General features: G+C 74.4%; 102 protein-coding genes (2 of these 102 running past the window's edge). 41 read left to right on the top strand and 61 right to left on the bottom strand.

Annotated features, from left to right (window positions below; all coding sequences use genetic code 11):
* The 3 genes in view from IE170_RS05510 to afsQ1 are tightly spaced (each overlapping or abutting the next) and all read right to left on the bottom strand, a layout consistent with a single transcriptional unit that may run on beyond the window.
* A protein-coding gene (locus IE170_RS05510) for a hypothetical protein (protein WP_189808127.1) crosses the window boundary here: on the bottom strand, window positions 1-493 show its 5' portion. 152 nt of this gene lie to the left of the window's left edge; 493 of the gene's 645 nt are visible here — the first part of the coding sequence; the start codon lies at window positions 491-493; the stop codon falls past the left edge of the window.
* Entirely contained in the window at window positions 474-1,964 is a 1,491-nt protein-coding gene (locus tag IE170_RS05505; RefSeq protein WP_229884600.1) for an ATP-binding protein, read from the bottom strand. The genes IE170_RS05510 and IE170_RS05505 overlap by 20 nt, the downstream gene beginning before the upstream one ends.
* Window positions 1,961-2,638, bottom strand: coding sequence for a two-component system response regulator AfsQ1 (afsQ1, locus tag IE170_RS05500; RefSeq protein WP_174250340.1), 678 nt, complete (start codon window positions 2,636-2,638; stop codon window positions 1,961-1,963). The genes IE170_RS05505 and afsQ1 overlap by 4 nt, the downstream gene beginning before the upstream one ends.
* Window positions 2,639-2,833: 195 nt before the next feature.
* Here afsQ1 and IE170_RS05495 point away from each other — a divergent pair, with 195 nt between their 5' ends.
* Window positions 2,834-3,547, top strand: a complete 714-nt coding sequence (locus IE170_RS05495; protein ID WP_189808126.1) for a SigE family RNA polymerase sigma factor — start codon at window positions 2,834-2,836, stop codon at window positions 3,545-3,547.
* A gap of 188 nt (window positions 3,548-3,735) precedes the next feature.
* Here IE170_RS05495 and IE170_RS05490 read toward each other — a convergent pair whose 3' ends face one another.
* Window positions 3,736-4,413, bottom strand: a complete 678-nt coding sequence (locus IE170_RS05490; RefSeq protein ID WP_223855958.1) for a uridine kinase family protein — start codon at window positions 4,411-4,413, stop codon at window positions 3,736-3,738.
* A 78-nt stretch (window positions 4,414-4,491) separates the two neighbouring features.
* Here IE170_RS05490 and IE170_RS05485 point away from each other — a divergent pair, with 78 nt between their 5' ends.
* Window positions 4,492-4,848 carry a hypothetical protein gene (locus IE170_RS05485; RefSeq protein WP_189808125.1) on the top strand — a complete coding sequence of 119 codons (357 nt, stop codon included), beginning with the start codon at window positions 4,492-4,494 and terminating at the stop codon, window positions 4,846-4,848.
* Window positions 4,849-4,937: 89 nt separating this feature from the next.
* Here IE170_RS05485 and IE170_RS05480 read toward each other — a convergent pair whose 3' ends face one another.
* From IE170_RS05480 to deoC, 3 genes are read right to left on the bottom strand one after another with little or no spacing between them, the layout of a single operon-like run.
* The gene (locus IE170_RS05480) at window positions 4,938-5,834 is read right to left on the bottom strand and encodes an aldehyde dehydrogenase family protein (RefSeq protein ID WP_189808124.1); all 897 of its coding nucleotides are present in this window, start codon (window positions 5,832-5,834) and stop codon (window positions 4,938-4,940) included.
* Entirely contained in the window at window positions 5,827-7,263 is a 1,437-nt protein-coding gene (locus IE170_RS05475) for an aldehyde dehydrogenase family protein (protein ID WP_189808123.1), read from the bottom strand. The genes IE170_RS05480 and IE170_RS05475 overlap by 8 nt, the downstream gene beginning before the upstream one ends.
* Before the next feature lie 5 nt (window positions 7,264-7,268).
* Entirely contained in the window at window positions 7,269-8,231 is a 963-nt protein-coding gene (gene deoC, locus IE170_RS05470; protein WP_189808233.1) for a deoxyribose-phosphate aldolase, read from the bottom strand.
* A gap of 303 nt (window positions 8,232-8,534) precedes the next feature.
* Here deoC and IE170_RS05465 point away from each other — a divergent pair, with 303 nt between their 5' ends.
* The gene (locus IE170_RS05465; protein ID WP_189808122.1) at window positions 8,535-9,236 is read left to right on the top strand and encodes a hypothetical protein; all 702 of its coding nucleotides are present in this window, start codon (window positions 8,535-8,537) and stop codon (window positions 9,234-9,236) included.
* Between the two features lie 75 nt (window positions 9,237-9,311).
* Window positions 9,312-9,974 (top strand): PH domain-containing protein, encoded by a 663-nt coding sequence (locus IE170_RS05460; protein ID WP_189808121.1) that lies wholly within the window; start codon window positions 9,312-9,314, stop codon window positions 9,972-9,974.
* A 6-nt stretch (window positions 9,975-9,980) separates the two neighbouring features.
* On the opposite strand, the gene IE170_RS05455 is transcribed toward IE170_RS05460, so the two are convergent.
* Window positions 9,981-10,418 (bottom strand): DUF7144 family membrane protein, encoded by a 438-nt coding sequence (locus IE170_RS05455; RefSeq protein ID WP_189808120.1) that lies wholly within the window; start codon window positions 10,416-10,418, stop codon window positions 9,981-9,983.
* A gap of 163 nt (window positions 10,419-10,581) precedes the next feature.
* On the opposite strand from IE170_RS05455, the gene IE170_RS05450 reads away from it, so the two are divergent.
* The gene (locus IE170_RS05450; protein WP_189808119.1) at window positions 10,582-10,965 is read left to right on the top strand and encodes a hypothetical protein; all 384 of its coding nucleotides are present in this window, start codon (window positions 10,582-10,584) and stop codon (window positions 10,963-10,965) included.
* A gap of 76 nt (window positions 10,966-11,041) precedes the next feature.
* Here IE170_RS05450 and IE170_RS05445 read toward each other — a convergent pair whose 3' ends face one another.
* Complete coding sequence (locus IE170_RS05445; RefSeq protein WP_189808118.1) at window positions 11,042-12,205, bottom strand: calcium-binding protein; 1,164 nt, start codon at window positions 12,203-12,205, stop codon at window positions 11,042-11,044.
* Window positions 12,206-12,386: 181 nt separating this feature from the next.
* Between IE170_RS05445 and IE170_RS05440 the strand changes: the two genes are divergently transcribed.
* Both IE170_RS05440 and IE170_RS05435 read left to right on the top strand, forming a co-directional pair.
* Window positions 12,387-12,971, top strand: coding sequence for a VanZ family protein (locus IE170_RS05440; protein ID WP_189808117.1), 585 nt, complete (start codon window positions 12,387-12,389; stop codon window positions 12,969-12,971).
* Window positions 12,972-13,013: 42 nt separating this feature from the next.
* Window positions 13,014-13,214 (top strand): PspC domain-containing protein, encoded by a 201-nt coding sequence (locus tag IE170_RS05435; protein ID WP_114053858.1) that lies wholly within the window; start codon window positions 13,014-13,016, stop codon window positions 13,212-13,214.
* 51 nt (window positions 13,215-13,265) lie between these two features.
* Here IE170_RS05435 and IE170_RS05430 read toward each other — a convergent pair whose 3' ends face one another.
* The 3 genes from IE170_RS05430 to IE170_RS05420 all read right to left on the bottom strand — a co-directional run bounded on the left by IE170_RS05430 (window position 13,266) and on the right by IE170_RS05420 (window position 15,765).
* Window positions 13,266-14,033: a hypothetical protein gene (locus tag IE170_RS05430; protein WP_189808116.1), complete on the bottom strand. Its 768-nt coding sequence runs from the start codon at window positions 14,031-14,033 to the stop codon at window positions 13,266-13,268.
* A gap of 172 nt (window positions 14,034-14,205) precedes the next feature.
* Window positions 14,206-14,478 carry a hypothetical protein gene (locus tag IE170_RS05425; protein WP_114053856.1) on the bottom strand — a complete coding sequence of 91 codons (273 nt, stop codon included), beginning with the start codon at window positions 14,476-14,478 and terminating at the stop codon, window positions 14,206-14,208.
* Window positions 14,479-14,604: 126 nt separating this feature from the next.
* Window positions 14,605-15,765 (bottom strand): adenosine deaminase, encoded by a 1,161-nt coding sequence (locus IE170_RS05420; RefSeq protein WP_189808115.1) that lies wholly within the window; start codon window positions 15,763-15,765, stop codon window positions 14,605-14,607.
* Between the two features lie 114 nt (window positions 15,766-15,879).
* Here IE170_RS05420 and IE170_RS05415 point away from each other — a divergent pair, with 114 nt between their 5' ends.
* From IE170_RS05415 to IE170_RS05405, 3 genes are all read left to right on the top strand, one after another.
* Entirely contained in the window at window positions 15,880-16,602 is a 723-nt protein-coding gene (locus IE170_RS05415) for an alpha/beta hydrolase (RefSeq protein WP_189808114.1), read from the top strand.
* Between the two features lie 64 nt (window positions 16,603-16,666).
* Window positions 16,667-17,035, top strand: coding sequence for a cupin domain-containing protein (locus IE170_RS05410; RefSeq protein ID WP_189808113.1), 369 nt, complete (start codon window positions 16,667-16,669; stop codon window positions 17,033-17,035).
* A gap of 340 nt (window positions 17,036-17,375) precedes the next feature.
* Window positions 17,376-18,437 carry a helix-turn-helix transcriptional regulator gene (locus IE170_RS05405; RefSeq protein ID WP_189808112.1) on the top strand — a complete coding sequence of 354 codons (1,062 nt, stop codon included), beginning with the start codon at window positions 17,376-17,378 and terminating at the stop codon, window positions 18,435-18,437.
* On the opposite strand, the gene IE170_RS05400 is transcribed toward IE170_RS05405, so the two are convergent.
* Entirely contained in the window at window positions 18,359-19,408 is a 1,050-nt protein-coding gene (locus IE170_RS05400) for a LysR family transcriptional regulator (protein WP_223855982.1), read from the bottom strand. The two genes, IE170_RS05405 and IE170_RS05400, sit on opposite strands and share 79 nt — an antisense overlap.
* Window positions 19,409-19,471: 63 nt before the next feature.
* On the opposite strand from IE170_RS05400, the gene IE170_RS05395 reads away from it, so the two are divergent.
* Together IE170_RS05395 and IE170_RS05390 are read left to right on the top strand one after the other, a co-directional pair.
* Entirely contained in the window at window positions 19,472-20,758 is a 1,287-nt protein-coding gene (locus tag IE170_RS05395; RefSeq protein WP_189808111.1) for an MFS transporter, read from the top strand.
* A 179-nt stretch (window positions 20,759-20,937) separates the two neighbouring features.
* Complete coding sequence (locus IE170_RS05390) at window positions 20,938-21,942, top strand: sigma-70 family RNA polymerase sigma factor (RefSeq protein ID WP_189808110.1); 1,005 nt, start codon at window positions 20,938-20,940, stop codon at window positions 21,940-21,942.
* Here IE170_RS05390 and IE170_RS05385 read toward each other — a convergent pair.
* From IE170_RS05385 to IE170_RS05340, 10 genes are all read right to left on the bottom strand, one after another.
* Window positions 21,856-22,197: an STAS domain-containing protein gene (locus IE170_RS05385; RefSeq protein ID WP_189808109.1), complete on the bottom strand. Its 342-nt coding sequence runs from the start codon at window positions 22,195-22,197 to the stop codon at window positions 21,856-21,858. The genes IE170_RS05390 and IE170_RS05385 overlap by 87 nt on opposite strands.
* 117 nt (window positions 22,198-22,314) lie before the next feature.
* Complete coding sequence (locus IE170_RS05380) at window positions 22,315-23,592, bottom strand: thymidine phosphorylase (RefSeq protein WP_189808108.1); 1,278 nt, start codon at window positions 23,590-23,592, stop codon at window positions 22,315-22,317.
* Between the two features lie 79 nt (window positions 23,593-23,671).
* Entirely contained in the window at window positions 23,672-24,070 is a 399-nt protein-coding gene (locus IE170_RS05375) for a cytidine deaminase (protein ID WP_189808107.1), read from the bottom strand.
* Window positions 24,067-25,332, bottom strand: a complete 1,266-nt coding sequence (locus IE170_RS05370; RefSeq protein WP_189808106.1) for an ABC transporter permease — start codon at window positions 25,330-25,332, stop codon at window positions 24,067-24,069. The genes IE170_RS05375 and IE170_RS05370 overlap by 4 nt, the downstream gene beginning before the upstream one ends.
* A complete protein-coding gene (locus IE170_RS05365) occupies window positions 25,329-26,444 on the bottom strand; it encodes an ABC transporter permease (protein WP_189808105.1) in 1,116 nt (371 codons plus the stop codon). The genes IE170_RS05370 and IE170_RS05365 overlap by 4 nt, the downstream gene beginning before the upstream one ends.
* On the bottom strand, window positions 26,441-28,003 hold the full coding sequence (locus IE170_RS05360) for an ABC transporter ATP-binding protein (RefSeq protein ID WP_223855980.1): 1,563 nt from the start codon (window positions 28,001-28,003) through the stop codon (window positions 26,441-26,443). Before IE170_RS05360 ends, IE170_RS05365 begins: the two co-directional genes overlap by 4 nt.
* Window positions 28,004-28,259: 256 nt before the next feature.
* Window positions 28,260-29,315: a BMP family lipoprotein gene (locus tag IE170_RS05355; protein WP_189808104.1), complete on the bottom strand. Its 1,056-nt coding sequence runs from the start codon at window positions 29,313-29,315 to the stop codon at window positions 28,260-28,262.
* 219 nt (window positions 29,316-29,534) lie between these two features.
* Entirely contained in the window at window positions 29,535-30,779 is a 1,245-nt protein-coding gene (locus IE170_RS05350; RefSeq protein WP_189808230.1) for an amidohydrolase, read from the bottom strand.
* 261 nt (window positions 30,780-31,040) lie between these two features.
* Window positions 31,041-31,715, bottom strand: coding sequence for a leucine efflux protein LeuE (gene leuE / locus IE170_RS05345; RefSeq protein WP_189808103.1), 675 nt, complete (start codon window positions 31,713-31,715; stop codon window positions 31,041-31,043).
* A 44-nt stretch (window positions 31,716-31,759) separates the two neighbouring features.
* Window positions 31,760-33,340: an acyl-CoA mutase large subunit family protein gene (locus IE170_RS05340; RefSeq protein WP_189808102.1), complete on the bottom strand. Its 1,581-nt coding sequence runs from the start codon at window positions 33,338-33,340 to the stop codon at window positions 31,760-31,762.
* A 182-nt stretch (window positions 33,341-33,522) separates the two neighbouring features.
* Here IE170_RS05340 and IE170_RS05335 point away from each other — a divergent pair, with 182 nt between their 5' ends.
* Complete coding sequence (locus IE170_RS05335) at window positions 33,523-34,395, top strand: L,D-transpeptidase family protein (RefSeq protein WP_189808101.1); 873 nt, start codon at window positions 33,523-33,525, stop codon at window positions 34,393-34,395.
* A 375-nt stretch (window positions 34,396-34,770) separates the two neighbouring features.
* Here the strand turns inward: IE170_RS05335 and IE170_RS05330 are convergent, their stop codons facing one another.
* Complete coding sequence (locus IE170_RS05330) at window positions 34,771-35,820, bottom strand: hypothetical protein (protein WP_189808100.1); 1,050 nt, start codon at window positions 35,818-35,820, stop codon at window positions 34,771-34,773.
* Window positions 35,820-36,566 (bottom strand): RNA polymerase sigma factor, encoded by a 747-nt coding sequence (locus IE170_RS05325; RefSeq protein WP_189808229.1) that lies wholly within the window; start codon window positions 36,564-36,566, stop codon window positions 35,820-35,822. Before IE170_RS05325 ends, IE170_RS05330 begins: the two co-directional genes overlap by 1 nt.
* Before the next feature lie 279 nt (window positions 36,567-36,845).
* Between IE170_RS05325 and IE170_RS05320 the strand changes: the two genes are divergently transcribed.
* The 11 genes from IE170_RS05320 to IE170_RS05270 all read left to right on the top strand — a co-directional run bounded on the left by IE170_RS05320 (window position 36,846) and on the right by IE170_RS05270 (window position 45,129).
* Window positions 36,846-37,541 (top strand): 2-oxo-4-hydroxy-4-carboxy-5-ureidoimidazoline decarboxylase, encoded by a 696-nt coding sequence (locus IE170_RS05320; RefSeq protein WP_308428365.1) that lies wholly within the window; start codon window positions 36,846-36,848, stop codon window positions 37,539-37,541.
* 152 nt (window positions 37,542-37,693) lie between these two features.
* The gene (gene sdhC, locus IE170_RS05315) at window positions 37,694-38,074 is read left to right on the top strand and encodes a succinate dehydrogenase, cytochrome b556 subunit (protein WP_114053837.1); all 381 of its coding nucleotides are present in this window, start codon (window positions 37,694-37,696) and stop codon (window positions 38,072-38,074) included.
* Window positions 38,075-38,079: 5 nt separating this feature from the next.
* The gene (locus tag IE170_RS05310) at window positions 38,080-38,562 is read left to right on the top strand and encodes a succinate dehydrogenase hydrophobic membrane anchor subunit (RefSeq protein WP_030027687.1); all 483 of its coding nucleotides are present in this window, start codon (window positions 38,080-38,082) and stop codon (window positions 38,560-38,562) included.
* 27 nt (window positions 38,563-38,589) lie between these two features.
* The gene (gene sdhA, locus IE170_RS05305; protein ID WP_189808099.1) at window positions 38,590-40,344 is read left to right on the top strand and encodes a succinate dehydrogenase flavoprotein subunit; all 1,755 of its coding nucleotides are present in this window, start codon (window positions 38,590-38,592) and stop codon (window positions 40,342-40,344) included.
* Window positions 40,344-41,105, top strand: coding sequence for a succinate dehydrogenase iron-sulfur subunit (locus IE170_RS05300; protein WP_189808098.1), 762 nt, complete (start codon window positions 40,344-40,346; stop codon window positions 41,103-41,105). Before sdhA ends, IE170_RS05300 begins: the two co-directional genes overlap by 1 nt.
* 139 nt (window positions 41,106-41,244) lie before the next feature.
* Complete coding sequence (locus IE170_RS05295) at window positions 41,245-41,796, top strand: hypothetical protein (protein ID WP_189808097.1); 552 nt, start codon at window positions 41,245-41,247, stop codon at window positions 41,794-41,796.
* 110 nt (window positions 41,797-41,906) lie between these two features.
* A complete protein-coding gene (locus IE170_RS05290; protein WP_229884599.1) occupies window positions 41,907-42,680 on the top strand; it encodes an alpha/beta fold hydrolase in 774 nt (257 codons plus the stop codon).
* A 124-nt stretch (window positions 42,681-42,804) separates the two neighbouring features.
* A complete protein-coding gene (locus IE170_RS05285; RefSeq protein ID WP_189808226.1) occupies window positions 42,805-43,239 on the top strand; it encodes a hypothetical protein in 435 nt (144 codons plus the stop codon).
* Window positions 43,240-43,242: 3 nt separating this feature from the next.
* Window positions 43,243-43,713: a thiol-disulfide oxidoreductase DCC family protein gene (locus IE170_RS05280; protein ID WP_189808096.1), complete on the top strand. Its 471-nt coding sequence runs from the start codon at window positions 43,243-43,245 to the stop codon at window positions 43,711-43,713.
* A gap of 11 nt (window positions 43,714-43,724) precedes the next feature.
* Entirely contained in the window at window positions 43,725-44,537 is an 813-nt protein-coding gene (locus IE170_RS05275; RefSeq protein WP_189808095.1) for a TetR family transcriptional regulator, read from the top strand.
* 10 nt (window positions 44,538-44,547) lie between these two features.
* A complete protein-coding gene (locus IE170_RS05270; protein WP_189808094.1) occupies window positions 44,548-45,129 on the top strand; it encodes a hypothetical protein in 582 nt (193 codons plus the stop codon).
* 21 nt (window positions 45,130-45,150) lie between these two features.
* Here IE170_RS05270 and IE170_RS05265 read toward each other — a convergent pair whose 3' ends face one another.
* Together IE170_RS05265 and IE170_RS05260 are read right to left on the bottom strand one after the other, a co-directional pair.
* On the bottom strand, window positions 45,151-46,536 hold the full coding sequence (locus IE170_RS05265; RefSeq protein ID WP_189808093.1) for a metallophosphoesterase: 1,386 nt from the start codon (window positions 46,534-46,536) through the stop codon (window positions 45,151-45,153).
* Complete coding sequence (locus IE170_RS05260) at window positions 46,533-46,793, bottom strand: SCO4848 family membrane protein (RefSeq protein WP_189808092.1); 261 nt, start codon at window positions 46,791-46,793, stop codon at window positions 46,533-46,535. Before IE170_RS05260 ends, IE170_RS05265 begins: the two co-directional genes overlap by 4 nt.
* An 85-nt stretch (window positions 46,794-46,878) precedes the next feature.
* Between IE170_RS05260 and IE170_RS05255 the strand changes: the two genes are divergently transcribed.
* Window positions 46,879-48,156, top strand: coding sequence for a D-alanyl-D-alanine carboxypeptidase family protein (locus IE170_RS05255; RefSeq protein WP_469888383.1), 1,278 nt, complete (start codon window positions 46,879-46,881; stop codon window positions 48,154-48,156).
* Here IE170_RS05255 and IE170_RS05250 read toward each other — a convergent pair.
* The 4 genes from IE170_RS05250 to glyA form a co-directional block, all read right to left on the bottom strand.
* Entirely contained in the window at window positions 48,098-48,991 is an 894-nt protein-coding gene (locus tag IE170_RS05250) for a YihY/virulence factor BrkB family protein (RefSeq protein WP_189808090.1), read from the bottom strand. The two genes, IE170_RS05255 and IE170_RS05250, sit on opposite strands and share 59 nt — an antisense overlap.
* 175 nt (window positions 48,992-49,166) lie before the next feature.
* Complete coding sequence (locus IE170_RS05245; protein WP_189808089.1) at window positions 49,167-49,778, bottom strand: 2'-5' RNA ligase family protein; 612 nt, start codon at window positions 49,776-49,778, stop codon at window positions 49,167-49,169.
* A 124-nt stretch (window positions 49,779-49,902) separates the two neighbouring features.
* Complete coding sequence (gene trpS, locus IE170_RS05240) at window positions 49,903-50,916, bottom strand: tryptophan--tRNA ligase (RefSeq protein ID WP_189808088.1); 1,014 nt, start codon at window positions 50,914-50,916, stop codon at window positions 49,903-49,905.
* A gap of 239 nt (window positions 50,917-51,155) precedes the next feature.
* Window positions 51,156-52,424: a serine hydroxymethyltransferase gene (gene glyA, locus IE170_RS05235; RefSeq protein ID WP_189808087.1), complete on the bottom strand. Its 1,269-nt coding sequence runs from the start codon at window positions 52,422-52,424 to the stop codon at window positions 51,156-51,158.
* Window positions 52,425-52,695: 271 nt separating this feature from the next.
* On the opposite strand from glyA, the gene rocD reads away from it, so the two are divergent.
* Entirely contained in the window at window positions 52,696-53,901 is a 1,206-nt protein-coding gene (gene rocD, locus IE170_RS05230; protein WP_189808086.1) for an ornithine--oxo-acid transaminase, read from the top strand.
* 50 nt (window positions 53,902-53,951) lie between these two features.
* On the opposite strand, the gene IE170_RS05225 is transcribed toward rocD, so the two are convergent.
* The gene (locus IE170_RS05225) at window positions 53,952-55,145 is read right to left on the bottom strand and encodes a glutathionylspermidine synthase family protein (RefSeq protein ID WP_189808085.1); all 1,194 of its coding nucleotides are present in this window, start codon (window positions 55,143-55,145) and stop codon (window positions 53,952-53,954) included.
* Between the two features lie 5 nt (window positions 55,146-55,150).
* Entirely contained in the window at window positions 55,151-55,468 is a 318-nt protein-coding gene (locus tag IE170_RS05220; protein ID WP_114053820.1) for a hypothetical protein, read from the bottom strand.
* A 99-nt stretch (window positions 55,469-55,567) separates the two neighbouring features.
* Between IE170_RS05220 and IE170_RS05215 the strand changes: the two genes are divergently transcribed.
* Window positions 55,568-56,413 (top strand): DMT family protein, encoded by an 846-nt coding sequence (locus IE170_RS05215; RefSeq protein WP_189808225.1) that lies wholly within the window; start codon window positions 55,568-55,570, stop codon window positions 56,411-56,413.
* On the opposite strand, the gene IE170_RS05210 is transcribed toward IE170_RS05215, so the two are convergent.
* Window positions 56,398-56,925: a MepB family protein gene (locus IE170_RS05210; RefSeq protein ID WP_189808084.1), complete on the bottom strand. Its 528-nt coding sequence runs from the start codon at window positions 56,923-56,925 to the stop codon at window positions 56,398-56,400. The genes IE170_RS05215 and IE170_RS05210 overlap by 16 nt on opposite strands.
* Before the next feature lie 34 nt (window positions 56,926-56,959).
* A complete protein-coding gene (pdxR, locus tag IE170_RS05205; RefSeq protein WP_189808083.1) occupies window positions 56,960-58,372 on the bottom strand; it encodes a MocR-like pyridoxine biosynthesis transcription factor PdxR in 1,413 nt (470 codons plus the stop codon).
* 46 nt (window positions 58,373-58,418) lie between these two features.
* On the opposite strand from pdxR, the gene IE170_RS05200 reads away from it, so the two are divergent.
* Window positions 58,419-58,934 (top strand): carboxymuconolactone decarboxylase family protein, encoded by a 516-nt coding sequence (locus IE170_RS05200; protein ID WP_189808082.1) that lies wholly within the window; start codon window positions 58,419-58,421, stop codon window positions 58,932-58,934.
* A 76-nt stretch (window positions 58,935-59,010) separates the two neighbouring features.
* On the opposite strand, the gene IE170_RS05195 is transcribed toward IE170_RS05200, so the two are convergent.
* The 3 genes from IE170_RS05195 to IE170_RS05185 all read right to left on the bottom strand — a co-directional run bounded on the left by IE170_RS05195 (window position 59,011) and on the right by IE170_RS05185 (window position 61,531).
* On the bottom strand, window positions 59,011-60,000 hold the full coding sequence (locus IE170_RS05195) for a malate dehydrogenase (protein WP_125543346.1): 990 nt from the start codon (window positions 59,998-60,000) through the stop codon (window positions 59,011-59,013).
* A gap of 246 nt (window positions 60,001-60,246) precedes the next feature.
* Entirely contained in the window at window positions 60,247-60,678 is a 432-nt protein-coding gene (locus IE170_RS05190; RefSeq protein WP_189808081.1) for a DUF3017 domain-containing protein, read from the bottom strand.
* Window positions 60,668-61,531: a bifunctional methylenetetrahydrofolate dehydrogenase/methenyltetrahydrofolate cyclohydrolase gene (locus IE170_RS05185; RefSeq protein ID WP_189808080.1), complete on the bottom strand. Its 864-nt coding sequence runs from the start codon at window positions 61,529-61,531 to the stop codon at window positions 60,668-60,670. The genes IE170_RS05190 and IE170_RS05185 overlap by 11 nt, the downstream gene beginning before the upstream one ends.
* Window positions 61,532-61,821: 290 nt before the next feature.
* Here IE170_RS05185 and IE170_RS05180 point away from each other — a divergent pair, with 290 nt between their 5' ends.
* The gene (locus IE170_RS05180; RefSeq protein WP_189808079.1) at window positions 61,822-62,463 is read left to right on the top strand and encodes a hypothetical protein; all 642 of its coding nucleotides are present in this window, start codon (window positions 61,822-61,824) and stop codon (window positions 62,461-62,463) included.
* A gap of 82 nt (window positions 62,464-62,545) precedes the next feature.
* On the opposite strand, the gene purH is transcribed toward IE170_RS05180, so the two are convergent.
* Both purH and purN read right to left on the bottom strand, forming a co-directional pair.
* Window positions 62,546-64,123, bottom strand: coding sequence for a bifunctional phosphoribosylaminoimidazolecarboxamide formyltransferase/IMP cyclohydrolase (gene purH, locus IE170_RS05175; RefSeq protein WP_189808078.1), 1,578 nt, complete (start codon window positions 64,121-64,123; stop codon window positions 62,546-62,548).
* Window positions 64,120-64,743: a phosphoribosylglycinamide formyltransferase gene (gene purN / locus IE170_RS05170; RefSeq protein ID WP_189808077.1), complete on the bottom strand. Its 624-nt coding sequence runs from the start codon at window positions 64,741-64,743 to the stop codon at window positions 64,120-64,122. The genes purH and purN overlap by 4 nt, the downstream gene beginning before the upstream one ends.
* Window positions 64,744-65,066: 323 nt before the next feature.
* Here purN and IE170_RS05165 point away from each other — a divergent pair, with 323 nt between their 5' ends.
* A complete protein-coding gene (locus IE170_RS05165) occupies window positions 65,067-65,714 on the top strand; it encodes a hypothetical protein (protein ID WP_189808076.1) in 648 nt (215 codons plus the stop codon).
* 65 nt (window positions 65,715-65,779) lie between these two features.
* Here IE170_RS05165 and IE170_RS05160 read toward each other — a convergent pair whose 3' ends face one another.
* Entirely contained in the window at window positions 65,780-67,513 is a 1,734-nt protein-coding gene (locus IE170_RS05160; protein ID WP_189808075.1) for a cell division protein PerM, read from the bottom strand.
* 128 nt (window positions 67,514-67,641) lie between these two features.
* Between IE170_RS05160 and IE170_RS32420 the strand changes: the two genes are divergently transcribed.
* Entirely contained in the window at window positions 67,642-69,600 is a 1,959-nt protein-coding gene (locus IE170_RS32420) for a transcriptional regulator (protein WP_229884598.1), read from the top strand.
* A gap of 115 nt (window positions 69,601-69,715) precedes the next feature.
* Here IE170_RS32420 and sucD read toward each other — a convergent pair whose 3' ends face one another.
* The 5 genes from sucD to IE170_RS05130 all read right to left on the bottom strand — a co-directional run bounded on the left by sucD (window position 69,716) and on the right by IE170_RS05130 (window position 76,975).
* The gene (sucD, locus tag IE170_RS05150; protein WP_189808074.1) at window positions 69,716-70,603 is read right to left on the bottom strand and encodes a succinate--CoA ligase subunit alpha; all 888 of its coding nucleotides are present in this window, start codon (window positions 70,601-70,603) and stop codon (window positions 69,716-69,718) included.
* Window positions 70,604-70,626: 23 nt separating this feature from the next.
* Entirely contained in the window at window positions 70,627-71,808 is a 1,182-nt protein-coding gene (gene sucC, locus IE170_RS05145) for an ADP-forming succinate--CoA ligase subunit beta (RefSeq protein WP_125547897.1), read from the bottom strand.
* Window positions 71,809-72,081: 273 nt separating this feature from the next.
* Window positions 72,082-73,284, bottom strand: coding sequence for a VWA domain-containing protein (locus IE170_RS05140; RefSeq protein ID WP_189808073.1), 1,203 nt, complete (start codon window positions 73,282-73,284; stop codon window positions 72,082-72,084).
* 182 nt (window positions 73,285-73,466) lie between these two features.
* A complete protein-coding gene (locus tag IE170_RS05135) occupies window positions 73,467-75,872 on the bottom strand; it encodes a DUF5682 family protein (RefSeq protein ID WP_223856158.1) in 2,406 nt (801 codons plus the stop codon).
* Window positions 75,869-76,975, bottom strand: coding sequence for an ATP-binding protein (locus IE170_RS05130; protein ID WP_189808072.1), 1,107 nt, complete (start codon window positions 76,973-76,975; stop codon window positions 75,869-75,871). The genes IE170_RS05135 and IE170_RS05130 overlap by 4 nt, the downstream gene beginning before the upstream one ends.
* A 134-nt stretch (window positions 76,976-77,109) precedes the next feature.
* On the opposite strand from IE170_RS05130, the gene IE170_RS05125 reads away from it, so the two are divergent.
* Both IE170_RS05125 and IE170_RS05120 read left to right on the top strand, forming a co-directional pair.
* A complete protein-coding gene (locus IE170_RS05125; protein WP_189808071.1) occupies window positions 77,110-78,234 on the top strand; it encodes an SWIM zinc finger family protein in 1,125 nt (374 codons plus the stop codon).
* A 199-nt stretch (window positions 78,235-78,433) separates the two neighbouring features.
* Window positions 78,434-80,038, top strand: a complete 1,605-nt coding sequence (locus IE170_RS05120; RefSeq protein ID WP_189808070.1) for a DUF5691 domain-containing protein — start codon at window positions 78,434-78,436, stop codon at window positions 80,036-80,038.
* Between the two features lie 55 nt (window positions 80,039-80,093).
* Here the strand turns inward: IE170_RS05120 and icmB are convergent, their stop codons facing one another.
* Window positions 80,094-80,495, bottom strand: a complete 402-nt coding sequence (gene icmB, locus IE170_RS05115) for a coenzyme B12-dependent isobutyryl CoA mutase small subunit (RefSeq protein WP_189808069.1) — start codon at window positions 80,493-80,495, stop codon at window positions 80,094-80,096.
* A 209-nt stretch (window positions 80,496-80,704) separates the two neighbouring features.
* Here icmB and IE170_RS05110 point away from each other — a divergent pair, with 209 nt between their 5' ends.
* Window positions 80,705-81,490 (top strand): esterase/lipase family protein, encoded by a 786-nt coding sequence (locus IE170_RS05110; protein ID WP_189808068.1) that lies wholly within the window; start codon window positions 80,705-80,707, stop codon window positions 81,488-81,490.
* Between the two features lie 221 nt (window positions 81,491-81,711).
* On the top strand, window positions 81,712-83,208 hold the full coding sequence (locus tag IE170_RS05105) for a M23 family metallopeptidase (RefSeq protein ID WP_373298945.1): 1,497 nt from the start codon (window positions 81,712-81,714) through the stop codon (window positions 83,206-83,208).
* A gap of 78 nt (window positions 83,209-83,286) precedes the next feature.
* Here IE170_RS05105 and pcrA read toward each other — a convergent pair whose 3' ends face one another.
* Window positions 83,287-85,803 (bottom strand): DNA helicase PcrA, encoded by a 2,517-nt coding sequence (gene pcrA, locus IE170_RS05100; protein WP_189808066.1) that lies wholly within the window; start codon window positions 85,801-85,803, stop codon window positions 83,287-83,289.
* Between the two features lie 121 nt (window positions 85,804-85,924).
* Here pcrA and IE170_RS05095 point away from each other — a divergent pair, with 121 nt between their 5' ends.
* Window positions 85,925-86,278 (top strand): hypothetical protein, encoded by a 354-nt coding sequence (locus IE170_RS05095; protein ID WP_189808065.1) that lies wholly within the window; start codon window positions 85,925-85,927, stop codon window positions 86,276-86,278.
* A 125-nt stretch (window positions 86,279-86,403) separates the two neighbouring features.
* Entirely contained in the window at window positions 86,404-87,453 is a 1,050-nt protein-coding gene (locus tag IE170_RS05090) for a C40 family peptidase (protein WP_189808064.1), read from the top strand.
* 28 nt (window positions 87,454-87,481) lie between these two features.
* On the opposite strand, the gene IE170_RS05085 is transcribed toward IE170_RS05090, so the two are convergent.
* The 3 genes from IE170_RS05085 to IE170_RS05075 all read right to left on the bottom strand — a co-directional run bounded on the left by IE170_RS05085 (window position 87,482) and on the right by IE170_RS05075 (window position 90,681).
* Window positions 87,482-88,591 (bottom strand): alpha/beta hydrolase, encoded by a 1,110-nt coding sequence (locus IE170_RS05085; protein WP_308428362.1) that lies wholly within the window; start codon window positions 88,589-88,591, stop codon window positions 87,482-87,484.
* An 81-nt stretch (window positions 88,592-88,672) separates the two neighbouring features.
* Window positions 88,673-89,377 carry a LuxR C-terminal-related transcriptional regulator gene (locus IE170_RS05080; RefSeq protein WP_189808062.1) on the bottom strand — a complete coding sequence of 235 codons (705 nt, stop codon included), beginning with the start codon at window positions 89,375-89,377 and terminating at the stop codon, window positions 88,673-88,675.
* Window positions 89,374-90,681 (bottom strand): ATP-binding protein, encoded by a 1,308-nt coding sequence (locus tag IE170_RS05075; protein WP_189808061.1) that lies wholly within the window; start codon window positions 90,679-90,681, stop codon window positions 89,374-89,376. The genes IE170_RS05080 and IE170_RS05075 overlap by 4 nt, the downstream gene beginning before the upstream one ends.
* Before the next feature lie 132 nt (window positions 90,682-90,813).
* On the opposite strand from IE170_RS05075, the gene IE170_RS05070 reads away from it, so the two are divergent.
* Window positions 90,814-92,163, top strand: a complete 1,350-nt coding sequence (locus IE170_RS05070; protein WP_223856159.1) for a PspC domain-containing protein — start codon at window positions 90,814-90,816, stop codon at window positions 92,161-92,163.
* Complete coding sequence (locus tag IE170_RS05065; protein WP_189808059.1) at window positions 92,150-92,401, top strand: cytochrome c oxidase subunit II; 252 nt, start codon at window positions 92,150-92,152, stop codon at window positions 92,399-92,401. Before IE170_RS05070 ends, IE170_RS05065 begins: the two co-directional genes overlap by 14 nt.
* On the opposite strand, the gene IE170_RS05060 is transcribed toward IE170_RS05065, so the two are convergent.
* From IE170_RS05060 to guaA, 4 genes are all read right to left on the bottom strand, one after another.
* Window positions 92,320-92,811, bottom strand: coding sequence for a DoxX family protein (locus IE170_RS05060; protein WP_189808224.1), 492 nt, complete (start codon window positions 92,809-92,811; stop codon window positions 92,320-92,322). The two genes, IE170_RS05065 and IE170_RS05060, sit on opposite strands and share 82 nt — an antisense overlap.
* Window positions 92,812-92,929: 118 nt before the next feature.
* Window positions 92,930-94,195: a hypothetical protein gene (locus IE170_RS05055; RefSeq protein ID WP_189808058.1), complete on the bottom strand. Its 1,266-nt coding sequence runs from the start codon at window positions 94,193-94,195 to the stop codon at window positions 92,930-92,932.
* A 138-nt stretch (window positions 94,196-94,333) separates the two neighbouring features.
* The gene (locus IE170_RS05050; RefSeq protein ID WP_189808057.1) at window positions 94,334-95,101 is read right to left on the bottom strand and encodes a class II aldolase/adducin family protein; all 768 of its coding nucleotides are present in this window, start codon (window positions 95,099-95,101) and stop codon (window positions 94,334-94,336) included.
* A 180-nt stretch (window positions 95,102-95,281) separates the two neighbouring features.
* On the bottom strand, window positions 95,282-96,874 hold the full coding sequence (gene guaA / locus IE170_RS05045) for a glutamine-hydrolyzing GMP synthase (RefSeq protein ID WP_189808056.1): 1,593 nt from the start codon (window positions 96,872-96,874) through the stop codon (window positions 95,282-95,284).
* 302 nt (window positions 96,875-97,176) lie between these two features.
* Here guaA and IE170_RS05040 point away from each other — a divergent pair, with 302 nt between their 5' ends.
* Window positions 97,177-97,476, top strand: coding sequence for a chorismate mutase (locus IE170_RS05040; protein WP_189808055.1), 300 nt, complete (start codon window positions 97,177-97,179; stop codon window positions 97,474-97,476).
* A 443-nt stretch (window positions 97,477-97,919) separates the two neighbouring features.
* On the opposite strand, the gene IE170_RS05035 is transcribed toward IE170_RS05040, so the two are convergent.
* The 6 genes from IE170_RS05035 to IE170_RS05010 form a co-directional block, all read right to left on the bottom strand.
* Window positions 97,920-99,722 (bottom strand): GMC oxidoreductase, encoded by a 1,803-nt coding sequence (locus tag IE170_RS05035; protein ID WP_189808054.1) that lies wholly within the window; start codon window positions 99,720-99,722, stop codon window positions 97,920-97,922.
* A gap of 50 nt (window positions 99,723-99,772) precedes the next feature.
* Window positions 99,773-101,401 carry a succinic semialdehyde dehydrogenase gene (locus IE170_RS05030; protein ID WP_189808053.1) on the bottom strand — a complete coding sequence of 543 codons (1,629 nt, stop codon included), beginning with the start codon at window positions 101,399-101,401 and terminating at the stop codon, window positions 99,773-99,775.
* 142 nt (window positions 101,402-101,543) lie between these two features.
* Window positions 101,544-103,172: a serine/threonine-protein kinase gene (locus IE170_RS05025; RefSeq protein WP_189808052.1), complete on the bottom strand. Its 1,629-nt coding sequence runs from the start codon at window positions 103,170-103,172 to the stop codon at window positions 101,544-101,546.
* A gap of 124 nt (window positions 103,173-103,296) precedes the next feature.
* On the bottom strand, window positions 103,297-107,355 hold the full coding sequence (locus IE170_RS05020; RefSeq protein ID WP_189808051.1) for a serine/threonine kinase C-terminal domain-containing protein: 4,059 nt from the start codon (window positions 107,353-107,355) through the stop codon (window positions 103,297-103,299).
* A 95-nt stretch (window positions 107,356-107,450) separates the two neighbouring features.
* Entirely contained in the window at window positions 107,451-109,451 is a 2,001-nt protein-coding gene (locus IE170_RS05015) for a serine/threonine-protein kinase (RefSeq protein ID WP_308428361.1), read from the bottom strand.
* A 1,164-nt stretch (window positions 109,452-110,615) separates the two neighbouring features.
* A complete protein-coding gene (locus tag IE170_RS05010; protein WP_189808049.1) occupies window positions 110,616-112,322 on the bottom strand; it encodes a glycerol-3-phosphate dehydrogenase/oxidase in 1,707 nt (568 codons plus the stop codon).
* A 262-nt stretch (window positions 112,323-112,584) separates the two neighbouring features.
* On the opposite strand from IE170_RS05010, the gene IE170_RS05005 reads away from it, so the two are divergent.
* Window positions 112,585-113,718 carry the 5' portion of a nucleotide sugar dehydrogenase gene (locus tag IE170_RS05005; RefSeq protein WP_189808223.1) on the top strand. 96 nt of this gene lie beyond the right edge of the window, so 1,134 of the gene's 1,230 nt are visible here — the first part of the coding sequence; the start codon lies at window positions 112,585-112,587; the stop codon falls past the right edge of the window.

Genomic DNA, 113,718 nt, shown 5'->3' with positions numbered 1-113,718 from the left:
CGGCCGAGACGGTCTCGTTGCCCGCGAGGGTGCACACCACCTGGGCGAGCGCCACCGGCGGCAGGTCCTCGGGCTTGCGGCTGAGGCGTACCGTTCCGGCGGGGTCGGCCGCCCGGACCGGGGCGGTCGTCAGCCCGTCGGGGACGGCGGTCGTGAAGCCCGCCTCCCGCTCGTCGTGGCCGGGCTCCCGCTCCAGGGCCGCCAGCAGCGCCTCCGCGGCCGCCTGGGCGGCCGTCCGGGCGGGCTTCTTCTCGGTCGCCATCGGCACGATCCGCTCGACCCCGACCAGCTGCGAGCCGCACACGAGTTCCACGGTCGCCCGGAAGCCCTGCGCCCCGCCCTGCTGCGCCGGGATGTCGCAGGAGACCCGCGAGGGGGCCGGGCCGACGTCGACGGGGACGGTCGTCGCCCGGATCCCGCACCCGGCCGACAGGGACGCCAGGGCGCCGACGACCGCGGCCGCCGCGGCCGCCCTACTCCTGTGCGTCGCCACCGGCGATCACCTTCCCCACGTCCACCGGCAGGCGCAGCGTGAACAGCGCGCCGCCGCCCTCCGCGTTGGCCGCGGTGATCTCGCCGCCGTGGATGTGCGCGTTCTCCACGGCGATGGACAGGCCCAGGCCGCTGCCGTCGGACTTCGGGCGGGACGCGCTGGCCTTGTAGAAGCGGTCGAAGACGTGCGGCAGCACCTCTTCCGGGATGCCGGGGCCGTTGTCGCGGACCGCGATGACCAGCCACTCCCCCTCGACCCGCACGGAGACCCGCACCGGCGAGCCGCCGTGCTTGAGGGCGTTGCCGATGAGGTTGGCGAGGATGACGTCGAGGCGGCGCGGGTCGAGGCGGGCGACGATGCCCCGCTCGGCGTCGAGTTCGACGGCGTCGAGCCAGGCACGGGCGTCGATGCAGGCGGTGACCTGGTCGGCGACATCGACGTCGTCGATGACGAGGCGGGCCGTCCCCGCGTCGAAGCGGGTGACCTCCATCAGGTTCTCGACGAGGTCGTACAGCCGGCGGGTCTCGCTGACGACGAGGGTGACCGCGGGCGCGATCATCGGGTCGAGGTCGTCGACCTCCTCCTCCAGCACCTCGGCGACGGCCGTCAGCGCGGTGAGGGGGGTGCGCAGCTCGTGCGACATGTCGGCGACGAAGCGCCGGCTGGCCTCCTCGCGGGCGCTCATGTCGGCGACCTTCTTCTCCAGCGCCTCCGCCGTCTTGTTGAAGGTGTGCGACAGGTCGGCGAGTTCATCGTTGCCGGAGACGTCGAGGCGGTGGTCGAGCTCCCCCTCGCCGAGGCGGCGGGCGGCGTCGCCGAGCCGCTGGACGGGCTTGAGGACGGTGCGGGCGGCCACCTGTGCCAGCAGGGCCGAGCCGAGGAGCGCCAGCACGGTGGCGATGGCGAGGGACCAGCCGAGGGTGTTCAGGTCGTCGCGCTCCTGCGCGAGCGACTTGTACATGTAGCCGGTCGGGCCGCCGCCGACGATGCGGGTGCCGCCGACGAGGTACGGGTTGCCGTGCGGCTTCGTGCGCTGCCAGTACATGTGGTACTCGGCGTCGTGCGCGGCGGTGGCCTTCTGGCGGTCGTTCACGGCCCGCCGCAGGGACTCGGGGACGTCCTCCAGCCGGAAGGCGTCCGGGCCGGCCGCGCCGAACGCGGTGCGCCCGTCGGGCCGCTCGTCGACCAGCAGCACGCTGTACCCGGGGGCGCTGCCGGCCATCAGGTCGGCGGTGCGCTGGAGTTCCTCCGGGGTGGGGTCGGCGGGCAGGGCCGCGGCCCGGTCCTGCATCTCCTGCCGGAAGTCGCCGAGGGCGGCCTCTTGGGTGCGGGTCAGGACGGCCTCGCGGTTGAGCCAGTACGCGATGCCCGAGGCGGACACGGCGGCGACCAGCGCGACGAGGGAGAAGACCAGGAGGAGCCGCAGCCGCAGGCTGGTCCAGCGAAGGCCCGCGAACAGAGCGTGGATCACTGCGGCGAGTCCAGGCGGTAGCCGACCCCGCGGACGGTCCGGATGAGGGTCGGGGAGGACGGCACTTCCTCGACCTTGGCGCGCAGCCGCTGGACGCAGGCGTCCACGAGGCGGGAGTCGCCCAGGTAGTCGTGCTCCCACACCAGCCGCAGCAGCTGCTGGCGGGAGAGGGCCTGGCCGGGCCGGCGGCTGAGCTCCAGCAGCAGCCGCAGCTCGGTCGGGGTCAGCTGGAGGTCCTCGCCGTTCTTCGTGACCGTCATCGCGGCCCGGTCGATGACCAGGGACCCGAAGACGGCCGAGTCGCTGGCCTCCCGCTCGCCGCGGCGCAGGACCGCCCGGATCCGGGCGTCGAGCACCCGGCCCTGGACGGGTTTGACGACGTAGTCGTCGGCGCCCGACTCCAGGCCGACGACCACGTCGATGTCGTCGCTGCGCGCGGTCAGCAGGATGATCGGCAGCTGGTCGGTGCGGCGGATCCGCCGGCACACCTCGAAGCCGTCGATCCCGGGCAGCATCACGTCCAGCACGATCAGGTCCGGGCGCTGCTCGCGCAGCATCTTCAGACCGTCCTCGCCCGTCGCCGCAGTGGCCACGCGGTGGCCCTGGCGGGTCAGGGAGAGTTCGAGGGCCGTGCGGATGGCGTCGTCGTCCTCGATCAGCAACAGGAAAGGCACGGCCACATTCTGTCCCATGGGCAGTCGGGAGTTCGACCGTCGTGCGCGGAGCGGCGCCGCGGGCGGTGCGGCGCGGCGCTGTGACACGCCTGTGACAGTCGGCGGACAGCCCGGTTATGTCCGGGGGGCAGGCTTCTACCAACGCACCGAGCAGGAGCCCGGTAACCGAAGCAGACCTACGACGGGGGGCGCGAGATGAACACGCTGCACAGCACCACCACCAGCGCGGTTGTCACGCGGCTGCACGATGTGAACCGCCGGGCGGGTGCCCGGTCGGTGGCGGTCGCCCGTCCCCGGCAGGCGCACACGGTGGCCATCGACGCGAACACCTACCGGGCAGCGGCTCCCGCCGCCCCGGCCGAGCAGGCGCCGCGCCTGTCCTCGGACTCGGAGGCGGAGTTCACCGCGTACGTCCGGGAGCGGCGGGCCGCGCTGTACGCGACGGCCTTCCACCTGACGGGCGACCGGTACGAGGCGGAGGACCTGCTCCAGAGCGCGCTGTTCTCGACGTACCGGGCCTGGGACCGGATCAGCGACAAGGCGGCCGTCGGGGGCTACCTGCGCCGCACCATGACGAACCTGCACATCAGCGCCTGGCGCCGGCGGAAGCTCAACGAGTACCCGACGGAGGAGCTGCCGGAGGCCGCCGCCGACACCGACGCGATGCGCGGGACGGAGCTGCGGGCGGTGCTGTGGCAGGCGCTGGCCCGGATCCCGGAGCCGCAGCGCACGATGCTGGTGCTGCGCTACTACGAGGGCCGCACCGACCCGGAGATCGCGGAGATCCTGGGCATCAGCGTCGGCACCGTGAAGTCGAGCATCTGGCGCTCCCTGCGCCGCCTGCGCGACGACGAGGTCCTGAGCTTCGGCCGCGACGAGTCCGAGTCCTTCGAGGAGCTCGTCGCGTAGCCGGGAGACCACTGGCCGGGGGGCCCGTCCTACGGGGGTGGGACGGGGGCCATTGGGGGGGGATGGAGGCGGGATCATGCGGTCGGGGGTCCGCAGGGTCCCGCCTTCGCACGTCCGCGGCCGGCGGCCCGTGGCGCATCGCGCGCCGGGGCCGCCGGCCGCGGTGCGTCCGGGGCGCGGGGGCCGGGTCAGGCCGCGGCGGCGGGGGCGCGCAGGCGGCCGGCCGCGGCGGCGGCCAGGCGGCCCAGGGCCTCGTCGCGGCCGCAGGGGTGCGCGCCGAGGGCGGTGTGGCGGGCGACGATGCCCCGCTCGGCCCGCATCAGGCGCAGGCCGCGCCGCAGCAGGAACAGCACGGACTTGCGGCCCTCGCGCAGGTCGCGGACCAGGCGGCGGCGGAAGGTCGTGGAGGGTCGGCCGCGCAGGCAGATGGCGTCGGCGAGGAGGCCGAGCTCCTGGCAGCGGGCCGCTATGTCCGCGGCGAAGATGCCCTCCGCGATGAACAGCGGCGCGCCCGCGGTGTCGAAGGTCTCCGAGCCGGTGCGGGAGGACGTCGAGATGTCGTAGACGGGGACCTCGGTGCGGCCGGTGCGGCACAGGTCGGCGACCGCGGCGACGGCGGTGTCGGCGTCCCAGGAGAGCGGGGAGTCCCAGTCGATGTCGGAGCTTCCCTCGACCAGGGGGAGGGACGGGTCGTCGCCCTCCTTGTAGAAGTCGTCCAGCCGGAGCACGGGAAGCCCGGACCGGGCGGCCAGCGAGGACTTGCCGGAACCCGAGGGCCCGGTCAACAGGACGACACGCGCAGGCGAAGGAGAGGAGGAGCTCACGGGACACCAGTGTGACGCATTCCCCCGCGCAGGGGATGCCATCTGCGGGCGGTTGGTATCCAGGATCACACCTCCACTACGCTGCGTGCGCACGCGAACACGACCACAGGCGGGAAACCCATGGCACGTCACGCAGCCCCCGGCACGTCCAGCGCCCTGCGCTCCGCGCGCTCGGCGGGCCTCACGCTCTCCATGGCCGGCGCGGCCCTCGCGATGGCGGCCGGCGGCGCCGAGGCGGGCGAACTGTCGGTCCCGGCGGCCGTGTCCGGCGTCGTCGACCCGATCGCGAACCTGAAGGTGAACCCGCTCGCGAAGACCGGGGTGGACCCGCTGGACAACGGCATCGCCACGAAGGTCGCGGACTTCCCGGCGGTCGGCACCGGCATGGTCACCGGCGCGCTCACGCAGGGCCCGTCGGTCAAGGAGCTGCCGACGGCCGCCGTGACGTCCCTCCTGGGGCCCGTACTCCCGAAGTAGGCACGGCCCCGGGGCAGCGGAAAGGGCCGTCGGCGGCACATGTGTGCCGCCGACGGCCCTTTCCGCGTTCCGCGCGGGGTGCGGTCCGGCTAGTAGCTGGAGCCGGAGGCTCCGAGGGAGCCGGTGGGGTGCCAGACCGTCTTGGTCTCCAGGAACGCGGTCATGCGCGACGTGCCCGGGTCGGCGCTCCAGTCGTCCACAGGCTGTGGACGCAGGACGCGCTTGAGGTTGTCGGCCGCGGCGATCTCCAGCTCCTTGGCCAGCGCCTCGCCGGCGCCCGCCAGGTCGATCGCGTTGACGTCCTGGTGGGCCGCCAGGTGCGGGCCCATCTCGGAGGCCTTGCCGGAGAGGACGTTCACCACGCCGCCGGGCAGGTCGGAGGTGGCGAGCACCTCGCCGAGGGACAGCGCCGGCAGCGGGGCCTTCTCGGAGGCGATGACGACGGCGGTGTTGCCCGTCGCGATCACCGGGGCGATCACGGAGACCAGGCCGAGGAAGGACGACTCCTGCGGGGCGACGACCGCGACGACACCGGTCGGCTCCGGGGTCGACAGGTTGAAGAAGGGGCCCGCGACCGGGTTGGCCCCGCCCACGACCTGGCCGATCTTGTCGGTCCAGCCCGCGTACCAGACCCAGCGGTCGATCGCGGCGTCCACGACGGCGGCCGCCTTGGACTTCGACAGCCCCTCCGCGTCGCCCACCTCGCGGACGAACTGCTCGCGGCGGCCCTCCAGCATCTCGGCGATGCGGTAGAGGATCTGGCTGCGGTTGTACGCGGTCGCGCCCGACCAGCCGCCGAACGCCTTGCGGGCGGCGACGACCGCGTCGCGGGCGTCCTTGCGGGAGGAGAGGGGGGCGTTGGCCAGCCACTTGCCCTTCGAGTCCGTCACCTCGTACACCCGGCCGCTCTCGGAACGCGGGAACTTCCCGCCGACGTACAGCTTGTAGGTCTTGAAGACGTTCAGTCGCGTGGTCGACTCAGACATCGAGGTAGGCCTCCAGACCGTGGCGACCGCCCTCGCGGCCGAAGCCCGACTCCTTGTAGCCGCCGAAGGGCGAGGTCGGGTCGAACTTGTTGAACGTGTTGGCCCAGACGACGCCCGCGCGGAGCTTGTTCGCGACGGCCAGGATGCGCGAGCCCTTCTCCGTCCAGATGCCCGCGGACAGGCCGTACTGGCTGTTGTTGGCCTTCGCCACCGCCTCGTCGGGCGTGCGGAAGGTCAGCACCGACAGCACCGGGCCGAAGATCTCGTCACGGGCGATGGTGTGCGCCTGGGTGACGTTCGTGAACAGCGTCGGGGCGAACCAGTAGCCGGCGGACGGCAGCTCGCACGCCGGGGACCAGCGCTCGGCGCCCTCGGCCTCGCCGGTCTCGGCGAGCGCGGTGATCCGGGCGAGCTGCTCCGCGGAGTTGATCGCGCCGATGTCGGTGTTCTTGTCCAGCGGGTCGCCGAGGCGCAGGGTGGACAGGCGGCGCTTGAGGGAGTCCAGCAGCTCGTCGTGGATCGACTCCTGCACGAGCAGGCGGGACCCGGCGCAGCAGACCTGGCCCTGGTTGAAGAAGATGCCGCCGACGATGCCCTCGACGGCCTGGTCGATCGGCGCGTCGTCGAAGACGATGTTGGCGCCCTTGCCGCCCAGCTCCAGGGTGACCTTCTTGCCGGTGCCCGCGACCTGGCGGGCGATGGCCTTGCCGACCGCGGTGGAGCCGGTGAAGGCGACCTTGTTGACGTCCGGGTGCGCGACGAGCTCGGCGCCCGCGTCCCCGTAGCCGGGGATGATGTTGACGACGCCCCGGGGCAGCCCGGCCTGGCGGCAGATGTCCGCGAAGAACAGGGCGGACAGCGGGGTCGTCTCGGCCGGCTTGAGGACGACGGTGTTGCCCGCGGCGAGCGCCGGGGCGATCTTCCACGCCAGCATCAGCAGCGGGAAGTTCCACGGGATGACCTGGCCGGCGACGCCGAGCGGGCGCGGGTTCGCGCCGTAGCCGGCGTGGCCGAGCTTGTCGGCCCAGCCCGCGTAGTAGAAGAAGTGCGCGGCGACCAGCGGGAGGTCCGCGTCGCGGGTCTCCTTGATCGGCTTGCCGTTGTCGAGGGTCTCCAGGACGGCCAGCTCGCGGCTGCGCTCCTGGATGATCCGGGCGATGCGGAAGAGGTACTTGGCGCGCTCCGCGCCGGGCAGCGCGGACCACTTCTCGAACGCCTTGCGGGCGGCCTTCACGGCGCGGTCGACATCGGCGGCGCCGGCCTGGGCGACCTCGGAGAGGACCTCCTCGGAGGACGGCGAGACCGTCTTGAAGACCTTGCCGTCGGCCGCCTCGGTGAACTCGCCGTCGATGAAGAGGCCGTAGGAGGGGGCGATGTCGACGACCGAGCGGGACTCGGGAGCCGGAGCGTACTCGAATGCAGATGCCATGGTGATCAGTCCACCGTCACGTAGTCGGGACCGGAGTAACGGCCGGTGCTCAGCTTCTGGCGCTGCATGAGCAGGTCGTTGAGCAGGCTGGAGGCGCCGAAGCGGAACCACTCGCTGGTCAGCCAGTCCTCGCCGGCGGTCTCGTTGACCAGGACCAGGAACTTGATCGCGTCCTTGGTCGTGCGGATGCCGCCGGCCGGCTTCACGCCGATCTGGATGCCGGTCTGCGCCTTGAAGTCGCGGACGGCCTCCAGCATCAGGAGGGTGTTGGCAGGGGTGGCGTTGGTGCCCACCTTGCCGGTCGAGGTCTTGATGAAGTCGGCGCCGGCCAGCATGCCGATCCAGGAGGCGCGGCGGATGTTGTCGTACGTCGACAGCTCGCCGGTCTCGAAGATGACCTTCAGGCGGGCGGCGGTGCCGTCCTCGCGGACGCACGCCTCCTTCACGGCCTTGATCAGCTCGTACGTCTCCAGGTAGCGGCCGGCGAGGAAGGCGCCACGGTCGATGACCATGTCGATCTCGTCGGCGCCGGCGGCGACGGCGTCACGGGTGTCGGCGAGCTTGACGGGCAGCGCGGCGCGGCCGGCCGGGAAGGCGGTCGCGACGGACGCCACCTTGACGTCGGCGCCGTTCAGGGCGGCCTTCGCGGTGGCCACCATGTCCGGGTAGACGCAGACCGCGGCGGTCATCGGCGTCGTACGGTCGGTCGGGTCGGGGTGGACGGCCTTCGCGGCGAGCGCACGGACCTTGCCCGGGGTGTCGGCACCCTCAAGCGTGGTCAGGTCGATCATCGAGATGGCGAGGTCGATGGCGTACGCCTTGGCCGTCGTCTTGATCGAACGGGTCCCGAGCGCGGCCGCGCGGGCCTCCAGGCCGACGGCGTCCACGCCGGGCAGCCCGTGCAGGAAGCGGCGCAGCGCACTGTCGGACGTCGTCACGTCGGCGAATGCGGTGAGGGTGGTGGGCATGGTCACCACACGAGCATATCTACGCGCGTAGCGGCCTGTCACCCCCATGAGTGCACATCTGTGCGGGGTCGGCCGCATCCGTGCTGTGAGGGCCGCGGCAAAGACGCTGGTCACCGCCGTTACACGGCCATGACGGGAATCCGACGGTCCGGCCGAAACCCACGCATAGATTTTTCCCAGCAGCCCGCCAGACCTCCCGGACCACGGACCACGGCCCGACCCACCGACCGCCCGCCCGCCCGCCCGAGAACACGCGGCATGCGACTCTCCCGCCTATCCTCGACATCAGCTCCAGGAGTCGTTATGCGTACCGCCTTCGCCCTCCGTACCTCGCTCGTCACCGCCGCCCTCGCGGGCGCGCTGCTCTGGCCCGCCGCGAGCGGCGTGTACACGGCCGTCGCCGCGCAGGGCCCGCATGCGGCCGCGGAGTACGGCGGCGGCGCGGCGTCGGACGGCGCCGACCGGTACGCGGGCGAGCCGGTGTACATCGGCGAGGGGCTCGTCGCCGTGCTGCGGAACGGGGCGGAGGGTCCCGAGGCCTGGATCCGCGCCGTCGGCACCCGGTGGAAGCCCGGCGACACGTACATGGTGCGGGTGCTCGCGCTGCTGGACCGGAGCCACCCCGGGGACACCGTGAACGGGCTCGGGCTGCGGCTGGCCAAGGCCGACACCGATGCGCCGGTGCTCGTCGTCACGCAGGACGGGGCAACGGCGTCGTACCCGCTGCCGGCGAAGGGGGCGGCCGTGGAGCCCGCCCCCGCCCCGGCCGCCGCCCGGCCCCCGGCGCCCGCGCAGGAGGCCCCGGCCGTGCAGGCGCGGACGGCAGCCGCGCCCGCGGCGCTCGTCACGACGGCGGCCCACGGCGCGGCGGCATACGAGCCGGCGGCCGCGGCGGAGGACGGCGACGACACGGTGACCTTGGCGGCGGGCGCCGGGCTGGTCGCGATCACCGGCGCGATGGCCGCGGCCCGGCTGCTCCGCGCCCGCCGCGGCGGCCGCGCCTGACGGCCCGTTCGGCGGCCGGGAACGGCAGCCCGCAGGGGCTCGTCGTCCGGGGGCGGGTGAGGCAGAATCGGGCGCATGAGCAGCCAGCAGCCTCCTGACGAGCCGGTCTACGACGACCGGGTCTACCGCTCCCCCATGGCCGTCGTCACCGGGGTCCTGCTGCTGGCGCTGATCGCGTGGCTCTGCGGCGACGCGATCGTCCGCGGGGAGGGATCGGCCCGCTGGTTCGGGGCCGCCGCCGCGCTCTTCGCGGTGCCGCTGGTCGTGGCGTTCACGATGCGCCCGGCCGTCTTCGCCAACGAGGACCGGATGCGGGTCCGCAACCCCTTCCGCGTGATCGAGCTGCCCTGGGCAGCCGTGGACGCGGTGCGCGCCGGGTACTCCGCCGAGGTGCTGGCCGAGGGCTCCACCTACCAGCTGTGGTCCGTCCCGGTCTCGCTGCGCGAGCGGAAGAGGGCGCAGCGCGGGCGGCTCAGCCGCCGCGGCGGACTGACCGGCCGCGGCCTGACCGTGAAGCCGTCCGGGCCGGAGGCCGGGGGCGGCGCCGCCGACGGCTCCGCGGCCGAGCCGCAGCGGGCGTACGCGGACCGGGTCGTGGACGAGCTGCGGGACCTCGCCGAGCGCGGGGCCTCGCGCACCGGCGCCCAGGGCGGCGTACGGGTGCGCTGGTCCTACGAGGTCATCGCACCGGCCGTCCTGGGCGCCGTCTCTCTCGTCGTGCTGTTCGCCCTGCGCTGAGGATCGTCAGACGCGCGCGGCCCGCGGGTCGTGCGGGTCCTTGCACAGCGCCCAGATGACGAAGATCGCGATGGCGATGGCGATCACCGACCACCAGGGCTGGTACGGCAGCCACAGGAAGTGCGCGATCAACGACAGGCAGGCCAGTGCGATGCCGGCGATGCGCGCCCAGGTCGCGCCGTTCTTTAGCAGGGCCAGACCGGCCGCCAGCGCCAGGATGCCGAGGATCAGGTGGATCCAGCCCCAGGCGGTCAGGTCCAGTTTGAAGACGTAGTTGCCGATGCGCTGGTAGACCTCGTCCTCGGCGATCGCGGCGATGCCCTCGAAGATCGCGAGCACGCCGATGACGGAGAGCAGGACGCCGGCGAACACGGTGCCGCCGGTCGCCCAGTCGCCGGTGCCGCCGGGCCGGCCGGCGGGTGTGTGAGTGGGTGTGGTCGACATTGCGCCACCTGGCCTCTCGCTCGTACGGGTGGGGCCATTCGAGCGTGCGGTGGTTCCGCCGCCGGGGCGAGCGGCCGTGGGCCGAACGGGTGACGGGCGGCCGGGGCCGGCGGGGGGCTGGGCCCCGTGACGTACGGGCCGAGACCTTTGGCACCATGGGCTCGTGACTCATGGGAACCAGCCGGACGAGCCGCTCCGGATGCTGACGGGCCTGGAGGTCAGCGCCGTCTCCTTCGTCCGCGACTACGTCGAGCTGCACTTCGACGGACCGGTTCTGCGGGTCTTCAGCCACCCGCGGGGGGTGTACGGGGGCCGCGAGTGGCGGTTTCCCGCCCCGGGGTCGTCGGATCTCATGCGCTGCTACATCGGCAAGACGGTGAACGGCGGTGAGGTGGATCCGGATCGGGTGATCGCCCTGCACTTCGGAGAGCACCGGTTCGTCATCCCGCTGGACTGCGAATCGAGCAGTGGCCCCGAGTCGGCCAACCTGGTGGGCGTCGACGAGGACGGCCGGACTTCCGTCCGCGGCGGATTCTGGGTCTGGTAGCAGGACCGGCGCGCGGGTCCGGGACGGCCGGGCGGGCGGGGCGGCAGGGAAGGACCGCGCGGACCGCCCGGCGCCGTCAGAGTTCGCAGTCGATGCGGACGTTCGTGCCGGTCTCGCCGTCGCAGTCGTCCGAGCCGGTGAGGCCGTTCAGGGTGTCGTTGGCCGGGCCGCCGCGCAGGAGGTCGTCGCCCGAGCCGCCGGTGAGGAAGTCGATGCCGCCCGCCGTGCCGACGGAGTCGCGGGCGAACCGGGAGTCGGTGTTGTCGCCGACGATGAGGTCGTTGCCGCCGCGGCCGTCGATCACGTCGTTGCCCGCGGTCGCGCCGGCCGGGTCGCCGAGGCCGCTGTCGCCGGCGAGGACGGTCTCGTCCGCGCTGCCGCCGAGGATGCGGTCGTTGCCCGATCCGACGGCCCTGCCCGAGTAGGCCCGGTGGTCGCCCCAGGCGCCGTAGCCGCCGTCCGCGCCGAGGTCGATGAGGTCGTCGCCGCCGCTGCCCGCGGTGTCGCCGAGGACGGAGGCGCTGTCGCCGACCGCCTGGCCGTTCTCGCCCTCGCCCTCCAGCAGGACGTCGTCGCCGGCGCCGGTCGCGCCGCGGAACCCGCTGGAGTCGCCGGTCAGGCCGTCGCTGTCGCGGCCGCCGTCGAGGCGGTCGTCCGCCCCGCCGCTCGCACGGTCGCCGGCACTGTCGCCGATCAGGGAGTCCTCGCCGTCACCGCCGAAGAGCAGGTCGGCGGAGGCGCCGTCGGCCGTGCCCTGCACGGCGAAGTGGTCGCCGACGAGGGTGTCGGCCTCGCCGCCGCCGACGAGGTGGTCCCGGCCCGTCGGCCCGGAGGCCCCGCCGGTCCACGCGGCGTCGTCGCCGACGAGGAGGTCGGCGCCCGGGCCGCCGTCGGCCTGGTCGTCGCCCGCCCCGCCCGCGATCCGGTCCTCGCCCGCGCCGCCGATCAGGACGTCGCCCTCGCCGAGGCCGCAGATGAGGTCGTTGCCGTCGCCGCCGTCGAGGACGTCGCGCCCGGCCGTTCCGATGAGGACGTCGTCCCCCGGCGTGCCGCGGGTGCCGGTGGCGGCGGCGCCGAAGCAGGTCGCGGCCGCGCCCGCCGTGTCCGCCGCGTGGGCGGGGAGCGCGCCGAGCCCGGCGAGGGCGGTCGCCAGGACGTGCGCCCCGACGAGGGCGGCGATCCTGCGGGCGGGCCGGCCCGGTCGGGCGTGGCCGCGGAGGTCTCTTCGGGGTCCGGGCATGGCGCTCTCCTTCCGCGGCATCCGGTATGCGTCGCGTGGCGCTCACTGTGCGTGACGCGTGCCGGTGCTCGGGAGGGGCGCGTCCACAGCCGCCGTATTTTCATCCGATCGGCTTCTCATACGACTCCCCTGGCCGGGGGCATACGGAACCGAAGCCGCCGCGGAGTGCGTCCACGCAGGTGTGCAGCGTCATGAGGTCGGCCACCGCGCCGCCACCGTCCTACACCTGCGGCTCCGGCTCCTCGGCGGGGCCCTGCTGGTCGCCCACCTGCTCCTCGTCGGCTGGCTCACTCTGCGTCCGCTGGACGTGCCGTGGGCGGCGGCCGCGAACCTGACGCCGTTCGAGGGCATCCGCGCCGACCTGGAGAACGGCCCCGTGGCGGCCGCTCGCCGGATCGGCGGGGGCCTGGCGCTGCTGGCCCCCCTCGGGGTGCTGCTGCCGCTGGCCGGCGGGAGCCTGGCGCCGTCGCCGCTGGCGGCCTGGTCGTCGCTGGTGCGGACCGCGGCCGCGGGGGTGCTCGTCTCGATCGGCATCGAGATGCTGCAGAGCTCGGTCCCGGGGCGCGTCGTGGACGTGGACTCGGTGCTGCTGAACACGGTGGGCGTGGTGCTGGCGCACCTCGCGGTGGTCCCGGCGGCGCGGGCGCGGATGCGGCGTACGCGGGCGGCGCGGGCCGAGGCCTCTCAGGGGTCCACCCCGAGAATTGCCAGGGTCGGGCTCGGCCCTTGGACCGACGTTCTGTCGGCGGTGCCGCGGGAGTATTGAGGCATCACGGAAAACCCCGTGAACATCGACGGAGGAGATCCCATGAGCGCCCTTGTTCGCCCCCGTGACGGCCGCTGGATCGGCGGCGTCTGCGCCGGACTGGCGCGGCGGTTCGGAATGTCCGCGAACACGATGCGGCTGATATTCGCCGTCTCGTGCCTGCTGCCCGGCCCGCAGTTCCTGATCTACCTCGCGCTGTGGCTGCTCCTGCCCAACGAGAAGCCGTCCGCCGCCGCCTGGTGACGGGCGGGCCGCCGCCCGACGGTGCGGCGGCCCGGCCGCGGGCCTGAGGGGTCAGGCCGCGCGGCGGACCTTCTCCAGCTGCTTGTCGGCGACCTCTTGCGGCACCCGGGCCCTCTGCCCGGCGGCCGCCACGTTGAGGGCCATCAGGCGCACGATCGTGTCGCCCTCGCGGACGACGACCACGTGGACGTGGGCGGCGACGCCCTGTGCGGCCGCGGTGGTGGTCCAGCTGACGGTGTCGTCGCCGGCCGTGCGGTACCCGGCGGCCCGGACGTCGCGGTAACTGCCGCTCTGGTTCTGCACGGTGGCGCTGAAGCCGGTGCCGCAGGCGGCGACGGCGTCCTTCAGCCGGGAGACGAGGGCCTTGGCGTCCCGCTCGGCGTAGGAGCTGACGGAGGCGGAGACCGCGAGGCCGACCTCCTTCTGCGAGCCGATACCGCGGTTGACCGTCTCGCGGGCCGCCGGGTCCGGCTCGTCGCCCATGATGTCGGCGAGGGGCTGGCAGGTCCTGCGGTCGGCCTGGGGCTGGCCGTCGGGCGCGGCCGGGTTCTTGCCCTGGGCGGAGATCTGGTAGCCGGGCAGGTCGCCCGGGGCCAGGGCGGAGCGCTCCAGCCTGCTGCCGCCGGACGGCGGTGCGGCAGGGGCGGAGGGCGTGCCCGCGGCGGGCGTGCCGGCGGGGGAGGCGACCGGGGCGGAGCCCTTCGGGTCCGGCGCCTTGCCGCTGCCGGGCCCGCTGCTGCAGGCGGCGGCCCCCAGGACGAGGGCGGGCAGCAGGGCGGCGGCGACCGCTCCGGTGGTGGTTCGTGGCTTCGTACGCATGACCGGCGACCTCTCCCCCGGCGGTGCCGGGCGCGTCCCCGCACGGTCCTCGGCGGGCGGTTGGCGGGGATCCTGGCACACGGCACCGCGCGGCGCACACCTGGTCGAAGCGGCGTGCGCCGCGCGGACACGCTTGCGAATCAAGGGGGATCCGGGACGGATCCGGTGTGGATCAGCCGCCGAGGGCGCCGTTCAGCGGGAGGCCGCCGAGGGTGGGGCCGAGCGCGTTGGCCAGCTCGCCGACCGGGGCCGCCGGGTCGCTGGACTCCTGGCCGTCGGCGTTGACCTGCTGCTGGCTGGTGAGTCCCTGGAGGGCGCCCGTGGCGGTGCCGAGCGCGTCGGTGAGGCCGACGGCGGGGGTCGCCGAGGCGGTTCCGGCAGCGGCGGCGGCGAAGGCGGCACCCATGGCGGCGGCACCGAGCATCTTGGCGGCTGACTTCTTCATGAAGGATGTCCTTGCGACGGGGAACTGGGCGGCTCCGCAACCTAGCCACTGCAAACCGGCGCCCGCAAACATCGGGAAATATGAAGAAGCGCCCGGGAATTGCTCTTCCCGGGCGCCGTCCTTTCGTCAGGCCGTGGCCTGGGGCCCCACAGAACCGCTGGTGGAGGCGGTCTGCCGGAACAGCCATTCCGACTTCAGCTCGGCATAGCCCGGCTTGATGACGTCGTTGATCATCGCGAGTCGTTCATCGAAAGGAATGAACGCGGACTTCATCGCATTGACGGTGAACCACTGCATGTCGTCGAGCGTGTAGCCGAAGGCGTCGATCAGGTGCTCGAACTCGCGGCTCATGCTGGTGCCGCTCATCAGCCGGTTGTCGGTGTTGACCGTCAGGCGGAAGTGCAGCCTGCGCAGCAGTCCGATCGGGTGTTCGGCGTACGAGACCGCGGCGCCGGTCTGGAGGTTCGACGTCGGGCACATCTCCAGGGGGATGCGCTTGTCGCGGACGTACGAGGCGAGGCGGCCCAGCGTGACCGAGCCGTCCTCGGCGACCTCGATGTCGTCGATGATCTTCACGCCGTGGCCCAGGCGGTCGGCGCCGCACCACTGGAGGGCCTGCCAGATCGACGGCAGGCCGAAGGCCTCGCCCGCGTGGATCGTGAAGTGGTTGTTCTCGCGCTTGAGGTACTCGAACGCGTCGAGGTGGCGGGTGGGAGGGAACCCGGCCTCGGCGCCGGCGATGTCGAAGCCTACGACGCCGTTGTCGCGATAGCGGTTGGCCAGTTCGGCGATCTCCAGCGCGCGGGCGGCGTGGCGCATCGCGGTGAGCAGCGCGCCGACGCGGATGCGGCGGCCGGCGGCCCTGGCGCGGCGCTCGCCCTCGCGGAAGCCGTCGTTCACGGCCTCGACGACCTCTTCGAGGGTCAGGCCCGCCTCCAGGTGCTGCTCGGGGGCGTAGCGGACCTCGGCGTAGACGACGCCGTCCTCGGCGAGGTCCTCGGCGCACTCGGCGGCGACCCGGAAGAGCGCCTCCTTCGTCTGCATGACGGCGCAGGTGTGCGCGAACGTCTCCAGGTAGCGGGGCAGGGAGCCGGAGTCGGCGGCGTCCCGGAACCAGGTGCCCAGCTTGTCGGCGTCGGTCTCGGGCAGCTTGTCGTAGCCGGTCGCGCGGGCCAGCTCGATGATGGTGCCGGGGCGCAGTCCGCCGTCGAGGTGGTCGTGGAGCAGCACCTTCGGGGCACGGCGGATCCGGTCCGGAGTGGGCGGGTTGGAGGTCTCGCTCGTCATCTGCGCACTGTACTCCTACGCGCGTAGAGCGCGTCGGTGGCGTGAGGCTCCGATACCCAACAGAGACCGTACGGAGGGGGTTGCGTACACCTGTCAGTCTGAGACTGTTCCGCCATGTCACATCATGCTCCGCCGGCGCGCGGGGCCCGCCTGGGGCGGGCGTCCGGCGCGAACGGCTCGGTCTCGACGGTCAACGGCGTGGTGCTCCTCCTCCCGGGCGGGTCCCGGTGGGCGCCCGGCCCGGTGCCCGCGCTCGCGCGGGCCCTGGCCCGGGCGGGCGGAGCGGACGGCCTGGTGGTGCACACGCTCGCGTACGGCGGGCAGGGCTCGCGCGAGCAGGACGCGCGCTGGGCCGCGGACGAGGCGGTGCGCCGCTACGGGGACGTCCCGGTCTGCCTCGCCGGGCACGGCGGGGGCGGGCGGGCGGCGCTGCTCGCCGCGGGGCACGAGGCCGTCAACTGCGTCGTCGCGCTGGCCCCTTCGCTCGGCGCGGCCGCGGAGCCGGACTCGCCCGAACCGGTGAAGCAGCTCTCCGGCCGGCAGGTGCTCCTCGTGCACGGCACGAACGACACACGCAGCGATCCGGAATCCTCCTTCCGGCTCGCCGAGCGCGCGAAGAAGGCCAACCGGGCGACCTGCCGCTTCGAGGTGCACTCGGACGGCCACCGGTTACGGGAGCACCGGTCCGAAGTGGTCGCCCTCGCCGTGGACTTCGTCCTCGGCGCGGTGCTGTGCGCCCGCTGGTCCCGCCCGGTGGCCGACGCCCTGGCCGCCCCGCCGCCGCTCGGCCTGCGCATGCCGCTGGCCTCGGGGTTCGGCCGCTCGCTGCGGGGCTGAGCAGGGGCCGGCGGCGTAGAGTGGAAGAGGACTCGGGGGCAGCGCGCTCCGGGAGGCGATGGGCATGGCCATGGTCCGCAGGAACTTCGACAAGGCCGACGAGACGCGGCCCTTCGTGGACGGCACGGGCCGGCTCGACCTGATCCAGGTCGAGGGCGGAGCCGTCGGCCGCGCCGTCTTCGAGCCGGGCTGGCGCTGGTCGGAGCACATCAAGCCGCTCGCCGGCACCGACAGCTGCCAGTCCGCGCACACCGGGTACGTGGTGAGCGGGCGGATGCACGTCGTCATGGACGACGGCGAGTCGGACGACTACGAGGCGGGCGACTTCATGCAGATCGCGCCGGGCCACGACGCCTGGGTCCTCGGCGACGAGGCGTGCCAGGTCATCGACTGGACCGGCTTCGCCGGCTACGCCAAGCCGACCGGCGGCTGACGCCCCCGCTCCGGGGCGGCGGCGACCGCACCGGTCCGCCGCGGGCCGGCCGTTCCGTCCCCTCTCGGTCGGACGGCCCCGGGCTGCCGGGTGCGGCCACCGCCGTACGCGCACCTGCGCACCGGGCGGCCGCCGTACGGCGGGACGCGGCCTGGCAGGATGCGGACCGCCGTGGTCGTCGGCCGTCCGCGCACCATCCCGCTGATCCGCGCTTCCCCCTCCCGGTGCCCCCACTCTGCCGGTTCCGGACGCCCGGGGGCGGCCGGATCAGGCGTCGTCTTGCCGCCTTGCGGGAACACGAGGGGTTTACGAACAACCGCAATCCGGGACGAATACGCACATGCCCGCCGAGGAACCCGCACCCGCCGCCGGAGGCGAACTGAGCCCCGCCGCCCTGCGGCTTTACGCGTACGCCGTCGAGCGGCACTCCTTCACCCCCGCCGAGGCCACCGCCGCCCTCGGGGCGAGGGCCGCGGCGGCCGTCGCCGAGCTGGCCGCCGCCCACCTGCTCCAGCGGGCCCCCGGCAGCTGCGCCGAGCGGTGGTGCGCCGTCGCGCCGCGCGCGGCGGCCGCCCGGGCGCTGGCCCCGCTGGCGCTGCTGGTCCGGGAGACGCACGACGAGATGGACCGGCTGCGGGGCCGGCTGGAGGCGCTGGTGCCGGCGTACGAGGCCGGGGCGGCCCTGCGCGAGCGCACCGGGCCGGGGAGCCGCGAGCTGGAGACGGTCACCGACCTCGGGGCGGTACGGGCGCTGATCACCGAGCTGGCCGCGGGCTGCGAGCGCGAGCTGCTGACCTCGCAGCCGGGCGGCGCCCGCCCCCAGGAGACCCTCCAGGAGGCGATCGGGCGGGACGAGTCGCTGCTGGCGCGCGGGGTCCGGATGCGGACGATCTACCAGCACACCGCGCGCTACTCCCGGCCCACGGCCGCGTACGTGGAGCGGGTGACGGCGCTCGGCGCGCAGGTGCGGACCCTCGGCGACGGGCTGATGCGGATGCTGATCTTCGACGGGCACACCGGGCTGATGGCGGTGCCCGACCGCACGGGGGCCGCGCTGGTGGTCCGCGAGCCGAGCGTCGTGCACTTCATGGCCTCCGCCTTCGAGCGGTCCTGGCTGAAGGCCGAGCCGTTCCCGACGGCCGTCAGCCCCGAGGCCGCCCGGACGCTCTCGGACGAGCTGCGGCAGACGATCGTCCGGCTGCTGTCGGAGGGGCTGGAGGACAAGGTCATCGCGCGCCGGCTCGGCATGTCCGAGCGGACCTGCCAGCGCCACATCGCCGGGATCATGCGGGCGGTCGGCGCCAAGTCCCGCTTCCAGGCCGGCTACTTGCTGTCGGCGGCCGGGCCGCCCTCCCCGGCGGAGGCGGGGGCGGCGGTGGAGGGGCCGGCGGCCGGCTCCTGAACCGGGGCGTGCCACTCCGGGATCAGCCGGCCGCGCCGGGACAGCAGGAACCGCTTGAACTGCGCGACCGGCGGGGTGTCGGGGTGGCCGTCGAGCCAGGCGACGCCGATCTCGCGGACGGCCCTCGGCGCGGTCACCGTCAGCTCCACCACCCCCGGCCGGGGCACCGCGGGCGGCGGCAGCAGGGCCACCCCGAGGCCGGCGGCGACCAGCCCGCGCAGCGTCTCGGCCTCCTCGCCCTCGAACGCCACGCGCGGGGCGAACCCGGCCTCGGCGCACAGGTCGTCGGTGATGCGGCGCAGGCCGTAGCCGGGCTCCAGGGTCACGAACACCTCCTCGGCGGCCTCGGCGAGGCGGATCCGCTTGCGGCCCGCGAGGCGGTGGTCGTCGGGGACGACCAGGCGCAGGCGCTGCTCGTCGAGGCGTCGGGCCACCAGGTCGGGAGCATCGGGGAGCGGCGAGGTCAGGCACAGGTCGAGCTCGCCTGCGCGCAGCCGATCCAGCATGGCCTCGCCGTAGTTCTGGACGAGGGAGAAGCGGACGCCGGGGTGGTCGGCGCGGAAGGCGCGGATCAGGCCGGGTACGGTCTCGGGGCCGAGGGTGTGCAGGAAGCCGAACGCCACCTTGCCGTGGGCGGCGTCGGCGTCCTGCTGGACGGACCCGGCGGCGCGGGCGATCTCGGCGAGGGCCTTCTCGGCGGAGGCGAGGAAGGTCCGCCCTGCCGTGGTCAGCGCGACGGTGCGGCCGCGGCGCGCGAACAGGGCGACGCCGAGGTCCTGTTCGAGCCGGACCATGGCCCGGGACAGGGTGGACTGCGGGACGCCGAGCTCGTGGGCGGCGCGCGTGACGTGCTCGTGCCGGGCGACCGCGGCGAAGTACGCCAGCCGCGGGGCCAGCAGACCTGTCACCGCCATGTCTTCTTCGTAACGGTTCGTTGACATGCGCCCTCCTGAGCAGCGCTGATGCGCCAGTGGATCGATTATCGCGATTCTGTGCATTGGACGCATGAAACGGGCCGGGTCTACGGTCGTCGCATGCCTCCCGTTCATACCGGGGCACCCGCCGGCACGGGTGCCTCCACCCCGTCGTCCCCCAAGCCCCTCCGCGCCCACTCCCCCGGCCGCCCCGGCTACCGCCGGATGAGCCTCGCGCTCTTCGCCGCCGGACTCGCGACGTTCGCCCTCCTCTACTCCACCCAGGCACTGCTGCCGGCGATCTCGGACGGCTTCGGGGTGACGGCGGGTCAGGCCAGCTGGACCGTCTCCGCCGCGACCGGCGCGCTCGCCCTGTTCGTGCTGCCGCTGAGCGCGCTGTCCGAGCGCTTCGGGCGGACCCGGCTGATGACGGTCTCCCTCGCGGTCGCCGTCGGCGTCGGACTGCTCGTGCCGTTCGCCCCCGACCTGGAGTGGCTGGTCGTGCTGCGGGCCGTCCAGGGCGCGGCGATCGCGGGCGTCCCCGCCTCGGCGATGGCGTACCTCGCGGAGGAGGTCGAGCCGAAGGCGCTCGTCGGCGCGATCGGCCTGTTCGTGGCGGGCAACTCCATCGGCGGCATGAGCGGCCGCATCGCCACCGGCTGGGCGGCCCAGGCGTGGGGCTGGCGGGCCGGCCTGCTGACCGTCGGCGTGCTGGCGCTGGCCTGCGCCGCCGCCTACCGGCTGCTGCTGCCGCGGGCCCGGTTCTTCCGTCCGGCGCCGCTCGCGCCGCGCGCGGTGGGCGCCGCCGTCGCCCGGCACCTGCGCGACCCGCTGCTGCTGCGGCTGTACGGGATCGGCGCGCTGTTCATGACCGTCTTCGGGGCCGTGTACACGGTGATCGGCTACCGGCTCGTCGAGGAGCCGTTCTCCCTCGGGCAGGGCGTCGTCGGCTCCGTCTTCCTGATCTACCTGGTCGGTACGGCGTCCTCCGCGGCCGCGGGCACGCTCGTGGCGCGGGCCGGGCGGCGCGGGGCGCTGTACCTGGCCGTGGCCACCACCGCGCTCGGCCTGCTGCTCTCGCTCGCCGACGCGCTGGCCGCCGTCCTGGCCGGCCTGGTGCTGATCACCGCCGGCTTCTTCGCGGGCCACGCGGTGGCGTCGGCGGCGGTCAGCCGCACCGCCGCCACGGGCCGGGCGCAGGCCTCCGCGCTGTACCAGTCCGCGTACTACCTCGGCTCCAGCGCGGGCGGCACGCTCGGCGCCCTCGCCTACCACGCGGGCGGCTGGGCGGCGACGGCCGGGATCGCGCTGCTGGCGGTGCTGGGCGTCGTCTCCATCACCCTGTACGGCTCGCACGCCGCCCGCGCGGAGCGGCGCCTGCCGGTACGGGCGGCCACCGCCCGCTGAAAGACCTTCCGGCGAACGCGTCCGTGCGGGGACGCGCGGCGGGCCCCGGGCGGATCCCCCGGGGCCCGCCTCCTCTCTTTCGGGCCGGCTCGGCGGGCTCCCGCACCGCTCGCCCTGCGGGTGTCGGACCCCTGGGGTAGGTTCCACCCCATCGGGACCGAGCAGGGGGAGCGGCACACATGACGGACACCGGCAACCTCACCACCGCCCCCGCGGGCGGGCGCGAGGACCTGGACGCGGCCCTGGACCGCTACCGGGTCGAGCTCACCGGCTACTGCTACCGGATGCTGGGTTCCGCGTTCGACGCGGAGGACGCGGTGCAGGACACGTACGTACGCGCCTGGCGCGGCTACGCGAAGTTCGAGGGCCGCTCCTCGCTGCGCTCCTGGCTCTACCGGATCGCCACCAACGTCTGCATGGACCTGCTGAGCGCGGGCAGCAGGCGGGCCCGCCCGATGGACCTGACCTCGCCGCAGCACCAGGCGTCCGCGGTGCTGAACGAGCGGCCGGAAGTGACCTGGCTGGAGCCGGTCCCCGACGCGCGGGTGCTGCCGCAGACCGCCGACCCGGCGGAGGCGGCGCTGGCCCGGGAGTCGGTCCGGCTCGCGTTCGTGGCGGCGCTCCAGCACCTGCCGCCCAGGCAGCGGGCCGTGCTGATCCTGCGGGAGGTGCTCGCCTGGAAGGCGGACGAGGTCGCGGCGCTGCTGGAGACCACCACCGCGTCCGTGAACAGCGCGCTCCAGCGGGCGCGGGCCACCCTCGCCGCCCGGCCCGTCCGCGACAGCGAGGCCGCGGACCCGCTGGACGCCGAGCAGGTGCGGCTGCTGGAGCGGTACCTGTCCGCGTTCGAGGCGTACGACATCACCCGGCTGACCGCGCTGCTCCACGAGGACGCCGTGCTGTCCATGCCGCCGTACGACCTGTGGCTGCAGGGCCCCGGGGACATCGCGGCCTGGCACCTGAACCAGGGCATCGGCTGCAAGGGCTCCCGCCTGGTCCCGACGACCGCGAACGGTCTGCCCGCCTTCGCCCAGTACCGGCCGCGGCAGGACGGACGGCCGGGCCACGTCCCGTGGGCGCTCCAGGTGCTGGAGGTCTCAGGGGGCCGGATCACCGGGCTCAACGCCTTCCTCGACACCGACCGGTGGTTCCCCCTCTTCGGACTCCCCGAGGAGCTCCCCTAGCCCGGCGAGGGCGAGCAGGGCCCGCAGCTCGGGCCCCGCTCCGGTCACCGTGAGGCCCCGCCCGAGGCGGCGGGAGGTCAGCCGCAGCCGGGCCAGGGTGTCCACGGCCCCGAGGCCCGGCGGCCCGATCCCGCCGAGGTCGCACACCACGGATGCGGCCCCGGCCCCGTACAGCTCGGCCAGCCGGAGGCAGGCGGCGGGCGCGCCGCCCGCCGCCACGTCGGGCCCGGTCAGGGCCAGCGTCGGTCGCGTCATGCCGGTAGGACCCCGGGAGCCGCCGGAACTCATCGCCCGGGGCCCGGACATGCGGGAGCGGGCGGGGCCGGCGCGTACGGCGCCTGCCCCGCCCGCTCCGCGGCGGACGGTCCGGGATCAGGCGATGCGGTCCAGGACGATCGGGTTCGCGGTGAACGCGGTGCCCGCCGGGGCGATGTCGTAAGAGCCCTCCAGCGAGGCCAGGGCGTAGTCGAACTTCTCCGGGGTGTCGGTGTGCAGCGTCATCAGCGGCTGGCCCGCGGTGACCTGCTCGCCCGGCTTGGCGTGCAGCTCGATGCCGGCACCGGCCTGCACCGGGTCCTCCTTGCGGGCGCGGCCCGCGCCCAGGCGCCAGGCGCCGACGCCGACCGCGTAGGCGTCGAGGCGGGTCAGCACGCCGGACTCCGGGGCGGTGACGACGTGCTGCTCGCGGGCGACGGGCAGGGCCGCGTCGGGGTCGCCGCCCTGGGCCTGGATCATGCGGCGCCACACGTCCATGGCGGAGCCGTCGGCGAGGGCCTTGGCCGGGTCGGCGTCCTTGATGCCCGCGGCGTCCAGCATCTCCTTGGCCAGCGCGATGGTCAGCTCGACGACGTCGGCGGGACCGCCGCCGGCGAGGACCTCGACCGACTCGCGGACCTCCAGCGCGTTGCCGGCGGTCAGGCCGAGCGGGGTGGACATGTCGGTGAGCAGGGCGATGGTCTTGACGCCGCTGTCGGTGCCGAGGGCGACCATGGTGGAGGCCAGCTCGCGGGCGTCCTCGATGTTCTTCATGAAGGCGCCGGAGCCGACCTTCACGTCGAGGACGAGCGAGCCGGTGCCCTCGGCGATCTTCTTCGACATGATCGAGGAGGCGATCAGCGGGATGGCCTCGACGGTGCCGGTGACGTCGCGCAGGGCGTAGAGCTTCTTGTCGGCGGGTGCGAGGCCGTCGCCGGCGGCGCAGATGACGGCGCCGGTGGTGTCGAGGACGTGCAGCATCTCCTCGTTGGAGAGCAGGGCGCGCCAGCCGGGGATGGACTCCAGCTTGTCGAGGGTGCCGCCGGTGTGGCCGAGGCCGCGGCCGGAGAGCTGCGGGACGGCCGCGCCGCAGGCGGCGACGAGCGGGGCGAGCGGCAGGGTGATCTTGTCGCCGACGCCGCCGGTGGAGTGCTTGTCGGCGGTCGGGCGGGAGAGGGAGTCGAAGTTCATCCGCTCGCCGGAGGCGATCATCGCGGCGGTCCAGCGGGCGATCTCGGACCGGTTCATGCCGTTGAGCAGGATGGCCATGGCCAGCGCCGACATCTGCTCGTCGGCGACGACACCGCGGGTGTACGCGTCGATGACCCAGTCGATCTGCTCGGGGCTCAGCTCGCCGCGGTCCCGCTTGGTGCGGATGACGGAGATGACGTCCATGTGGTGCTTCCTTCTACGCGCATAGAGGGGTGTGAGTGCGACGGCCCTTCGCCCCGCGGGGCGAAGGGCCGTCGGCCGGTTATCTCAAGTGGTCGGGCCCGAAGGCCTGCGGCAGCATCTCCGCGAGCGGGAGGATCCCCTTCGGGGTCTCCACGAGCAGCTCGGGGCCGCCGAACTCGAAGAGCAGCTGGCGGCACCGGCCGCACGGGACGAGCACGTCGCCCTTGCCGTCGACACAGGTGAAGTGCGTCAGCCGGCCTCCGCCCGTGGCCTGCAGGGCGGAGACCAGGCCGCACTCGGCGCACAGGCCGAGCCCGTAGCTGGCGTTCTCCACGTTGCAGCCGGTCACGGTGCGGCCGTCGTCCGCGAGGGCGGCTGCGCCGACCGGGAAGCCGGAGTAGGGGGCGTAGGCCCGGGACATGGCGTCCCGGGCGGCCGCCCGCAGGGCCTCCCAGTCGGCGTGGGTCGCCGTGGTCACTTGCCCTGGCCCTTGCGGTACGGCATGCCGTCCGCCTTCGGCATCCTCAGGCGCTGAGCAGAGAGCGCCAGGACCAGCAGCGTCGTCACGTACGGGGCCGCGTCGACGAACTGGCTCGGGACGGCGTCGGTCAGGGCGTACCAGACGAACAGGCCCGCCGCGCAGGCCGCGGAGATGGCCGCCTGGACGTGCTTCTTCTTGTACAGCTGCCAGACGACGACGGCCACGAGCAGGATCGCGAGCAGCAGCAGCATCGCGTGGACGTTCTCGGCACCGCCGCGCAGCTTGAGGCTGTAGGTGAAGCCGAAGAGGCCGGCGCCGAGGGACATGCCGCCCGGCATCCAGTTGCCGAAGATCATCGCGGCGAGGCCGATGTAGCCGCGGCCGCCGGTCTGGCCCTCCTGGTAGATGCCGGTGGAGACGATCGCGAGGAACGCGCCGCCGAGGCCGGCCATCGCACCGGAGACGATCACGGCGATGTACTTGTACTTGTAGACGTTGACGCCGAGGGACTCGGCGGCAATCGGGTTCTCGCCGCAGGAGCGCAGCCGCAGGCCGAAGGCCGTGCGCCACAGCACCCACCAGGTGGCGGGGATGAGGAGCACCGCGACGACGGTCAGCAGCGAGAGGTCGGTGACCAGGCCGCCGAGGACGCCGGCGAGGTCGGAGACGAAGAACCAGTGCTTGGCCTGGAGGGTGGCCAGCCAGTCCGAGAGCCCGGGGATGGTGATCTCCGTGATGGGCTCGATGCGCGGGGACTGCTTGGAGGAGCCGCCGGGGGCCTCGTCGAACGTGAAGTTCGACAGGTACTGGGTGAAGCCGATGGCCAGGATGTTGACGGCCACACCGGAGACGATGTGGTTGACGTTGAACGTCACGGTGATGATCGCGTGCAGCAGGCCGCCGAGGGCGCCGCCGACGAGGCCCATGACGACGCCGGTCCACGGGCCCCACTGGTAGCCCGCCCAGGCGCCGAACCAGGTGCCGAGGATCATCATGCCTTCGAGGCCGATGTTGACCACGCCCGCGCGCTCGGCCCACAGGCCGCCGAGGCCGGCGAGGGCGATGGGCACGGCGAGCTGGAGCGCGCCGGAGATCTGGCCGACGGACGTGAGGTCGTCGGCGCCGGAGATGACCCGGACCAGCGAGACCAGGGCGAGGCCGCCCGCGATGATCAGCAGGATCCAGGGGAGGGTGAGCTTGCGGCGTCCGCCGCCCTTCTTGGGCGCGGCGCTCGTCGCGGAAACGGTGCTGGTGCTCACGCCGCGACCTCCTTGTCGGTCTTGATGGCGTGCCCGGCGGCGAGCTCCTCGCCGACCTTCTGCTGCTGGCGGCGGATGCCGTAGCGGCGCACGAGCTCGTAGCTGACGACGACCGCGATCACGATCAGGCCCTGCATGATCGTGCCGATCTCCTTGGCGTAGCCGGCGGTGTCGAGACCGGCGGAGGCCTTGTCGATGAAGGCGATCAGGAGGGCGGAGAAGAAGATGCCCACCGGGTGGTTGCGGCCGAGCAGGGCGATGGTGATGCCCGTGAAGCCGATGCCGAGGGGGAAGGACAGGTTGTACGTGTGCGACTCGCCGAGCAGCAGCGGCATGCCGGTGAGGCCGGCGACCGCGCCGGACAGCAGCATCGACGTCATGATCATCTTCTTGGCGTCGACGCCGGAGGCCTGCGCGGCGGACTCGCTGGCGCCGGTGGCGCGCAGGTCGAAGCCGAAGCGGGTCCGGTTGAGGACGAACCAGTAGACGATGCCCAGGGCGAAGGCGACGAAGGTGAAGCCGTAGATCTCCAGGCCGTCGCCGATGGTCAGCGCCGGGAACCAGCCCGACTCCGCGATCTTGCCCGTGGTGAGGTCGTTGGACCCCTCCACCTGGACGCCCAGGTTCTTGGGCAGGAGCAGCCAGGCGATCAGGGCGGTCGCGATCGCGTTCAGCATGATCGTCGAGACGACCTCGCTGACGCCGCGCTTGGCCTTCAGAATGCCCGCGATGCCGGCCCAGAAGGCACCTGTGAGCATGGCCACGGCCACGATCATCAGGATGTGCAGCGGACCGGGCAGCGTGACCGCGGCGCCGACGACGGCCGAGATCATCGCGGCGAGGCGGTACTGGCCGTCGACACCGATGTTGAAGAGGTTCATCCGGAAGCCGATGGCCACGGCCAGGGCCGCCAGGTAGTAGATGCCGGCCTGGTTGAGGATCAGGACCTGGACGTCCTCGTACCCGGCCTGCTCCACCATGATCCGCAGCGGGTCGATCGGGGCCACGCCCGAGGCCGCCAGCACGATCATGGTCAGTACGAAGGCGCTGACCAGAGCGAGCGCCGGTCCGGCGGCAGCGAGCAGCAGCCGGTCCTTGTCGAATTTCTTCATCGGGCCTCGTCCTCCGTCGTGTCACCGTCGGCAGCGGCGGAAGGGTTGTCGGTGGCTTCCAGGTGGCCGCGGGCGGCACCCGTCATGGCGGTGCCGAGCTCCTCGGGCGTGATCGTCGCCGGGTCGGCGTCCGCGACCAGGCGGCCGCGGTAGATGACGCGCAGGGTGTCGGACAGGCCGATCAGCTCGTCCAGGTCGGCGGAGATCAGGAGCACGGCCAGGCCCTCGCGGCGGGCCTCGCGGATCGCGTCCCAGATCTGCGCCTGCGCGCCGACGTCCACACCGCGGGTGGGGTGGGCGGCAATGAGGAACTTCGGGTCGTGGCTCATCTCGCGGCCGACGATCAGCTTCTGCTGGTTGCCGCCGGAGAGCGAGGCCGCGGTCACGTCGATGCCCGGGGTGCGCACGTCGTACTCGCGCACGATCCGCTCGGTGTCCTTGCGGGCGGCCTTCGGGTCGAGGATGCCGCGCTTGGAGTTGGGCCGCTCGGTGACGTGGCCGAGGATGCGGTTCTCCCACAGCGGGGACTCCAGCAGCAGGCCGTGGCGGTGGCGGTCCTCGGGGATGTAGCCGATGCCGCCCTCGCGCCGCTTGCGCGTCGGCGTGGCGGAGATGTCCTTGCCGTCGAGCGTGATGGTGCCGCCGTCCGGGAGGGCCATGCCCATGAGGGCCTCGATGAGCTCCGTCTGGCCGTTGCCCTCGACGCCGGCGATGCCCAGGACCTCGCCCTTGTGGATGGTGAAGTCGATGCCCGCGAGGACCTCGCGGACGACGCCGTCGGGGTCGGTGGCGGCCAGCCGCAGGTCGGAGACCTTCAGCATGGGGACGTCGGTGACCGTCGACTCACGGGTCTCCGGCGAGGGCAGCTCGCTGCCGACCATCAGCTCGGCGAGCTGCTTGGTCGTCGCGGTCTTCGGGTCGGCGGTGCCGACCGTGGTGCCGCGGCGGATGACGGTGATGTCGTCGGCGACCTTCAGCACCTCGCCCAGCTTGTGCGAGATGAAGATGACGGTCAGGCCCTCGGCCTTGAGCTCGCGCAGGTTGTCGAAGAGCGCGTCGACCTCCTGCGGCACGAGCACCGCGGTGGGCTCGTCGAGGATGAGGGTGCGGGCGCCGCGGTAGAGGACCTTGAGGATCTCCACGCGCTGGCGGTCGGCGACGCCGAGGTCCTCGACGAGGGCGTCGGGGCGCACGCCGAGGCCGTACGCGTCCGAGATCTCCACGATCTTCTTGCGGGCCTTGGCGCCGATGCCGTACAGCTTCTCGCCGCCGAGGACCACGTTCTCCAGGACGGTGAGGTTGTCGGCGAGCATGAAGTGCTGGTGGACCATGCCGATGCCGCGGGCGATGGCGTCGCCCGGGTTGTTGAAGGAGACCTGCTCCCCGTCGATGGCGATGGTGCCCTCGTCCGGCTTCTGCATGCCGTAGAGGATCTTCATCAGGGTCGACTTGCCGGCACCGTTCTCACCGATGAGGGCGTGGACCGTGCCCTTGCGGACGGTGATGGCGATGTCCTTGTTGGCGACGACGCCGGGGAAACGCTTCGTGATGCCGTGCAGTTCTACGGCGGGGGGGCTGGACGCGTTGATGACGCACTCTCCTTGGCGCGGAAGGAGCTGGAAGCCGGTGTGGCGGGGGGACAGGGCGGGGGGAGAAGGTATCGCGTCCACGATGCCTCTACGCGCGTAGCACTGTCGGAAGTGAAAACTTGCGGCCACGCGGCCACAAGGATCACGGAACGCGGCTCGGGGCCCGGGAGCGGTGAGACCGCTTCCCGGACCCCGGAGACCGTTTTACCTCACGTCAGGGCAGGCCTTACGGCGCGGTCTTGACGTTGATCTTCTTGGCGATGATGTCGGCCTTGGCCTTCTCCACCGCGGCCTGAAGCTCGGCCATGCTCTTGTACTCCGGGTTGGAGTCGGCCAGGCCGACGCCGTTCTTGTCCAGGCCGTAGCGGACCTCGCCGGACTGCGGCGAACCGTCCTGGACGGACTTGATCAGGTTGTACACGGAGCCGGACACGTCCTTGGTGACCGAGGTCAGGATCTTGTCCTTGTACTTGGCCAGGCCGGCCTGGTTGTACTGGTCGGAGTCGACGCCGATGGCCCACTTGCCGGCGGTGGCGGCGGCCTCGATCGCACCCGAGCCGGCGAGGCCCGCGGCGGAGTAGATCACGTCGGCGCCGTTGTCGAGCTGGCCCTTGGCGGCGGCCTTGCCCAGGTCGGGCTTGGCGAAGCCGGAGAAGTCCGGCGGCTGGCTCAGGTAGGTCGACAGCACCTTGGCGTTCGGGTTGGTGTCCTTGACGCCCTGGGTGAAGCCCGCCTCGAACTTCTTGATCAGCGGGACCTCGACGCCGCCGATGAAGCCGACGGTGCCGGACTTCGAGGCCTTGGCGGCGGCGACGCCGGCCAGGTAGGAGCCCTGCTCCTCGTTGAAGACCAGGTTGGCGATGTTCGGGCCGGTCTTCGACGCGTCGTCGATGAGGCCGAAGGTGGTCTTCGGGAACTTCGGGGCGACCTTCTCGATCGCGGCGCCGTAGGCGAAGCCGACACCGATGACCGGGTTGTGGCCCTTGCGCGCGAGCTCGGTGAGGCGCTGGACCTTGTCGGCCTCGCTCTCGCCCTCGGTGGGCTCGGCTTCCGCGCCCTTGACCTGCAGGTCCTTCTCGGCCTTCTCCAGACCCGCGTACGCGGCGTCGTTGAAGGACTGGTCGCCGCGGCCGCCGATGTCGTAGGCGATGGCTGCGGACTTCTGACCCGACTCCGTGGAGGAGGCCGAGTCGGACGACTTCTTTCCGCCACAGGCGGTGGCCGAGAGGGCCAGCGCCGCGGACGCGATGCCCACGGTGGCGATCCTGGTGATCCGGCGCAAGGGGAGGCTCCTTCAAAACCTGACCGAAAGCGCCATGACCGGCGCTGGTTTCGCGGCGATCGTAACGCGCGTAGATGTCAGTTAAGAGCCCGTTCAGGAGTCGTTATCGGATCGTCGCGAACCGGACAGTGACCGGTTGGTGACTGCCGGAGCGTCCAGCCCTTGTGTATCAAGGGCTGGACAGGTGTGCCGGGCGCCGCTCAGATGAGGTAAAGATTTCTACCCGATCGCGCTTCCACGGCGCCCGTCGAGCAGGGCCGCGGCCGTGAAGAACTCGACCCCGACGGCGATCGCGTCCTCGTCGACGTCGAAGTCGCCCCGGTGCAGGTCCCTCTTCACGGAGCCGCCCGGAGGGTGCACGCCGAGGCGGGCCATCGCGCCCGGGACGTGCTCCAGGTACCAGGAGAAGTCCTCGCCGCCGAGGCTCTGCTCGGTTCCCTCGACGGACGCCGCTCCGCACCGGGCGGTCATCGACTCGCGCAGCAGCTCGGTGACGGCCGGGTCGTTCACGACCGGCGGGACGCCGCGCACGTAGGTGATCTCCGATTTGGCGCGGTGCAGCGAGGCGATCTCGTCGATGGCGGCGTGGATCTGGTCGGGGGCCTCGTGCCAGGCGTTGATGTCGAGGCAGCGGATGGTCCCGGACAGCTCCGCGCGCATGGGGATGACGTTGCAGGCGTGCCCGGTCTCGATCCTGCCCCAGGTGATCGACATGCCGGAGCGGGCGTCCATGCGGCGGCCCACCACCGCCGGCAGGTCGACCGCGACGCGCGCCGCGGCCGTCACCAGGTCCGTGGTCAGGTGCGGCCGGGCGGTGTGGCCGCCGGGCCCCTCCAGGGTGACCTCCAGCCGGTCGCAGGCCGAGGTGATCGCGCCGGTCCGCAGGCCGATCTTCCCGGCGTCGACGCGGGGGTCGCAGTGCACGGCGATGATCTTGCCGACGCCGTCGAGGACGCCCGCGGCGATGGCGTCGGTCGCCCCGCCCGGCAGCACCTCCTCGGCCGGCTGGAACAGCAGCCGCACCGGGCGGGGCAGCAGCCCCTGCCGGTCGAGTTCGGCGAGCACCAGCCCGGCGCCGAGCACGACCGCCGTGTGGACGTCGTGGCCGCAGGCGTGCGCCCGGTCGGGGACCGTCGAGCGGTACGGGACGTGGGTCTTGGCGTCGGGAATGGGGAGGGCGTCGATGTCCGCACGCAGGGCCAGCATCGGCCGGCCGCCGTCCCAGGTGCCCACGTCGCACACCAGCCCGGTGCCGGACGCCAGTACGCGTGGGCGCAGGCCGGCTTCCTCCAGTCGGGCCTTGATGGCCGCCGTGGTGCGGAACTCCTGGTGTCCTAGCTCGGGGTGCATGTGCAAGTCCCGGCGGAAGGCGATCAGTTCGGCACGCAGGTGGTCCGGCAGCTTCCCCGGCAGCTCGGGCTGGGAGGGCACACCGGGCAGGACGGTCTGGGACTCGCGGGACATCAACTGGTTCACCCGTTGAAGGGTAGGCGCACGAATGGTCCAACTGGATGGAGATCAGGAAAAGTTCATGCCGTCAGGGGAAAAAAACCAGGCCTCTGGACGCATGACCGGTTGCACCCAGGGGTAAACTCGCGCGCTCATCCGGCCCCGGTGGCCGCTCGGACCGCCGTTGCGTACGGGGGCGCGTGGACGGGCGTGGACGGGGAGCTGACGGCGCCTCCGCCCATCGCACGGCGCGCCGGAGGCGGCACGCGCCCCGGACTAACCCGTCGCCAGCTTGGCGGCGAAGCCGAGGAAGAGGACGCCCGCGGCGGAGGTCGCGCCGGCGCTCAGCCGCCGGCGGCGGCGGAAGGCGGCCGACAGGCGGGTGCCGCCGAATATCAGCAGCGTCAGGTAGAGGAAGCTGCCCAGCTGCAGCAGGGCGCCCAGCAGCAGGAAGGACAGCGCCGGGTAGGCGTAGCCGGGGTCCACGAACTGCACGAAGAAGGAGACCAGGAAGAGGATCGCCTTCGGGTTGAACAGGCTGATCAGGACGGCCCTCCGGTACGGCCGCTCCCGCTCGGCGGCGGCAGCCTCACCGCGCGGCTGCGGCTCCGCCGCCCCGGACTCGTCCCGCCCGTCCCGCTCGGCCCGCGACCGCCACAGCGCCCACGCCCCGCGCAGCATGCCCACGGCGAGCCAGGTCAGGTAGCCGGCGCCGAGCAGCTTGACGACGCCGAAGAGCAGGGGGCTGGTCTGGAGCAGCGCCCCGGCGCCGGCGGCCGCGAGCGTCATGAGGACGGCATCGCCGGTGAAGACGCCGGCGGCGGCCTTGTACCCGGTGCGCACGCCGCGCCGTGCGGCGACGGAGAGCACGTAGAGGGAGTTCGGCCCCGGCAGCAGGATGATCAGGAGGAGGCCGGCCAGGTAGGTCGGCAGATCGGTGACGCCCAGCATGCGCAGGAGTGTTCCACAGGTTTACTCCTGTCGCTCCGGGTGTTTCACCATGTGGAACGGGTCGGCTCGTACGCCCCCCACACCCCGCGCAGGGTGGTGCACACCTCCCCGACGGTCGCGCGGGCGCGCAGCGCCTCCTTCATCGGGTACAGGACGTTGTCCGTGCCCCCGGCCGCCCGGCGCAGCGCGCCGAGCGCCGCCTCCACGGCCGCGCCGTCGCGCTCCGCGCGCAGCCGGGCGAGGGACTCCCGCTGCCGTTCCTCGATGGCGGGGTCGACGCGCAGCGGCACGTAAGGCTCCTCCTCGTCGAGGGCGAAGCGGTTGACTCCGACGACGACCCGCTCGCCCGCGTCGGTCTCCCGGGCGATCCGGTAGGCGTTCCGCTCGATCTCCGCCTTCTGGAAGCCGGCCTCGATCGCGGCCACCGCCCCGCCGAGGTCCTCCACGCGCCGCATCAGCGCGAGGGCCGCCTCCTCCAGCTGGTCCGTCATGCGCTCCACCGCGTAGGACCCGGCGAAGGGGTCGGCGGTGTGCGGGACGTCGGTCTCGTGCGCGAGGACCTGCTGGGTGCGCAGCGCCAGCCGGGCCGCCTTCTCGGTGGGCAGGGCGATCGCCTCGTCGAAGGAGTTGGTGTGCAGCGACTGCGTCCCGCCGAGGACGGCCGCCAGGGCCTGGACCGCCACCCGCACCAGGTTCAGCTCGGGCTGCTGCGCCGTCAGCTGGACGCCCGCGGTCTGGGTGTGGAAGCGCAGCATCTGGGACTTCGGGTCGCGGGCCCCGAACTCCTCGCGCATGACGCGCGCCCAGATCCGCCGGGCCGCCCGGAACTTGGCGACCTCCTCCAGGAGGGTGGTGCGGGCGACGAAGAAGAACGACAGCCGGGGGGCGAACTCGTCGACGCGCATCCCGGCGGCCAGCGCGGTGCGCACGTAGGCGATGCCGTCGGCGAGGGTGAAGGCGACCTCCTGCGCGGGCGAGGCCCCGGCCTCGGCCATGTGGTAGCCGGAGATGGAGATGGTGTTCCAGCGGGGGATCTCGGCGCGGCAGTACCGGAAGGTGTCCGCGGTCAGCCGCAGCGAGGGCCCCGGCGGGAAGATGTAGGTGCCCCGGGCGATGTACTCCTTGAGGACGTCGTTCTGGACGGTGCCGGTGAGCCGGTCGCCGGCGATGCCCCGCTCCTCGGCGACGAGCTGGTACAGGAGCAGCAGCAGCGCCGCGGGCGCGTTGATGGTCATGGAGGTGGAGACCCGGTCGAGGGGGATCCCGGCGAAGAGGGTCCGCATGTCGTCGAGGGAGTCGACCGCCACGCCGACCTTGCCGACTTCGCCGTGGGCGAGCGGGGCGTCGGAGTCGTGGCCCATCTGGGTGGGCAGGTCGAACGCGACGGACAGGCCGGTGCCGCCGGCGTCGATGAGCCGTCGGTAGCGGGCGTTGGACTCGGCGGCCGTCCCGAAGCCGGCGTACTGCCGCATGGTCCACGGCTTGCCGGTGTACATCGTCGGGTAAATCCCTCTTGTGTACGGATACGCTCCCGGTTCGCCCAGTTTGACCGCCGGGTCCCATCCCGTCAGGTCCCGCGGCCCGTAGACCGGTTCGATGGGATTTCCGCTCTCGGTGCTCGCCATGTGACCAAACCCTCCGTAGAACAAAGGGCCCCGGGGCTGATACAACCTTCCCCGCGACGGCTGCGGGCCGTCCCCTGACGGCCGCTGGTCACAATGGCGCAACATCCCGTCCGCGTGTGCAACTCTCCACGCCCGCCAGGCATCACCTAGGTACACGAAGCAGAAACCCCGGGGGGACAGCCATGCACCGCCAGAAAGCCATAGTCCGCGCGCTCGGAGCGGCCGTCGCCGTCGCGCTCGCCGCGACCGCGTGCGGGCCGTCGGAGTCGGCGCCGGCCGGTGCCGCGTCGGCGGTGCCCTCGACGTCCGCGTCGGACCCGTCGCCCTCCTCGTCGCCGTCGGACGACGGCAAGGCGGCGTCGCCCTCGCCGTCCGCGTCGCAGTCGGCGTCCCCGTCGGCCTCGGCCTCGCCGTCCCCGACGGTCAAGGCGATCATGGCGAACGGCGACGACAGCGAGCAGGTCCGCGAGCTCCAGGCGCGCCTGAAGCAGCTGAAGCTCATGTCGGTGAAGCCCACCGGCTTCTACGGCTCCAAGACGACCTCCGCCGTCAAGTCCTTCCAGGCCAAGAACGGCCTGCCCGCGACGGGCTCGGTCGACGCGGCCACCTGGAAGAAGATCCAGGCCGCGAGCAAGAAGCCCACCGCCGACGAGCTGCGCCCGCCGGAGGTCAACGAGGCGGACGCGCCGGACCCGCGCTGCATGCAGGGCCGGGTCATGTGCATCAGCAAGGAGAGCCGGACCCTCGCCTGGATGATCGACGGGAAGATCGTCTCGACGATGGACGTCCGCTTCGGCTCCGAGAACACGCCGACCCGCGAGGGTGAGTTCAGCGTGGGCTGGAAGGCCAAGGACTGGACGTCGACGATCTACCACACGCCGATGCCGTACGCGATGTTCTTCAGCGGCGGCCAGGCGGTGCACTACTCGGCGGACTTCGCGGCGCGCGGCTACAACGGCGCCTCGCACGGCTGCGTGAACGTCCGCGACAAGGGCAAGATCGCCGCGCTGTTCGACCAGGTGAAGGTCGGCGACAAGGTCGTCGTCTACTGGTGACCCGCCGGTCGGCGGCAAAGCCCCCGCGCGGGGGCTCCGCCGACTGACACCAGCCCGGGTGTCCGGCCCTGCCGGCGCCCGGGCTTTCTGCTGCCCGGGGGCGGAGGGGGGAGGGGGGAGGGTGCGGTGGCGGGGCGCGCAGGCGGCGTACCGCGGGAGGGGGGAGGAAGGGGGGCGCGGGCAGGGCCGGGGGAACGAACCCCGCCCGCGCCGGGTGCGCAGAGCCCAGGGGTACGGGGGGAACCCCGGCTCTTGCGCGGCCGATGACCAGTCGGCTCGTTATGTACTGCGCCGCGGGTTCGAAAAGTGTTACAGCTGCTCCGCGCCCACCTCGTGTTTCCGTCCGAACGCACCCCGCGGGGCGCGCCGGGGGCGTCAGCGGAAGGTGGGAACGGCTGCGGACGCCGTCGGGCCCGGCAGGGCCGGCCGCTCCGCGGGCGCCTGGCCGAGCCGGGGCGTCTTCACCACGGCGCCCGGTTCGGCGCTGTCGCGGGGGGCCGTGGAGCCGCCGCCACCGGAGTCGCCGGGGCCGTCGAGCAGCGTCTCGCAGTAGTGCGGGATCTTCGCGATGCCCTGGGCCAGCCGGGAGAGGCGGTCGCGGCGGTCGGGGTTCATCTGGCCCGAGCGGTACGCCTGGCACAGGTCGACCGCCTTGCGGCGGGTCTCCCGTTCCCGTTCGAGCAGCTCGGTGGCGCCGCCCAGGGTCTCCTTGCCGGTGCCGCGAGTGCTGCCGCCGGTCGCCGTGTCCGGGGCCGTGCCCGTACCGCCCGCGCCGAGGCCCGGCTCGACGCCTCCGCCGCGGCCCGCGCCCGCCTCCCCGCCGGGGGTGGCCGGGGTGCCCGAGGGCGCGAAGCCGTCGCCGCGGAACGGCGACGGCACGAGCTGCGGCGGGGAGGAGGGGCGTACGGTCTCGCCCGTGTGCGCGGGGTCCTCGTCGGCGCTGAGCGACACGGCCGGGGCAGGGCCCGCGGTGTCGTGGGTGATCCGGTCGAGCAGTCCGGCGCCCGCGGCCGCGGCCAGTCCGCCGACGGCGACCCCGGCCAGCGCCGCGGCCAGCGCGAACCGCGCCGGCCGGCTGCCTCGCCGGCCGCCCGCGGAAGCACGCGCCTGCGCCGGGACGGCCGCGGAGGGCGTCCTGCCGAGTTCCACGAGGGGGAGGGCCGCACCGGCCGCCGCGGAGGGTTCCGCCGCGGCGGGCGCGCCCGCCGCGCCGCGCGCGGCGCGGAAGGCGGCCACCGCGGCGGCCTCGCCGGGAAGTTCCGCTCCGGGGGGCGCCGGCGGCGGCACCAGCACGTCGAGGGCGGCCCGCAGGCGCGCCTCGGCCTCCCGGGCGCGGGGATCCGCGTCGCCGGCAGAGGCAGGTGCGCCGCGCAGCACTCGTTCCGAGGCGGCCCGGTCCAGCCACCTGTTGCGCTCGTCGGCCATCACATGTCCTTCTGCGTCCGCCAACGTGAATGCGTCACACCGGTTTGTTCCACGAGGCCGCCGCCACGGCCGCCGCGCTGTGCGGGCACCGCGTCGAGGTCCCTGTCGCCCGCGGCGTCCCGGCCCTGGCCACCGGCATTATGGCCGACCGCCGCGGCCGCCCTGGTCCCGGCCTCCGCTTCGGGCCAGGGGCCGCCCTCCGAGCCGAGCAGCTCGGCCAGCTTCTTCAGCCCGCGGTGGGCGGCGGTGCGCACGGCCCCGGGGCGCTTCCCGAGGGTCTCGGCGGCGCTCTTGGCATCCAGGCCGACCACCACGCGCAGCACCACGGCCTCTGCCTGGTCCTGTGGGAGCCGTGCGATCAGCTCCATGGTGCGGCCGGTGGACAGGGCCTCCATCGCCTGGTCCGCGGTGTCGCTGTCGGCGGCCCGGCCCGTCAGCTCGGTCTCGTCCCCGCCGACGGCCGGCCGGCGGCCGCGCATGCGGATGTGGTCCAGCGCCCGGTTGCGGGCCACCCGGGCCGCCCAGCCGCGGAAGCGGTCGGCGTCGCCGGTGAAGGTCCCGAGGTCGCGGGCGATCTGCAGCCACGCCTCGGAGGTCACGTCCTCCGCGTCGGATTCCCCGACGAGGGTGCGGACGTACCCCAGCAGGCGCGGGTGCACCGCGCGGTACACAGCACGGAACGCGTCCTCGTCGCCGTCCTGTGCCGCGAGCACGGCGGCGGTCAGCTCCGCGTCGTCCCCCAGCAAAGTCCCCAACCCGTTCACTGTCCTGTACGTGTGGCGCAAATCAGCACGTTACGGCTTTCAAGTACCTTCGTCCACGAGTTGTACGGCCTGCAATCAAGCGTGCGCGAAGCGGGGTGTGACACAAAACGCACGCGCGGCGCTGAGGAGGGTACGGGCTTGTCGCACGAGCCCGTACGGACGACGACCGGGGCCTCTCCTGTGGGGGGTGGCGGCCTCGGTCGTCTTCCACCCCCTCCGGCGCGCCTCCGCGCCCCTCTCCCCGCCGTCCGGCACCCCGGTGTGCGCGCAGCCCCACGTCCCGCTCATCCTTTCGGCTCACTTCCGGGTGAAAACCCCGAATCGGTACAGCGGACCGCGTCCGGCGTCGCTAGCGTTGCCGCACACCCGCACCGCACCGAGGAGCCCCCGCTGTCGAGCCACCTTCCGGCGCAGGCCCGCGGCAGCTCCGTCCCCTTCGACGACCGCGGCCTGGCGCGGTTCAACACCCTGCCCGCCGAGCTCGCCGAAGCGGTGCTGCTCCAGTGCTGCGGCAGCCCGCGCTGGGCGCAGCAGGTGGCCGCGCACCGACCGTACCCGGATGCGGGCGCTCTGCGCGCCGCCGCCGACGAGGCGTCGTACGACCTGTCCGATTCCGATCTGGTCGGGGCGCTGGCCGGGGAGCCGCCGGCGGAGCTGGCCGACGGCGCGCCGTACGCGGCCCGCCTCGCGCTGGACGCCGCCCGGGCGGAGTACGAGCGCACGTTCGGGCATTCCTTCGTGATCTGCCTCGACGGGCACCCGCCGGAGGAGCGGGCCGGGCAGCTGATGGCGGCGATCCGCCGCCGGATGGGCCTGGAGGTGGAGGAGGAGCGGGCGATCTCCGCGGAGGAGCTGCGCCGGCTGGCCCTGGCCCGGCTCGCCGACCTGACGGACCGGCTCGCTTCCTGCGAGGGGGTATCCGGCGCCGAAACGGGGCGATTCGCCCGCGCGGGATAGGCCGTCCGTGCCTGTTTGATCACACCGGCGGACCCCGCGCGAAGGAACCGACAAAGCGTCGCTACGATGTCCGGGGCCGGTGGACCGTACCCGGCCGGGCCCGACCGACAACGAAGCCGGCTGGCCCCCGCCCCGCTTCCGGAGGGTTTTCCGTGCCGGCTGGAACGCTGTACCGCGGCCGGGAAGGAATGTGGTCCTGGGTGGCTCACCGAGTCACCGGCGTCCTCATCTTCTTCTTCCTGTTCGTACACGTCCTCGACACCGCTCTCGTCCGCGTCTCCCCCGAGGCGTACGACGACGTCGTGGCGACTTACAAGACCCCGATCGTCGCGCTGCTGGAGTACGGCCTCGTCGCCGCCATCCTGTTCCACGCGCTCAACGGTCTCCGTGTCATCGCTGTGGACTTCTGGTCCAAGGGACCCCGCCACCAGAAGGCGATGCTCTGGTGGGTCATGGGCATCTGGTTCGTGCTGATGGTCGGGGCCCTGTACCCCGTGCTCGGCCACGCAGCCGCTGAACTGTTCGGGAAGTGACGCGCATGTCCTCTGACACTTCTTCCGCCAAGGCCATCGGCGACGTGGAGGGCGTGAGCCTCTACGACGTCGACAACCCGGCTCCGTACATCGAGGCCCCGCGCAAGCGCACCGGGAAGACGCCGCGCTCGACGCGCGGCAACTTCGAGATGGCCGCGTGGCTCTTCATGCGCCTCTCGGGCATCGTCCTCGTCGTCCTGGTCATCGGCCACCTCCTGATCCAGCTGGTGCTGGACGGCGGCGTGTCCAAGATCGGCTTCGCCTTCGTGGCGGGCCGCTGGGCGTCCCCGTTCTGGCAGGTCTGGGACCTGCTGATGCTGTGGCTGGCCATGCTGCACGGGGCCAACGGTCTGCGTACCGTGATCAACGACTACGCGGAGCGCGCGAACACGCGCCTGTGGCTGAAGGGCCTGCTGTACACCGCCACGGTGTTCACCATCCTCCTGGGCACGCTGGTGATCTTCACCTTCGACCCGAACATCCGCTAGGCAACGGGGCTGAGGCGACAACATCCCATGAAGATCCACAAGTACGACACCGTCATCGTCGGCGCCGGCGGCGCGGGCATGCGCGCCGCCATCGAGGCGACGAAGCGCAGCCGCACCGCGGTCCTGACGAAGCTCTACCCCACCCGCTCCCACACGGGCGCCGCGCAGGGCGGCATGGCCGCCGCGCTGGCGAACGTGGAGGAGGACAACTGGGAGTGGCACACCTTCGACACCGTCAAGGGCGGTGACTACCTGGTCGACCAGGACGCCGCCGAGATCCTGGCGAAGGAGGCCATCGACGCCGTCCTCGACCTGGAGAAGATGGGCCTGCCGTTCAACCGCACCCCGAACGGCACCATCGACCAGCGCCGCTTCGGCGGCCACTCCCGCAACCACGGCGAGGCGCCGGTCCGCCGGTCCTGCTACGCCGCGGACCGCACCGGCCACATGATCCTCCAGACGCTGTACCAGAACTGCGTCAAGGAGGGCGTGGAGTTCTTCAACGAGTTCTACGTCCTGGACCAGCTGATCACCGAGGTCGACGGCGTCAAGAGGTCCGCCGGCGTCGTCGCGTACGAGCTGGCCACCGGCGAGATCCACGTCTTCCAGGCGAAGGCCGTCATCTACGCCTCCGGCGGCAACGGCAAGTTCTTCAAGGTGACCTCCAACGCGCACACCCTCACCGGTGACGGCCAGGCGGCCTGCTACCGGCGCGGCCTGCCGCTGGAGGACATGGAGTTCTTCCAGTTCCACCCGACGGGCATCTGGCGCATGGGCATCCTGCTGACGGAGGGCGCCCGCGGCGAGGGCGGCATCCTCCGCAACAAGGACGGCGAGCGCTTCATGGAGAAGTACGCGCCGGTCATGAAGGACCTCGCGTCCCGTGACGTCGTCTCGCGCTCCATCTACACGGAGATCCGCGAGGGCCGCGGCTGCGGCCCCGAGGGCGACCACGTGTACCTGGACCTGACGCACCTGCCGCCGGAGCAGCTGGACGCCAAGCTGCCCGACATCACCGAGTTCGCGCGCACGTACCTCGGCATCGAGCCCTACACGGACCCGATCCCGATCCAGCCGACCGCGCACTACGCCATGGGCGGCATCCCGACCAACGTCGAGGGCGAGGTCCTGGCCGACAACACCACCGTCGTCCCCGGCCTGTACGCGGCCGGCGAGGTCGCGTGCGTGTCGGTGCACGGCGCGAACCGCCTGGGCACCAACTCGCTGCTGGACATCAACGTCTTCGGCAAGCGGTCCGGCATCGCCGCGGCGAAGTACGCCGCCGAGAACGACTACGTCGAGCTGCCGGAGAACCCGGCCGGGCTGGTGGTCGACCTCGTCGAGCGGCTGCGGAACTCCACGGGCACGGAGCGGGTCGCGGACCTGCGCAACGAGCTCCAGGAGACGATGGACGCGAACGTGTCGGTGTTCCGCACGGAGCAGACCATCAAGACGGCGGTCGAGAAGATCGCGGAGCTGCGCGAGCGCTACAAGAACGTCTCGATCCAGGACAAGGGCAAGCGGTTCAACACGGACCTGCTGGAGGCCATCGAGCTGGGCAACCTGCTCGACCTGGCCGAGGTCATGGCCGTCTCGGCCCTGGCCCGCAAGGAGTCCCGCGGCGGCCACTACCGCGAGGACTACCCGAACCGCGACGACGTCAACTTCATGCGCCACACCATGGCGTACCGCGAGGTGGCGGCCGACGGCAAGGACTCCGTCCGGCTCGACTACAAGCCCGTCGTCACCACCCGCTACCAGCCGATGGAGCGTAAGTACTGATGGCCACCCCGACCCTTCTGAAGAAGGAGGAGGCGGGCTCCGCCGACTCCCCGTACATCACGGTCACCTTCCGGATCCGCCGCTTCAACCCCGAGGTCTCCGACCAGGCGGAGTGGCAGGACTTCCAGATCGAGATCGACCCGAAGGAGCGCGTGCTCGACGGTCTCCACAAGATCAAGTGGAACCTGGACGGCACGCTCACCTTCCGCCGCTCCTGCGCGCACGGCATCTGCGGCTCCGACGCGATGCGGATCAACGGCAAGAACAGGCTCGCCTGCAAGACGCTGATCAAGGACATCAACCCGGAGAAGCCCATCACCGTCGAGGCCATCAAGGGCCTGACCGTGATGAAGGACCTCGTGGTCGACATGGAGCCCTTCTTCCAGGCGTACCGGGACGTCATGCCGTTCCTGGTCACCAAGGGCAACGAGCCGACCCGCGAGCGCCTGCAGTCCGCCGAGGACCGCGAGCGCTTCGACGACACCACCAAGTGCATCCTGTGCGCCGCGTGCACGTCCTCGTGCCCGGTGTTCTGGAACGACGGCCAGTACTTCGGCCCGGCGGCGATCGTCAACGCGCACCGCTTCATCTTCGACTCGCGTGACGAGGCCGGCGAGCAGCGGCTGGAGATCCTGAACGACAAGGACGGCGTGTGGCGCTGCCGCACCACGTTCAACTGCACGGACGCCTGCCCGCGCGGCATCGAGGTCACGAAGGCGATCCAGGAAGTCAAGCGCGCCCTGATCACGCGCCGCTTCTGAGCCCTCGGGCCGCACGCACCACCCGCGGGGGCGCCGCCCCGGTCGACGACCGGAGCGGCGCCCCCGCGGCGTTTCCCGGCGGAGGGAGATTCCGCCCGGGCCGGGGGCGGGCGGCCGCTTCTGTGCGAGGATCGGCCGCATGAGTGACCAGCATCCGCATCCCCACCCGGGCGGCAACGGAGCCTACGGCGGCCCGAGTTACGGGTACCCGCAGCCGTACCCGGCGCCGCCGGCCTACCAGCCGACCGTCGGCGGGGCGGGCATCCCCTCGCCCGCCCATCCCCCGGCGGTGCCGCCGGCCCCCGTCCCTGCCTACCCGGCCGCGCCCGTCGCGGGGGCGGGCGCGGGCGGCGGGGGCCTGACGATCGGTGACATCACCATCGCCGGCGACCAGGTCATCACCCCCTCGGGCACGATGCCGCTGCGGGGCGCGATGTGGAACGCGACGGACTTCTCCCGCACCGAGACGAAGATGCCGACGCACGCCGTCGTGCTGGCCATCGTGTTCTTCATCTTCTGCCTGCTGGGGCTGCTGTTCCTGCTGATGAAGGAGAAAGTCACCACCGGGTTCATCCAGGTCACCGTCACCAGCGGCGGCCGCCACCACTCCACGATGATCCCGGCGACGGACCAGAACACCTTCCACTGGGTCATGAGCATGGTGAACCAGGCCCGCTCGCTGAGCATCTGACGTCCCGGCGGCGGGGGGCGGAGGACGGCAGCGGGGGGGCGGGGGCGGGCGCTTCCGGGGGCGCGGAAAACCGGAGCGCGGGGGCGGGCCCGGTCGGCCAGGATGTGGCCGTGATCGACACTCTTCCCGCCCATGACACCGCCGGCCCGGCCGACGGCCCCCCGCTGGTCCTGCTGCACTCCTCCGTCTGCGACCGCCGGATGTGGCAGCCGCAGTGGGAGCCGCTCGCCGCCGCCGGGTTCCGGGTCGTCCGGATGGACTTCCGCACCTGCGGCGACTCGCCGCCGGCCACCGCCCCCTACCGCGACGAGGACGACGTCCTCGCCCTGCTCGACGCACTCGGCATCGGGCGCGCCGCCCTCGTCGGCTCCTCGTACGGCGGCCTGGTCGCCCTGCAGGTCGCCGCGCTGCACCCGGACCGGGTGTCCGACCTGGCCCTGCTGTGCCCCGCCGTCGCCGGCCACGTCCCCGGCCCCGGGCTGCGGGAGGTCGGCGACCTGGAGGACGCGCTGCTGGAGGCGGGGGACGTCGACGGGGCGGTGGAGCTGATGGTGCGCACCTGGCTCGGCCCGTCCGCCGACGACCGCACGCGCGACCTGGTCCGCGCCATGCAGCGCCGCGGCTTCGAGACCGCCCTGTCGGCGGAGGGCGACCACGAGCTGCCCCCGCGCGAGGCCGACCTCGGCGCGGTCACCGCACGGACCCTCGCGGTCGGCGGCGCGCACGACGTACCGGACTTCCGCGGGATCGCGGCCTCCCTCCCCCGCCGCATCCCCGGCGCCCGCCACGTTGAGCTGCCGTGGGCGGGGCACCTGCCGTCGCTGGAGCGCCCGCAGGAGACCACCGCCCTGCTGCTGGACTTCCTCGGCGGGCACGGGCACTGATGACCGCGGCGGGCTCGGCGCGAGCCCGCCGCGTGCACCCTCCCCCATTCGCTTGAACCTGTTCAAAAAGAGGTCTACAGTCAGTCCTGCCAACGAGTTGAACACGTTCAAGGGGGGCGAGGGCATGGACCTCACCGTCGTCGCGTACGTCATCTACCTGCTCATCAGCATCGGCCTCACCATCTGGGTCGCCCGCACCCTCAGCCGCAACGGGCGGATCTTCATCGCGGACGTCCTGCACGGCAACGAGAAGCTCGCCGACGCCGTGAACCACCTGCTGGTCGTCGGCTTCTACCTCGTCAACATCGGCTTCGTGACCCTCTACCTGCGCTCGGCCGACACCATCGCCGACGCCCGCACCCTCTTCGAGGCCCTCTCGGTCAAGCTCGGGGTCGTCCTGCTGGTCCTCGGCGCGATGCACCTGGGCAACGTGTGGGTGCTGAACAAGATGCGGCGCCGCGGCATCATGGAGCGCCGCCAGACCCCGCCCGTCGCCCCCCAGGGGTGGACCGCACCCGCCGCCGGCCCCCAGGGCTGGACCAAGCCGGCCGGGGCCTGACCGGTGGCCCCGGCAGCACAGGACGCCCCGCCCGTCCGGCAGCTGACGGTCCTCTACGACGCCGACTGCCCGCTGTGCGTGCACATCCGGCACTGGCTCCTCGGACAGCAGTGGCTCGTCCCCCTGCGGCTCGTCCCCGCCGGCTCCGACGAGGCCCGGCGGCTCTACCCCGCACTCGACCACGCCGCAACGCTCCGTGAGATCACCGTCGTCGGGGACTCCGGACAGCTGTGGACCGGCACCGACGCCTTCATCGTCTGCCTGTGGGCGCTCGCCGAACACCGGCCCAAGGCCGAATGGCTCGCCACCCCGGCCGGCCGCCCCTTCGCCCGTGGCGCCATGTACACGGCCTCCGCCTGGCGGCAGGCCGTGCGGACGGAGCCCGGCGCCCCCTCCGCGGCCGAGACCGCCGCGGAGGAGGCGGAGGATGCGCAGGGGGCCGCCTGTGGAGACCACTGCCCGCCGTCCCGATAGGCTCGTACACCGTGACTGATCAGAAGGCTCCCAAGAGCGAGCAGACCCGCACGCTCATCCTCGAAACCGCGCTCCGCCTCTTCCAGGAGCGCGGGTTCGACAAGACGACCATGCGGGCCATCGCCAAGGAGGCGGGAGTATCGGTCGGCAACGCCTACTACTACTACGAGTCGAAGGAACACCTGGTCCAGGGCTTCTACGACCGGATCGGCGCCGCCCACCAGGCGGCGGTCCGGCCCATCCTGGACCGGGAGACCGACCTGCAGAAGCGGCTCGCGGGCGTGCTGACGAGCTGGCTCGACGTCGCCGAGCCCTACCACGAGTTCGCCTCCCAGTTCTTCAAGAACGCGGCGGACCCGGAGAGCCCGCTCAGCCCCTTCTCCCCCGAGTCCGAGCCCGCCCGCCGGGCCGCGATCGACATGCACCGCGAGGTGCTGGCCGGCGCGAAGACCAAGGTCCCGGACGAACTGGCCGACGTCCTGCCCGAGCTGATGTGGCTCTCGCAGATGGGGCTCGTCCTGTACTGGGTCTTCGACCGCTCGCCGGGCAGCGTCAAGACCCGCCGGCTCGCCGAGCGCGGCGCGCAGCTCACGACGCGGGGCATAGTCCTGGCCCGCTTCCGGGTGCTGCGCCCGCTCGTACGGGAACTGCACGAGCTGTTCGCGGACTTCCTGCCCGGCATGGCGCAGACGGCCGTCTCCCGGGGCAAGCGCGCCTCGGACCCCGACCCCGACCCCCAGCCGGAGGCCGAGGCGGAGGCCGAGGCCGCCGCCCCGGAGCCCGCGAAGCCCCGCCGCACGCGGCTCGGCCGGTCGGAGCGGTAGGCCCGTGCCCGTGCAGCCCTCCCCGCCGCCGCACATACCGGCGGACGCACTGCGGCCCGGCCGCCGCTGGTACGCCGCGGCGGGCGTGACCGCCGTCGTGCTGGTCGTGACCGGCCTGCTCATCGGCGCGTTCCGGCTCGACGGCGCGACCGGCTCGGTCGACACCGGCCGCCCGTTCGCCGACGGCGACGTCGTCACCCTCCGGCTCGAACCGGGCAGCGACAAGGCCGTCTGGATCAAGGACCGGGAGTTCGGCCCGGCCGCCGACCCGGAATGCAGCATCACCGGACCGGGCGACCCCGGCCTCGGCGAGCCGGGCGTCGACGTGTTCCTCACCCGGGACGAGACCTGGAACCCGCTCCACACCATCGACGTGCGGCGGGCGGGCGACCACCGGATCACCTGCACGTCCGACGCGCAGTCCGCGTATGCCATCGGAGACTCCGGAGGCTACGTCGCGCTGGCCGGCCGGCTGGCCCTGGCAGTCGCCCTCGTCGTCCTCGGCCTCACCGCCTGCGCCGCCGCCGTCCTCGTCACCGCCTTCCGCCGCAGCCGCCACCGCAAGCGGCTGCTCGCCGGACCCCCGCGGTGACACGGAGCCGGCCCGCCCCGGTCAGGCCTGGTACGAGGCCAGTTCGACGACCGTGATGTCGGACGGGGCGCCGACCCTGACCGGGGGGCCCCAGGCGCCCGCGCCGCGGGAGACGTACAGCTGGGTGTCGCCGTAGCGCTCCAGGCCGGCCACGGTCGGGTTGGCGAGGTCCGCCAGGTACTCGCCCGGCCAGAGCTGGCCGCCGTGGGTGTGGCCCGACAGCTGGAGGTCGACCCCGTGCCGGACCGCGTCGTGGATCACGACCGGCTGGTGGGCCATCAGGACGGCGGCGCGCCCGCGGTCGCGGTCCCCGAGGGCGGCCCGGAAGTCCGGGCCGGCGCCCTCCCGCTCCCCCTGGACGTCGTTGACGCCCGCGAGGTCGAAGTACGGCAGCGCGCGGCGCGCGTTCTCCAGCGGGGTCACGCCCAGCTCGCGGACGTGGTCGATCCACTGCTGCGCGCCGGAGAAGTACTCGTGGTTGCCGGTGACGAAGAAGGCCCCGTGCCGGGCGCGGAGCCGGGCGAGCGGCTCGGCGGCGGGCCCGAGGTCGGCGACGTCCCCGTCGACGAGGTCGCCGACGATCGCGATCAGGTCGGGCTGCGTGCCGTTGACGGCCTCGACGACGCGGGCGGTGTGCGCCCGGCCGAGGACCGGGCCGATGTGGACGTCGCTGACGACCGCTATCCGGAAGCCGTGCGCCGCACGGGGCAGTTTGGCCAGCGGCACCCGCACCCGCTTCACGCCCGGCCCGCGCAGCACCCCGTACGTCCCGTACCCGACGGTCCCCGCCGCGGCGGCGGCCGCGGCACCGGCGAGGGCGCGGGCGACGAACACCCGCCTGCTCAGACCGGCGGCGGCCGGATCGGCTCCGGCCTCGGCGGCCGGGTCTGCGGCGGGCGGCGCCGGGTCCTGCGGGTGCTCCGGGGCCGGCCCGCCCGCCGGAGCCGGCCGCTGCTGCGCAGCCGCGCCCGCCGGAGCACCGGCGGACGCGGGCTGCGGCTCCGGCCGGGGCTGCGGCTGCGGCTGCGGCTGCGGCTGCGGCTGCGGGTCCTCGGTCCGGGGTTCCGGCCGCGCGGCTGCGCCGCGCCCGGCGCCGCGCCGGAGCAGGACCGCGCGCACCGGCTCCGTCACCAGGACGGCCATGCTCAGGTACAGCAGGACGGCCAGCCAGAGGTAACCCGGCCAGGCCACGGCCTGTTGGACCGGGAAGGGCGCCCCCGCGCGCCCCGCGGTGAGGGCGGCCAGGGAGAGGAGCGGCAGGGTGAAGGCGAGCACGGTGCCCGCCCGGCGGGCCGCCCCGCCCGGCCGCGTCGTGTCGCGCACCAGGCGGATCCACAGCCACCGGTGCACCAGCGCCAGCAGGGACAGGACCAGCAGGACGGCCGCGACGGCCAAGGCGGCGCTCATTCCGACCGCTCCCCGCGCGCCTCGCGCCGCAGGGCGAGCACGCCGCGCAACCCGATCACCCCAACGGCCGTCCCCAGGAGAAAGGACGACACCGCCAGGAGAAGGTGTACCCAGAAGTACGCCGTCGGCTCGCCGGCGGCGTCGAAGGCCAGGCCGCTGCCGTTCCTCCACAGGTTCCGGACGAAAGACACCCAGATGAACCAGCTCCACACTCCGAAGGCGAGCAGGAACCAGGAGGCGGCGCGGCTGAGTCTCATGCCCCCAGTATCGGTTCGGTCCCCAGGACGGACGCGCCGGGGTGGGCTGTCCCGGCAGTGGTTCGACCGACTTGGCCGGTCTCCGATGGCGGGGAGCCGACCGGGAGGTACGTTCACCTGCGTGTCTGCAAAGAAGACCGCACTCGCGGTCGTGTCCGCCGCGCTGCTCGTCCCCTCGCTCCTGACGGTCCCCGCGCACGCCTCGCCGCCCCCGCCGCCGGCCGATGGCAAGGGGCAGCCGCAGCAGGCGCCCGCCGCGCCCCCGGAGTCGATGTCCACCGTGGGCGGCGCGCTCCTCGGCAAGCCGGGCGTGCAGGTGAACCCGCTGGCTGGGGCGCCGGCCCTGCCGGCGACGCTCACCGGGCGGTCGTGGATCGTCGCGGACGCCCGCACCGGCGAGGTCCTCGCCGCGAACAACGCGCACTGGCGGCTGCCGCCGGCCTCCACGATGAAGATGCTCTTCGCGGACACCCTGTTGCCGAAGCTCCCCAAGGACCGGGTCCACCGGGTCACCTCGGAGGAGCTGGCGGACGTCGGCTCCGGCTCCAGCCTGGTCGGGGTCAAGGAGGACCTGGAGTACTCGGTGCACGACCTGTGGCTGGGGGTGTTCCTGCGGTCCGGGAACGACGCCGTGCACGTGCTGTCCGCGATGAACGGCGGCATCGAGAAGACCGTCCGGGACATGCAGGCGCACGCCGAGGAGCTCCAGGCCCTCGACACGCACGTGGTCTCGCCCGACGGGTACGACGCCTCGGGGCAGGTGTCGAGCGCGTACGACCTCACCCTCATCGCCCGCTCCGGGCTGCAGAAGGCGGACTTCCGCGAGTACTGCGGCACGGCCAGCGCGAAGTTCCCCGGCCGGCAGGACGGCGGGGCCCGCGAGTACTTCGAGATCCAGAACACCAACCGGCTGATGACCGGCGCGGGCGGGCTCTCCCCCTACAAGGGCATCGCCGGGGTCAAGAACGGCAACACGACGATGGCCGGCTCGACCTTCACCGGCGCGGCGCAGCGCGGCGACCGGCAGCTCCTCGTCACGGTGATGAACCCGTCGGGCGGGCTGAACTCGGTGTACCAGGAGACCGCGGACCTCCTCGACTGGGGCTTCGCCGCGGCCGGCAAGGTCAAGCCGGTCGGCGAGCTGGTCCCGCCGAAGAGCGCGGACACCTCCTCCTTCGGCTCCCCCGCCCAGACCCACGACCGCGAGGCGGCCGCGGCCGGCGGCGGGGCGGCCGGGGGCCGCGGCACGGCTCTCGCGGTCGCCGCCGGCGCGCTGGCCCTGGTGGTGGGCGGGTCGTACGCCTTCAACCGGCGCTTCCCGGCGGGTCGTCGCCGCCGTCCGGAAGAGGAGCTCTTGCCGTAGCCGTCCAGGCCGCGCAGAGCAGCAGGAGCTTCGCCGTGAGGTTGATCCACAGCAGGAGGGCGACGGGCACGCCGAAGGCGCCGTACATGCTCTTGGCGGCGACGCCCCGGATGTAGCCGCCGATCAGCAGCTTCAGCAGCTCGAAGCCGACCGCGCCCATCAGCGCCGCCTGGACCAGCGCGCGGCGCGGCGGCTCGACACCGGGGAGCAGGGTCAGCAGGTACAGCAGGAGCAGGAAGGCGGCGAGGACGCCGGCGAGGAACGCCCCGCCGCGCAGCAGCAGTCCGCCCGCGCCGTCCTCCGGGATGCCCAGCGAGGAGCCGGCGCGGCCGACGGCGCTGGAGCCGATGATCGACGCGGCGGCCGAGGCGAGGACGGCCGCGCCGAGGCCGAGGAGGACGAGGGCGTCCTTGCCCTTGCGCACGACCGGGTTCTCCCCCTCGTCGTCGTCCTTCTCCCACACGGCGCGCAGGCACTCCCGCATGGAGCCGACCCAGCCGACGCCGGTGAACAGCAGCAGCGCGCCGGCGACGACGCCGATGGTGGCCGCGTTGGCGACGAGTCCGGGCAGGTCCAGCTGGTCGGAGATGCCGGGGACCTGCTCGGCGAGGCTCTGCTGGAGCCGGTCCAGCTCGTCCTCGCCGAGGGTGGCCGCGCCGACGGCGGCGGCGACCGTGATCAGGGGGAAGAGCGCGAGGAAGCTGATGAAGGTGATCGCGGCGGCGAGCCGGCTCCAGTGGACGCGCTCCAGGCGCTGGTACGCGTGCCAGGCGCGGGTCTGCATGAGCCGGGCGGCCGCCGGGCCGACCACGGGGAGTTTCGTCAGCCAGTCCATGCGGTCACCGTAAAGGAGCCGACGGAAATCGCCGAGATTGCGGCCTTCGCACACTACGGTCGTCGTTTGTGACTTTTCGCCCGGGCCTTCACCCGTTCCCGCGCCTGGTCCTGCGCGCCGTGCTGTTCCGCACCCGCCGGACCATGCGCACGCTGCGCCGGGAGGCGCGTCCGCGTCAGGACTGCCGGGGGGCCGTGTCGGCCGCCGTCCCGGCCGCCTCGTCGGCGGGCGAGCCCGGCTGTGCCGGGACGGCGCCGGCGGCGGCGTTCCCGAAGGGGTACTCGCGCAGCTTGCGCCAGACTCCGTCGGAGCCCTGCTCGTAGAGTGCGAAGCCGGTGCAGTCCCAGGCGGCGCGGTAGTCGGCGAGCTCGGCGAAGGCCCGGTCCATGGCGTCGTCGGGGATGCCGTGGGCGACCGTGACGTGCGGGTGGTACGGGAACGCGAGCTCCCGGTCGAGCGGCCCGGCCGGGTCGCGGACGAGGCCCTGGAGGCGGGTGCAGCCCTCGCCGCCCTCCACGATGCGGACGAAGACGACCGGGGAGAGCGGGCGGAAGGTGCCGGTGCCCTCCAGGCGCATCGCGAAGGTCCCGAAGCCCTCCGCGACCCGCGCGAGGTGGGCCCTGATCCCCGGCAGGCGCTCCGCCTCGACCTCGGTCGGCGGGACGAGGGTGACGTGCGTGGGGATGCCGTGCGCGGCAGCGTCCCCGAAGCCGGCGCGCAGCTGCTGGAGCTGGCTGCCGTACGGCTCCGGGACCGCGATCGAAACGCCGAGCGTTACGGTCCCCACGTATCTCTCCTTGGTCGTCTGCGCCTGCCGGCTGCGTGCTGTGCCGCCCGGCCCCAGTGTGGGGCCAGGGGGCCCTTCAGGGCCAGGGGCCTTCCGTCCCGCCGGAGGGCCCGGCGGGGATGCGTCAGTGCTTGGCGGGGAGGAATCCGAGCCGGTCGTAGGCCTGGGCGAGGGTCTCCGAGGCGACGGCGCGGGCCTTCTCGGCGCCCTTGGCCAGGATCGCGTCCAACGTCTCGGGGTCGTCCAGGAATTCCTGGGTGCGCTTGCGGAAGGGTGTGACGAAGTCGACCATCACGGCGGCGAGGTCGGTCTTCAGGGCGCCGTAGCCCTTGCCCTCGTAGCGGGCCTCCAGGGCCGCGATCGCCTCCCCCGTGAGGGTGGAGTAGATGGTGAGCAGGTTGCTGACGCCGGGCTTCTTCTCGGTGTCGAAGCGGATCACGGTGTCGGTGTCGGTGACCGCGCTCTTGATCTTCTTCTCGGTGGCCTTGGGCTCGTCGAGGAGGTTGATCAGGCCCTTGGGCGAGGACGCCGACTTCGACATCTTGATCGCGGGGTCCTGGAGGTCGTAGATCTTGGCGACCTCCTTGACGATGTGCGCGGCGGGGACGGTGAAGGTCTGCCCGAAGCGCTGGTTGAAGCGCTCGGCGAGGTCGCGGGTCAGCTCGATGTGCTGGCGCTGGTCCTCGCCGACCGGGACGGCGTTCGCCTGGTAGAGCAGGATGTCGGCGACCTGGAGGATCGGGTACGTGAACAGGCCGACGCTGGCGTTGTTGACGCCGCCCTTGGCGGACTTGTCCTTGAACTGCGTCATCCGGCTGGCCTCTCCGAAGCCGGTGATGCAGTTCATGACCCAGCCGAGCTGCGCGTGCTCGGGGACGTGGCTCTGGACGAAGAGGGTGCAGCGCTCGGGGTCCAGGCCGGCGGCGAGCAGCTGCGCGGCGGAGAGCCGGGTGTTCGCGCGGAGGTCCTTCGGGTCCTGCGGCATGGTGATCGCGTGCAGGTCGACCACCATGTAGAACGCGTCGTGCGTCTCCTGGAGGGCGACGTACTGGCGGATCGCTCCGAGGTAGTTCCCGAGGTGGAACGAGCCGGAGGTGGGCTGGATGCCGGAGAGCGCGCGGGGACGGTCAGAAGCCATGGGCCCATTCTCTCAGGTGCGGGGGCCGACTCCGGCCGTTCGGCGGCCGGAAGCCGCCGGTTCGGCCGGGGCCGGGGCGGGCCCCGGCGGCGGTGGCGCCGGGGGTCCCGCCGCGGGGGTGCCTGCCCGGGCGCAGCCGGGTGGCCGGATACCGCCCCGGCCGGGCGACCGGTTCTCGGCCGGGGCGCCCGGCTGTGCGGCCGGCGGCGGGGCTCCCTGCGCGGCGGCTCCCCGTGCGGTCAGGCCACCGGCAGGCCGGGGGCGGGGTGGGCGGCCATGAGGTCGGCGACCTCGGCGCGGATCGCGGCGAGCGCCGGCTCGTCCCCGGCCGCGGCCGCGTCGACCGCGCGGGAGATCCACTCGGCGACCTGCGGCATGTGCTCGGCGCCCAGGCCGCGGGAGGTCAGCGAGGGGGTGCCGATGCGGATGCCGGAGGGGTCGAACGGCTTGCGCGGGTCGAAGGGCACCGTGTTGTAGTTCACGACGATGCCGGCGCGGTCGAGGGCCTTGGCGGCGGTCTTGCCGGGGACCCCCTTGCCGGTGAGGTCGATCAGGACCAGGTGGTTGTCGGTGCCGCCGGAGACGAGGTCGAAGCCCCGCTCCAGCAGGGCCTGCGCGAGCGCCTTGGCGTTGGCGACGACAGCGTGCGCGTAGCGGGTGAAGGCGGGCTGGGCCGCCTCGTGCAGGGCGACGGCGATGCCCGCGGTGGTCTGGTTGTGGGGGCCGCCCTGGAGGCCGGGGAAGACGGCCTTGTCGATGGCCTTGGCGTGCTCCTCGCGGCACATCAGCATCGCGCCGCGCGGCCCGCGCAGGGTCTTGTGGGTGGTGGTGGAGACCACGTCGACGTGGCCCACCGGGGAGGGGTGGGCGCCGCCGGCGATGAGGCCGGCGATGTGGGCGACGTCCGCCACGAGGACGGAGCCGGCCTCCTTGGCGATCGAGGCGAAGGCCGCGAAGTCGATGGTGCGGGGCAGGGCGGTGCCGCCACAGAAGATGATCTTCGGGCGTTCGGCGAGGGCGAGGTCGCGGACGGCGTCGTAGTCGATCAGGCCGGTGTCCGCGGACACGCCGTACTGCACGCCGCGGAACCAGGAGCCGGTCGCGGAGACCCCCCAGCCGTGCGTCAGGTGGCCGCCCATCGGCAGCGCCATGCCCATCACGGTGTCGCCGGGCTTGGCGAAGGCCAGGTAGACGGCGAGGTTGGCGGGCGAGCCGGAGTACGGCTGGACGTTGGCGTGGTCGACGCCGAACAGGCCCTTCGCCCGCTCCACGGCCAGCGCCTCGACGCGGTCGATGTTCTGCTGGCCCTCGTAGTAGCGGCGGCCCGGGTAGCCCTCGCTGTACTTGTTCTGCAGCACGGTGCCGGAGGCCTCCAGCACGGCCGCCGAGACGTAGTTCTCGCTGGGGATCAGGCGCAGGGTCCGCGCCTGGAGGTCTTCCTCGGCGGCGACGAACGAGGCGAGCTCGGGGTCGGTCGCGGTCAGGGCGGGATGGCGGGGCGCGGTCACGGCGGCTCCTCCGGGGTCGATTTCGGATCTCGTCCCCGCGAGGCCCAGGCGGGCGGCCCTGTGTGCGGTCGTGCGCGCACGACTCCCCCGGAGTCCGTTCCCCGTGCGCCAGTCGCCGTGCGTACCGCCCACCTTAGCCGCCGCTGCCGCCGGGAGGTTTCCGCGTCCGGTATACGAGCGACGTATAGCGGTGTAGGAGGGACGGGTCCGGGGCCGACACCCCGCGGCCCTCCCCCGCCCGCCCCGCCCGTGACCGACGATCGGAGACCCCGTGTCGACCACCGCTGATGCCATCGCGTCCGCCGAGGCGCACAGCGCGCACAACTACCACCCGCTGCCCGTCGTCGTGGCGACGGCGGAGGGCGCCTGGATGACCGACGTGGAGGGCCGCCGCTACCTCGACATGCTCGCGGGCTACTCGGCGCTCAACTTCGGCCACTGCAACCCCCGCCTGCTGGCCGCGGCCCGGGCGCAGCTGGACCGCGTCACCCTCACCTCCCGGGCCTTCCACCACGACCGCTTCGCGGACTTCTGCACCGAGCTCGCCGCGCTGTGCGGCAAGGACATGGTGCTGCCGATGAACACCGGCGCCGAGGCCGTCGAGACGGGCGTGAAGACGGCCCGCAAGTGGGGCTACGAGGTCAAGGGCGTCCCGGACGGCCACGCCAAGATCGTCGTCGCGGCGGACAACTTCCACGGCCGGACCACCACGATCGTCAGCTTCTCCACCGACCACGAGGCCCGCGACCACTTCGGCCCGTACACGCCCGGCTTCGAGATCGTCCCGTACGGCGACCTGACCGCGCTGGCGCAGGCGGTCACCCCGAACACGGTGGCGGTGCTGCTGGAGCCGATCCAGGGCGAGGCGGGGGTGCTGGTGCCGCCGGCCGGCTACCTGAGAGGCGTACGCGAGCTGACGCGCGAGCGGAACGTGCTGTTCATGGCGGACGAGATCCAGTCGGGCCTGGGCCGCACGGGCCGGACGTTCGCCTGCGAGCACGAGGACGTCGTCCCGGACGTGTACCTGCTCGGCAAGGCGCTCGGCGGCGGCGTCGTCCCGGTCTCGGCCGTCGTCGCCGACCGGGACGTCCTCGGGGTGTTCAAGCCGGGCGAGCACGGCTCGACCTTCGGCGGCAACCCGCTGGCCTGCGCGGTGGGCCTGGAGGTGGTGGCGATGCTGCGCACCGGCGACTACCAGCAGCGGGCGGCCGAACTCGGCGACCACCTGCACCGGGAGCTGAACCTGCTGGTCGGCGGCGGCGCGGTGACCGCGGTGCGCGGGCGCGGCCTGTGGGCGGGCGTCGACATCGACCCGGCGCACGGCACGGGCCGGGAGGTGTCGCAGCGGCTGATGGAGCGCGGGGTGCTCGTGAAGGACACGCACGGGGCGACGATCCGGATCGCGCCGCCGCTGGTGATCGGCAAGGAGGACCTCGACTGGGGCCTGGACCAGCTGCGCGCGGTGCTGGCGTCCTGACCGGGCGGCCTCCGGGACCCCGCGGCGGCGGGGTCCCGGAGGGCCGTGTCCTAGAGGATGACGTGGGGCAGGAAGCGGGCGTACTCGTCCGTGACGGGTCCCGCGGACTCGCGGATGCCGAGGCCCGCCGCCTCCTCCTCGACGACCCAGGCGCCGAGCACGACCCGGTTGCCGTCGAAGTCGGGCAGCGGGGAGAGGGCCTGGTAGACGTAGCTCTCGCCATCGGCCGGGGTGAAGGGCCGGGCGTCCGGGCCCGCCGGGTGCAGGGCCACGCCGGCGCCCTCGCGGCCGAGCAGCGGCTTCGCCGCGAAGCCGGTCGTGCCGGCCAGCTCGCGCGGCCCGTCGAGGTAGGCGGGCAGCAGGTTGGGGTGCTCGGGGAAGAGCTCCCACAGGATCGCCAGCAGCGCCTTGTTGGAGAGCAGCATCTTCCACAGCGGCTCGATCCAGCAGGTGGTGCCGTCGCCGCCGCCGTGGTCGTACGTGTCGAGGACGTGCGGGCCGAAGGCGTCGGTGGCCAGCCACTCCCACGGGTAGAGCTTGAAGCAGCTGCGGATGAAGCGCAGGTTCTGGTCCACGAAGCGGCCCGACAGGCTGTCCCAGCCGATCTTCTCGACGGCGAGCGCCTCGGTCTCCAGGCCGGCCTGCTGGGCGGTCTCCTCCAGGTAGACGACCGTCATCAGGTCCTCGCCGATCTCGTCGGTCTCCGAGTGCGCGAAGTGCACCGGGCCGGGCGGCAGCAGTTCCGCCTGCCGCCGCCAGGCGTCGACGAGCCGCTCGTGCAGGGAGTTCCACTGGTCGGCGCCGGGGAAGCGCTCCTCCATCCAGAACCACTGCGGGCTGGCCGCCTCCACGAGGGAGGTCGGGGTGTCGGCGTTGTACTCCAGCATCTTGGCCGGGCCCGTGCCGTCGTAGCAGAGGTCGAAGCGGCCGTAGAGCGAGGGCTGTTCGGCGCGGCGCCGCCAGGACTCGGCGATCAGCGAGGCCAGGCGGCGGTCGGTGATGCCGAGGTCGGCGAAGCGGTCCTCGGCGACGATGTGCTCGGCGGCGGCCAGGCACATGGCGTGCAGCTCCTCGACGACCCCTTCCAGGGCCTCCACCTCGGGGAGCGAGAAGGAGTAGTAGGCGCTCTCGTCCCAGTAGGGGCGCAGGGAGTCGTCGGGGTAGCGGGTGAGCGGGTAGATCAGGCCCTGCTCCTCGACGGTCTGCTGCCAGCCGGGGCGGGGCTCGATGGTGTGGCGCCGCAAGGGGCTCAGCCGCCGCTGGAGGAGGAGTGGCCGCCGATGCCGCCGCGGGTGACGGCGGACTTGTCGAAGCTGCCGCCGCTCACCTTGTTCCCGGAGACGCTGCCGCCGTAGTAGTACGCGGCGTGGCCGCCCCTTCCGCTGCTCCCGCTCTTGCACTCGCGGTTGTTGAGCTTCTCCAGGGTGACGCGGTCGACACAGCGCTTGTCCGGCTCCTTGCTGCTGCCGCAGGCGACGAGTGCCGCGGCGAGCAGGCCCATGCCGCCGATGGCGACGCCGCCGGAGCGCATGCGGCGTCGGGTGCTGGTGCTGCTGCTGCTGTCCATGGCCGACAGACTAGAACGGGGTGTCGAGGGGATGGAATCCGGCCGTGGAAACCTGCGCGACCCCTCCATGATCTAGAGTCGTTTTTCGTGCTGCTTGGGATGGTTTGCTCGCTCGGCGCGGCGGTCTGTTACGGAATTGCGTCCGTTCTCCAGGCGGTCGCGGCGCGGGCGGCGGAGCCCGGGAGCGGCTCCGGGGTCGACGCGGCGCTGCTGTGGCGGGCGGTGCGGCAGTGGCGATATCTCGCCGGTCTGGGTCTGGACGGGGCCGGCTTCGTCCTCCAGGTGGTGGCGCTGCGGCACGTCCCGATCTACGCGGTGGGCGCGGCCCTCGCGGCGAGCCTGGCCGTGACCGCGGTGGCCGCGGCGCGGCTGCTGCGGGTGCGCCTGAGCCGGGGCGAGTGGACGGCGGTGGCCGTGGTGTGCGCGGGACTGGCGATGCTCGGGCTGGCCTCGGGCCCGGAGGGCTCCGGCACGGGGCCGGCCTGGCTGGGGTGGGCACTGCTCGCCGCCGTGGGCGCGGTGCTCGTGGTCGGCGCGGGGTGCGGGAGGCTGCCGGACCGGCCGCGCGCACTGGCCCTGGGGCTGGCCTCCGGCACCGGGTTCGGGGTGGTGGAGGTGTCGGTGCGGCTCGTCGACGGCTTCTCGGCGGCCGACCTGCGCAACCCCGCCCTGTACGCGCTGCTGTCGGGCGGCGGTGCGGCCTTCCTGCTGCTGACGTCGGCGCTCGCCCGCGGGTCGGTCACCGCCGCGACGGCGGGCATGGTGCTGGGCGAGACGGTCGGGCCGGCCGCGGTCGGCGTGGTCTGGCTCGGCGACCGCGCCCGCGAGGGCCTGGCCTGGCTGGGCGTCCTGGGCTTCGCCGTCGCCGTGGCCGGGGCGCTCGCCCTGGCCCGCTTCGGCGAAGTGCCCGCCGCGGCGGACCCGCCCGCTCAGCCGGCGCCGTAGAGGGCGCGGGCGCGGGCCGGGTCGGCCCCGCCGTCCGGCCGGTAGGCGAGGAAGTGCTGCGTCTGCCACGCCTGGGTGGCCGCGGCCTGACGGCTCGTCGTCTGCGCCCACGGCGGATAGACCCGGAAGCCCCGCTTCCCGCCGGAGCCGCCGCGGGAGACGACGCCCCGCTCGCACAGCACCCCCGTCGGGAACACGAACTGCCCGCGGCCGCCGGCGTCGCGGACGGCGATGACGAAGAGGTCCACCCCGTCGGCGGCGTCGAAGGGCCGGATCGGCCCCTCCCCGGACCGCTGCCACACCGTGACGAACAGGCCCGCCTTCCGCGGGGTGGTCCTGGCCGCCCGGAACCGGACCGCGCGGCCGTCGATCGTGAACGCGCAGGCCGCGTACTCGGCGCTCTCCGGCTCCGGCACGGGCAGGGTGCAGGCGAAGCCGCCCGGGTCGTACACGGCCGCCTTCGCCGCCGTCAGGTCTTCGTGGAGCCCCGTCCACAACAGGTCCGTCGCCATCCCGCCATCCTGCCACCGCCCCCGGACACGCGGGTCACGGCAGGGACGCCACCAGCGCCGCGAGCGACGGAGACCAGGCGCTCGGCGGCGGGGTGCCGTAGCCGACCACCAAGGCCTCGCGCGGCGGCAGCCCGGCATCCGGGTGGGCGTGCCGGGAGAGGGTCTCCAGCGCCAGCTCGTGCCAGGCCGCCGCCCGCAGCACACCCTCCTCGCTGCCCTCGGGGAGGTCCAGGACGGCGTGCAGGCCGGCCGCGATTCCGGAGACGGCGACCCGCCCCGACACCGCCGCCACGAGTTCGTCGCGGCGGCGCCGGTAGCGCTGCCGCATGCCGCGCACGTGCCGGTCGTACGCGCCGGAGCGGATGAACTCGGCGAGCGTCAGCTGGTCCAGGACGCCCGCCGCCCACTCCGCGGGCCCCTTCACCGCGAGCACCTCGTCCAGCAGCCCGGCCGGCACCGCCATCCAGCCCATCCGCAGGCCCGGAGCCAGGGACTTGCTCGCCGTGCCGACGTAGACGACCCGCTCCGGGTCGAGGCCCTGGAGGGCGCCGACCGGCTGGCGGTCGTACCGGAACTCCCCGTCGTAGTCGTCCTCGACGACCAGCCCGCCGGTGGTCCGCGCCCAGTCGACGGCGGCGGCCCGCCGGCCCGGCGTCAGCGCGACCCCGGTCGGGAACTGGTGGGCGGGGGTGAGGAGCACCGCCCCGGCGGCGAGGTCCGGCAGCCGGGTCGTGCACGCCCCGGCGGCGTCCACCGGGAGCGGCACCGTCCGCAGCCCCCGCCGCTCCAGCAGGCCCCGGTGCACGGCCAGGCCGTACCCCTCCACGGCGACCTCCCGGACGCGGCGGGCCCGCAGCACCCTCGCCAGCAGGGTCAGGCCGTGCGCGAAGCCCGCGCACAGCACGATCCTCCCGGGGTCCGCGTACACCCCCCGCGCCCGCGCCAGGTAGCCGGCGAGGGCCTCCCGCAGCTCGGTGCGGCCGCGCGGGTCGGCGGCGTACCCGAAGGCCTCGTTCGGCGCGGCGGCCATCGCCCGGCGGGCCGCCGCCAGCCAGGCGGCGCGCGGAAAGCCGCCCAGGTCGGGGCTGCCCGCCGTCAGGTCGTACGCGGGCCCCCTCCGCACCGGATGCCGGGGCGGCGCGGCGGCCGCGGCGACGCCCGGACCCGGGCGGCGCGGCCGGGCGCGCTCCGCGACGCGGGTCCCCGAGCCCTGGCGGGCCGTCAGCCACCCCTCGGCGACGAGTTCGGCGTACGCCTCGGCGACGGTGTTGCGGGCGATGCCGAGGTCCGCGGCGAGCGAGCGGGAGGACGGCAGCCGGGTGCCGGGCGCGAGGCGGCCGCTGCGCGCGGCCTCCCGCAGCGCCTCGGCCAGGCCCGCCCGCAGACCCCGCCCGGCGGAGAGCTCCAGGTGCAGGTCGGCTCCGAAAGTGGCCCGGGGTTCCCTCATGGAAATGGACCATATCCGCGGTCCGCCTGCTCCGTAGGGTGAAGCCATGACCACCAACGAGACGCAGCACCCGGCCGCTTCCGACCTGTGCGCCGAGCACGCCCCCCGCATGAACCTGGCCCGGCAGGTCCCCGAGATCTACAAGGCCGTCGTCGCGCTGGAGACGGCCACCCGCAAGGGCATGGACCCGGTCCTCCTCGAACTCGTCAAGATCCGCGCCTCGCAGCTCAACCACTGTGCGTTCTGCCTCGACATGCACACCAAGGACGCACTGGCCGCCGGGGAGAGCGTGCAGCGCATCGTCCAGCTGAGCGCCTGGGAGGAGTCGCGGCACTTCTACACCGAGCGCGAGATCGCCGCGATCGAACTGACCGAGGCCGTCACGGTCCTGACGGACGGCTTCGTCCCCGACGAGGTGTACGACCGCGCCGCGAAGCACTTCGGGGAGCAGGAGCTGGCCCAGCTCATCACCGTCATCGCGACGATCAACGTCTGGAACCGCTTCGCCGTCACCACGCGCATGGTTCCGGGCGGCTACGCGCCGGGCGGCCCGCGCGGCTGACCGGACGGCGGCCGGGCGCGCGGGAACGGGAAGGGGGCCCCGGGCGCTGCTGCGCCGGGGCCCCCTTGCCGTGTCGTCAGATGAGGCCGAGCTCGCGGACCGCGTCGCGCTCCTCGATGAGCTCCGCCACGGACGCGTCGATGCGCGCACGGGAGAACTCGTTGACGTCGAGGCCCTGGACGATCTCGTACTTGCCGTCCTTGCAGGTGACGGGGAAGGAGGAGATCAGGCCGGCCGGGACGCCGTAGGAGCCGTCCGACGGGATGCCCATGGAGGTCCAGTCGCCCTCGGCGGTGCCGTTGACCCACGTGTGGACGTGGTCGATGGCCGCGTTGGCGGCGGAGGCGGCCGAGGACGCGCCGCGGGCCTCGATGATGGCCGCGCCGCGCTTGGCGACGGTCGGGATGAACTCGTCGGCCAGCCACGCCTGGTCGCCGATGACCTCGGCGGCGTTCTTGCCGGCGATCTCCGCGTGGAAGACGTCCGGGTACTGGGTGGCCGAGTGGTTGCCCCAGATGGTCAGGCGCTTGATGTCGGTGACGTCGGCGCCGGTCTTCTTCGCCAGCTGCGAGATCGCGCGGTTGTGGTCCAGGCGGGTCATCGCGGTGAAGCGCTCGGCCGGTACGTCCGGGGCGGCGGCCTGGGCGATCAGGGCGTTGGTGTTGGCCGGGTTGCCGACGACGAGGACCTTGATGTCGTCCGCGGCGTGGTCGTTGATGGCCTTGCCCTGCGGCTTGAAGATGCCGCCGTTGGCGGACAGCAGGTCGCCGCGCTCCATGCCCTTGGTGCGGGGGCGGGCGCCGACCAGCAGCGCCACGTTGGCGCCGTCGAAGGCCTGGTTCGGGTCGTCGAAGATGTCGATGCCCTTGAGGAGCGGGAAGGCGCAGTCGTCGAGCTCCATGGCGGTGCCCTCGGCGGCCTTCAGGCCCTGGGGGATCTCCAGGAGGCGGAGCTTGACCGGCACGTCCGCGCCGAGCAGGTGACCGGAGGCGATGCGGAAGAGCAGCGCGTAGCCGATCTGGCCGGCGGCGCCGGTGACGGTGACATTCACAGGAGTGCGGGTCATGGCCTTCTCCGTTAGACAGCTGGCGGTGGGGCGTCCCCGCCCCGGGTGCTGGCGGACGCCGCTTCCCTGCGAATCTTGACGTGAAGAGACATCCGGCGTCAGGCTATCCGACTCCTCACGGGCCCAACCCCCCGGTCCGTGTGGTCCGCGGCACACGGACCGGGCGGGTTCGAAGGCCCGCGGGCCGCTGCGGCCGCGGATTCCACCCGGCGGGCTCGCCCGGACGGGTGGATCGGCAGGCGGCCGTCAGCGGACGGTGAAGCGGACCGCGTCCTCCAGGAACGGGATCTTCACCAGCGGGTGGGGTCCGACGACCAGCGCCAGCAGCGTGATCGCCGCGCCCAGCACCCCGTACGTGATCATGTCGGTGAAACGGGAGCGGACGGCGAGCATGCCCACGTCGGGCAGGGCGCGCCGCAGCACGGCGGCCGCGAGCAGGGCCACCCCGATCACGAGGCAGCCCGCCCGGACGGCCCCGAGGGCGGTGCACAGCAGGCCGACCGCGGTCGCGGCGAGGACGCTGAGCATCGGCCACTGGCGGGAGGTGAGCGCCGTCCCCGGCCCGGCCCGGCCGGCGCCCTCGGGGCGGGCCGTGTCCCGGGTGAGGGACGGGAAGCGGCGCGACTTCGCCGCCGCGGCGGCGGCGCCCTGCCCGGCGGTGCCCTGCTCAGCCTGCACTGGCGGCCTGCCGTTCCGCGGCGTCGACGACGTTGACGAGGAGCTCCGCGCGGGTCATCGGGCCGACGCCGCCCGGGTTCGGGGAGATCCAGCCGGCGACCTCGGCGACGCCGGGGTGCACGTCGCCGACGATCTTGCCGCCCTCGTCTCGGGAGACGCCGACGTCGAGGACGGCCGCGCCGGGCTTGACGTCCTCCGGCTTGACCAGGTGCGCGACGCCCGCGGCGGCCACGACGATGTCGGCCTGCCGCAGCAGCGACGACAGGTCGCGCGTGCCGGTGTGGCAGAGCGTCACGGTGGCGTTCTCCGACCGGCGGGTCAGGAGCAGCCCGATGGAGCGGCCGACGGTGATGCCGCGGCCGACGACGACCACGTGCGCGCCGTTGATCTCCACGCCGTGGCGGCGCAGCAGCTCCACGATGCCGTTCGGGGTGCAGGGCAGCGGGCCGGGCTCGTTCAGGACGAGGCGGCCGAGCGAGGCCGGGTGGAGGCCGTCGGCGTCCTTGTCCGGGTCCATCAGCGTCAGCACGCGGTTGGTGTCGATGCCCTTGGGCAGCGGCAGTTGGACGATGTAGCCGGTGCAGGCCGGGTCCTCGTTCAGCTCCCGGACGACCGCCTCGATCTCCTCCTGCGTCGCCGTGGCGGGCAGTTCGCGGCGGATCGACTCGATGCCGACCTCGGCGCAGTCCTTGTGCTTTCCGTTGACGTACCAGCGGCTGCCCGGGTCGTCCCCGACCAGCAGGGTGCCGAGGCCGGGGGTGATGCCTTGGGCCTTGAGCCTCTCCACACGGGCGGTCAGCTCGGACTTGATCGCGGCTGCGGTGGCCTTGCCGTCGAGAATCTGGGCGGTCATGCGCCCATCCTCCCGGATCTGGTGCCCCCGGTTCCAGTCGTGCCGTCCGGCGCGGCCCGCGCGGCGGCGGCGCGGGGCCGCGCCGGGCGCATGTCACGGCCCTGCACCGTTCGTTGCACTTGCACAACAGGTGACGGGGCCGTCGCTCCGGCCGCTGGACAAGTCCGCCCCGCTGCGCCGACGATGGCGGAACGAGATTGCCGCGGGCAGTGCCGGGGGGCGGACCGCAGAACAGAACGGCCTCCGTGCGTGCCGTGCGTCCCCGCACTTCCACGGAGGAACACCGCAAGATGAGCTTCGGAGACCCGAACAACCCGTACGGGCAGCAGCCGCAGGGCCAGCCCGGCTACGGCTACGGCTACCCGCAGCAGGCCCCGCAGGGCGGCTACGGCTACCCGCAGCAGGGCCAGCAGGCGTACCCCGCGTACCCGGGCGGCGGCTTCCCCGCTCCCGGCGGACAGGTTCCCATGCCGGGCGGGGTGAAGGCGGCCCGCGTCATCCTCTACATCCTCGGCATCCTGCAGGCCCTCATGGGCGTGCTGATGCTGCTGGGCGGGGCGTTCTTCGCCTCGCTGTTCGCCGACTCCTCCAGCTCCACGGCGAGTGACGCGGGTGCGGTCGCGGGCGGCGTCTTCGCCGTCCTCGGGATCGTCTTCATCGCCTTCGCACTGTGGCCGATCCTGACCGCCGCCAAGATGGCCAAGGGCCGCGGCGGCGTCCGCGGCTCCGGCATCGCCTTCGGCGCGGTGCAGACCCTCTTCGCCGGGTTCAGCGTGCTGAGCAACGTGGTCGCGCTCGGCAGCTCCGACGGAGCCCCCGCCATCGCCCTCTCGATGGTCTTCTCGGTGATCTCGCTGGCGCTGGGGATCTGGATCATCGTCGGCCTCGCGAACTCGGCCGCCGGCTCCTACTTCGGCCGTCCGCAGTACTGAGGCCCGGCGGGGCGGCGCCCCGGTGACGGCGAAGGCCGCGTCCCGCAGTGCGGGACGCGGCCTTCGCCGTGTGCGGCCCTGGTCAGTGGAAGAAGTGCCGGGTGCCGGTGAAGTACATGGTCACCCCGGCGGCCTTCGCGGCCTCGACGACCTGCTCGTCGCGGACCGAGCCGCCCGGCTGCACGACGGCCTTGACGCCCGCGGCGGTCAGGATCTCCAGCCCGTCCGGGAAGGGGAAGAACGCGTCCGACGCGGCGTACGAGCCCTGCGCCCGCTCGGCCCCGGCCCGCTCGACGGCGAGGCGCGCGGAGTCGACGCGGTTGACCTGGCCCATGCCGACGCCGACCGAGGCGCCGTCCTTGGCGAGCAGGATCGCGTTGGACTTCACGGCCCGGCAGGCCTTCCACGCGAACGCCAGCTCGGCGAGCTCGGCCGGGGCGAGCGCCTCGCCGGTGGCCAGCGTCCAGTTCGCCGGGTCGTCGCCCTCGGCCTGGAAGACGTCGCTCTGCTGGAGGACGGCGCCGCCCGAGATCGGCTTGAGGTCGCCCGGCTGGTGCGGGCTGCCCTCGACGCGCAGCACGCGGATGTTCTTCTTCTTCGCCAGGACCTCGACCGCGCCGTCCTCGTAGGCGGGGGCCGCGACGACCTCGGTGAAGATCTCGGCGATCTGCTCGGCGAGCTCGACGGTCACCGGGCGGTTGACGGCGATGACGCCGCCGAAGGCCGACAGCGGGTCGCAGGCGTGGGCCTTGCGGTGCGCCTCGGCGATGTCGGCGCCGACCGCGATGCCGCACGGGTTGGCGTGCTTGATGATCGCGACGCAGGGCTCGTCGTGGTCGTAGGCGGCGCGGCGGGCGGCCTCGGTGTCCACGTAGTTGTTGAAGGACATCTCCTTGCCGTGCAGCTGCTCGGCGTTGGCGAGCCCGCCGGGCTGCCCGTCGGTGTAGAGGGCCGCGGCCTGGTGCGGGTTCTCGCCGTAGCGCAGGACGGCCTTGCGGTCCCAGGCGCCGGCCAGGAACTCGGGCAGCGCGGCCTCCGGCTCGGGGGCGTACGCGTTCGTGAACCAGGACGCGACGGCGACGTCGTAGGCGGCCGTGTGCTGGAAGGCCTCGGCGGCCAGGCGCTTGCGGGCGGCCAGGTCGAAGCCGCCGCCGCGGACCGCGGCGAGGACGTCGCCGTACCGCTCGGGGCTGGTGACGACGGCGACCGAGGGGTGGTTCTTCGCGGCGGCGCGGACCATGGACGGGCCGCCGATGTCGATCTGCTCGACGCACTCGTCGGGCGTGGCGCCGGAGGCGACGGTCTCCCGGAACGGGTAGAGGTTCACGACGACCAGGTCGAACGGCTCGACGCCCAGCTCGGCCAGCTGGCTGCGGTGGTCCTCCAGGCGCAGGTCGGCGAGGATGCCGGCGTGCACGCGCGGGTGCAGGGTCTTGACGCGCCCGTCCAGGCACTCGGGGAAGCCGGTCAGCTCCTCCACCTTGGTGACGGGGACGCCGGCGGCGGCGATGCGGGAGGCGGTCGAGCCGGTCGAGACGAGCGCGACGCCCGCCTCGTGCAGGCCGCGGGCCAGCTCCTCCAGTCCCGTCTTGTCGTAGACGCTGACGAGCGCGCGCCGGATCGGTCGCTGCGACGTCGTGGTGCTCTCTGCGGCGGTCACTGGATCGTTACCTTTCGTCCCTCGATGCGGTAGCCGTGCCGGGCCAGGCGCCCCACGACGTCGACGAGCAGCCGGCGCTCGACTTCCTTGATGCGCTCGTGCAGAGCGGCTTCGTCGTCCCCGTCCCTGACCTCGACGACACCCTGGGCGATGATCGGGCCGGTGTCCACGCCGGCGTCCACGAAGTGGACGGTGCAGCCGGTGACCTTCGCGCCGTACGCGAGCGCGTCCCGCACGCCGTGCGCGCCGGGGAAGGCGGGCAGCAGGGCGGGGTGGGTGTTGACGAAGCGGCCGCCGAAGCGGCCGAGGAACGCCTTGCCCACGATCTTCATGAACCCGGCGGAGACGACGAGGTCGGGGTCGTGGGCGGCGGTCGCCTCGGTGAGGGCGGCGTCCCACTCCTCCCGGCTCGCGTAGTCCTTCACCGGGCAGACGAAGGTCGGGATGCCCGCCTTCTCGGCCCGCTCCAGGCCGGCGATGCCGGTGCGGTCGGCCCCCACGGCGACGACTTCGGCACCGAAGCCCTCGGCGCCGCCGGGGTGGGAATCGATGGCGTCGAGCAGGGCCTGGAGGTTGGTGCCGGATCCGGAGACCAGGACGACCAGGCGGGAGGCGGCCATGACAGGCCCTTTCTCGCGTGGGTGCCGCCCGGGAGACCCGGGGGCGCGGCATTCGTCTTGTGCGGTCGTACAAAACTTCGACACCCCGGTATACGGGGGACCCTACGAAGCCGCCGACCGCCTGCAACGATACCGGCACACCGGACGGCCCCCGAGGGACGGGGGGACGGCCGACGGGTAGCGTCTGGCGTACAGGCCGCGAACGGCGTGGTGTGAGGGGACCGCGCAGCCCTTCGACGCACGCCGCCCGCGACGCACTCCGACGCCGGCGCCCCGCCCCGGGCGCGCCCGGCGTCCACGACACAGGGGAAGTAACGCACTCGATGCCGGACCGCCGCCAGCCCGACTCCTCCACCGACGACAACCCCTTCGCGGCTCCGCCGGAGGGCCGGCCCGACCAGCCGTGGCAGCCGCGCCCCGGCGGTGGCGGCGGCCGCCCCGGCCAGGACCCCTCCTCGGGCGGGCCGACGGGACCGGGCGGGCCGTCCGGGCCGTCCGGGCCTGCGCGCTGGGACCCGACCGACCCCGTGCAGCGGCGCGCCCGCTATGCGCTGCTCGCCGGCATGTGGGGCTTCTTCTTCGGGATCTTCGGGATCCCGTCGGTGGGGCTGCTGCTGGGCGCGCTCGCGGTGTACTGGGGCGTCAGCGGCCTGCGGGGCAAGCCGGCGGCGGCGCCCGGGGCTGCCGCGGACGCCACCGGGGCGGGCGCCCGCCCGGCCGGCGGCGGCAGCGGCGGGGGCGGCCTCGCCGCACTCGGCCCGGCGGCGGGCCCGCAGCGGGCGGCCGCGGTCAGCGGCCTCGTCACGGCGACACTGGCGATCGCCCTGGCCCTGGGCTCGTACGGCGTGCAGATCGCCTACAAGGACTTCTACATCTGCCGCGACGACGCCCTGACGAAGGCGGCGGAGCTCCAGTGCAACGACCTCCTGCCGGACAACGCGCTCGGCAAGATGCTGAAGGTTCGCCAGTAGCCGCCCGGCCCTCACGGTCCGCCCACTGCGCCCGCCCCCGCGGTACGGGGGCGGGCGCAGCCGCGTCAGCCGGTCGGGCGGCGTCTGGACAGGACGCGGGCTCCCGCGACGGGCGGGGCGAGCGGGCGCGCCGCCAGGACGGGGACGGCGCCCGGTGCAGCGGCCGCGGCGGGCTCCCCGTCCCCGGAGGGGGCGTGCAGGAGCGGCCCGGGCGGGAGGCCGGCGGCCGGGGCGGATGCCGTCGCGGCCAGGCCTTCCCGGGCCGCGGGGTCCGGGTGCGGGCGGGCCAGGGCGGCGGACAGGTCGATGCCGAGGCCCGTCACCACCGTCAGGCGGCGGGAGCGGCCCTCCGGCGGCGGCGCGTCCTCCGCCGCAGCGGGCGGCTCCGCGGGCGGCCCCGGCGGCGCCGGGGCGAGGTCGGGGACCAGCGTGCCCGCCGTGCGGCGCAGCGCCTCCCAGCGGACCTCCCGTCCCCCGCCGGTGTGCCACGCGTCGTCGGCGGCGAGGGCCTCCTCCTCCGCCTCGGCGGCCTTCCGCAGCGGCCGCGTCCGCCACGAGTGCACCGCCACGGCCAGGGGAACGGCCGGCACCAGCGTCCACGCGAACGCCGCCGCGCCGGTCGCCCACCACACCGGCCCGAACTCCGCCAGCCGCCCCGAGCCGAGCGGCCCGCCCGAGACCGCCGCGAGCCCCGCCATCAGCAGCCCGCACACCAGCGCCCCCAAGGCCGCCGTCAGCGCGGTCTCCGCGCGCCGCACTTCCCGCGCCCGGCGCACCGCGAACCAGCCCACCACGAACCCGGCGGCCACCGGCAGCGCCGCCGTCGCGCAGGTCAGCGTCGTCCCGGGCCCCTCCGGCGGGAGAGCCGCCAGCAGCGGGAACCGCGGCAGCGCGGGCGCCCCCTCGAAGCCGAGCGGGGTCGCGGAGGCACCGCCGCCGAGGGCGAAGCCGGGGCCGAGGGCGTACGCCGCGCCCCACACCATCGCGTTCGGCAGCAGCGCGAGCGCGAGCAGCAGGACCGCGAAGCGGCCCGACCACACCCCGGTCAGCGCGAGGAAGGCCGCTTCGACCTCCTTGCCGTGCCAGGCCAGCGAGAGGCCGACGAGCAGCGCCCCGCCGCCGGCCAGGGAGAGCGCCCCGGCCGTCCCGGCCCGGACCGCGACGGCGTACCGGGGCCGTACCACCGCACGGCGCAGCACCCCGGGGACCCACCGCGGGAGCGGGCCGAGCGGGCGGCCCTTCGCCGCCCACACCCCTGCGGATGCGGCGAGCACCGCCACGAGGGGGACGTGCCAGGCGGCGCTGAGGGGGTCGGCGGGCATGGGGCCGCCGGCCGCGTACACGGTGGCGAGGCAGCCCACGCCCAGGTAGCCGCAGAGCACCGCGGAGAAGACGACCCCGGCGGGCAGCACCTCGTCCCCGTCGCTGCCGTCGCCGGAGGCGCTGCCGAGGCGTGCGGCGCGGCGCATGAGGAGGGCGGGCAGGGCGATCAGGAGCAGCGGCGTCACCCCGACGGGTGCGGGCACGCCGGAGAGGGTGTCGTAGCGGACGAGTTCGGTGCCGTGGGCGAGCAGCCACAGGCCGGCGGCGAGGTGCAGCGCCCCGCCGGGCCCGCTGTCGGGGTAGGGGGAGCTGATCCACAGGACGATCACGAGGACGGCGAGGAAGCCGAGGCCCAGCCCGGCGGCGACGGCCCCGCCGAACACGCAGGCGGCGGCCTCGGGCGAACGGTTGCGCCGACGGGCGGCGTGGCGCGGCGCGGTCGGCAACGGCGCGTCGCGGCGGGTCAGTTGGGTCACTCCGCCATGGTGCCAACGACACGCGCTATGGGCGGGTAATAGGCGAATGTCCGTTGTGTCGCTCAATATACGTTTATGTACTTTTTCGTGCAGGTTTGCTGCGGTCAGCCAGGCGCGGGGAGCGTGGCATGACGGAGAGCACCGGGGAGCCCGCCGGGCTCCCCTCGCCCGAAGACCGCCGCCGGCTCCGCGAGGCGGCGGACCTGACGTGCGAACAGGTCGCGGAGCGGCTGGGGGTCTCCGGGGCCGCCGTCCGCTCCTGGGAGGCGGGCCGCACGCACCCGCGCGGGCGCAAGCGCGCCGCTTACGTGCGGCTGTTGGCGCGCGGCGCCGGCGGCTCCGGCGGCGGGGCCGTACGGGGCCCCGCCGCGGGCGGGCCGTCACGGTCGCCCGACGGCGGCCCGGTTGCAAGCCCGGCGGGGGACTCCGCTGCCGGGCCCCCCGCCCGCGCCCCGCGCCGCCCCGCCGCCCGCCCCGCGCCGCCACGCCGCCCCGGCCGGACGGGCCCCCCGCCCGGCCACCCCGGCTCCGGTACGGCCACGCCGACGCCGAGCCCGCACACCGCCCCGGCCGGCCCGACCGCCGAGCGGGGCCCGTACGACGCCGACGCCCCGGCCGGCCCCGGCTCCGAGCCCGGCGCGCACACCGCCCGGGTCGGCCCCGGACCGGAACGGGGCCCGCACGACGCCCCGGCGGACCCCGCCCCGGAACCGGGCTCGTACGGCGCCCGGATCGGCCCCGCCCCGGATCCGGGCTCGTACGGCGCCCCGGGCGGCCCCGGCCGCGACGCCGAGGCCGGCGCTCCCGCCGGGAGCGCCGCGCCGCACGGCAGCGGCCCCCTCCCGGACGGCCCTTGGCCGCACTTCCCCGGCCCCGGGGCGACCCGGCCGGAGCCGGCCGCTGCGGCCGCGAGCCCGTACGGCGCCCCAGGGGGCTCAGCGCCGGAGCCGGGCCCGTACGACGCCCCGGCCGGCCCCGGCCGGAACGCCCCCGCGGACGGCCCCGCCGGGAGCACCGCACCGCACGCAAGCGGTCCGGACGGCCCGCTGCCGCACCGCACCGGCCCCGGCGCGACCGCGGACCCGGAGGCTCCGGCGCCGGGCCCGTACACCCTCCCGGCCGGCGCCCCCGCCGGAGGTGCCGCGGGGGACGGAAGCGGCTCGCGCACCGACGGGCCGGCCGGTCTGCTCCCGGCCCCGTCCGCCGAGGAAGCCCCCGCGGCCGACCCCGCCGACGAGGTGCCCGAGGAGGCCGCCTCGGGGCCGGTCGACGGGCCGCGGGCGGCGTTCGACGCCCTGTACCGGCGGTCCGCCACCGCCCTGGCCCGGCAGGCCTACCTGCTGACCGGCAACCGCCGACTTGCCCTGGAGGCGGTGGAGCAGGCGTTCCAGCAGGCCTGGGCGCGCTGGCCGGAGGTGGCCACCGACCCCGACCCGGTGGGCTGGGTGCGCGCCGCCGCGCACGAGTACGCCCTCTCCCCCTGGCACCGCTTCCGCCGCGCCCACCGGCACCCCGAGCCCCCCGCCGGATCCGTCGACCCGGCCGACCGGGTCCTGATGGACGCCGTGCTGGCGCTGCCGCCCGTCCACCGCCGCACCGTCCTGCTGTACCACGCCGTCGGCCTCGACCTCCCCGACACGGCCGCCGAGACGGAGGCCACCACGCCGACCGCCGGCCACCGGCTGCTGTACGCCCACGACGACCTCGCCTGCCGGGTCCCCGCGGTGGCCGCGGCGCCGCCGCAGGAGCGGGCGGCCCTGCTGCACGAGCGGCTCGGCGCGCTGCGGCCCCCCGTACGGCTCGTGCCGCGCCCGGCCGCGGCGGTCCGCGGGGCCGCCGAGTACCGCGCCCGGCGCTGGTCCCGCACCGTCGCCGGGGTGACCGCGCTGCTCACCGCGGCCACGGCCTACACCCTGGCGACCGCCCCCACCCGGTACGAGCCCCCGGTCTTCCCCGGCACCAGCGTCTCCGGGGTGCCGCCGCTCAGCGGCCCCCAGCGGCTCACCGAGGAGGGCCGGCAGCTACAGGAGAAGCTGCGGGCCGACCCTGCCGCCCGGCCGGACCGCCTGGAGCCGCTCCCCGAGTGAGCGGCGCGCCCGCCCGGCGCGTACACGTACGGGCGCGGCCCGCACCCCTGGCCGGGGGTGCGGGCCGCGCCCGTGCGATGTCCGCGGCGCCGCCGGGCGGCGCCGCGAGGCGGTGCTACGCCTTGCTGAGGATCTCGCGCGCCAGCTTGGCGGTCTCGGTCGGCGTCTTGCCGACCTTGACGCCGGCGGCCTCGAGGGCCTCCTTCTTGGCCTGCGCGGTGCCGGACGAGCCGGAGACGATGGCGCCGGCGTGGCCCATGGTCTTGCCCTCGGGCGCGGTGAAGCCCGCGACGTAGCCGACGACCGGCTTGGTCACGTTCGCCTTGATGAAGTCGGCCGCGCGCTCCTCGGCGTCGCCGCCGATCTCGCCAATCATGACGATGAGCTCGGTCTCCGGGTCGGCCTCGAAGGCCTCCAGGGCGTCGATGTGCGTGGTGCCGATGACCGGGTCGCCGCCGATGCCGACGCAGGACGTGAAGCCGATGTCGCGCAGCTCGTACATCATCTGGTAGGTCAGCGTGCCGGACTTCGACACGAGACCGATCTTGCCGGGCTTGGTGATGTCGCCCGGGATGATGCCGGCGTTGGACTGGCCGGGGGTGATCAGACCCGGGCAGTTCGGGCCGATGATGCGGGTCTTGTTGCCCTTGGCGCCCGCGTACGCCCAGAAGGCGGCGGAGTCGTGCACCGCGATGCCCTCGGTGATGACGACGGCCAGCGGGATCTCGGCGTCGATGGCCTCGACGACGGCGGCCTTGGCGAAGGCCGGCGGGACGAAGAGGACGGAGACGTTCGCGCCCGTCTTCTCCATCGCCTCGGCGACCGAGCCGAAGACCGGGACCTCGGTGCCGTCGAAGTCGACGCTGGTGCCGGCCTTGCGCGGGTTCACGCCGCCGACGATGTTCGTGCCGTCGGCGAGCATCAGCTTGGTGTGCTTCATGCCCGTGGCACCGGTCATGCCCTGGACGATGACCTTGCTGTCCTTGTTGAGGAAGATAGCCATGGTGAGTCTGTGACCTCGTCCCTTTACTTCGCAGCCGCAGCGAGCTCGGCGGCCTTGTCGGCCGCGCCGTCCATGGTGTCCACGCGCTGGACCAGCGGGTGGTTGGCGTCCGAGAGGATCTTGCGACCGAGCTCGGCGTTGTTGCCGTCGAGGCGGACGACGAGCGGCTTGGTGACCTCTTCGCCCTTGTCCTTGAGCAGCTGGAGGGCCTGGACGATGCCGTTGGCGACCTCGTCGCAGGCGGTGATGCCGCCGAAGACGTTGACGAAGACGGACTTGACGTCCGGGTCGCCGAGGATGATCTCGAGACCGTTGGCCATGACCGCGGCGGAGGCGCCGCCGCCGATGTCCAGGAAGTTGGCGGGCTTGACGCCGCCGTGGTTCTCACCGGCGTACGCGACGACGTCGAGGGTGCTCATGACGAGGCCCGCGCCGTTGCCGATGATGCCGACCTCGCCGTCGAGCTTGACGTAGTTGAGGCCCTTCTCCTTGGCCGCGGCCTCCAGCGGGTTGGCGGCGGCCTTGTCGACGAGCTCCTCGTGGGACGGCTGGCGGAACTCCGCGTTCTCGTCGAGGGAGACCTTGCCGTCGAGGGCGATGACCTCGCCGGACGCGACCTTGGCGAGCGGGTTGACCTCGACGAGGAGCGCGTCCTCGGCGACGAAGGTCTTCCACAGGGTGACCAGGACCTCGGCGACCTTCTCGGCGACCTCGGCCGGGAACTGCGCCAGGGCGACGATCTCGCGGGCCTTCTCGATGGAGACGCCCTCGTTGGCGTTCACCGGGACCTTGGCGAGCTTCTCGGGGGTCGTCGCGGCGACCTCCTCGATGTCCATGCCGCCGGCGACCGAGGCCATGGCCAGGAAGGTGCGGTTGGTGCGGTCGAGCAGGTAGGAGACGTAGTACTCCTCGACGATCTCGGGAGCGGTCTCCGCGATCATCACCTTGTGGACCGTGTGGCCCTTGATGTCCATGCCCAGGATGTCCGTCGCGCGGGCGACGGCCTCGTCCGGGGTGGCGGCGAGCTTGACGCCGCCGGCCTTGCCGCGGCCGCCGACCTTCACCTGCGCCTTGACGACCGACTTGCCGCCCAGCCGCTCGGTGGCCTCGCGAGCCGCCTCAGGCGTGTCGATGACTTCACCGGCCAGCACCGGTACACCGTGCTTGGCGAAGAGGTCCCTCGCCTGGTACTCGAACAGGTCCACGCGCGTCCGTCCCTTGTCTTCAAAGATTCGCAGTGATTCGCGGTTGTCTGCGTGGGCGTGCCGCGGAGGGCAACGTGACGGCTCTGTCACAAGGGAGGCGCACACGGTGACCGTGGACGCGGCATGTCCGTCTCGCAGGTTATCCCCGGGACACCTGCCACCCTAAATCGCAGATCACACCGGCGCGGTGATTCCCCTCACAGATCGGCCGACCGGTGAGCTGCGAATTCGTGCGATCCGACCATTTCCCGTACGGCGGATACGGGCCCCCGGTCAGGGCGCGGGCAGCGGCCTGCCCTCGATCGCCGCGGCCATCACCTCGGGGAACAGGTCGGGCGTGCAGGCGAAGGCGGGCACGCCGAGTGCGGCGAGGGCCGCCGCGTGTTCCCGGTCGTGGGCGGGGGCGCCCTCGTCGGACAGGGCGAGCAGCGCGACGAACGCGGTGCCGGCCGCCCGCATCGCCGCGACCCGCTTGACCATCTCGCCGCGTATGCCGCCCTCGTGAAGGTCGCTGATCAGGACGACGACGGTGTCGGCGGGTCGGGTGATCCGGGACTGGCAGTAGGCCAGGGCGCGGTTGATGTCGGTGCCGCCGCCGAGCTGCGCGGCGAAGAGGACGTCCACCGGGTCGTCGATCCGGTCCGTCAGGTCGGCGACGGAGGTGTCGAAGGCGACGAGGCGGGTGGACAGGGACCGCATGGAGGCCAGGACGGCGCCGAAGACGGAGGCGTAGACGACCGAGGGGGCCATGGAGCCGGACTGGTCGATGCAGAGGACGACCTCCTTCCGTACGGACTGCGCCGCCCGGCCGTACCCGATGAGCCGCTCGGGGACCACGGTGCGCTGCTCGGGCAGGTAGTTCTTCAGGTTCGCCCGGATGGTGCGGCCCCAGTCGATGTCGGCGCGGCGCGGGCGGGCGGTGCGGGCCGAGCGGTCGAGGGCGCCGGCGACGGCTGCCCGGGTGCGGGAGGCGAGCCGCTCCTCCAGCTGCCGGACGACGCCGCGGACGACGGCCCTCGCCGTCTCGCGGGTCGTCTCCGGCATGGCCGCACTCAGGGAGAGCAGGGTCCCGGCGAGGTGCACGTCCGGTTCCAGGGCCTCCAGCATCTCCGGCTCCAGCAGCAGCGCGGAGAGCCCGAGCCGGTCGATGGCGTCGCGCTGCATCACCTGCACGACGGGGGCCGGGAAGTAGCGGCGGATGTCGCCCAGCCAGCGGGCCACGGCCGGCGCGGAGCCCCCGAGCCCGCCGGACCGCTCCCCCGCCCCCCGGCGGGAGCCGCTGCTGCCGCCCCGGTCGGCGGCGGCGCTGTCGTACAGCGCGCCGAGCGCCTCGTCCACGGCCCGGTCCCGCCCGGCCAGTACGCAGCCGGTGCCGTCGGCGCCGGCCCCGCCGAGCACGAGCCGCCACCGCCGCAACCGCTCCCCGTCCTCCACCGCGGCCTGCGCGGCGCCCGGAGCGCCGTCCGTCTCATTCATCCCGCGCCCTCCCCCGTCGTCCCCCGGCCGGCGCCCCGCCGCCCTGTCCCGTTCGTCCACGCCGTCCCCCTCTGCCATCCCCTGGCCGCCAGCCGCGCCGCCCCGCGCCCCCCGCGCCCCCTTCCGGCCGCCCCGTTCCCCCCTGTCGTCGTCCGCGTCGGCGCCCCGCCGGGCCGTCCCGGTCATCCGCGCCGTCCTCCCGTCGTTTCCCGGCCTGCGCCCTGCCGGTTCGGGTCCGGCCCGTCGCCCCCCTTGTGCGGCGGCTCGTCGGAGGTGTGTGCCTGCGGTGTGGGCCGGTCTGCGGCTTCCAGCAGCAGACGGGCCAGGTCGGCTGCGGTGGCGGCGCGGGCCTCGTCGAGCTCCGCGGCGAAGCCCTCCGGGGCGCCGGCGCCGGCCGCCGTGCGCCGGGCGTCCGGGCCGCGGCGGGCCAGTTCGCCGAGGGTCCGCCGCACGCCCGGCTCGTACGCCCCGAAGGTCCTGCGCAGAAGCGGCAGCACGTCGGCGAAGGCGGCCGCCGGCACCGCGGCGAGCCAGGAGTCGACCAGGTCGAACAGCCGTTCGTCGTGGACGAGCAGCATGCCGCCGCCGGCGCCGGCTCCGGCGAAGCCGTCGAGCCAGCCGGCCGCGTCCGCGGGGGCGGCCGCCGGTGACAGCGCCAGCCCCATCAGCCGGGCCGCCTCGGGCGCGGGCAGCCGCCCCTCGTCGAGCAGCAGCCGCACCGCCCGGCCCCGTATCGCCCCGGGCACGCCGTCCCGCACGCCGAGCGCGGCCAGGACCGCCGCCCAGCGCTCCTGGAGCTCCTCGTCGTCCAGCAGGCCGACCGCCCGGTGCACGGCCTCCACGTGCCCGCGCATCGCGGCCGCCGCCTCGGCGTCGAGGCCGGAGGCGCAGGCGGGCGGCAGGGCCACGCAGATCCGCTCCGCGAGGCCGCGTGCCACCGCGCGGAGGGCCGGCGCCCCGGTGCCCCGGACGTCGCCGTACCGCAGGGCGCGGGCCAGCGCGGGCAGGGCCTGCGCCAGCCGGGCCGCGTCGGTGTCGAGGGCCGCCAGGTCGGCGAGGGCCCGCAGCACCTGCGGCAGCGCCTCGGACAGGCCGGCGAGCAGGCACCGCTCCGCCAGGGCGGTGACTTCGGCGAGATCCCGGGCGGCCGCCGCGTCCGCCGCGGCCTTGGCGCCGGCCGCGGCCTGGACGGTGGTGCCCCAGATCCCGGCCTCGGCCACCCGCACCGCCAGTTCCGGCTCCCAGCACAGCCGCCACGTCTCGCGGAACGTGCCGGTGCCGGGACGGGAGGCCGCCGGCCGGCCCCAGCCGATGCCGAGCAGTCCCAGCCGGTGCAGCAGCAGCGACCGGGCGGCGTCCGTCGGCCCCCGCAGGTCGAGCTCCAGCTCCCGCTCCTGCGGCTCGGCCTTCAGCCGCAGCGAGCGCTGCTGCCGGGCGAGGTCCCGCTGCAGCGGCACCGCGGGCGCGCCGCCGGGGACCCGGCCGAGGACGTCCCCGACGACCAGGCGGTCCTCGACGAGCGCGAGCGGCACGTCGGAGCCGTCGCACATGACCGCCCGGACGGCGTCCAGGGTTTCGGCGAGGCCGGGCGCGGGCCGGCCGCGCACCCCGGCGAGGGTGTCGGCGAGCCGGACCGCCTCGATGACGTGCGCCGGGGAGACCGGCAGGTCCTCCTCCCTGAGCAGTGCGGCCGCCCGGGCCATCCACCGCTCGACCGGCCGGTCGGGGGCGGCGGCCAGGTGGGCGTACCAGCCGGGCGCGGCGACGCCGGCGCCGTAGCCTCCGGTACGGGCGAGCCGCCGGTGCGTCCAGGGCACCCAGGCGGTCTCCACCCTGGTCCTGGGCAGGCCTGCCAGCAGCCGCTTGTCGGCGGCTGCCGTGGTCGCGGCGCGCAGCGCCGGGACGTGCCAGGCGCCGCACACGACCGCGCAGCCGTCGCCGAACTCGCGGCGGGCCGCCCGGATCCGCTGCCGCATGTGGGCTTCGCGGACCAGGTCGCGGGGGCGGCCTCCGATCGTGCCCGAGGCGTCCTCCGGGTGGGCCCCGCGCAGGGCCTCCATGGCGTCGCCGAGCGCCTCGAACGCGGCCAGGGGGTCGGCGGGGGCGTCGCCCGGCCCTCCGCGCAGCTCGACCGTGTCCTCCCACCAGCGCTCGGCGTCCCCGTACCCGGCGGCCGCGGCGAGCGCGCCCAGCGGGTCGGGCCGCGGGGCGCCGCCCGCCGGCTCCCCGGCCTCCGCGGCGGCGAGCGTGTGGGCGGCGGGCAGGTCGATGAACCGTACGGGTACGGGCGGCTGCTGCTCCTGCGCCCAGCGGAGGGCGGCCCACTCCGGGGAGAACGCGGCCAGCGGCCAGAACACGGCCCGGCCGGGGTCGTCCGCCGCGTGCGAGAGCAGGGCGACGGGCGGCCGCATCCCCGGGTCGGCGGCGAGCGGCAGCAGCGCGTCGCCCTCGGGCGGGCCCTCGACCAGGACGGCCGCCGGCCGGGCGGCGTCCAGGGCGGCCCGGACCGCGCGCGCCGAGCCTGGGCCGTGGTGGCGGACGCCCAGCAGCAGCGGCCCCCGCCGGGCGGGCGGGGCCGCCGGGCTCATGGCGCCACCTCCCGGCAGGCCCGGTAGAAGTCCTGCCAGCCGTCCCGCTCGCGGACCACGGCCTCCAGGTACTCCTGCCAGACGACCCGGTCGCCGGCCGGGTCGCGGACGACCGCGCCGAGGATCCCGGCGGCCACGTCGGACGGGCGCAGCACGCCGTCGCCGAAGTGGGCGGCGAGGGCGAGGCCGTGGGTGACGACGGAGATGGCCTCGGCGGTGGACAGGGTGCCGCTCGGGGTCTTCACCTTGGTGCGGCCGTCGCCGGTGACGCCCTCGCGCAGCTCGCGGAAGACGGTGACGACGCGGCGTATCTCCGCCAGCGCGTCGGGCGCGGGCGGCAGGTCGAGGGCGCGGCCCAGCTGGTCGACGCGGCGGGCGACGATGTCGACCTCGGCGTCGGCGGTGGCGGGCAGCGGCAGGACGACGGTGTTGAAGCGGCGGCGCAGTGCGCTGGAGAGGTCGTTGACCCCCCGGTCGCGGTCGTTGGCGGTGGCGATGAGGTTGAAGCCGCGGACGGCCTGCACCTCCTGGCCCAGCTCGGGTATGGGCAGGGTCTTCTCGGACAGGATGGTGATGAGCGAGTCCTGGACGTCGGCCGGGATGCGGGTCAGCTCCTCGACGCGGACGGTCGCCCCGTCGGCCATGGCCCGCATGACCGGGCTGGGGACGAGGGCTTCGCGGCCGGGGCCGCGGGCGAGGAGGCGGGCGTAGTCCCAGCCGTAGCGGACGGCCTCCTCGGGGGTCCCGGCGGTGCCCTGGACGAGCAGGGTGGAGTCCCCGCTGACGGCGGCCGCGAGGTGCTCGGACACCCACGTCTTGGCGGTGCCGGGGACGCCCAGCAGGAGGAGCGCGCGGTCGGTGGCGAGCGTGCTGACGGCGACTTCGACGATGCGGCGCGGGCCGACGTACTTCGGGGTGACGGCCGTGCCGTCGGAGAGCGTGCCGCCGAGGAGGTAGGTGGCGACGGCCCACGGGGAGAGCTTCCAACGGGGCGGGCGGGGCCGGTCGTCGGCGGCGGCCAGGGCTTTCAGTTCGTGTGCGAAGGCGTCCTCGGCGTGCGGTCGCAGCGCCTGGGCGCCGGTGCCGTTCCCGTGCGTGTCCATCGTCCCCCTCCGATGTACCGCAGCCGTTCCCGACTGCTGACCCCACGGTGCACCACGCCACTGACAACCAGCCGCCCGTGCAGGGTCGTTGCAGGTCAGGGCGATTGTCAGTGCGGGTCCCTACGGTGGTTGCCATGACTGACCAACAGGTCCGCCACACCGTGGAGCAGGTGCCGTCCCGCGCTCGTGACGCCCCGTCGGGGGCTCCCGGTCCGGGGCGGGAGGAGGCAGGTCCGCAGACCCGGATCGGAGGTTCCGCTTCCGGCCGGGCTGCGGGGGCGCGGGCCGCCCCCGCCGACCCGGAGGCGGCGCGGCGCCGGGCCGGGCGGAGGGCGGCCCGGATCGCAGCCGGGGTCGCGGAGTTGGAGCAGCGCCTGGCCGACCTGGTCCGCGAGGGGATGGCCGGCCAGGAGCAGGCGGGACGCGCGGTCTGGGAGGAGACCGCGGCGCGCATGGTCGACGCCCAGGCGCCCGGGCTGGCTGCCCGGGTGAGGGAGTTGGGGGAGATACCCGGTTGCGGGCCCGGCTGGCCCGCCCGGATGCTGGAGGAGGGCGCGCTGCTGCACCTGCTGAACCGGGGATGGCTCGGTCTGGCAGGCCTGCCGCAGCCGCTCGCCGCGACGGTACGGAGCAGGGTGGGGCTCCCGGACACCGCCGCGGAGGGGGAGGCCGTACGGGACCGCTGGCTGGTGCTGGCCCAGTACGACTCGGTGTCGCCGGACGGCCGGCTCACCACCCGCCGGACATGGCTGCGCGGGACGGAGAGCGGACGCCCTGCCCTGGTACTGGACTTCGGTCCGCCGGGGCGGCCGCCGCGGCTCGCGCTGCCCGTCGGACGGGTGGTGGAGGCGGAGGCCCGCTTCCGCCCCGGGACGGCGGGACTGCGCGCGGACCTCGCGGAGGGGTACGGCGCGGGGGCGCCGTGCCGGCAGGTTCCGGAGGGGGTCGGCACCGGGCCGGCGCTCGACGCGTACGGGGCGGCGCTGCGGGAGGACCCGTGGCTGGAGTCCTGGCCGGTCGTGCTGGGCCCGGTGGTGCCGGTACCGGGCGAGCGGGGCTGGCAGCTGGCCGATGCCGAAGGCGGCGGCGCCCTGCCGGTCGCCTCCGGCGGGGGCCGGCCGCAGGCCGGGCTGTGGCAGCTGGCCGCCCTGTCGGGCGGCGGGCCGGTCACCGTCTTCGGCGAATGCGGCCACCGCGGTTTCACACCGCTCACGGCCTGGGAGCCGGGCTGCCCGGAGCCGGTCGCCCTGACCGGCTGAGGGGGCCGGTCGGGGGCTGCACCAAGGGGAGGGAGCACGGGCGCGGGGGCGCCCGTGTGCAAGGACGACAAGCCGGGGGGCTCGGTCATGAACGACAACCACGCCAGCTGAAAGGCCGGACACGACGACGACAGGCTGCTCCGGTCCCGCGGAGGGGGCGGGACCGGAGCACGGAGGACACCGAGAGGGAGGGGGCACGATGACCGCCACGGCCGGGGAGGAGCGATCCGGGGAGGCCTGCGGGGACTGGGGGGAGCTGGTCGGGGCGGCGCTGCTCGGCACCGGGCGCCGCCGCGGCAGCGGCGGCGGCCCGCGGGAGCTCCTCGACGCGGCCGCCGTGCACACGCTGCGCCGCCGCGCCGGGTTGCGGCCCGCCGAGGCGGCTCCCCGGCCGCGGCCCGCACCGGCGGACCCGCGGCCGGAGCCGCCGGAGCCCGCCCGGCGGCGGCTCGCCCGGCTGCTCGCGGGCCGTGCGGAAGCGGGCGCCGGGTCCGGGCGGCGGGGGGCCTCACCGGACCTGGCGGAACTGCTGCCGCAGTGGCTGGCCGCAGCCGGACGGCACGGATACCGGGCGCCCGCGGTGCTGCTGCCGGCGCTGCTCGACGCGGCCCGGGCCCGCAGCGACCTGCGCCCGCAGGCCCTGGCGTTGGCCGGGCCGCGGGGAATGTGGCTGGCGGGGCTCAACCCCGACTGGCGGTTCGCGCTGCGCGCCGGGGCGGGCGGGGGCCTGCCCGACCCGGAGGACACCGCCGCGGTGCGGCAACTGTGGCAGGAGGGCCTGTTCGCGGAGCGGGCGGGCCTGCTGGGCGCCGTACGGGCCCGCGATCCGGCCGCGGCGGTACGGCTGCTGTCGTCCACCTGGGCCACCGAGCGCGCCGAGGACCGGCTGATGTTCCTCGACTCGCTGCGGGTCGGGCTGTCCGCCGGGGACGAGCCGTTCCTGGAGGCCGCCCTGGACGACCGGAGCCGCAACGTCCGGGCGACGGCGGCCGAGCTGCTGTCGGCGCTGCCGGAGTCCGCGCTGGCCCGGCGGATGGCCCGGCGGGCGCTCGCCTGCGTCGGGCCGGACGGCGTGGCCCCGCCGGCCGGTTGCGACGCGGGCATGCTGCGCGACGGGGTCGCCGAACGGCCGCCCGCCGGGCGCGGCGAGCGCTCCTGGTGGCTGGGCCAACTGGTCGAGGCGGCGCCGCTGTCGTGCTGGCGGGACCGCTTCGGGGGGCTGGACGCCGCCGCGGTCGTGGCCCTGCCGATGCCCGGGGGCGAGAGCTGGGCCGAGGAGCTGCACGCGGCGTGGTGCCGGGCGGCGGTGCGGCAGCGGGACCCGGAGTGGGCTGCGGCGCTGCTCGGCTCGCCGGCCGCGCCGACCGCGACCGCCCCGGGCACGGCCTCGCTCGCCGAGCGGGCCCGGCTGCTGTCGGTCCTGCCCGAGGGGGAACGGGCCGGCTGGGTGGCCCGGTTCATCGGTGCACACGGGCTGTCCGAGGCGTTCCAGCTGCTCGGGGCGTGCGTCGTGCCGTGGGCCGGACCGCTCGGCCGAGCCGTGGTCGACGCGCTCGACGCGGCGCGGGAGGCGGGCGGCTACCCGTGGAGCTTCAGCGGGGTGATGGGGCTGGCCGAGCGCTGTCTCGACCCGGCCGAGGCCGGCCGGCTGGAGGCGCTCACCGCTGCCGCGCAGCCGGAGGCGGACGCCGGTGGGGCCGCCGGCGCGGGCGCGTACTGGGCCGAGGCCTTCCAGCGGCTGACGGCAACGCTGCGGCTGCGCGCGGCGATGCTCGCCGAACTCGCCCCGGAGCCCGCAGTGTGACGCACCGGCGGGCGGCCCGCACTCCCGGGAGTACGGGCCGCCCGCGGCGGCACGGTCAGCGGCTGATGTTCTCGCGCACCCAGTCCACGATCGACGTCGTCGTCGCACCCGGGGTGAAGATCGCGGCCACGCCCTTCTCCTTGAGGGGGGCGATGTCGTCGTCGGGGATGATGCCGCCGCCGAACACCTTGATGTCCTCCGCCTCGCGCTCCCGCAGCAGCTCCAGGACACGTACGAACAGCGTGTTGTGGGCGCCGGAGAGGATCGACAGGCCGATCGCGTCGGCGTCCTCCTGGATGGCGGTGTCCACGATCTGCTCGGGGGTCTGGTGCAGGCCCGTGTAGATGACCTCCATGCCCGCGTCCCGCAGGGCGCGCGCGATCACCTTCGCGCCGCGGTCGTGGCCGTCGAGACCCGGCTTGGCCACCACCACACGGATCGGACCGGTCACACCCATCGCACTGCCTCCCGAGTGAACGAACGTTAAGTACAGCATCGCGCACGCCGCCGTTTCACGGTCAAGCGGGAGGGGGAAATCACACGTGGGACGGCGTTGATTCACCGCCGGGGGAGCCGCACCGCCAGGCACCGCGCCACCGTACCGACAGCCGCACGGCACGGCGGCGCGGCCGGCAGCAGTCCCAAAGGTCTTAGGGGAGGCCGTCGATGGGACTGTCGCCGTGGCTGTCCGCGCCCTTTTCCGCATTCGCCCGAGCCGGGGTCCTGGAGGCCGTCCTGTTCGGCGCGCACGTCGCGCACTACCCGACCGGGATCCGCCAGGAGAAGCCCGCCGCGCCCGGGCCGGGCGGCGCGCACCCGCCGGTGCTGCTGCTGCACGGCTTCACCGACAACCGGTCCGTGTTCGTCCTGCTCCGCCGCCACCTCGCCGCGGACGGCCGCCGGCGGGTGGAGGCGTACAACTACTCGCCCCTGACGCGCGACGTGCGCGCCGCGGCCGGGCGCGTCGCCCGGCGCGTCGAGGAGCTGTGCGAGCGGACGGGCCGGGAGCGGGTGGACCTCGTCGGGCACAGCCTGGGCGGGCTCGTCGGCCGGTACTACGTCCAGCGGCTCGGCGGTGACGCGCGCGTGCGCACCCTCGTCACGCTGGGCTCCCCGCATTCCGGTACGCGTGTCGCGCCGTTCATGGACGCGCATCCCCTCGTCCGGCAGATCCGCCCGGATTCACCGCTGATCGCCGAGCTCCGCACGCCCGCGCCCGGCTGCCGCACCCGGTGCGTGGCGTTCTGGAGCGGGTGGGACGAGCTGATGGTTCCGGCGGGTACCGCGCGCATCGAACACCCCGACCTGATGGCGGAGAACATCGAGGTCAGGGGCATCGGACACCTGGCGCTGGCCGTGCATCCGGCCGTCGCGGCGGCCGTGCGGCGGGTCCTCGACGGCCCGGGTCCGGCGGCCGCGGAGGCACCGGGCGAGGCGGCGCCGGCCGCGTGAGCGCCACACCCCGCCGGAGTCGAACGAATATCGAACTCAAGGCCAAGGCTGTGCATGGGGCGGACCGAAAGACGGCCGAATGCCCGGTTCCGCTCAGCCGGAACCCCTCCGAAGATTGTCGTGGCCAGTGACCGCCGGGTACAGTCACGCCACTGCTCTCCCCAGGGATTCCCCCGTCCCTGGCCACCCAGGCCCCCACTGCCGAGGCGAAAGAGAAGTTGGTGAACGACCGCCCCTCGTCGGGCCTGTACCCCGATCCCGGGTATGACGGCCTTTCGACCACCACTTTCGCCGGTAACTCCCCCTATGTTTCCTACGAAACGCAGGGCCAGGGCTACGACTACACGGCGTACGGCGCCTACGACGCCGGCGCCACCGGCGCGTACGACGCCACTGCCTGGACCGCGTCCCCGCAGACCGGTTACGCGCAGGACGGCTACCTCTCGACGATCCCGGCCCAGGGAGCGCACGAGGAGGCGGCCACCGGCCAGTGGGACACCGGCGCCTGGACCGCTCCCGGCACCGACTACCAGTCCACGGCCGCCGCGTTCGGGTACGACCAGACGGGCCAGTGGGCCGCGCCCGGCTACGGCGCCACGGGCACGGAGACCGGCGCGTACGACGCCACCGCCTGGAACACCGTCCCCCAGGACCAGCAGCAGACCCAGACGTTCTCCTTCGCGTACGAGGCCGAAGCACAGCAGCAGGACACCGGCTACGCGGACGACGCGTACACCGGCACCGCCGTGTTCGAGGCGGTCGCCGAGGAGGCCTTCGCTCCCGGCTCCGAGGCCGATGCGGCTCCGGCCCCCGAAGCCGACGCGGACGAGGCGTACGACGCCTACGACGCGCCCTCCCCCGTGCACGACCTGCCGACGCAGGCCATGCCCGTCACCCCGGCGCCCGCCGCCCCCGCCGCCGGAACGCGCGCCTCGCGCCGTGCCGGCGCCAAGTCCGGGCACACGGGCGGCGGCAGCGGCCGCCGCCGCACCCCGGCGAAGCGTTCCGCCCTGCTCACGGTGGCGGTCCCCTCGGCGTGCGTGGTCGGCGTCGCCGGTGTCGCCGCGGCCTCCGTCGGCGGCCTGACCGGCGGCGAGAAGCCCGCCGAGGACACCACGACGATGGCCGCGCCCGACCCGGCGTCGGTCAAGCCCGTCGCCGCGAACAGCAAGCTCGACACCCAGCTGGAGGCGCTCAGCGCCGACGCCGGGGACTTCGCGGACCGCGCGAGCCGCACCCAGGAGCGCATCGACCTGCGCCAGCGCCAGGACGAGGAGCGCAAGCGGAAGGCGGAGGAGGAAGCCGCGAAGGAGGCGGCCCGCCCCAAGTTCGCCATCCCGGTCGCGCAGCGCGGCCTCAGCGCCTCCTTCGGCCAGGCCGGCGGCATGTGGATGTCCGTGCACACCGGGATCGACTTCCCCGTGGGCTACGGCACCCCGGTCATGGCCGCCACCGACGGCACCGTGCGCACCCAGTGGAACAGCGCCTACGGCAACATGGCGATAGTGACGGCCCCCGACGGCACCGAGACCTGGTACTGCCACCTCAGCAGCACCAAGATCCGGTCCGGCAAGGTGAAGGCGGGCGACGTCATCGCCTACTCCGGCAACTCCGGCAACTCCACCGGCCCGCACCTGCACTTCGAGGTCCGGCCCGGCGGCGGCTCCGCGATCGACCCCCTGGCGTGGCTGCGCGGCAAGGGCCTCAACCCCAGCTGACCCCGCCGTACATCCCCCGAACGCGCGAACGGGGCCCGGGCCGCGACAACGGCCCGGGCCCCGCTCCCGTTCACCCCGCTACAACTTCTGCACCGGCGCGTACCGCAGCAGCAGCCGCTTCGGCTTGGCGTCCCCGAAGTCGATGGTCGCCTGCGCGTCGGCGCCGGCGCCCCGCACCTCCATCACGGTGCCCAGCCCGAACTGGTCGTGCGTGACCCGGTCTCCGACCGCCAGCGCCACGACCGGCTTCTCCGAAGCCCGCCGCGTCGCGAACCCGGACGGACCCGAGCGCGTCCGTGCCGAGGAGAGGAAGGCCTCCGGCGAGGTGCCGAACGAGGCCTTGCCCGACCCGTAGCCCTGGCCGCGCACCGGGCCGGCCGGCTTCTGCGCGGCGCCCGTGCGCTTCCACTGCAGGTACTGCGCGGGGATCTCCTCCAGGAACCGCGACGGCGGGTTGTACGAGGGGGTGCCCCAGGCACTGCGCATCGCGGAGCGCGTCAGGTACAGCCGCTCGCGGGCGCGCGTGATGCCGACGTACGCCAGCCGGCGCTCCTCCTCCAGCTCCTTGGTCTGGCCCAGCGCCCGCATGTGCGGGAACACGCCGTCCTCCATTCCGGTCAGGAACACCACCGGGAACTCCAGGCCCTTCGCGGTGTGCAGGGTCATCAGCGTGATCACCCCGCTGCCCTCGGTGTCCTCGTCCGGGATCTGGTCGGAGTCGGCGACGAGCGCGACCTGCTCCAGGAACTCGGCCAGCGTGCCGCCGCCCGCCGCGGCGCCCTCCTCCGCTCCGGCGCCCGCGCCGCCCTCGGCACGGGCCTGCTCGAACTCCAGGGCCACCGCGGCGAGCTCCTGGAGGTTCTCGATCCGCGTCTCGTCCTGCGGGTCGGTGGAAGCCTGGAGCTCGGCGAGGTAGCCGGTGCGCTCCAGGACGGCCTCCAGCACGACGGCAGGGCCGGCGCCGGACTCGGCGATCGTGCGGAGCTCCTCCATCAGCACGTTGAAGCGCTTCACCGCGTTCGTCGAGCGCGCGGCCATGCCGTACGCCTCGTCCACGCGCCGCAGCGCCTGCGGGAAGGTGATCTTCTCGCGCATCGCGAGGGCGTCGACCATCGCCTCGGCGCGCTCGCCGATGCCGCGCTTGGGCACGTTCAGGATGCGGCGCAGCGGGACGCTGTCCTCGGGGTTCGCCAGGACGCGCAGGTACGCGAGGATGTCGCGGACCTCCTTGCGCTCGTAGAAGCGGACCCCGCCGACGACCTTGTAGGGCAGGCCGACGCGGATGAAGACCTCTTCGAAGACGCGGGACTGCGCGTTGGTCCGGTAGAAGATCGCGACGTCGCCGGCCTTGGCCTCGCCGGCGTCGGTGAGCCGGTCGATCTCGTCGGCGACGTACTGCGCCTCGTCGTGCTCGGTGTCGGCGACGTAGCCGGTGATGACGGCGCCGGCGCCGGCCTGGGTCCACAGGTTCTTGGCGCGGCGGTTCTCGTTGCGCTCGATGACCGCGTTGGCCGCGGAGAGGATCGTCTGCGTCGAGCGGTAGTTCTGCTCCAGCAGGATCGTCGTCGCGTCCTTGTAGTCCTCCTCGAACTGGAGGATGTTGCGGATCGTCGCGCCGCGGAAGGCGTAGATCGACTGGTCGGCGTCGCCCACGACGCACAGCTCGGCCGGCGGCAGGTCCGGGTAGCCGGTGCCGACGAGCTCGCGCACCAGCGTGTACTGGGCGTGGTTGGTGTCCTGGTACTCGTCGACGAGGACGTGCCGGAAGCGCCGCCGGTAGTGCTCGGCGACGTCGGGGAACGCCTGGAGCAGGTGGACCGTCGTCATGATGATGTCGTCGAAGTCGAGCGCGTTGGCCTCGCGCAGCCGCCCCTGGTACATCGCGTACGCCTGGGCGAGGGTCTTCTCGAAGCCGTCGGCGGCCTGGGCGGCGAAGGCGTCCTCGTCGATGAGCTCGTTCTTGAGGTTCGAGACCTTGGCGTTGAAGGACTTCGGCGGGAACTTCTTCGGGTCGAGGTCCAGGTCGCGGCAGACCAGCGCCATCAGGCGCTTGGAGTCCGCGGCGTCGTAGATCGAGAACGAGGAGGTGAAGCCGAGCCGCTTGGACTCGCGGCGCAGGATGCGCACGCACGCGCTGTGGAAGGTGGAGACCCACATGGCGTTGGCGCGCGGTCCGACGAGGCCCTCGACGCGCTCCTTCATCTCGGCGGCGGCCTTGTTGGTGAAGGTGATCGCCAGGATCTGCCCGGGGTGGACGTTCCGCGCGGCCAGCAGGTGGCCGATGCGGTGGGTGAGCACCCGGGTCTTGCCGGAGCCGGCGCCGGCCACGATCAGCAGCGGGGAGCCGGCGTGGACCACGGCGGCGCGCTGCTGCTCGTTCAGCCCGTGCAGCAGGGCGGCCGGGTCGATGACCGGCCTGGGGGTGCCGTCGCGGTAGTAGGCGTCACCGCTCAGGGGCACGTCGAAGCGGCCCTCGAAGAGGTCGTCCGCGCCGGGCTCGGGGGCGCGGTCGTCCGCGTACTCCTCGGGGGGCGGCGGCTCCTCGTCGGAGGGGGTGAGGTCCGCCAGGAAGCTGTCGTCAAAGAGGCTGCTCATCGCCTTCCGAGTCTAGGGGGCGGCGGGGACACCCGGCCCCGGCCCGGAGGAATCGGCCGTATCTCACACCGGCGCCGCCCCCCTGCCGGGGCTCCGCGCGGGCCCCCGTACGCTCGACCGCATGGACGTACTGATCAATGTCTTCGTCGGCCTGCACATCATCGGTATCGCCTCGCTGCTGGGCGGCTTCCTGACGCAGATGAAGGCGATGGGCGCCGGCACCGCGCGCTTCACGCCCGCGATGCTGCACGGCGCGCTGACGATGCTCGTCACCGGCGTCCTGCTGGTCGGCTTCCGCGAGATGGACGGCGGGTCCGTCAACCACGTCAAGATCGGCGTCAAGCTCGCCGTCCTGTTCGTGATCCTCTGCCTCGTCTACGTCAAGCGCGACGAGGAGCGCGTCGACAAGGCCCTGTTCGGGACCGTCGGCGCCCTGACGGTGGTCAACATCTTTATCGCCGTCCTCTGGCGCTGATCACCGGGACGCCAGAACCGGTCACGTCGGGACACTTTGCGGTCATCCCGCCGTACGGCCGCCGCCCCGCCCCCTAGCGTCCTCCTCCGAGCCGAGCCCGACCGGAGGAAGGACGTGAGGCCCGCGTGGCCAGTCATCGAAAGCCCAGGCAGCGCCCGCTCCGCGGCGGCACCGTCCGGACCGCCGCCACCCTCGCCCTGGCGGGCGCTGCCACCGCCACCGCCCTCGAAGGCACCTCCCACGCCGATCCGCGGCAGACCCCCGCCGGGATCAAGGCGGAGGTCGACCGGCTGTACGAAGAAGCCGAGGCCGCCACCGAGCGGTACAACGGGGCGAAGGAGAAGGCGCAGGAGGCGCAGCGCACCCTGGACGGGCTGCGCGACGAGGCCGCCCGCCGCACCGACCGGCTGAACGAGGCCCGCCGCACGCTCGGCGCGCTCGCCGCGGGCCAGTACCGCAGCGGCGGCCTGTCCCCCGCCGTCCGCCTGGCGATGTCCGACGACCCGCAGGACTTCCTGGACCGGGCCGCCCTGCTGGACCGGGCCGGCGACCGCAGCGCCGCCGAGGTCGCCTCCGTACGCCGGCAGCTCGACGAGGTCGGCGGCCTGCGCAGGACGGCCGCCGGGCACCTCGCCGAGCTGCGCGAACGGGAGGGCGAGCTGGCCCGCCACAAGTCCGCCGTCGAGGCGAAGCTGGAGGCCGCCCGGCGGCTGCTGGCCCGGCTGACCGCCGAGGAGCGCGCCGCGTACGAGGCCCAGGCCGGCGGCGGGGCCGCGCAGGCCGGGGCCGGGCAGGCGGCGGCCGCCCCCGCCCCGCCCTCCGACGGCTCGCGGGCCGCCCGCGCCGTCGCCTTCGCGCACGGCGCCATCGGCAAGCCGTACGTCTGGGGCGCGACCGGGCCGGGCGCGTACGACTGCTCCGGGCTGACGCAGGCGGCCTGGCGCGCGGCCGGGGTGTCCCTGCCCCGCACGACGTACACGCAGATCAACGCCGGACGGCGGGTCGCCCGGGGCGAGCTCGCCCCGGGCGACCTGGTGTTCTTCTACTCCGGCGTCACCCACGTCGGGCTCTACGTCGGCAACGGGCAGATGATCCACGCCCCGCGGCCCGGCTCGACGGTCCGCGTGGCGCCGATCGACTCGATGCCCTGGGCGGGCGCCTCCCGCCCGGCCTGAACCGCCGCCGGCGGGCGGCCGGGAGCCGCTACGGCGCCTTGACCTGGGTGCCGAGCCAGGCGAAGACCTGCGGGAGCTGCCGGACCCAGGCGTCGATGGTGTGGCCGCCGGTCGTCTTCTGCACCTCGATCTTCGTCGGCTGCTGCGCCGCCTGCTGGAGCGCGATCCCGGCCTGGTAGCCGTCGTTCTCGCCGCCCGTGATCAGCAGGGACACCGCGGGCGGCGCCGGCGCCGCCTTCAGCATGGTGTGCAGGTTGTGCTGCTGGCGCAGGACCGGGTCCTCGCGCAGCAGGGAGGCGGGCTCCATGCCGGGGTCGTTGTAGCCGGACATGGAGACGGCCGCCGCGTACCGGTCGGGGTGGGAGATCGCCAGCTTGGCGGCGCAGTAGGCGCCCGCCGAGTACCCGGCGATGCCCCAGGAGCCGGGGTCGTCGGAGGCGCGGAAGTTGTCCGTGACCATCTTGCGGACGTCGACGCTGAGCCAGCTGTCCGCGTTGACCCGGCCCGGGATGTTGGCGCAGCCCGTCTCGGTGTCGCCGAGGAGCATGGTGCGCGCCGAGACGAGGATGAAGGGCTGGACCTGGCCGTTCTTCATGAGCGGCTCCAGCTTCTCCACCACCTTCAGTCCCTTGAACCAGGACTTGCCGGAGCCGGGCATGCCGGGGATCAGCTCGACGACGGGGAACTTGCGGTCCTTGTAGGCCGGGTCGTCGTACTGCGGGGGCAGGTAGACGAGGACGTCGCCCTTGACGCCGGAGATCTTCCCGTCGAGCTCGGTGGCCTGGACCCGGCCGCCGGGGACGTCGTCGACGGGGCGGAACTGCTGCTTGACCTTCGGGGCCTCCTCGACCTTCTTGCCGCCGAGGCCGTCGGGCCCGAGGTCCTCCGCGGCCTGGACGTAGTCGCCCGTGCCGATGAGGTCGCCCCAGGTGGTGTAGAAGTTCTGCTCCCGGTTCACCCCGATGAACACCAGCGCGATGGCGGTGGCCTGCGCGAACACCATCATCAGCACGCGCGTGAGGGCGCGCACGGCCGACGGGCCGCGCACCTTGCTCCACACGGCCAGGGGCAGGAGGACGGCGATCGCCGTCAGGGCGATCGCCGCCACGAACACGGGGGTCCCGGTCAAGCTCGTCACGCCACCCAAGAACGCCGCGACCCGCCCCGGGGTTCCCCATTCACCCTGCGTCGTGTGTCACAGAACGTGTCCGGGGCCGTCTCAGACCAGGCGGCGGGCCGTCGCCCAGCGGGTCAGCTCGTGCCTGTTGGACAGCTGGAGCTTGCGCAGCACCGCGCTGACGTGGGACTCCACCGTCTTCACCGAGATGAACAGCTGCTTGGCGATCTCCTTGTACGCGTAGCCGCGGGCGATCAGCCGCAGCACCTCGCGCTCGCGCTGCGTCAGCCGGTCGAGGTCCTCGTCGACCGGCGGGGCGTCGGTCGAGGCGAACGCGTCGAGGACGAAGCCCGCGAGCCGCGGCGAGAACACCGCGTCGCCCTCCTGCACCCGGAAGACGGAGTCCACGAGGTCGGCGCCGGTGATGGTCTTGGTGACGTACCCGCGCGCGCCGCCGCGGATGACGCCGATGACGTCCTCGGCGGCGTCCGACACGGACAGCGCGAGGAAGCGCACCGGGTTCTCGGCGGCCGCCGTCAGCGGGGCGCAGCGCCGCAGCACCTCGACCCCGCCGCCGCCGGGGAGGTGCACGTCGAGGAGGACCACCTCGGGCCGGGTGGCGGTGATGACGGTGACGGCCTGGTCGACGTCGGCCGCCTCGCCGACGACCTCCACGCCGGTCCGGGCGGTGTCGCCGATCTCCGCCTGCACGCCCGCGCGGAACATCCGGTGGTCGTCGACGAGCACCACCCGGACCCGCCGGCCCGCCGCGCCCGCCGCGCCCGCCTGTGCGTATTGCTCCGTCATGCCGCTTTCGCCGCCCTCTCCATCTCCAACTCGACTTCCGTGCCGCCGTCGGGCGCGGACCGCAGCCGTGCGGTCCCGCCGTTGCGCTGCATCCGGCCGATGATCGATTCTCGTACGCCCATGCGGTCGTCCGGTACCGCGTCGATGTCGAAGCCCGGCCCGCGGTCCCGTACGGACACGAACACGGTCTGCCCCTCCACCTCGGCGTACACCTGCACCGGGCCCCCCTCGCCACCGTACTTGGCGGCGTTGACCATCGCCTCGCGCGCGGCCTGCACCTGCGCGCCCAGCCTCTCGTCGAGGGGGCAGTCGCCGACCACGACCACCTCGATGGGCACGCCGTGGTGGTCCTCCACCTCGGCGGCGGTCTTCTTCACGGCCTCGGCGAGGGTGGCCGGCTCCTCGGCCTCCTCCTTGCCGGTGCCCTCCGGCTTGTAGAGCCAGTTCCGCAGCTCGCGCTCCTGGGCGCGGGCCAGGCGGCGCACCTCGCCCGCGTCGTCGGCGTTGCGCTGGATCAGGGTGAGGGTGTGCAGGACGGAGTCGTGGACGTGGGCGGCGACCTCCGCGCGCTCCTGGGCGCGGATGCGCATCAGGCGCTCCTCGGAGAGGTCCTGGGTCATCCGGATCAGCCAGGGCCCGGCGAGCAGGGCGATCCCGGCGAGGACGGCGAGCGCGGCGGTCAGGACGTTGCCGAGCTGCGCGGCCGAGCCGCGGACGACGATGAAGAGGGTCAGGCCGATGCCGACGAGCGCGATGCCGGCGCAGGCGCGGGCGAGCTGGAGCATCCGCCGATTGCCGCCCGGCCCGGCCGCCCAGTGCTCGCGGCGGGCGTTGTCGGCCTGCCGCCACACGAGGACGACGCCCGCGCCGACGAGCAGTGTCGGCCACACGTAGCGCCCGGAGGCGCCGCCGGACTGCACCTTGGAGAGGAAGATGCCGGCGCCGACGCACAGCGCGACCAGGGCGGTGATCTGCCCCTTGGCCGGTTTGCGCAGCCGCCGGCCGCCGTCGGGCAGGGTCTCGAAGAGCTCGTGGAAGGAGCGGCCCCCGCTGCGGCCGCCCAGGCCGAGCGGGACGAACACCCAGAACGCGGCGTACAGCAGCACCCCGAGCCCGTCGCCCCAGACGAACAGCCCGAAGAACGCGAGCCGCACCCACACGACCGGCAGCCCGAGGTGCCCTGCGAGCCCGCGGGCCACGCCGCCGAGCATGCGGCCGTCGGCGCTGCGGTAGAGGCGGCGCTGCGGCGCCTCGTCGGCGGGGTCGGCGGCGTGCGGGGTGCGCGGTGCGGCGGAGGCGGGCATGCCACCGATGGTCACACGCGCGGGCGGTGCGGGGCATCAGGGCATCCCCCCACCCCTCCCGGGGGGATCTCAGGGTCGCACCAGGGTGGGGCCCCGATGCCCGGCCCCGCGGGGCGCCTCCACCATGGAGCCATGACCGAGCACGACTCCCCGCCGCCGGCCTCTTCCGGCACCGCGGACCCGCAGGCGCCCGGCGCGGCACCGGGGCGGCCCTCCGACCGGCCCGCCGAGCGTCCGCCGATGCGCCGCAGCTGGCGCGACAAGGTCCTCGCCGGCGTGTGCGGCGGCCTCGGCCGCTACTTCGACCTCGACCCCGTCGTCTTCCGGATCGTGCTGGGCGTGCTCACCGTCACCGGCGGCGTCGGCCTCCTCTTCTACGGCGTCGCGTGGCTGGTGCTGCCCGTGGACGGCGAGGAGGACAGCGAGGCGAAGAAGCTGCTGACCGGCCGGGTCGAGGGGACGACGCTGGCCGCGCTGTTCGCGGCGCTCGTCGGCTGCGCGGTGTTCCTGTCGATGCTGGACAACGGCGGGCTCGCCGCGTTCTCGGTGCTGGTGGTGCTGGCGCTGGGCGGGGCCGCGTACTGGTCGCAGCGCCACCGCGGCACGGCAGCCCCGGAGGCCGAGCCGCAGGCCGCGGCCCGCCCCGCCCCGCCGGAGACGCAGGCGCCGCCGGCGCCCGGCACACCCTCGTGGTGGCGGGACCCGCTGGTGAAGGACGGCACGACCGGCCCGGTCGGCAGCACCGGCTACCTGTGGGGGCCGGACGACTCGGCCGTGCCCGCGGAGCCGGGCGGCAAGGGCTCCGGCGGCAGGCCGCGCAGCCCGCGGCCGGGCGGGCCCGGGCGGCCGCGCGGAGGCATCGGCGGCCGGGTGCTCGTACTGGCGATGCTGGCGGGCGCAGCGGCCACGGCGGCGGTGTGGGAGGACAGCACCCTCTCGCACGCCCTGCAGATCGGCCTCGCCTCGGTGCTCGCGGTGTTCGGCCTCGGCCTCGCGGTCAGCTCGTTCCGCGGCCGTACGGGCTTCGGGACGATCCTGATGGCCCTGGCCACGGCCGGGCTGCTCGCGGTGTCGGCGGCGCTGCCCGCGGAGATCGGCACCGACTGGCGGGACGTGCGCTGGCGGCCCGCCGCGGTGGCCGACGTCCAGCCGGTGTACGAGTCCGGCACCGGCATCGCCACCCTCGACCTGAGCCGGCTCGACGTGCCGAAGGGCAGCACGCTGACCGTGCGCGCCGGCATCGACGCCGGACTGCTGAAGGTGATCGTGCCCCGCGAGGTCACCGCCCGCGCGGAGGCCTCCGTACGGCTCGGCGACATCCGGATGCCGGACGACACCCGCTCGTACGTGCGCATCCGGGGCGAGGGCGAGACCCGGCGGGAAACGGTGGGGCCGGCCGCCGGCACGGAGGCCGGGGGAACGGTGGAGCTGCACCTCGAAGCGGGTGTGGGACAGGTGGAGGTGACCCGTGCGGCGTCATGAGTTCCAGCCGGGCCGGTTCCTGGCCGGCCTCGTCCTGACCGCGGCGGGCGCGCTGTACCTGCTCGACGCGGCGGGTGAGATCGACACCCCGTGGTTCCTGGTGGTCCCGATGGCGGCCGGCGGCCTGACACTGGCCGCCCTGGTGGGGCTGGTGGCCTACGCGGTGCGCCGCGACCGCCGCAGCCTGGCCGACCCCTCGGACCGGGCGGACCGGATCAGCGAGTCCACCGACCAGTAGGGCGCCCCGGCGAGCACCAGCGGAGTCCACGCCATCAGGTAGGCGAGGTCGTTCCCGTAGTAGTACGGGGAGACCTGCCAGGACACCGTGAGCCACAGGCTGAGGGAGATCAGCAGGCCGCCGAGGGCCGCGAGGCGGGTCAGGAAGCCGGCGAGGACGCCGACGCCGACCGCGATCTCGCCGACGGCGATGGCCAGGGCGAAGGCGACGGGCGAGCGCAGGGCCAGGTCCACCAGCTCCGGGACGGCGGAGGTGTCGCGCACGCCGCGCATCAGCTCCCCGATGGAGCCGGCGCCGGAGGCGGACAGGAAGGCGGGGTCGGTCAGCTTGTCCAGGCCCGCGTAGACGAAGGTCGCGCCGAGGAAGATCCGCAGCGGCAGCAGCGCGTACCGGGCGGCCCGGTCGCGCAGTCCGGGGGCGGGGGCGCCGCGGTGGGCGGCGGGGGCCCGGCCGGCGGCCCCGTCCGCGTCGTGGTCCCCGTGCTCGGCGGGGTCGTCTGTTCGGGTCACGCACCCATGTCTACCCGCTTCACTCGGCCACGTCGATGGTGCAGCGGTTGGATTCCACTCCGGCGGCCGTGACCACCTGCACCTCGACCCGGCCCGGTTCCACCTCCGCCGGGACCGGCACCGTCAGGGCCGTGTCCGAGGGGTTCGCGAACCCGCCCGCCACCGGGACCAGCGGCACGTGGACGTGGACCGCCCCGATCCGGACGACCAGCCGGGCCAGCATCTCCGGGGTCTGCGCCCCGGGAGGGACGAAGCCCACCCCGCGGATCTCGATGTCGTCGCCGGGCCGGACGGCCGCGTCCAGGTCGCCGGGCTCGCGCCTGCGGACCACGGACAGCACGAGCGGCCGGGTCACCTCCGCGGACTTCGCGGCGAGGTACACCGCGGCCGACAGGGCGACGAGCAGGGCCAGCGCCCACGGCAGCCGCGGCAGCCGGTCCGGGAACCGGGCCAGCGACACGGCCGCGTACGCCAGCACCACCGTCGAGACCAGCACGTACTGGGCGTCGGGGAGGCTGCCCCGGCCGGCGTCGTCCGTGAGCAGGTCCGCGCCGCGCGGCCGGTCCGCGGGCAGCTTCTGCAGCCGCTGGCCGAGGATCCGCACGGCGACGACCCGGCGCACCAGCACCGCCACCGCCGACGTCAGCGCGACGATCGACAGCAGCGGCAGCGCCCGCGCCAGCCCGAGGCCCTCGTACAGCGCCTGCCGCTCAGGACCGGGCCCGGAGGCCGCCAGCCGCAGCGCGGGCAGCAGCCCGGCGAACGCGGTCAGCAGCAGCCAGGCGGCGGGCACGGCCTTCGAGGTGGACAGCCGGTTGTCCTCGCCGACCAGCGGGGCGAGCAGCCCGCCGCGCACCGACTGGGCGCGGGCGGCGAGGGTGAGCAGCCCGGCGAGGAAGGCGGCCGCGAGGAGGGCGGCGGTGCGCGCGGGCGACCAGCCGGTGCCGAGTGCGGTGCCGACCTGGACGACGAGGAGGATCCCGGCGGCGATCCACACGGCGAGGACGGCCCGCCGGGAGAAGACGTGCAGCCAGGAGCTGCCCGCCTCGCGGCCGCGGTCGGCGACCGTGCGGGCGGAGAGGGTGAGCTCGTCGGAGACCCACTGCCGGGACGCGCCGGCGGACCGGGCGACCGCGGCGGGCAGTCCCTGGCCGGCGGCGAACTCGTCCCGTTTCTCCAGGAACGCCGCGACCGCCCGGCGGTGGCCCTCCTGCGCGCCGTGCGGGCAGTCGTCGCAGGTGCATGTGCCGCCGTGGGTGCTTCGGGAGATCTGTTGGACAGCCACGTGCCTGCCGCCTCTCTGAACTTCGGTGCGATGGCAGCGAATTGTGCACCACTGCGGCAGTGCTCCGGATTGCGCGCGATGTCAGAGCAGGTGATTGTCCGTTCATGATGTTGACGTCACCCGCGCGGCGTACGGGTGTCAGGGCGCGGCGGACTGCCGCAGCGGCTGGTAGGCGGCCCAGGCGGCGAGGTCGGTGCCGAACCGCTCGCGCGCGGCGAGGGCGCTGCGGTGCCCGATGGCCGCGGGGCGGCCGGCGGCCCGGGCGATGAGCTGGACGCGGGCGGCCCGCTCGGCGGCGACGGTCCACCAGGCCGCGGCGTCCACGGTGGCGCCGACGGTGAGCACGCCGTGGTTGCGCAGGACGATCGCCTTGTACGGGCCGAGCGCGCGGGCGATGCGGGCGCACTCGGCGGGATCGCCGGCGCCGCGGGTGTACTCGTCGACGAGGGCGTGGTCCTGGTAGAAGGCGCAGGCCTCCTGGGTCAGCGGGGCGATCAGCTGCCCGAGCGCGGCCAGGGCCCTGCCGTACGGGCCGTGCGCGCGGACCACGGCGACCGCGTCGGGGCGGGCCCGGTGGACGGCAGCGTGGAGGGCGAAGGACAGCCCGTTGACGCGGCGCCCGCCCTCCAGGACGCGCCCGTCGCCGTCGACGAGCAGCAGGTCGTCGGGGGTGAGGGCGGCCGCCGCCCGCCCGAAGGGGTTCGCCCAGAGGCAGTCCGCGTACTCGGGGTCGCGGGCGGTGGCCAGGGCGGCCGGGTCCTCCTCGAAGCCGAGCCCGGCGAGCAGCCGCAGCGCCCCGGCGAGCCGCTCCTTGCGGTGGGCGCGCTCCCGGGCGGGGTCGTCGTGGACCGGCGGCAGCTCGAAGCGGAGCCGGTCCACGGGCACGGGTGCGGGCTGGTCCGGCATTGCGGCCTCCCTCGGTCGGCGTCGGCCGGCCGCGGGGCCGGCGCGCGCACGGTACCCGCGGCTCCCTCAAGTGGCCAGGGGCAGTACCGCGGGCGGCGGGCAGCGGGCGGAAACGGCGGAGCCGCCGGCCCCGGTCGGGGGCGGCGGCTCCGTCTCACGCACGGCGCGGGGCCGGCGGGATCACTCCCACTCGATGGTGCCCGGCGGCTTGCTGGTGCAGTCCAGGACGACGCGGTTGACGTCCTTGACCTCGTTGGTGATGCGGGTGGAGATCCGGGCGAGCACCTCGTACGGCATGCGCGTCCAGTCCGCGGTCATGGCGTCCTCGGAGGAGACGGGGCGCAGCACGATGGGGTGGCCGTAGGTGCGGCCGTCGCCCTGGACGCCGACGCTGCGGACGTCCGCCAGGAGCACGACGGGGCACTGCCAGATCTCGCGGTCGAGGCCGGCGGCGGTGAGCTCCTCGCGGGCGATGGCGTCGGCCTCGCGCAGCAGGTCCAGGCGCTCCTTGGTGACCTCGCCGACGATGCGGATGCCGAGGCCGGGGCCGGGGAAGGGCTGGCGGTGGACGATCTCGTCGGGCAGGCCCAGCTCCTGGCCTACCATCCGGACCTCGTCCTTGAACAGCTGGCGCAGCGGCTCGACGAGCTGGAACTCGATGTCGTCGGGGAGGCCGCCGACGTTGTGGTGGGACTTGATGTTGGCGGTGCCGGTGCCGCCGCCGGACTCCACGACGTCCGGGTAGAGGGTGCCCTGGACGAGGAAGGCCACCTCGGGGCCGCCCTCGGCCTCGGCGATGATCTCGGCCTGCGCCTGCTCGAAGACCCGGATGAACTCGCGGCCGATGATCTTCCGCTTGGTCTCGGGGTCGGAGACGCCGGCGAGGGCCGCCAGGAAGCGCTCCTGCGCGTCGACGACCTTCAGCTGGACGCCGGTCGCGTTGACGAAGTCCTTCTCGACCTGCTCGGTCTCGCCCTTGCGCATCAGGCCGTGGTCGACGTACACGCAGGTCAGCTGGGAGCCGATGGCCTTCTGGACGAGGGCCGCGGCGACCGCGGAGTCCACGCCGCCGGAGAGGCCGCAGATGGCGCGCTTGTCGCCGACCTGAGCCCTGATGGCCGCGACCTGCTCCTCGACGATGTTGCCGGTGGTCCAGGTGGGCTTGAGGCCGGCGCCGCGGTACAGGAAGTGCTCCAGCACCTGCTGGCCGTGCGTGGAGTGCATCACCTCGGGGTGGTACTGCACGCCGTACAGCTTCTTCTCGTCGTTCTCGAACGCGGCGACGGGCACGACGTCGGTCGAGGCGGTGACGGAGAAGCCCTCCGGGGCGGCGGAGCAGGCGTCGCCGTGGGACATCCACACGGACTGCTGCTCGGGGGTGCCCTCGAAGAGGGTCGAGCCGGTCTTGCTGACGGCCAGCGGGGTGCGGCCGTACTCGCGGGCGCCGGTGTTGTCGACGGTGCCGCCGAGGGTGGTCGCCATCAGCTGGAAGCCGTAGCACATGCCGAAGACGGGGACGCCGGCCTCGAAGAGCGAGCGGTCCAGCTGCGGGGCGCCCTCTTCGTACACCGAGGACGGACCGCCGGACAGGATGATCGCCTTGGGGTCCTTGGCCAGCATCTCGGCCACGGGCATCGTGCTCGGGACGATCTCGCTGTAGACCCGTGCCTCGCGGACGCGGCGGGCGATGAGCTGGGCGTACTGGGCGCCGAAGTCGACGACGAGAACCGTGTCCGGGGCGCTGTCGTGGGCGGCGGAGGGTGCTTCTGGCACGGGGGCGGCCTTCCGGCGGAAGAGGGGGCTGTTTTGTCAATTCTAACGGGGGACGCGCGGACCGTTTTCGTCTCACCATCCGAACCGGTTTGGATCCGGGCGCCCGGCGCGGCAATAATCCGGTTCGTGCGCAGGCAGCTGAGCTTCCTCTTTACCTATGGCACCGGACGGTCCGGCAGCCATGGGTCCTCGTGATGCTCGCGCAGAGCACCTGACTTCCCGCAGCGCCCCGGTCCGACAGGACCCGGGCGCTGCGGCGTTTCCACGGTCCTGCGGGCCCCTACCGACAGGAGACCCCCGCCATGACCGCCACCGCCACCACCCCCGTGTCCTCCGCCGCCTCCGCCGCGGACGCGGACCCCGCGCAGCTGATCGCGGCGTCCCGCGACCGCATCGACGCCATCGACGACCGGATCATCGGCCTGATCCAGGAGCGGATGGCCGTCTCGACCGTCATCCAGGACGCCCGGATCGCCTCCGGCGGCCGCCGCGTGCACCTGTCGCGGGAGATGGAGGTGCTCTCCCACTGGAGCGGCGCCCTCGGCAAGCCCGGCACCGCCCTCGCCATGACGCTGCTGGAGCTGTGCCGCGGTCGCGTCTGAGGCGGCCCCTCCAGCCGCCTGTTCGTCACCCGTCCGGCGCGTGACCCGTCCCGCGGCCCTTCGTTGGTGTGGGTGGCCGCGTCAGCCAGGCGCGGGTCCAGCACCACGCGTGGCTCCGCCGGAGCGATGAGGCGTACGGCCCGTGGGACGTGCGTCGTGGGACCTCGCTCCTTCGCGTGACCGGACGGCAGGGGACAGCAGGCCGGTCACACCGACGACGGCCGGCCCGGGGGACGCCCCGGGCCGGCCGTTCGCGCGTCCGCGCCTTCCCCCGCAGCCCTCCCCCGGCCGCCCGCGCGCCCCTCCCGGCCCGGCTTCACCGTGTGACCGAGCACACACGCATACGGATGCCCCGCGGGTACAACCTTCGGGGGCGAGCGCCTGTCACCTATGTACCGCGGCGGGTACCGCGCTCGGAGGGGGAGCGCGGTACCCGCCGCGTATCAGTCGGCCCGCGGATCGGCAGCCGCCCCCGCCTGCCGCGGCGGGACCGCGGGAAGCGGGAGGAAAGGCAGCCGCAGCGCGCCGAAGGCCTCCTTGGGCACGGCCGGGCGGACCGGCTCCACCGGCGCGAGCCGCACGTACGCCGCGCCCTGCTCCGGGCGGGCGTCCGGCTCGCCCTTGTTCGGCCAGTACGCCATCGCCCGCTCCGCCTGCGCCGTGATCGTCAGGGACGGGTTCACGCCGAGGTTCGCGGAGACCGCCGCGCCGTCCACGACGAGGATGCCCGGGTGCCCGTACAGCCGGTGGTACGGGTCGACGACTCCCTCCTCGGGGGAGGCGCCGATCGGGCAGCCGCCGAGGAAGTGCGCCGTCAGCGGCGTCCCCATGAGCTCGCCGACGTTGCTGCCGGCGAAGCCGCCTATCTCCTCGGCGAGCAGCGACGCGGCCCGGGTCGCCGCCTCGATCTGCACCGGGTTGGGGGCGCCGTGCCCCTGGCGGGCCGTGAGCAGGCCCTTCCCCGGGCCGCGGGGCTTGCGGTACGTCGTCAGCGAGTTGTCCACGGACTGCATGACCAGGCCGATGATGGTCCGCTCCGACCAGCGCCGGTTCGAGAGCGAGCGCAGCAGCTGCACCGGGTGCTTCGCGGTCCGGGCGAGCCAGCCGCGCACGCGGTGCGGGCCGTAGGGCACCTGGAGCACGGTCAGGAGGCCCATCGCGTTCGAGCCGCGGCCGTAGCGGACGGGCTCGATGTGGGTGTCCCCGTCCGGGTGGACGGAGGAGGTGATGGCCACGCCGCGGGTGAAGTCGGCGCGCCGGCCGGGGCCGTGCCGCCTGCGGTAGCGGCGGTCGTCGGTCTGCGCGCCGACGAGCCCTTCGGAGTTGGTGCGGGTCAGTTCGCCGAGGCGGTCGGAGATCCGCGGGAGCAGCCCGGTGTCCTTCATCCGGTGCAGCAGGGTCTGGGTGCCGTACGTGCCCGCGGCGACGACCACGTACCGGGCGCGCAGCTCCCGGGAGGCGCCGCGGCGGCGGGCGTCGGTGGGGACGGTGCGGACGCGGTGGCCGCCGTCCGGGTGCTCGGCGACGGCCGTGACGGTCGTCATGGGGTGGATGACGGCGCCGGCGCGCTCGGCGAGGTGCAGGTAGTTCTCGGTCAGGGTGTTCTTCGCGCCGTGCCGGCAGCCGGTCATGCACTCGCCGCACTCCGTGCAGGCCCGGCGGGCCGGGCCGGCCCCGCCGAAGTACGGGTCGGGGACCTCCTGGCCGGGCCGGGCCTCGGCGCCGCCGCCGGCATCGGCGCCGTCGCCGAAGAAGACGCCGACCGGCGCCATGTGGAAGGTGTCGCCGACGCCCATCTTCTCGGCGACCGCCTTCAGGTGGACGTCGGAGGCGGTCGTCGTCGGGTTGAGCCGCACCCCGAGCATCCGCTTGGCCTGCTCGTAGTACGGGGCCAGCTCCTCGCGCCAGTCCGTGATGTGCGCCCACTGCCGGTCCTCGAAGAAGGCGGTGGGCGGCACGTACAGGGTGTTGGCGTAGTTGAGCGAGCCGCCGCCGACCCCCGCCCCCGCCAGCACCATCACGTTCCCGAGGAGGTGGATCCGCTGGATCCCGTACAGGCCGAGCGCCGGCGCCCACAGGTAGCCGCGCAGGTCCCAGCTGTTGCGCGGGAGGGTCTCGCGGGTGAATCGGCGCCCCGCCTCCAGGACGCCGACCCGGTAGCCCTTCTCGGCCAGGCGCAGCGCCGAGACGGAGCCTCCGAAGCCGGATCCGATGACGATGACGTCGTAGTCGTACGGCTCTGACACTGGGGCGCCTCCTTGGCGGCCTCGGGACGGGGGCGGGGCGGGGACGGGCCCTAGCGGAGGCGGAAGGCCTTCATCACCCGGAGGCTGCGCGTCATGAACGCCGCGTACGCCTCGTCGTCCATGCCGAGCGAGGGTGCCATCGGCAGCAGCCGCTGGTGGGCGACCGTCTGCGCCTCGGTGTACTTGAGGATGCCCTCGGAGCCGTGCCGGCGGCCGAGGCCGGAGTCCTTCATGCCGCCCATGGGGGCGCGGACGCTGCCGTAGGCCGGGGCGTAGCCCTCGTTGATGTTGACGGTGCCGGTGCGCAGGCGGGCGGCGACGGCGCGGCCGCGGCGGGCGTCCTTCGTCCAGACGCTGGAGTTGAGGCCGTACGGGGTGGCGTTGGCCTGGGCGACGGCCTCGTCCTCGTCGGTGAAGCGGTAGACGGAGACGACCGGGCCGAAGGTCTCCTCGCTGCACACGGCCATCGGCGCCTCGACGCCGTCGAGGATGGTCGGCTCGTAGAACAGCGGGCCGATGTCGGGGCGGGCGGTGCCGCCCGCGACGAGGGTGGCGCCCTTGGCGACGGCCTCGTCGACGTGCCGGCGGACGGTCTCCAGCTGGCGCTCGCCGACCAGCGAGCCCATGTCCGCGCCGTAGGCGAGGGAGCTGCCCAGGCGCAGCGCCTTGGTGCGGGCGGCGAACCGGGCGAGGAACTCGTCGGCTATGGAGGCGTGGACGTAGAGCCGCTCGATGGAGATGCACAGCTGGCCGGCGGAGGAGAAGCAGGCGCGGACGGCGCCGGCGGCGGCCTTCTCGACGTCGGCGTCGTGGAGGACGAGCATGGCGTTCTTGCCGCCGAGTTCGAGGGAGACACCGACGAGGCGGGCGGCGGCTCCCTGCGCGACCTCGCGGCCGGTGCGGGTGGAGCCCGTGAAGGAGACGTAGTCGGCGTGCCGGACCAGCTCGGGGCCGACGACGGGGCCCTCGCCGAGGACGACCTGGAAGACCTCGGGGGGCAGCCCGGCCTCGATGAGCACGTCGCGCGCCCACAGGGCGGTCAGCGCGGTCTCGGTGTCGGGCTTCATGACGACGGCGTTGCCGGAGGCGAAGGCGGGCAGGGCGTCGCCGACGGAGAGTTCGAGGGGGTAGTTCCAGGGGGCGATCTGGCCGACGACCCCCCGCGGCTGGCGCAGTTCGGTGACCTTGGTGAGGGTCGGCATGGCGCCGGTGTGGCTGCGGGGCCGCAGGTAGGCCGGCGCCTTGAGGCCGTAGTGGCGGGCGGCGACGGCGACGGCCTGGACCTCCTCGTGGGCGTGGAGGCGGGCCTTGCCGGTCTCCAGCTGGATCAGGTCGAGGACCTCGGCCTGGCGGGCGAGGACCAGGTCGTGGAAGCGGAGCAGGACGGCGGCGCGGCGGCGCACGGGGACGGCTGCCCAGGCGGCCTGCGCGGTACGGGCCCGCGCGAAGGCCTCGGCGACCTCGGCCGGGGTGGCCTCGGGCAGGTCGGCGAGCTTGGCCCCGGTGAACGGCGTGTGGTTCGCGGTCCGCCCGGAGCCGATCACTCCGCGGGTGAGGCGGGCGACCAGGTCGGGGGTCACCACGTCCGCGGCGGTGCGCGCGCCGGCGGGGGCCGGGGCGACCGGGTTGGTGGGCTGCGGGGCGGGGCGGAGGGGGGCCGGGGCCAGCGAGTCCGTCATGGCGGTGAGCGTATTGCGCCCGGCCCCCTTTGGGTACCCGTCGGTAACCGGATTTTGCCAAATCCGCCAGCGATCACTGGCAGGATGCCGCCGACCGGGGCGGCAGGGCGGCCGGGGCGCGGCCGGCGGGCGGGGACGGGGCTCAGTCGGCGGGCGGGGCCCAGCCGCGGAGCACGGTGTCGAACTGCGCCCGGGTCGTCTCCCAGGTGGACGTCGGACCCGACATGTACACCGCGTACTCAGTGCCGTCCGGGGCGATGTACATCTGCTCGATGGCGCGCCGCGGACCCGCTTGGACGCCCTTCTCGGTCCAGGTGAACTCCCACAGCGCCGCCCGGGTGCTGTCGCGGAAGGTGTTCTGGTTCAGCCGCTGCCGCTTGTAGTCGGTGCGCCGGCTGACCTGCTTCTCCAGGTCGAGCACGTGCGCGTACGGGGTGTCGTAGTCGGGCGTGGGGTCGACGGCGACGCGGATGAAGTGCCTGCCGTTGTCCGGGGTGTAGTCGATCTGGTTGCCGTCCATCTGCCGCTTCCAGCCGTCCGGCACCCACAGGGTGAAGCCCTCCGGATCGGTGACCTTCTTCCATCCGGCGGGCGGGGAGGAGGCCTTGCCGTCCTCGCCCCCCGCGCCGTCCTGCCGGTCGGGGGCGCTCGCGTTGCGGTCGGCGCCGTCGCCGCCGCCCGCGTCACCGGTGTACTTCAGCAGCCCGAACACCGCGCCGCCGCCGACCAGCGCCGCCACCAGCGCCACCGCCGCGGCCCGCTTGACCCGGCCGGATCCCGAGCGCGGCCGCGCCGCCGGCTCCGCCGGGCCGGCCGGCAGGGCGGCCGTCCCGCCCGTGCCGGGCGGCGCCGCGGGGACCTCCGGTTCGGCGTCCCGCGCCCCGGACAGCTCCTGCCGGCTCATCGCGCGCGTCGGCACGTACGCCTGCGCCGCCTTCGGCTCGCGGCCCTCCATCACCTCCAGCAGCATCCGCTCCGTCTCCTGCGCGGAGGGCCGCTCCTCGGGGTCCTTGCGCAGCAGTGCGGTGATGACGGGCCCCAGCGGCCCCGACTGGCGCAGCGCGGGCGGCTCGTCGTTGACGACGGCCTGCAGGCTGGAGATCGGCGAGGTGCGGCGGAACGGCGAGCGGGCCTCGACCGCCGTGTAGAGGGTCGCGCCGAGCGACCACAGGTCGGACGCCGGGTCCGGGCGGCCGCCGGTGACGCGCTCCGGGGCCAGGTAGTCGATGGAGCCGACGATCTCGCCGGTGCGGGTGATCGAGGAGTCGCCCTCGATCGCGGCGATCCCGAAGTCCGTGAGCAGCACCCGCCCATCCTTGGCGAGCAGCACGTTGCCGGGCTTGACGTCCCGGTGCAGCACGCCGACCGCGTGCGCGGCGCGCAGCGCGCCGAGGACGTGCAGCCCGATCCGGGCGGCCTCCCGGGGCTCGATCCGGCCGGCCGCCTTCGCCGCCTCGGCGAGGGACGGCCCGTCGACGTACTCCATGACGATCCACGGCCGGTCGTCGTGCTCCAGGACGTCGTGGACGGTGACGACGGCCGGGTGCTGGATGCGGGCGGCCGCGCGGGCCTCCTTCTGCGTCCGCGCGTGCAGGACGTCCCGGTCGGCCTGGGCGACGTACAGCCCGGCCGTCAGCTCCTTGACGGCGACGGTCCTGCTCAGGAGCTCGTCGTGGGCGCGCCACACCTTGCCCATGCCGCCGCTGCCGATGGGCTCCACGAGCCGGTACCGGCCGGCGAGCACTGCGCCCGCACCTGTCTGCTGTTCCACGATCCCCGCCACTCTGTGCACTTCGGGCCAGATTACGAAGCGCACGGGGCCGCCGGTACACGGAGGGAGCCGTTCCGGCAGCACTGTGACGCAATTGCCGTACTGATTCGCCGTCAGCAGGCCTTCAACCGCCCGATTTGTAACTTCCGGTCGCCTTCTCGAAGACCTCGGTCACCTTGCCCTCGCCGTCCTGCGGGCCCGTCACCATCACGACGTGGTAGCTGCCGCCGAGCGCGACGACGAAGTTGCGGGCGACGACACTGCGGCCGGTGCCGTCGATCCAGGTGTACCGGCCGGTCGCCCGCAGCTGCTGACCCACCTTCGTGGTCTTCACGTCACCGCCGCTGGCCCACGTCGAGGACCGGTACGGGGCCAGCTCAGGCTCCTTGTCCTTCTGGTAGGTGGCCGGGTCCGGGCTGCCCTCCACCTTGTCCCGGCCCGGGACGACGATCAGGACGTACTGGCCGTCGGTGTAGCGGACCTGGCCCGCCTCGTTCATGCCGCGGCGCTCCCAGCCCTGCGGGACCGCGATCTCGAAGTGCTCCGGGTCCTGTTGGACGGTGTAGCCGGGCGGCGCGGACGCCGGGGCCTGCGGCGCGGGCTGCGAGGGAGTGGGCGCGGGCGTCGGGGAGGCCTGCGGGCGAGAGCCGCCGGGGGACGGGGTCTCGGTCTTGGCCACGGGCGTCTGCGAGGCGGCGTCCCCGCCCTGCCCCTCGCCTGCCCGCGGCAGGAACAGCACCGCGTACGCCACCGCCCCGGCGGTGAGGGCGAGGACCCCCGCCAGCAGGACCCGCCCCAGGTGGCGGGGGCCGCGCCGGGGCGCCGGGTTGCGGTGCCGGCCGTGCAGGTCGCCGCGGCGGCGCACGGCGGGCAGCCGGGCCGGGTCCGGGTCCGCAGGCGGGATCGCACCGGGCGCCGCCGCGTCGGGCTCGGGCGCCGACCGCACGAGCGAGCGCAGCCAGCCGCGGAGCTCCTCGAAGTCGGGGCGCTCGGTGGGGTCCTGGCGCAGCAGGGACTCCACGACGGGCCGCAGCGGCCCGCACTCCTCCGCGAAGGCGGGCGGCTCGGCGCAGACGATCTCGACGAGCTCGGCGGCGCTGTCCTCCGGGTACGGGGGGTGCCCCTGCACGGACCGGTAGAGCAGCGCGCCGAGCGCCCACAGGTCGGTGGCCGGGCCGACGGGAGCCGCGATCTGCCAGGGCCCGGCCACGGTACGGGCCTGCTCCGGCGCCCACCGCTCGGTGACGGCCCCCACGACGGCCATCCGCGTCTGCCGCGCCCGCTCGGCATCAAGCCCGGTCCGCGGCCCGCGCGGGGCGCCGGCCCCTGGCGCGGGCCGGCCGCCGCGGGGTGCTCCCGCCGCGGCGGGGACGCCCCCGCCGGTGCGACCGGCGGGCGCGCCGGGGAGCCGGGCCGGAACCGCCCCGCCCGGACCGCCGACATGCGCGGCCTGCGGGCCGGGGCGCTCCCCGCGGGGGGCGTCCGCCCCGGCGGGGGCGCCGGGGGCGTCCGGAAGGCTGGCCGGCACCGACCCGGCCGTCCCGCCGGCGGGACGGGCGGGGGCGTGGGGGAGGCCCGCCGGAATCGGCCCGCCCGTACCGCCGGCGGGCGCGTGCCGGTCCCCGCGGGGGGCGTCCGCCCCGGCGGGAGCGCCGGAGGCGTTGGACGAGCGGGCCGGGATCGGCCCGTTCGCCCCGCCGGGGCCACCCGGGCCGACGGGAAGGGCCGAGCCACCCGGGCGGGCCGGGGCGTCGGGAAGCATGCCCGAGGCCGGCACGGCCGACCCGCCGGGGGCCGGGGGAAGGTGTGCCGGAATCCGCCCCGCCGGACCGCCCGCGGGCGCGGGGCCGGGGTGGTCGCCGCGGGAGGCCTCCGCCGCCGCGGGGGCGCCGGGGGCGTTGGACAAGCCGGCCGGGATCGGCCCGGCCGCCGCGCCGGGGCCACCCGGGCCGGCGGGAGCGGCCGAGCCGCCCGGCCCGCCCGGGCGGGCCGAAGCGTCGGGAAGCATGCCCGAGGCCGGCACGGCCGACCCGCCGGGGGCCGGGGGCCGGGGGCCGGGGCGGCCCCCGCCGGGAGCCTCCGCCGAGGCGGGGACGCCGGGGGCCGGGGGAAGGTGTGCCGGAATCCGCCCCGCCGGACCACCCGCGGGCGCGGGGCCGGCGTGGTGGCTGCCGGAGGCGTCCGCCGCGGCTGGCCCGCCGGGGAGCCGGGTCGGAACCGGCCCGGCCGGGCCGCCGGCACCGGCGGGACCGCCCGGGTCGGCGGGGACGTTGGGCAGACGGGCCGGAATCGGCCCGGCCGCACCGCCGGGGTCCGCGGAACCACCCGGGCGGGCGGGGGCGCCGGGTAGGCCGGCCGGGCCGCCGACGGGCGGGGGAAGGCGGGGGGCGGTGTCGTCGTCGGCGTGCCGGTAGCCCTGGGGCAGGGCGGGCGGCAGGGCGGCCTGCCGGCGCGGTGTCGCACCATGCCAGGGCACATCGTCGCCGGCCGGCAGGCCGTCGCCCGCGGGAGCGCCGCCGGACCGGCCGGTCGGTGCGGACGCGGGGCCCGAGGGGGCGGGTACGGCCGGGGCGGAAGGCGCCTCTGCGGGCGGCGCCCCCGCTGCCCTGGGGCCGCCGTACGGGTACGAGTACCCCTGCGGCAGCTTCGACCCGATCGGCCGCTGCTCCGGGACGGCGCCAGGCGCCTCGCCCGCGGTGATCCGCGCGGCCACGACCTCCGGCCCCCCACCCTGGGCGGCAACGGCTCGGAACGAGCCACCGTCCACGGATCCGCCACGCGGCCCGGTCTCGTACCCGGGGGCGACGAGCGGCGCACGGCCCGCGGCGTCGGCGGGCGCCACACCGCCCTCCCCCGCCGCACCGCCGCCACGCGGGCCGGCCTCCTGCGGATCCCGTTCGGGCACGATGTGGTCCGCATACCGCGGCCCGACCACGCCCACCGGGTCCCGGCCGGACGACAGCATCGACTCGGGGAGGGCGCGGTCGGCGTTCCCCGCCCCGGGCCCGCCCAGCGCGTCACGGCCGGACGGCAACGGCGGCTCCGGAGCGGCCCCGACGGCGTACCGAGGCCCTTCCGCAGAGCCCGGGGCGGCCAGCGGCCCACCGCCGGACGGCGACGGCCGCTCCGGGACGACGTGGTCCGCGTACCGACGGTCCGCCGTCGGGCCGGGGTCGGCCAGCGGGTCGTAGCCGGACGACTGCGGCGACTGCGAAGCGGCCCCGTCGAAGTTCCAGGGCCCCTCCGCAGGAGCGGGCCCGCCCAGCGGGTCACGGCGGGACGGCGACGGCCGCTCCGGGACGACGTGGTCCGCGTACCGGGGCCCGGCCGTCGGGACCGGACCGTTCAGCGGGTCACCGCCGGGCGGTAGCGGCTGCTCCGGAGCGGCGCGGTCGGGGTACCCCGGGCCGGGCGGGGGCAGCGGGGCGTAGCCCGGGGGGAGTTCGGGGTTCGGGGGTGCGGGGTTCGCGCGCGGGGTCGTTTCGTAGCCGGGGGCCACCAGGGGGGCGTACGGGGGTGCGGTGGGGGCGGGCGGGGTGCCCCAGGCATCTTCCGCGGGCGGGTCGTCGTCCTCGGCCGGGACCGGGTCGTACCCGCACAGCGCGTCCTCCGCGGCGCCGGCCGCGAGGCCGGTCAGCACGACGCGCCCGTCGTCGCATATCAGCACGGTCCGCACGGTGATGTTGCGGTGCGTCCAGCCGTGCGCGTGCAGCGCGCGCAGCGCGGTCAGCACGTCGGAGGCCACCTCGGCCGCCCGGTACGGGGTCAGCGGCTCCTCAGCGAGGAGGGCGGCCAGCGGCCGGGCGGGCACCAGCTCGCTGACTATCCACAGCGAGCCGCCCTCCGCGAACACGTCGAAGACCTGGTCCAGTCGCGGATGGTCGGGGACGGACGCCGCCGCCTGCGCCGCCGCGATAGCCCGCCGCACGGCCGGGAGTTCGCCCGACGGGCCCCGCCCGGGGCCGGAGCGGTACGGGGGCATGGGCGCCTCCGCGGCGTACCCCGCGGCCTCGCCGTCGACCAGCTCGGCGTCCACGATCTCGGGTAACGGCACCTGCCGGACCAGGACTTCCTGCCCGCTCCGGGTGTCGAACGCACGGGTCTCGGCCGGCTCGTACTCGTCCGACGGCGGCAGCGGCAGACGGTAGCGGCCGGCCAGGATCCGCCCCGCGTAGTCCTCCACTGTGCCTCCCCCGAGTGCCGGGGCCGTCTCCCTGCGGCCCCCGCTGACACGATACGTCGCCGGGGGCTCCCGCGTCCCGGAGCCGGGAAGGCTCGTCAGGCCAGGGGCTGGAACGTCGCGAAGGCCGTGTCGCGCAGCTGCCGGCACTCCGGGCCGTCCCACTGGTCCGCCGGGCAGCTGATCATGATGGCGTAGCCGCGCTTGGCGTCCACCTTGAAGCCGCGGTTGAGCACGCGGACCTTGATGCCCTTCTGCTCCCGCTCGAACTCCCAGTCGGCGACGGTGGGGTAGTCGCGGTAGCCGACCGCGTCGATGCGGATCGTGCGGTAGCCCTTGCTGCTGCCGGCGACGGCGGGGGCGAGCGCCGCCCAGGCGGCGCGCGCGTCCTCGCCGGGGCGGTTGGTGAAGTCGACCTGGATGCGCGGGAAGCCGCCGTCACGGCTGTATATGGCGCCGGAGTTGTCGCCGGCGGTGTCCGTGTGGCGGAAGTCCTGCGGCATCGCCATGGAGAAGTGGAAGCCGAGGTCCGTCACCGTGGCGAAGCCGGCGGGGAGCCCGGCCGCGGCACCGCCCGGGTCGGAGCCCTGGCCCTGGCCCTGGCCCTGGGCGGCCGCCTGGCCCTGGCCCTGGGTCTGGGTCTGGCCCGGGCTCTCCTGCCCGCCCGGCGTCTGCCCCTGCGCCGACGGGCTGCTGCCGCCCGCCCCGCCCCCGGTGGAGCCGGCGTCGCCGGTCTTGCCGGAGGGACCCGGGCTCGGCTTGCCGGAGGTCGTCGTCCCCGGGGTGCCCTTGCCCTGCTGCTCGGAGTCGCCGCTGAACGCGTACACGATCAGCGAGCCGATCGCGGCCAGCGCGACCACCACGCCGGCGATGGCGAGCCCGATGGTGCGGCGCGACATGACGTCCGTCAGCGGCGCCGCGACCGGACCGGTGCGCGCGCCGCCGGACGCCGCGGGCTCGGCGGCGGTCGCGGCCGTGGCGGCCGTGGCCGCGGCCGCCTTGCGGGCCGCCTTCAGGGCGGCGCGGGCCCGCTCGCGCTGCTCCCGCTCGCGGCGCTCCCGCTCCTTCTTCTCCGCCTTCTCGGCGGCCTTGTCGGCGGCGGCCTTGGCCGCGGCCTCCTTCGCCGCGCTCAGGGAGATCTGCCGGGTCTCCTCCACGGCCGGCGCCAGGACCTCGACGGCCTCCGGCTCCGGCATGTTGACCACGGCGGTGAGCATGACCCGCGCGCGCTGCTCGTCGAGGCGCCGGGCCGGGTCCTTGACCAGCAGGCCGTAGATGACCTCGGTCAGCGGGCCGGCGTTCTTCGGCGGCTCCACCGGCTCGGTCATGACGGCGGTGAGCGTGGCGAGCGCGGAGCCCTTGTCGTAGGGGGGCACGCCCTCGACGGCGGCGTAGAGCAGACCGCCGAGCGACCACATGTCCGCCGGCGGGCCCGGCTTCTGGCCGCGGGCGCGCTCGGGCGAGATGTACGAGGGCGCGCCGACGAGCATGCCGGTGGAGGTGATGGACGGGTCGCCCTCGACCTGCGCGATGCCGAAGTCGGTGAGGACGACGCGGCCGTTGGCGGCGATGAGGACGTTGGACGGCTTCACGTCGCGGTGCAGGATGCCCTGGCCGTGGGCGGCACGCAGCACTTCGAGCACCGCGAGGCCGACCTCGGCGGCGCGGCGCGGGGTCAGCGGGCCCTGTTCCCGTATGAACTCGGCGAGGGAGGGGCCCTCGATGAGCTCCATGACGATCCACGGCCGGCCGTCCTCGTCGACGACGTCGAAGACGGTGACGGCGCCGCCGCTGCGGATCCGGGCGATGGCCTTGGCCTCGCGGAGGGTGCGGGTGATGAGGCGGCGCTTCTCGTCCTCGTCGACGCCGTTGCCGAAGCGGAGCTCCTTGACGGCGACGGTGCGACCGAGGGTTTCGTCCTCGGCGCGCCAGACGGTGCCCATGCCGCCCTTGCCGAGCACCTCACCGAGCCGGTAGCGGCCGGCGAGGAGCCGGCCCTCGCGGCCGCTGTCGTCGGCGGCCTTGACGGCCGCGGCCTTCACCGCGGCGGCGACGGCGTCGGCCTTGTCGATGATGGGGTTCCCGGACGTCGTCCGCACGGCGTCGGCCTGCGCCCCGGGCTTCGGCTTAGCATCCTCGGGCCCACCCGAAGCGGAACCAGCCGCAGCGGCACCACTCTTTGCAAGGCTCGGCCTCGACCCCTCGGCCGGGGTCGAAGCGGAACCACCCGCAACCGCACCGTCCTTCGCGACGTCAGGCTTCGCATCCTCGGGTCCGGCCGAAACGGAACCAGCCGCGGCAGTGTCGTCCTTCGCCGGGCCGGACGTCGTGCCCTTCGACCCGCTCGAAGCGGAACCGGCCGCGGCCACAGCACCCTTCGCCAGGCTCGGCTTCGCATCCTCCGGTCCGGCTGAAACGGAACCAGCCGCGGCAGCGTTGCCCTTCGCCGGGCCGGACGTCGCGCCCTTCGACCCGCTCGAAGCGGAATCAGCCGCAGCATCCTCGGTCAGGCCCGACTCCGAGCCCTTCGACTCAGCCGGAACAGAACGGCCCGCTGCGGCAGCGCCCTTCGCCGAGCCCGGCTTCGTGGGTTCCGTGTCGGCCGAAGCGGAACCAGCTGCTGCGGAGCCGCCCTTCGCCAGGGTCGGCTTCGCCGCCTTCGGCGCAGCCGAAGCGGAGTCGGGCGCGGTCGTGCCCGCACCCGACTTCGCGGTCTTCGGCCGAACCGAAGCGGAACGGGCCTCGGCGGACGGTCGCGGCTTCGCGGGGCCGGGCTTGCGGGTGGCGGCCGCCGGGGCGTCGGCGGCGGCGGACCCGGCGTCAGCCGGCTCGGCGGCCGCGGCCGTACGGGCAGCCTTCGGCTTCGTGAGGTCGGGCTTCGGCGAGGCCGATCCGGACGGCTCGGCGTCCTGCGGCGCGGCGGCGGCCGAACCGGCGGCCCCCGGCTCCCCAGCGCCCGGACCGGCCGCAGCCGCGGGCGTCCGCGCAGGCGGGACGGCCTTCACAGACGGCTCCGGCTCGCCCGACACGGGCTCGGCCCGGTCCTGCTCCGCCGCAGGCGAATCGGTGTGCTCCGGCTTCGACATGCGTCCCCTCTGCGATCGTGCCGCCTGCTCCGGCTGCCCCGGCACCCGCCGGAGTGCCCGGCGGCCCGCCCCGGGAGAACCCGCGCGATAACCCGCCCCGGCAGAACCCTTATTGTTCCTCACTCCGCAACGGACGGGAGCCCCGGGTCCGCGGTTCCCCCCCTCCGGATCGCGGACTTACAACGGAACGATGTCGGGCGCCCCCAGCCTGGCGGCATCCGCCGTCTGGTCGTCCGGCTGGCGCTGGGATTCGCGCTCAGCCTGCACCCTCTTCTCGTAGTGCTCCACTTCCTTCTCGATCTGCTGCTCGTCCCACCCCAGCACCGGGGCCATCAGCTCCGCGCACTCCCGCGCCGATCGGGTCCCCCGGTCGAACGTCTCGATCGAGATGCGCGTCCGGCGGGTCATCACGTCGTCGAGGTGGCGGGCTCCTTCGTGCGAGGCCGCGTAGACCACTTCGGCCCGCAGGTAGTCGTCCGCCCCGCCGAGCGGCTCGCCGAGCGAGGGGTCGGCCGCGATCAGGTCCAGCAGTTCGTCCACCATGGACCCGTACCGGTTCAACAGGTGCTCCACCCGCACCACATGGAGCCCGGACCGGGCGGCGATGCCGGCCCGGCCGTTCCACAGGGCCCGGTACCCCTCCGCGCCCACCAGCGGCACGTCCTCGGTGACGCAGTCGGCGACCCGCTGGTCGAGGCCGTGCACCGCCTCGTCCACCGCGTCCTTCGCCATCACCCGGTACGTCGTGTACTTGCCGCCCGCCACGACGACGAGCCCCGGCACCGGGTGCGCCACGGTGTGCTCGCGGGACAGCTTGCTCGTCGCGTCCGACTCCCCGGCCAGCAGCGGCCGCAGGCCCGCGTACACGCCTTCCACGTCATCCCTCGTGAGGGGGACGGCCAGGACCGAGTTGACGTGCTCCAGCAGGTAGTCGATGTCCGCGCTGGACGCCGCCGGGTGCGCCTTGTCGAGGTCCCAGTCGGTGTCGGTGGTGCCCACGATCCAGTGCCGGCCCCAGGGGATGACGAACAGGACCGACTTCTCCGTCCGCAGGATCAGCCCGGTGGTCGAGTTGATCCGGTCCTTCGGCACGACGAGGTGGACGCCCTTCGACGCGCGGACGTGGAACTGGCCGCGCTCCGCGATCAGCGCCTGCGTGTCGTCCGTCCACACCCCGGTCGCGTTGACGACCTGGCGGGCGCGGACCTCGTACTCCCGCCCGCCCTCCACGTCCTGCACGCGTGCGCCGACGACCCGCTCGCCCTCCCGGAGGAAGCCGACGACCCTCGCCCGGTTGGCACAGTGCGCCCCGTACACCGCGGCCGTCCGCACCAGGGTGGTGACGTACCGGGCGTCGTCCATCTGGGCGTCGTAGTACTGCAGGGCGCCGACCAGGGCGTCCTTGCGCAGGGCCGGCGCCACCCGCAGGGCGCGCCGGCGGGAGAGGTGCCGGTGCACGGGCAGGCCGCGGCCGTGCCCGCTGGAGACGGACATCGCGTCGTACAGGGCGACGCCCGAGCCGGCGTACAACCGCTCCCAGCCCTTGTGCTGCAGCGGGTAGAGGAACGGGACGGGCCGGACGAGGTGCGGGGCGAGCCGCTCCAGCAGCAGGCCCCGCTCCTTCAGCGCCTCGCGCACGAGGGCGAAGTCGAGCATCTCCAGGTAGCGCAGGCCGCCGTGGATCAGCTTGCTGGACCGGCTGGACGTGCCGGACGCCCAGTCCCGCGCCTCGACGATCCCGGTCAGCAGGCCCCTGGTCGCGGCGTCCAGCACGGTGCCCGCGCCGACCACGCCCGCGCCCACCACGAGCACGTCCAGTTCCCGCTCGGCCATCCGGGCGAGGGCGTCGGCGCGCTGCGCCGGCCCCAGTGTCGCTGTCCTCACGGCTGCCTCCCGTCGGTGCGGGCCGCGCCGGCTCGGCGCGGGCGGTCCCGCTCACGTCCCCCGTCCTCGATTCTGACCCCGCGCTCCCGCATCAGCCACCGCCTGTGGACAACACAACGGAGGCCATCACCCCGTAATACGACAGATCGGTCATATATACGCCTAGTCTGACATCGCGCCAGCTCATCGGAGGCCCCCGGGATCCACTGGAGTTGCGCACCCAGCCTCTCCATGCATGCCAGGGAAGGGACGGCTCCACCCCATGCCCGCAGACCTCGCCGTCATCGGACTCGGCCACCTCGGCCTCCCACTGGCCCAGGCCGCCGTCGCAGCAGGGATCGAAACCGTCGGCTACGACATCGGCCCGGCCACCGGTTCCACTCTCACCGCCGCCGAGGTCCGCCGCATGTCGGCCGCCGGCTTCCGGGTCACCGCCAACCCCGCCGACCTCGGCCGGGTCCGCACCGCCGTCATCTGCGCGCCCACCCAGCTCGGCGCCGACCGCGCCCTCGACCTCGGCGCCGTCGGCGAGGCGGGCCGGGCCCTGGCCGCCCGGCTGCGCCCCCACACCACCGTGATCCTGGAGTCCGCGGCCCACCCGGGGACCACCGAGGAGTACCTCCGCCCGATCCTGGAGTCCGGCTCGGGGCTGCGCGCCGGACGCGACTTCCACCTGGCCTACTCCCCCAGCCGCCACGACCCGGGCAACCGCACCCACACCTTCGCGAACACGCCCAAGGTCATCGGCGGCCTCACCCCCGCCTGCACCGAGTCCGCCCACGCCTTCTACGCCCGCATCGCCGAGAAGGTCGTCCGCGCCCGCGGGCTGCGCGAGGCCGAGACCGTCCAGCTCCTGGAGACCAACTACCGGCACGTGAACATCGCGCTGATGAACGAGATGGCCGTCCTCTGCCACGACCTCGGCGTCGACCTGTGGGACGTCATCCGCTGCGCCGAGACCAAGCCGTACGGCTTCCAGGCCTTCCGCCCCGGCCCCGGCGTCGGAGGCCACAGCGTCCCCCTCGACCCCAACTATCTCCCTCACACCACGCGCACCCCCGGCCACCCCCTGCGCATGGTCGGCCTCGCCCAGGAGATCAACGGGCGGATGCCCCAGTACGTCATCCAGCGCTGCGCCACCCTGCTGAACGAGCACGGCAAGTCCGCCCGCGGCGCCCGCGTCCTGCTCCTCGGCGTCACCTACAAGCCGGACCTCGCCGACCGGGAGGGCTCCCCGGCCCCGGAGATCGCCAGCCGCCTCCTCGACCTCGGCGCGCTGATCAGCTACCACGACCCGTACGTCGCCGGCTGGCGGGTCCGCGACCAGCCGGTCCCCCGCGCCGAGTCCCTCTACGAGGCCGCCGCCTCCGCCGACCTGACGATCCTCCTCCAGCAC

Origin of the sequence: Streptomyces toxytricini, from assembly GCF_014649915.1 — a bacterium.
GTDB classification, from domain to species: Bacteria; Actinomycetota; Actinomycetes; order Streptomycetales; family Streptomycetaceae; genus Streptomyces; species Streptomyces toxytricini.
This window is presented reverse-complemented; position numbering and strand designations above follow the sequence as displayed.

Coding starts and splice junctions, on each gene's coding strand:
- IE170_RS05495 (WP_189808126.1), top strand. CDS start 2,834: ATGAACACGCTGCACAGCACCACCACCAGCGCGGTTGTCACGCGGCTG.
- IE170_RS05490 (WP_223855958.1), bottom strand. CDS start 4,413: ATGGCATCCCCTGCGCGGGGGAATGCGTCACACTGGTGTCCCGTGAGC.
- IE170_RS05485 (WP_189808125.1), top strand. CDS start 4,492: ATGGCACGTCACGCAGCCCCCGGCACGTCCAGCGCCCTGCGCTCCGCG.
- IE170_RS05480 (WP_189808124.1), bottom strand. CDS start 5,834: ATGTCTGAGTCGACCACGCGACTGAACGTCTTCAAGACCTACAAGCTG.
- IE170_RS05475 (WP_189808123.1), bottom strand. CDS start 7,263: ATGGCATCTGCATTCGAGTACGCTCCGGCTCCCGAGTCCCGCTCGGTC.
- deoC (WP_189808233.1), bottom strand. CDS start 8,231: ATGCCCACCACCCTCACCGCATTCGCCGACGTGACGACGTCCGACAGT.
- IE170_RS05465 (WP_189808122.1), top strand. CDS start 8,535: ATGCGTACCGCCTTCGCCCTCCGTACCTCGCTCGTCACCGCCGCCCTC.
- IE170_RS05460 (WP_189808121.1), top strand. CDS start 9,312: ATGAGCAGCCAGCAGCCTCCTGACGAGCCGGTCTACGACGACCGGGTC.
- IE170_RS05455 (WP_189808120.1), bottom strand. CDS start 10,418: ATGTCGACCACACCCACTCACACACCCGCCGGCCGGCCCGGCGGCACC.
- IE170_RS05445 (WP_189808118.1), bottom strand. CDS start 12,205: ATGCCCGGACCCCGAAGAGACCTCCGCGGCCACGCCCGACCGGGCCGG.
- IE170_RS05435 (WP_114053858.1), top strand. CDS start 13,014: ATGAGCGCCCTTGTTCGCCCCCGTGACGGCCGCTGGATCGGCGGCGTC.
- IE170_RS05430 (WP_189808116.1), bottom strand. CDS start 14,033: ATGCGTACGAAGCCACGAACCACCACCGGAGCGGTCGCCGCCGCCCTG.
- IE170_RS05425 (WP_114053856.1), bottom strand. CDS start 14,478: ATGAAGAAGTCAGCCGCCAAGATGCTCGGTGCCGCCGCCATGGGTGCC.
- IE170_RS05420 (WP_189808115.1), bottom strand. CDS start 15,765: ATGACGAGCGAGACCTCCAACCCGCCCACTCCGGACCGGATCCGCCGT.
- IE170_RS05415 (WP_189808114.1), top strand. CDS start 15,880: ATGTCACATCATGCTCCGCCGGCGCGCGGGGCCCGCCTGGGGCGGGCG.
- IE170_RS05410 (WP_189808113.1), top strand. CDS start 16,667: ATGGCCATGGTCCGCAGGAACTTCGACAAGGCCGACGAGACGCGGCCC.
- IE170_RS05405 (WP_189808112.1), top strand. CDS start 17,376: ATGCCCGCCGAGGAACCCGCACCCGCCGCCGGAGGCGAACTGAGCCCC.
- IE170_RS05395 (WP_189808111.1), top strand. CDS start 19,472: ATGCCTCCCGTTCATACCGGGGCACCCGCCGGCACGGGTGCCTCCACC.
- IE170_RS05390 (WP_189808110.1), top strand. CDS start 20,938: ATGACGGACACCGGCAACCTCACCACCGCCCCCGCGGGCGGGCGCGAG.
- IE170_RS05385 (WP_189808109.1), bottom strand. CDS start 22,197: ATGACGCGACCGACGCTGGCCCTGACCGGGCCCGACGTGGCGGCGGGC.
- IE170_RS05380 (WP_189808108.1), bottom strand. CDS start 23,592: ATGGACGTCATCTCCGTCATCCGCACCAAGCGGGACCGCGGCGAGCTG.
- IE170_RS05365 (WP_189808105.1), bottom strand. CDS start 26,444: ATGAAGAAATTCGACAAGGACCGGCTGCTGCTCGCTGCCGCCGGACCG.
- IE170_RS05350 (WP_189808230.1), bottom strand. CDS start 30,779: ATGTCCCGCGAGTCCCAGACCGTCCTGCCCGGTGTGCCCTCCCAGCCC.
- leuE (WP_189808103.1), bottom strand. CDS start 31,715: ATGCTGGGCGTCACCGATCTGCCGACCTACCTGGCCGGCCTCCTCCTG.
- IE170_RS05340 (WP_189808102.1), bottom strand. CDS start 33,340: ATGGCGAGCACCGAGAGCGGAAATCCCATCGAACCGGTCTACGGGCCG.
- IE170_RS05335 (WP_189808101.1), top strand. CDS start 33,523: ATGCACCGCCAGAAAGCCATAGTCCGCGCGCTCGGAGCGGCCGTCGCC.
- IE170_RS05330 (WP_189808100.1), bottom strand. CDS start 35,820: ATGGCCGACGAGCGCAACAGGTGGCTGGACCGGGCCGCCTCGGAACGA.
- IE170_RS05310 (WP_030027687.1), top strand. CDS start 38,080: ATGTCCTCTGACACTTCTTCCGCCAAGGCCATCGGCGACGTGGAGGGC.
- sdhA (WP_189808099.1), top strand. CDS start 38,590: ATGAAGATCCACAAGTACGACACCGTCATCGTCGGCGCCGGCGGCGCG.
- IE170_RS05300 (WP_189808098.1), top strand. CDS start 40,344: ATGGCCACCCCGACCCTTCTGAAGAAGGAGGAGGCGGGCTCCGCCGAC.
- IE170_RS05295 (WP_189808097.1), top strand. CDS start 41,245: ATGAGTGACCAGCATCCGCATCCCCACCCGGGCGGCAACGGAGCCTAC.
- IE170_RS05285 (WP_189808226.1), top strand. CDS start 42,805: ATGGACCTCACCGTCGTCGCGTACGTCATCTACCTGCTCATCAGCATC.
- IE170_RS05265 (WP_189808093.1), bottom strand. CDS start 46,536: ATGAGCGCCGCCTTGGCCGTCGCGGCCGTCCTGCTGGTCCTGTCCCTG.
- IE170_RS05260 (WP_189808092.1), bottom strand. CDS start 46,793: ATGAGACTCAGCCGCGCCGCCTCCTGGTTCCTGCTCGCCTTCGGAGTG.
- IE170_RS05255 (WP_469888383.1), top strand. CDS start 46,879: ATGGCGGGGAGCCGACCGGGAGGTACGTTCACCTGCGTGTCTGCAAAG.
- IE170_RS05250 (WP_189808090.1), bottom strand. CDS start 48,991: ATGGACTGGCTGACGAAACTCCCCGTGGTCGGCCCGGCGGCCGCCCGG.
- trpS (WP_189808088.1), bottom strand. CDS start 50,916: ATGGCTTCTGACCGTCCCCGCGCGCTCTCCGGCATCCAGCCCACCTCC.
- IE170_RS05220 (WP_114053820.1), bottom strand. CDS start 55,468: ATGGACAGCAGCAGCAGCACCAGCACCCGACGCCGCATGCGCTCCGGC.
- IE170_RS05215 (WP_189808225.1), top strand. CDS start 55,568: ATGGTTTGCTCGCTCGGCGCGGCGGTCTGTTACGGAATTGCGTCCGTT.
- IE170_RS05210 (WP_189808084.1), bottom strand. CDS start 56,925: ATGGCGACGGACCTGTTGTGGACGGGGCTCCACGAAGACCTGACGGCG.
- pdxR (WP_189808083.1), bottom strand. CDS start 58,372: ATGAGGGAACCCCGGGCCACTTTCGGAGCCGACCTGCACCTGGAGCTC.
- IE170_RS05200 (WP_189808082.1), top strand. CDS start 58,419: ATGACCACCAACGAGACGCAGCACCCGGCCGCTTCCGACCTGTGCGCC.
- IE170_RS05195 (WP_125543346.1), bottom strand. CDS start 60,000: ATGACCCGCACTCCTGTGAATGTCACCGTCACCGGCGCCGCCGGCCAG.
- IE170_RS05185 (WP_189808080.1), bottom strand. CDS start 61,531: ATGACCGCCCAGATTCTCGACGGCAAGGCCACCGCAGCCGCGATCAAG.
- IE170_RS05180 (WP_189808079.1), top strand. CDS start 61,822: ATGAGCTTCGGAGACCCGAACAACCCGTACGGGCAGCAGCCGCAGGGC.
- purN (WP_189808077.1), bottom strand. CDS start 64,743: ATGGCCGCCTCCCGCCTGGTCGTCCTGGTCTCCGGATCCGGCACCAAC.
- IE170_RS05165 (WP_189808076.1), top strand. CDS start 65,067: ATGCCGGACCGCCGCCAGCCCGACTCCTCCACCGACGACAACCCCTTC.
- IE170_RS32420 (WP_229884598.1), top strand. CDS start 67,642: ATGACGGAGAGCACCGGGGAGCCCGCCGGGCTCCCCTCGCCCGAAGAC.
- sucD (WP_189808074.1), bottom strand. CDS start 70,603: ATGGCTATCTTCCTCAACAAGGACAGCAAGGTCATCGTCCAGGGCATG.
- IE170_RS05140 (WP_189808073.1), bottom strand. CDS start 73,284: ATGAATGAGACGGACGGCGCTCCGGGCGCCGCGCAGGCCGCGGTGGAG.
- IE170_RS05135 (WP_223856158.1), bottom strand. CDS start 75,872: ATGAGCCCGGCGGCCCCGCCCGCCCGGCGGGGGCCGCTGCTGCTGGGC.
- IE170_RS05130 (WP_189808072.1), bottom strand. CDS start 76,975: ATGGACACGCACGGGAACGGCACCGGCGCCCAGGCGCTGCGACCGCAC.
- IE170_RS05125 (WP_189808071.1), top strand. CDS start 77,110: ATGACTGACCAACAGGTCCGCCACACCGTGGAGCAGGTGCCGTCCCGC.
- IE170_RS05120 (WP_189808070.1), top strand. CDS start 78,434: ATGACCGCCACGGCCGGGGAGGAGCGATCCGGGGAGGCCTGCGGGGAC.
- icmB (WP_189808069.1), bottom strand. CDS start 80,495: ATGGGTGTGACCGGTCCGATCCGTGTGGTGGTGGCCAAGCCGGGTCTC.
- IE170_RS05110 (WP_189808068.1), top strand. CDS start 80,705: ATGGGACTGTCGCCGTGGCTGTCCGCGCCCTTTTCCGCATTCGCCCGA.
- pcrA (WP_189808066.1), bottom strand. CDS start 85,803: ATGAGCAGCCTCTTTGACGACAGCTTCCTGGCGGACCTCACCCCCTCC.
- IE170_RS05095 (WP_189808065.1), top strand. CDS start 85,925: ATGGACGTACTGATCAATGTCTTCGTCGGCCTGCACATCATCGGTATC.
- IE170_RS05080 (WP_189808062.1), bottom strand. CDS start 89,377: ATGACGGAGCAATACGCACAGGCGGGCGCGGCGGGCGCGGCGGGCCGG.
- IE170_RS05075 (WP_189808061.1), bottom strand. CDS start 90,681: ATGCCCGCCTCCGCCGCACCGCGCACCCCGCACGCCGCCGACCCCGCC.
- IE170_RS05070 (WP_223856159.1), top strand. CDS start 90,814: ATGACCGAGCACGACTCCCCGCCGCCGGCCTCTTCCGGCACCGCGGAC.
- IE170_RS05050 (WP_189808057.1), bottom strand. CDS start 95,101: ATGCCGGACCAGCCCGCACCCGTGCCCGTGGACCGGCTCCGCTTCGAG.
- IE170_RS05040 (WP_189808055.1), top strand. CDS start 97,177: ATGACCGCCACCGCCACCACCCCCGTGTCCTCCGCCGCCTCCGCCGCG.
- IE170_RS05030 (WP_189808053.1), bottom strand. CDS start 101,401: ATGACGGACTCGCTGGCCCCGGCCCCCCTCCGCCCCGCCCCGCAGCCC.